The organism is Roseburia amylophila (assembly GCF_025567465.1).
Classification (GTDB): Bacteria; Bacillota; Clostridia; order Lachnospirales; family Lachnospiraceae; genus Roseburia_C; species Roseburia_C amylophila.
Genome location: NZ_JAOQKI010000010.1, coordinates 1 through 105,461, shown reverse-complemented (window position 1 = coordinate 105,461; position 105,461 = coordinate 1). Strand labels below are relative to the sequence as shown.

Annotated in this window: 96 protein-coding genes; 9 read left to right on the top strand and 87 right to left on the bottom strand. The window is 42.4% G+C overall.

Going from position 1 to position 105,461, the window contains the following annotated elements:
- Window positions 1-293: 293 nt before the first annotated feature.
- From lysS to OCV43_RS08390, 10 genes are all read right to left on the bottom strand, one after another.
- A complete protein-coding gene (gene lysS / locus OCV43_RS08435; protein ID WP_262623839.1) occupies window positions 294-2,222 on the bottom strand; it encodes a lysine--tRNA ligase in 1,929 nt (642 codons plus the stop codon).
- A gap of 18 nt (window positions 2,223-2,240) precedes the next feature.
- On the bottom strand, window positions 2,241-2,720 hold the full coding sequence (gene greA / locus OCV43_RS08430; protein WP_022242894.1) for a transcription elongation factor GreA: 480 nt from the start codon (window positions 2,718-2,720) through the stop codon (window positions 2,241-2,243).
- 29 nt (window positions 2,721-2,749) lie between these two features.
- Window positions 2,750-3,379, bottom strand: a complete 630-nt coding sequence (locus OCV43_RS08425) for a hypothetical protein (protein WP_262623838.1) — start codon at window positions 3,377-3,379, stop codon at window positions 2,750-2,752.
- Window positions 3,376-4,350 (bottom strand): tRNA dihydrouridine synthase DusB, encoded by a 975-nt coding sequence (gene dusB / locus OCV43_RS08420; RefSeq protein WP_118088023.1) that lies wholly within the window; start codon window positions 4,348-4,350, stop codon window positions 3,376-3,378. The genes OCV43_RS08425 and dusB overlap by 4 nt, the downstream gene beginning before the upstream one ends.
- Window positions 4,347-5,117, bottom strand: a complete 771-nt coding sequence (locus OCV43_RS08415; protein WP_022242891.1) for a type III pantothenate kinase — start codon at window positions 5,115-5,117, stop codon at window positions 4,347-4,349. Before OCV43_RS08415 ends, dusB begins: the two co-directional genes overlap by 4 nt.
- Window position 5,118: 1 nt before the next feature.
- Window positions 5,119-5,466: a DUF6145 family protein gene (locus OCV43_RS08410; RefSeq protein ID WP_022242890.1), complete on the bottom strand. Its 348-nt coding sequence runs from the start codon at window positions 5,464-5,466 to the stop codon at window positions 5,119-5,121.
- A 93-nt stretch (window positions 5,467-5,559) separates the two neighbouring features.
- A complete protein-coding gene (locus OCV43_RS08405) occupies window positions 5,560-6,537 on the bottom strand; it encodes a biotin--[acetyl-CoA-carboxylase] ligase (protein WP_118088021.1) in 978 nt (325 codons plus the stop codon).
- Window positions 6,538-6,543: 6 nt separating this feature from the next.
- The gene (gene argF, locus OCV43_RS08400) at window positions 6,544-7,533 is read right to left on the bottom strand and encodes an ornithine carbamoyltransferase (RefSeq protein WP_262623837.1); all 990 of its coding nucleotides are present in this window, start codon (window positions 7,531-7,533) and stop codon (window positions 6,544-6,546) included.
- Between the two features lie 100 nt (window positions 7,534-7,633).
- On the bottom strand, window positions 7,634-8,560 hold the full coding sequence (locus OCV43_RS08395; protein WP_022242887.1) for an SPFH domain-containing protein: 927 nt from the start codon (window positions 8,558-8,560) through the stop codon (window positions 7,634-7,636).
- 132 nt (window positions 8,561-8,692) lie between these two features.
- Window positions 8,693-9,874, bottom strand: coding sequence for a cell wall hydrolase (locus tag OCV43_RS08390; RefSeq protein WP_262623836.1), 1,182 nt, complete (start codon window positions 9,872-9,874; stop codon window positions 8,693-8,695).
- A gap of 250 nt (window positions 9,875-10,124) precedes the next feature.
- Between OCV43_RS08390 and OCV43_RS08385 the strand changes: the two genes are divergently transcribed.
- Window positions 10,125-11,909, top strand: a complete 1,785-nt coding sequence (locus OCV43_RS08385) for a methyl-accepting chemotaxis protein (RefSeq protein WP_262623835.1) — start codon at window positions 10,125-10,127, stop codon at window positions 11,907-11,909.
- Window positions 11,910-12,028: 119 nt separating this feature from the next.
- Here OCV43_RS08385 and OCV43_RS08380 read toward each other — a convergent pair whose 3' ends face one another.
- From OCV43_RS08380 to OCV43_RS08370, 3 genes are all read right to left on the bottom strand, one after another.
- The gene (locus tag OCV43_RS08380; RefSeq protein ID WP_227709707.1) at window positions 12,029-13,375 is read right to left on the bottom strand and encodes a glucose-6-phosphate isomerase; all 1,347 of its coding nucleotides are present in this window, start codon (window positions 13,373-13,375) and stop codon (window positions 12,029-12,031) included.
- 93 nt (window positions 13,376-13,468) lie between these two features.
- On the bottom strand, window positions 13,469-13,768 hold the full coding sequence (locus OCV43_RS08375) for a hypothetical protein (RefSeq protein ID WP_022242883.1): 300 nt from the start codon (window positions 13,766-13,768) through the stop codon (window positions 13,469-13,471).
- Window positions 13,769-13,887: 119 nt separating this feature from the next.
- Entirely contained in the window at window positions 13,888-15,291 is a 1,404-nt protein-coding gene (locus OCV43_RS08370; protein ID WP_262623834.1) for a hypothetical protein, read from the bottom strand.
- Between the two features lie 150 nt (window positions 15,292-15,441).
- On the opposite strand from OCV43_RS08370, the gene OCV43_RS08365 reads away from it, so the two are divergent.
- Window positions 15,442-16,524, top strand: a complete 1,083-nt coding sequence (locus OCV43_RS08365) for an undecaprenyldiphospho-muramoylpentapeptide beta-N-acetylglucosaminyltransferase (protein WP_117947307.1) — start codon at window positions 15,442-15,444, stop codon at window positions 16,522-16,524.
- Window positions 16,525-16,594: 70 nt separating this feature from the next.
- On the opposite strand, the gene OCV43_RS08360 is transcribed toward OCV43_RS08365, so the two are convergent.
- From OCV43_RS08360 to OCV43_RS08290, 15 genes are all read right to left on the bottom strand, one after another.
- Window positions 16,595-17,014, bottom strand: a complete 420-nt coding sequence (locus tag OCV43_RS08360) for an HIT family protein (protein ID WP_118639414.1) — start codon at window positions 17,012-17,014, stop codon at window positions 16,595-16,597.
- A 15-nt stretch (window positions 17,015-17,029) separates the two neighbouring features.
- The gene (locus OCV43_RS08355; RefSeq protein ID WP_117698112.1) at window positions 17,030-18,022 is read right to left on the bottom strand and encodes an SCP2 sterol-binding domain-containing protein; all 993 of its coding nucleotides are present in this window, start codon (window positions 18,020-18,022) and stop codon (window positions 17,030-17,032) included.
- 79 nt (window positions 18,023-18,101) lie between these two features.
- Window positions 18,102-19,202, bottom strand: coding sequence for a rhomboid family intramembrane serine protease (locus tag OCV43_RS08350; RefSeq protein WP_262623833.1), 1,101 nt, complete (start codon window positions 19,200-19,202; stop codon window positions 18,102-18,104).
- Window positions 19,203-19,289: 87 nt separating this feature from the next.
- Window positions 19,290-20,522 (bottom strand): FHA domain-containing protein, encoded by a 1,233-nt coding sequence (locus tag OCV43_RS08345; RefSeq protein WP_262623832.1) that lies wholly within the window; start codon window positions 20,520-20,522, stop codon window positions 19,290-19,292.
- A complete protein-coding gene (locus tag OCV43_RS08340; RefSeq protein WP_227700752.1) occupies window positions 20,506-20,646 on the bottom strand; it encodes a hypothetical protein in 141 nt (46 codons plus the stop codon). Before OCV43_RS08340 ends, OCV43_RS08345 begins: the two co-directional genes overlap by 17 nt.
- Before the next feature lie 59 nt (window positions 20,647-20,705).
- On the bottom strand, window positions 20,706-21,122 hold the full coding sequence (locus tag OCV43_RS08335) for a prepilin peptidase (RefSeq protein WP_262623831.1): 417 nt from the start codon (window positions 21,120-21,122) through the stop codon (window positions 20,706-20,708).
- A 93-nt stretch (window positions 21,123-21,215) separates the two neighbouring features.
- Window positions 21,216-21,962, bottom strand: a complete 747-nt coding sequence (locus OCV43_RS08330; protein ID WP_118177339.1) for a TadE family protein — start codon at window positions 21,960-21,962, stop codon at window positions 21,216-21,218.
- A 158-nt stretch (window positions 21,963-22,120) separates the two neighbouring features.
- Window positions 22,121-23,563, bottom strand: a complete 1,443-nt coding sequence (locus tag OCV43_RS08325; protein WP_262623830.1) for a DUF5702 domain-containing protein — start codon at window positions 23,561-23,563, stop codon at window positions 22,121-22,123.
- A 37-nt stretch (window positions 23,564-23,600) separates the two neighbouring features.
- Window positions 23,601-23,825: a Flp1 family type IVb pilin gene (locus OCV43_RS08320; RefSeq protein ID WP_022242873.1), complete on the bottom strand. Its 225-nt coding sequence runs from the start codon at window positions 23,823-23,825 to the stop codon at window positions 23,601-23,603.
- A gap of 96 nt (window positions 23,826-23,921) precedes the next feature.
- Entirely contained in the window at window positions 23,922-25,145 is a 1,224-nt protein-coding gene (locus tag OCV43_RS08315; RefSeq protein ID WP_262623829.1) for a type II secretion system F family protein, read from the bottom strand.
- Complete coding sequence (locus OCV43_RS08310; protein WP_022242871.1) at window positions 25,139-25,654, bottom strand: type II secretion system F family protein; 516 nt, start codon at window positions 25,652-25,654, stop codon at window positions 25,139-25,141. The genes OCV43_RS08315 and OCV43_RS08310 overlap by 7 nt, the downstream gene beginning before the upstream one ends.
- 208 nt (window positions 25,655-25,862) lie before the next feature.
- Window positions 25,863-27,089 carry a CpaF family protein gene (locus OCV43_RS08305; RefSeq protein WP_262623828.1) on the bottom strand — a complete coding sequence of 409 codons (1,227 nt, stop codon included), beginning with the start codon at window positions 27,087-27,089 and terminating at the stop codon, window positions 25,863-25,865.
- Window positions 27,090-27,143: 54 nt separating this feature from the next.
- Entirely contained in the window at window positions 27,144-28,145 is a 1,002-nt protein-coding gene (locus OCV43_RS08300) for a hypothetical protein (protein ID WP_022242869.1), read from the bottom strand.
- On the bottom strand, window positions 28,145-28,690 hold the full coding sequence (locus OCV43_RS08295) for an A24 family peptidase (RefSeq protein WP_262623827.1): 546 nt from the start codon (window positions 28,688-28,690) through the stop codon (window positions 28,145-28,147). Before OCV43_RS08295 ends, OCV43_RS08300 begins: the two co-directional genes overlap by 1 nt.
- A gap of 56 nt (window positions 28,691-28,746) precedes the next feature.
- On the bottom strand, window positions 28,747-29,043 hold the full coding sequence (locus OCV43_RS08290; RefSeq protein WP_227709715.1) for a pro-sigmaK processing inhibitor BofA family protein: 297 nt from the start codon (window positions 29,041-29,043) through the stop codon (window positions 28,747-28,749).
- A 130-nt stretch (window positions 29,044-29,173) separates the two neighbouring features.
- Between OCV43_RS08290 and OCV43_RS08285 the strand changes: the two genes are divergently transcribed.
- Window positions 29,174-29,428, top strand: a complete 255-nt coding sequence (locus OCV43_RS08285; RefSeq protein WP_022242866.1) for a YaaL family protein — start codon at window positions 29,174-29,176, stop codon at window positions 29,426-29,428.
- Here OCV43_RS08285 and OCV43_RS08280 read toward each other — a convergent pair.
- The 14 genes from OCV43_RS08280 to OCV43_RS08215 all read right to left on the bottom strand — a co-directional run bounded on the left by OCV43_RS08280 (window position 29,392) and on the right by OCV43_RS08215 (window position 51,871).
- Window positions 29,392-29,868 carry a flagellar export chaperone FliS gene (locus OCV43_RS08280; RefSeq protein ID WP_227700760.1) on the bottom strand — a complete coding sequence of 159 codons (477 nt, stop codon included), beginning with the start codon at window positions 29,866-29,868 and terminating at the stop codon, window positions 29,392-29,394. The genes OCV43_RS08285 and OCV43_RS08280 overlap by 37 nt on opposite strands.
- 15 nt (window positions 29,869-29,883) lie before the next feature.
- Window positions 29,884-31,272 (bottom strand): flagellin N-terminal helical domain-containing protein, encoded by a 1,389-nt coding sequence (locus tag OCV43_RS08275; RefSeq protein ID WP_117841879.1) that lies wholly within the window; start codon window positions 31,270-31,272, stop codon window positions 29,884-29,886.
- An 81-nt stretch (window positions 31,273-31,353) separates the two neighbouring features.
- The gene (locus OCV43_RS08270) at window positions 31,354-34,455 is read right to left on the bottom strand and encodes a DUF6240 domain-containing protein (RefSeq protein ID WP_262623826.1); all 3,102 of its coding nucleotides are present in this window, start codon (window positions 34,453-34,455) and stop codon (window positions 31,354-31,356) included.
- Window positions 34,456-34,624: 169 nt separating this feature from the next.
- Window positions 34,625-34,882 (bottom strand): hypothetical protein, encoded by a 258-nt coding sequence (locus OCV43_RS08265; protein ID WP_227700762.1) that lies wholly within the window; start codon window positions 34,880-34,882, stop codon window positions 34,625-34,627.
- Between the two features lie 46 nt (window positions 34,883-34,928).
- The gene (locus OCV43_RS08260) at window positions 34,929-35,429 is read right to left on the bottom strand and encodes a PTS sugar transporter subunit IIA (RefSeq protein ID WP_262623825.1); all 501 of its coding nucleotides are present in this window, start codon (window positions 35,427-35,429) and stop codon (window positions 34,929-34,931) included.
- A gap of 88 nt (window positions 35,430-35,517) precedes the next feature.
- Entirely contained in the window at window positions 35,518-36,375 is an 858-nt protein-coding gene (locus OCV43_RS08255) for a MurR/RpiR family transcriptional regulator (protein ID WP_262623824.1), read from the bottom strand.
- Window positions 36,376-36,510: 135 nt separating this feature from the next.
- Window positions 36,511-37,890: a PTS transporter subunit EIIC gene (locus OCV43_RS08250; protein WP_227700765.1), complete on the bottom strand. Its 1,380-nt coding sequence runs from the start codon at window positions 37,888-37,890 to the stop codon at window positions 36,511-36,513.
- 38 nt (window positions 37,891-37,928) lie between these two features.
- Window positions 37,929-39,818 (bottom strand): oxidoreductase, encoded by a 1,890-nt coding sequence (locus OCV43_RS08245; RefSeq protein WP_262623823.1) that lies wholly within the window; start codon window positions 39,816-39,818, stop codon window positions 37,929-37,931.
- Window positions 39,819-40,233: 415 nt separating this feature from the next.
- Window positions 40,234-42,141 (bottom strand): 1,4-alpha-glucan branching protein GlgB, encoded by a 1,908-nt coding sequence (glgB, locus tag OCV43_RS08240; RefSeq protein WP_227709720.1) that lies wholly within the window; start codon window positions 42,139-42,141, stop codon window positions 40,234-40,236.
- 27 nt (window positions 42,142-42,168) lie between these two features.
- Window positions 42,169-44,613, bottom strand: coding sequence for a tetratricopeptide repeat protein (locus OCV43_RS08235; protein WP_022242858.1), 2,445 nt, complete (start codon window positions 44,611-44,613; stop codon window positions 42,169-42,171).
- A gap of 345 nt (window positions 44,614-44,958) precedes the next feature.
- Window positions 44,959-46,293, bottom strand: a complete 1,335-nt coding sequence (locus tag OCV43_RS08230) for an AI-2E family transporter (protein ID WP_262623822.1) — start codon at window positions 46,291-46,293, stop codon at window positions 44,959-44,961.
- A gap of 26 nt (window positions 46,294-46,319) precedes the next feature.
- Window positions 46,320-48,605 carry a hydratase gene (locus OCV43_RS08225; RefSeq protein ID WP_022242856.1) on the bottom strand — a complete coding sequence of 762 codons (2,286 nt, stop codon included), beginning with the start codon at window positions 48,603-48,605 and terminating at the stop codon, window positions 46,320-46,322.
- A gap of 176 nt (window positions 48,606-48,781) precedes the next feature.
- Window positions 48,782-51,166, bottom strand: coding sequence for a sensor histidine kinase (locus OCV43_RS08220; protein WP_262623821.1), 2,385 nt, complete (start codon window positions 51,164-51,166; stop codon window positions 48,782-48,784).
- A gap of 15 nt (window positions 51,167-51,181) precedes the next feature.
- The gene (locus OCV43_RS08215; RefSeq protein ID WP_022242854.1) at window positions 51,182-51,871 is read right to left on the bottom strand and encodes a response regulator transcription factor; all 690 of its coding nucleotides are present in this window, start codon (window positions 51,869-51,871) and stop codon (window positions 51,182-51,184) included.
- 234 nt (window positions 51,872-52,105) lie between these two features.
- Between OCV43_RS08215 and OCV43_RS08210 the strand changes: the two genes are divergently transcribed.
- Complete coding sequence (locus OCV43_RS08210; RefSeq protein WP_022242853.1) at window positions 52,106-52,696, top strand: hypothetical protein; 591 nt, start codon at window positions 52,106-52,108, stop codon at window positions 52,694-52,696.
- 30 nt (window positions 52,697-52,726) lie between these two features.
- On the opposite strand, the gene OCV43_RS08205 is transcribed toward OCV43_RS08210, so the two are convergent.
- The 5 genes from OCV43_RS08205 to OCV43_RS08185 all read right to left on the bottom strand — a co-directional run bounded on the left by OCV43_RS08205 (window position 52,727) and on the right by OCV43_RS08185 (window position 59,758).
- The gene (locus tag OCV43_RS08205) at window positions 52,727-53,458 is read right to left on the bottom strand and encodes a hypothetical protein (protein WP_117698888.1); all 732 of its coding nucleotides are present in this window, start codon (window positions 53,456-53,458) and stop codon (window positions 52,727-52,729) included.
- 21 nt (window positions 53,459-53,479) lie between these two features.
- Entirely contained in the window at window positions 53,480-54,418 is a 939-nt protein-coding gene (purM, locus tag OCV43_RS08200; protein WP_262623820.1) for a phosphoribosylformylglycinamidine cyclo-ligase, read from the bottom strand.
- 61 nt (window positions 54,419-54,479) lie between these two features.
- On the bottom strand, window positions 54,480-56,429 hold the full coding sequence (locus tag OCV43_RS08195; protein WP_331494984.1) for a bifunctional metallophosphatase/5'-nucleotidase: 1,950 nt from the start codon (window positions 56,427-56,429) through the stop codon (window positions 54,480-54,482).
- 539 nt (window positions 56,430-56,968) lie between these two features.
- A complete protein-coding gene (locus OCV43_RS08190; protein ID WP_262623819.1) occupies window positions 56,969-58,078 on the bottom strand; it encodes a DUF362 domain-containing protein in 1,110 nt (369 codons plus the stop codon).
- 267 nt (window positions 58,079-58,345) lie between these two features.
- Window positions 58,346-59,758, bottom strand: a complete 1,413-nt coding sequence (locus OCV43_RS08185; RefSeq protein WP_262623818.1) for an aspartate ammonia-lyase — start codon at window positions 59,756-59,758, stop codon at window positions 58,346-58,348.
- A gap of 526 nt (window positions 59,759-60,284) precedes the next feature.
- Between OCV43_RS08185 and OCV43_RS08180 the strand changes: the two genes are divergently transcribed.
- Complete coding sequence (locus tag OCV43_RS08180; protein ID WP_022242847.1) at window positions 60,285-60,731, top strand: Lrp/AsnC family transcriptional regulator; 447 nt, start codon at window positions 60,285-60,287, stop codon at window positions 60,729-60,731.
- On the opposite strand, the gene OCV43_RS08175 is transcribed toward OCV43_RS08180, so the two are convergent.
- The 15 genes from OCV43_RS08175 to OCV43_RS08105 form a co-directional block, all read right to left on the bottom strand.
- On the bottom strand, window positions 60,694-63,168 hold the full coding sequence (locus OCV43_RS08175; protein ID WP_262623817.1) for a cation-translocating P-type ATPase: 2,475 nt from the start codon (window positions 63,166-63,168) through the stop codon (window positions 60,694-60,696). The two genes, OCV43_RS08180 and OCV43_RS08175, sit on opposite strands and share 38 nt — an antisense overlap.
- A 356-nt stretch (window positions 63,169-63,524) precedes the next feature.
- Window positions 63,525-63,932: an ATP synthase F1 subunit epsilon gene (atpC, locus tag OCV43_RS08170; RefSeq protein ID WP_022242845.1), complete on the bottom strand. Its 408-nt coding sequence runs from the start codon at window positions 63,930-63,932 to the stop codon at window positions 63,525-63,527.
- Between the two features lie 11 nt (window positions 63,933-63,943).
- Window positions 63,944-65,335, bottom strand: a complete 1,392-nt coding sequence (atpD, locus tag OCV43_RS08165; protein WP_022242844.1) for a F0F1 ATP synthase subunit beta — start codon at window positions 65,333-65,335, stop codon at window positions 63,944-63,946.
- Window positions 65,336-65,376: 41 nt separating this feature from the next.
- Entirely contained in the window at window positions 65,377-66,231 is an 855-nt protein-coding gene (gene atpG, locus OCV43_RS08160; RefSeq protein ID WP_227700777.1) for an ATP synthase F1 subunit gamma, read from the bottom strand.
- A gap of 32 nt (window positions 66,232-66,263) precedes the next feature.
- A complete protein-coding gene (gene atpA / locus OCV43_RS08155) occupies window positions 66,264-67,769 on the bottom strand; it encodes a F0F1 ATP synthase subunit alpha (RefSeq protein ID WP_022242842.1) in 1,506 nt (501 codons plus the stop codon).
- Entirely contained in the window at window positions 67,766-68,332 is a 567-nt protein-coding gene (atpH, locus tag OCV43_RS08150; protein WP_022242841.1) for an ATP synthase F1 subunit delta, read from the bottom strand. Before atpH ends, atpA begins: the two co-directional genes overlap by 4 nt.
- On the bottom strand, window positions 68,320-68,835 hold the full coding sequence (gene atpF, locus OCV43_RS08145) for a F0F1 ATP synthase subunit B (protein WP_227710471.1): 516 nt from the start codon (window positions 68,833-68,835) through the stop codon (window positions 68,320-68,322). The genes atpH and atpF overlap by 13 nt, the downstream gene beginning before the upstream one ends.
- Before the next feature lie 48 nt (window positions 68,836-68,883).
- On the bottom strand, window positions 68,884-69,138 hold the full coding sequence (gene atpE, locus OCV43_RS08140) for an ATP synthase F0 subunit C (RefSeq protein WP_007890533.1): 255 nt from the start codon (window positions 69,136-69,138) through the stop codon (window positions 68,884-68,886).
- A 25-nt stretch (window positions 69,139-69,163) separates the two neighbouring features.
- The gene (gene atpB / locus OCV43_RS08135; protein WP_117698891.1) at window positions 69,164-69,850 is read right to left on the bottom strand and encodes a F0F1 ATP synthase subunit A; all 687 of its coding nucleotides are present in this window, start codon (window positions 69,848-69,850) and stop codon (window positions 69,164-69,166) included.
- A 79-nt stretch (window positions 69,851-69,929) separates the two neighbouring features.
- Window positions 69,930-70,337 carry a hypothetical protein gene (locus OCV43_RS08130; RefSeq protein WP_022242838.1) on the bottom strand — a complete coding sequence of 136 codons (408 nt, stop codon included), beginning with the start codon at window positions 70,335-70,337 and terminating at the stop codon, window positions 69,930-69,932.
- Window positions 70,318-70,530, bottom strand: coding sequence for an AtpZ/AtpI family protein (locus OCV43_RS14010; protein WP_262623840.1), 213 nt, complete (start codon window positions 70,528-70,530; stop codon window positions 70,318-70,320). The genes OCV43_RS08130 and OCV43_RS14010 overlap by 20 nt, the downstream gene beginning before the upstream one ends.
- 294 nt (window positions 70,531-70,824) lie before the next feature.
- Window positions 70,825-71,310: a deoxycytidylate deaminase gene (locus OCV43_RS08120; protein ID WP_022242836.1), complete on the bottom strand. Its 486-nt coding sequence runs from the start codon at window positions 71,308-71,310 to the stop codon at window positions 70,825-70,827.
- Between the two features lie 591 nt (window positions 71,311-71,901).
- Window positions 71,902-72,531 (bottom strand): uracil phosphoribosyltransferase, encoded by a 630-nt coding sequence (gene upp / locus OCV43_RS08115; RefSeq protein ID WP_022242835.1) that lies wholly within the window; start codon window positions 72,529-72,531, stop codon window positions 71,902-71,904.
- A 1-nt stretch (window position 72,532) separates the two neighbouring features.
- Complete coding sequence (locus tag OCV43_RS08110) at window positions 72,533-72,991, bottom strand: arsenate reductase/protein-tyrosine-phosphatase family protein (protein ID WP_022242834.1); 459 nt, start codon at window positions 72,989-72,991, stop codon at window positions 72,533-72,535.
- A gap of 11 nt (window positions 72,992-73,002) precedes the next feature.
- On the bottom strand, window positions 73,003-74,052 hold the full coding sequence (locus OCV43_RS08105; protein WP_117841860.1) for an L-threonylcarbamoyladenylate synthase: 1,050 nt from the start codon (window positions 74,050-74,052) through the stop codon (window positions 73,003-73,005).
- A 172-nt stretch (window positions 74,053-74,224) separates the two neighbouring features.
- Between OCV43_RS08105 and OCV43_RS08100 the strand changes: the two genes are divergently transcribed.
- Complete coding sequence (locus OCV43_RS08100) at window positions 74,225-75,265, top strand: aldose epimerase family protein (protein WP_022242832.1); 1,041 nt, start codon at window positions 74,225-74,227, stop codon at window positions 75,263-75,265.
- Between the two features lie 84 nt (window positions 75,266-75,349).
- On the opposite strand, the gene OCV43_RS08095 is transcribed toward OCV43_RS08100, so the two are convergent.
- The 4 genes from OCV43_RS08095 to OCV43_RS08080 all read right to left on the bottom strand — a co-directional run bounded on the left by OCV43_RS08095 (window position 75,350) and on the right by OCV43_RS08080 (window position 80,292).
- Entirely contained in the window at window positions 75,350-76,108 is a 759-nt protein-coding gene (locus tag OCV43_RS08095; RefSeq protein WP_262623816.1) for an N-acetylmuramoyl-L-alanine amidase, read from the bottom strand.
- 151 nt (window positions 76,109-76,259) lie between these two features.
- Window positions 76,260-78,083, bottom strand: coding sequence for a glycosyl hydrolase family 18 protein (locus OCV43_RS08090; protein ID WP_262623815.1), 1,824 nt, complete (start codon window positions 78,081-78,083; stop codon window positions 76,260-76,262).
- A gap of 358 nt (window positions 78,084-78,441) precedes the next feature.
- The gene (locus OCV43_RS08085) at window positions 78,442-79,002 is read right to left on the bottom strand and encodes a hypothetical protein (protein WP_117698869.1); all 561 of its coding nucleotides are present in this window, start codon (window positions 79,000-79,002) and stop codon (window positions 78,442-78,444) included.
- Between the two features lie 6 nt (window positions 79,003-79,008).
- The gene (locus tag OCV43_RS08080; RefSeq protein ID WP_227710476.1) at window positions 79,009-80,292 is read right to left on the bottom strand and encodes a serine/threonine protein kinase; all 1,284 of its coding nucleotides are present in this window, start codon (window positions 80,290-80,292) and stop codon (window positions 79,009-79,011) included.
- A gap of 227 nt (window positions 80,293-80,519) precedes the next feature.
- On the opposite strand from OCV43_RS08080, the gene OCV43_RS08075 reads away from it, so the two are divergent.
- Window positions 80,520-81,302 carry an adaptor protein MecA gene (locus OCV43_RS08075; protein WP_118057758.1) on the top strand — a complete coding sequence of 261 codons (783 nt, stop codon included), beginning with the start codon at window positions 80,520-80,522 and terminating at the stop codon, window positions 81,300-81,302.
- 90 nt (window positions 81,303-81,392) lie between these two features.
- Here OCV43_RS08075 and OCV43_RS08070 read toward each other — a convergent pair whose 3' ends face one another.
- Window positions 81,393-81,602: a DUF1858 domain-containing protein gene (locus OCV43_RS08070; protein WP_022242565.1), complete on the bottom strand. Its 210-nt coding sequence runs from the start codon at window positions 81,600-81,602 to the stop codon at window positions 81,393-81,395.
- 218 nt (window positions 81,603-81,820) lie between these two features.
- On the opposite strand from OCV43_RS08070, the gene OCV43_RS08065 reads away from it, so the two are divergent.
- Entirely contained in the window at window positions 81,821-81,991 is a 171-nt protein-coding gene (locus OCV43_RS08065) for a DUF362 domain-containing protein (RefSeq protein WP_022242564.1), read from the top strand.
- Between the two features lie 108 nt (window positions 81,992-82,099).
- Here OCV43_RS08065 and OCV43_RS08060 read toward each other — a convergent pair whose 3' ends face one another.
- Window positions 82,100-82,681 carry a MerR family transcriptional regulator gene (locus OCV43_RS08060; protein WP_022242563.1) on the bottom strand — a complete coding sequence of 194 codons (582 nt, stop codon included), beginning with the start codon at window positions 82,679-82,681 and terminating at the stop codon, window positions 82,100-82,102.
- Window positions 82,682-82,793: 112 nt separating this feature from the next.
- Entirely contained in the window at window positions 82,794-83,570 is a 777-nt protein-coding gene (locus OCV43_RS08055) for a hypothetical protein (RefSeq protein ID WP_262623814.1), read from the bottom strand.
- 416 nt (window positions 83,571-83,986) lie between these two features.
- Here OCV43_RS08055 and OCV43_RS08050 point away from each other — a divergent pair, with 416 nt between their 5' ends.
- Window positions 83,987-84,352 (top strand): zinc ribbon domain-containing protein, encoded by a 366-nt coding sequence (locus OCV43_RS08050; protein WP_118639457.1) that lies wholly within the window; start codon window positions 83,987-83,989, stop codon window positions 84,350-84,352.
- A 130-nt stretch (window positions 84,353-84,482) separates the two neighbouring features.
- Here OCV43_RS08050 and OCV43_RS08045 read toward each other — a convergent pair whose 3' ends face one another.
- The 18 genes from OCV43_RS08045 to OCV43_RS07960 form a co-directional block, all read right to left on the bottom strand.
- Window positions 84,483-85,475, bottom strand: a complete 993-nt coding sequence (locus OCV43_RS08045; RefSeq protein ID WP_227710481.1) for a Fic family protein — start codon at window positions 85,473-85,475, stop codon at window positions 84,483-84,485.
- Window positions 85,476-85,632: 157 nt separating this feature from the next.
- Complete coding sequence (gene dnaB / locus OCV43_RS08040) at window positions 85,633-86,964, bottom strand: replicative DNA helicase (protein ID WP_262623813.1); 1,332 nt, start codon at window positions 86,962-86,964, stop codon at window positions 85,633-85,635.
- A gap of 16 nt (window positions 86,965-86,980) precedes the next feature.
- A complete protein-coding gene (gene rplI / locus OCV43_RS08035) occupies window positions 86,981-87,427 on the bottom strand; it encodes a 50S ribosomal protein L9 (RefSeq protein ID WP_262623812.1) in 447 nt (148 codons plus the stop codon).
- Window positions 87,424-89,475 (bottom strand): DHH family phosphoesterase, encoded by a 2,052-nt coding sequence (locus OCV43_RS08030; RefSeq protein WP_022242557.1) that lies wholly within the window; start codon window positions 89,473-89,475, stop codon window positions 87,424-87,426. Before OCV43_RS08030 ends, rplI begins: the two co-directional genes overlap by 4 nt.
- Window positions 89,476-89,565: 90 nt before the next feature.
- A complete protein-coding gene (locus OCV43_RS08025) occupies window positions 89,566-90,645 on the bottom strand; it encodes a J domain-containing protein (protein WP_022242556.1) in 1,080 nt (359 codons plus the stop codon).
- A 5-nt stretch (window positions 90,646-90,650) separates the two neighbouring features.
- Complete coding sequence (locus tag OCV43_RS08020; protein WP_262623811.1) at window positions 90,651-92,045, bottom strand: alanine/glycine:cation symporter family protein; 1,395 nt, start codon at window positions 92,043-92,045, stop codon at window positions 90,651-90,653.
- 164 nt (window positions 92,046-92,209) lie between these two features.
- The gene (locus OCV43_RS08015; protein WP_262623810.1) at window positions 92,210-93,043 is read right to left on the bottom strand and encodes a polysaccharide deacetylase family protein; all 834 of its coding nucleotides are present in this window, start codon (window positions 93,041-93,043) and stop codon (window positions 92,210-92,212) included.
- Window positions 93,040-93,681, bottom strand: a complete 642-nt coding sequence (gene pgmB / locus OCV43_RS08010) for a beta-phosphoglucomutase (RefSeq protein ID WP_227710483.1) — start codon at window positions 93,679-93,681, stop codon at window positions 93,040-93,042. The genes OCV43_RS08015 and pgmB overlap by 4 nt, the downstream gene beginning before the upstream one ends.
- A gap of 1 nt (window position 93,682) precedes the next feature.
- A complete protein-coding gene (locus OCV43_RS08005) occupies window positions 93,683-94,504 on the bottom strand; it encodes an alpha/beta hydrolase (protein WP_118639436.1) in 822 nt (273 codons plus the stop codon).
- A gap of 26 nt (window positions 94,505-94,530) precedes the next feature.
- Window positions 94,531-96,840: a glycoside hydrolase family 65 protein gene (locus OCV43_RS08000; protein ID WP_262623809.1), complete on the bottom strand. Its 2,310-nt coding sequence runs from the start codon at window positions 96,838-96,840 to the stop codon at window positions 94,531-94,533.
- Between the two features lie 15 nt (window positions 96,841-96,855).
- Window positions 96,856-97,704, bottom strand: coding sequence for a carbohydrate ABC transporter permease (locus OCV43_RS07995; protein ID WP_022242550.1), 849 nt, complete (start codon window positions 97,702-97,704; stop codon window positions 96,856-96,858).
- Entirely contained in the window at window positions 97,704-97,841 is a 138-nt protein-coding gene (locus OCV43_RS07990) for a hypothetical protein (RefSeq protein WP_262623808.1), read from the bottom strand. Before OCV43_RS07990 ends, OCV43_RS07995 begins: the two co-directional genes overlap by 1 nt.
- A gap of 55 nt (window positions 97,842-97,896) precedes the next feature.
- The gene (locus OCV43_RS07985) at window positions 97,897-98,577 is read right to left on the bottom strand and encodes a carbohydrate ABC transporter permease (protein WP_262623807.1); all 681 of its coding nucleotides are present in this window, start codon (window positions 98,575-98,577) and stop codon (window positions 97,897-97,899) included.
- A 65-nt stretch (window positions 98,578-98,642) separates the two neighbouring features.
- A complete protein-coding gene (locus OCV43_RS07980; protein ID WP_022242548.1) occupies window positions 98,643-99,905 on the bottom strand; it encodes an ABC transporter substrate-binding protein in 1,263 nt (420 codons plus the stop codon).
- 328 nt (window positions 99,906-100,233) lie between these two features.
- A complete protein-coding gene (locus OCV43_RS07975; RefSeq protein WP_022242547.1) occupies window positions 100,234-101,190 on the bottom strand; it encodes a LacI family DNA-binding transcriptional regulator in 957 nt (318 codons plus the stop codon).
- A 214-nt stretch (window positions 101,191-101,404) separates the two neighbouring features.
- On the bottom strand, window positions 101,405-102,700 hold the full coding sequence (locus tag OCV43_RS07970) for an MFS transporter (protein ID WP_227701371.1): 1,296 nt from the start codon (window positions 102,698-102,700) through the stop codon (window positions 101,405-101,407).
- A 10-nt stretch (window positions 102,701-102,710) separates the two neighbouring features.
- Window positions 102,711-103,496 (bottom strand): zinc dependent phospholipase C family protein, encoded by a 786-nt coding sequence (locus tag OCV43_RS07965; RefSeq protein ID WP_262623806.1) that lies wholly within the window; start codon window positions 103,494-103,496, stop codon window positions 102,711-102,713.
- A 416-nt stretch (window positions 103,497-103,912) separates the two neighbouring features.
- On the bottom strand, window positions 103,913-105,187 hold the full coding sequence (locus tag OCV43_RS07960; RefSeq protein WP_262623805.1) for a LuxR C-terminal-related transcriptional regulator: 1,275 nt from the start codon (window positions 105,185-105,187) through the stop codon (window positions 103,913-103,915).
- Window positions 105,188-105,461: the final 274 nt, after the last annotated feature.

Sequence of the window (105,461 nt, the reverse complement as noted above, 5' to 3'; positions counted from 1 at the left end):
TTAAACCGCCTTCAGCCCTTTATTTTCAAGGCTTGAAAGCGGTTTTCATCAACACATTTTGTCCTATAACTCCCGAATCATCAGACGCGCCACTGGCGCCTCTTTGATATGCAACGCAAAAAAGCACCTCTTAGATTAACTCTAAGAAGTGCTCTTACTTCATTGCCAAACCTGTGTCCTTTCACCTGAAATTCGTCATGCTTCATAACGATTCATTATTATCCCAAATTTTGTTGTCAAATTGTTGTCAAATGCGGTCTGACATCATGGTTTTAGACATTTAATATTTAATTTTAGTACAGCTTTGCACCAGCCGGAATGTGGTTATCAACCATCAGAAGATGAAGTTTTTCTTCGCCCTCTTCCTCATGAATTGCACTGAGAAGCATTCCACAAGATTCAATTCCCATCATGGCTCTCGGTGGCAGGTTGGTGATTGCAATTAAGGTCTTTCCAACCAGTTCTTCCGGCTCGTAATAAGCATGAATACCGCTTAAAATCGTACGATCTGTGCCTGTTCCGTCATCCAGAGTGAACTGTAACAGCTTCTTGGATTTCTTAACTGCTTCACATGCTTTTACCTTTACAGCTCTGAAATCAGACTTGCTGAAAGTATCGAAATCAACCATTTCTTCAAATAATGGCTCAACTTTTACTTTGGAAAAATCAATCTTCTCAACTGTTTTTTCAGCCTCTGCCGGAGCTGCTTCGGAAGTCTTGGAAGCTTTCTTGTCAGCGTCCAGTGACTTCATTGTCGGGAACAGCAATACGTCACGGATTGCCGGTGAATCTGTCAACAGCATAACCAGGCGGTCGATTCCATATCCGATTCCACCGGTAGGTGGCATACCGATTTCCAGTGCGTTCAAGAAATCTTCGTCGGTATGGTTTGCTTCCTCATCACCGGCTTCGAATGCGGCATCCTGTGCTGCAAAACGCTCACGCTGGTCAATCGGGTCATTTAACTCGGAATATGCATTACACATTTCCCATGTATTGATAAATAATTCAAAACGTTCTACCTTGGTTGGGTCAGACGGTTTCTTCTTGGTAAGCGGAGAAATTGCTACCGGATGATCCATGATAAAGGTCGGCTGAATCAGTTCTTTCTCACAGAATTCTTCGAAGAAGAGGTTGATGATATCACCCTTGGTATGACGCTCTTCGAATTCAATGTGATGTTCTCTTGCCAGCGCCTTTGCTGCTTCATCATCTGCTACGGTATCAAAATCGATGCCGGCATATTTCTTGATGGCATCATTCATGGTCAGACGCTCAAAAGGCTTTCCAAGGTCGATTTCAATGCCATTGTAAGTAATCTTTGTAGTGCCGCATACTTTTTCTGCAAGATAACGGAACATGCTCTCGGTAAGTTCCATCATGCCTTCATAATCGGTGTATGCCTGGTATAACTCCATCAATGTAAATTCCGGATTATGGCGGGTATCAACACCTTCGTTACGGAATACCCGTCCGATTTCGTAAACACGCTCCAAGCCACCAACAATCAGTCTCTTTAAGTATAACTCAAGAGAAATACGGAGTTTTACATCTTCATTTAATGCATTGTAATGTGTTTCAAACGGTCTTGCGGCTGCTCCACCTGCATTGGAAACCAGCATCGGAGTCTCAACTTCCATGAAGTCACGTCCAGCTAAGAAATTACGGATTTCCTTGATAATCTGGGAACGTTTGATGAAAGTCTGCTTGGATTCCTGATTCATGATAAGGTCTACATAACGCTGACGATATCTGGTATCGGTATCAGTAAGTCCGTGGAACTTCTCCGGTAAAATCTGTAAGCTCTTGGATAATAAAGTTACCTCAGATGCATGGATAGAGATTTCTCCGGTCTTGGTCTTAAATACTTTTCCTTTGATTCCTAAAATATCTCCGATATCATATTTCTTGAAATCTTTATAAGAATCTTCTCCGATTTCGTCTCTTGCGACATATGCCTGGATGCTTCCCTTTAAATCCTGTACATTACAGAAAGAAGCTTTTCCCATCACACGTTTGAACATCATACGACCTGCGATAGATACCTCTTTTCCCTCAAAAGCATCAAAGTCGTCTTTGATATCTGTGCTGTGGTTTGTTACATCATATTTGGTTATCTGGAACGGATCTTTTCCATTTTCCTGAAGTTCTTTTAACTTATCACGGCGCACCTTGATTAACTGGTTAATATCCTGTTCCTGTACGTTCTTCTGTTCCGCCATCTTTGTTCTCCTAATCTATTAGTTTGATCTGTGGATTCCTAATACTTTATATTTTAAGTTACCCATCTGGGTCTCAACTTCTACTACGTCACCAACGCCGGCACCGATTAATGCTTTACCAACCGGAGACTCGTTGGAAATCTTTCCCTTTAAGCTGTTTGCCTCTGTAGAACCAACAATTTTATATTCCAGTTCCTCATCGAATTCCATATCAAGGATTTTTACCTGACATCCGATGTTAATCTTGTCTAAATCAACTTCTTCTTCTACTACGACTTCTGCATTCTTTAAGATTTTCTCAATCTGTTCGATTCTTGCTTCGATATCACGCTGCTCATCTTTTGCTGCATCATACTCAGCGTTCTCAGATAAGTCTCCCTGCTCTCTTGCTTCTTTAATCTTCTGTGCAACTTCTTTTCTTCTGACCACTTTCAGATTCTGTAACTCGTCTTCCAGTTTCTGTAAACCCTGATAGGTCAAAATGTTTTTCTTATCCATGCTTATTAGCCCTTCCTTTTATAGATTTTCTATTCTGCATAAAATTCTCGCTCTAATCGATCTGAAACCGCTTCACAGCCTGTAAAACCGGTTCCCTTAACAATCATAATATTATACCCAATAGGTACTTCAATGTCAAGATTTGCCCGCTGATACCAGTTCCTTTTATAAATGGAAATATAGATACTTTTTTCCGATAGAAATTCTTCCCGGATTCTTCCGTCAGCTTCAAAATCCAGTATCAGTCTGCCCTCTTCCTGGCCGGTTCCCTTTTGCATTGCCTTTTTCTTCTTCTCAAGCACTTCTACAATCAGTCCCATCTCTTCATAAAGATAATCCATTTCCTTCCGGTGACATTCCGGCCGACCGGTGCAAAGCGTATATGCATTAAGTCCCGGATAAAGCTGTTGGAGCATATACTGTTCTTCCTCCTGTCTTAGATATGCGCCATCTTCCGCATCAATGACAAATAGCCGCATGTCCCGGTAGGAAATGCCTTTCTGCTCTAATACTGCTTCGATTATTTTCCGAAAAAATGCATTGCAGGGAAAATAAATTTCTTTTTCAATCAGGTCATCCTGATGGCTATTCCTGTTTTCTGATTGCAGATTGCTTTTATTCCTGCGTAAAAGACTTTTTAATTTTTTCCACCATTTCATGCTTCATTATATGATGCAAAGGTTTCTAATAATTCCTCCAGCTGTTCGTAAGTCTCCACTTCATTGAGCAGGCTTCGAAGCCTGGATGCATGCTTGTAGCCGCCGGTGTACCAGGCTGCGTGCTTACGCATTTCCCGCATTCCGGTAAATTCGCCCTTAAAGGCAATCTGCATCTTTGCATGACGCAGCACCATATCCACCATTTCTTTGGCGGATGGCTTCGGCAGTTCTTCCCCCGTTTCTAAGAAATGGTTAATCTGTGCAAATATCCATGGATTTCCCTGTGCTCCCCTTGCTATCATCAGCCCGTCACAGCCGGTTTCCTGCTGCATCCGATATGCATCCTGCGGTGTAAAAATATCACCGTTTCCGATGACCGGAATCTTTACTGCTTCTTTCACTTTCCGGATAATCTCCCAGTCCGCTTTGCCGGAATAATACTGTTCCCTGGTCCGTCCATGCACCGCAATGGCAGCTGCCCCGGACTCTTCCGCAATATGTGCCATCTCTACTGCATTGACATGGGCTTCATCAAAGCCCTTTCTGATTTTTACCGTCAGAGGCTTCTTTATGGCTTTCGCTGTCTTTTCGATGATTTCACCTGCCAGAATCGGATTTTTCATCAGTGCAGAGCCGTCACCATTATTGACTACCTTTGGCACCGGACATCCCATATTGATGTCAAGAATATCAAACGGTCGATGTTCGATACGCTTTGCCATCTCGCTCATAATTTCCGGGTCGGAGCCAAAAAGCTGCAGGGAAACCGGATGTTCCCGCTCATCAATGGCAAGGAGGCTCTCGGTATTCTTATTATTATAATAAATGCCTTTAGCACTGACCATTTCCATGCAGATAAGTCCTGCTCCCTGCTCTTTGCAAAGTACACGAAATGGCAGGTCTGTTACCCCTGCCATTGGTGCTAATATCAAATTATTATCAAGTGTTACATTTCCTATTGTCAGTTTCATCGTTTCTGTTTTGCGTAAATAAGACGCATTCCTTCTAATGTCAGTGTCGGATTGTAGTACTGAATATATTTTGTCTCATTTGCGATGATTTTACCCAGTCCGCCGGTTGCAACTACTTTTACATCCTTAAGTCCGGATTCTTTTATCATATTTTTTACAATATATTCTGTCTGTCCAATCTGTCCGAATATCAGTCCTGCCTGCATACTGCTGATGGTTTCTCTTGCAAGAATGGTAGACGGTTTCTTAATCTCGATTTCCGGAAGCTTCGCCGCATCTTCCCAGAGTGCCTTTGCAGAAATGCGGATTCCCGGTGAAGTTACTCCTGCGAAGAAATCTCCATTTCCATTGACGAAGTCATAGGTGGTTGCTGTACCATAGTCGATTACGACAACCGGTCCGCCATAAAGCTCATATGCACCTACAGCATCTACGATTCTGTCTGCACCAATCTGTGCCGGATTCTCGGATGTGATACGGATTCCTGTCTTCACGCCCGGCTCCACCACCATTGGCTGAATCCCAAAATATTTAATCATTCCACTGCAGAGGGAGTGCATCACATTTGGTACTACCGATGAAATGATGGCATCCTTGATTTCATTATGGGAAATCTCGTTATGCTCTAATAAATCAATGATTGTAATACCGTATTCATCAGAAGTTCTCTGCATTTTTGTTGTCATACGAAATGTTGTAACTAATTTTTCCTTATCAAACACCCCGATGGTAATGTTGGTATTTCCTACGTCAATTGCCAGTAACATATTAGTCCTCCTTATCCTCTGTGAATTCTTCTCCCAGGAAAAATACACGGTAATACATTTCAAGCGATTCAAAGAGCTCTGTCTTTTCCCGCTGCATCTGTTTGATTTTTAACACACTGCCGATTTCATCATAAAAGAAATCTCCATCCTCACATTCCGTCCGGAAATTAAGATTTCCCTCTTTGTCAAATATAAGCTGCAGTGTTCCTCCGATATCCTCTGTATACAGTACACAAAGAATATTCAAATCCTCTTTGATTCCCTCCGGAAGTCCGTTAAACAACGGATTCAGATAGAATTTCTTGGTATAAGCGCTGGAACCGCATAAAACGATTTCTTCCTGCTCCATATATTCATACTCCTTTTTTTATTTATGCCTTTTTTATATCTGGTAAATGTGGCTTTTCCTGTCTATCCTATAAACATCTATCTCTATGCATATCTATACATATCCATAAATCCCGCGGACAGATACTTCCCCGGAAGACACCAGTTTTCTTGCTTCCCAGGTATCCACGATTAATTCGCCCCGGTCGGTAATGCCCTGTGCCACTCCATCAAATGGCTCTTTCGGGTCTAACACTCTTACCTTCTGCCCTTTATTGGCAAGGCTTGCATCGTATTCCTTCCGCAGATCCCGTAAATCCTGATATGCCATAAACCGGTCATAATAATGCTCGAATTCTTCCCAGACAGCTTCTATTAATGCTGCACGGTTTACCCGTTTTCCACTTTGTAACAGAAGTGAGGTGGCATTCTGCGCAATTTCTTCCGGGAAACTTTCATTATTCACATTGATACCAATGCCTACCACAATATGGTTTACATAATCCATCTGTGCACTCATTTCCGTCAGGATTCCTACTACCTTCTTACCATTGATGACAATATCATTTGGCCACTTTATCTTTGCTTCCATACCGGTGCAGCGGGTAATGCCCTTTGCCACCGCCATAGCTGCCACCAGTGTCAGCATGGATGCATTGGAAGGATTCAGCTCCGGTTTTAAAATCAGTGTCATAAAGATTCCGGTTCCCGGCAGGGAACTCCAGCCTCTTCCACGTCTTCCTTTTCCGGCATCCTGCTGGTCTGCCACCACAAGGGTTCCATGCTCTGCACCCTCTTCTGCAAGACGGCTGGCTCTTACATTAGTAGAATCTGTTTCATCATAATAATAGATTTTTTTCCCAATCCAATCTGTTTTACGGATACTGCTCAATTCATTTTCGCTTAAGATATCCGGTGTGCCTACAATCCGGTAGCCCCGGTTCTGCACCGCTTCAATTTCATAGCCATCCTTTTTCAACTGATTGATTGCCTTCCACACTGCGGTTCTTGATACACCAAAGCGTTCACAAAGCTCCTGTCCGGAAACATAACCTTCCGCTTCCCGCAGTGCTGCAAGTATTTTTGCTTTCATAGGTTCCTATTCTCCTAAAGTTGCAAGCATAACTGCCTTAATCGTATGCATACGATTCTCTGCTTCATCAAATACGATGGATTTCTCACTTTCGAATACTTCATCGGTTACTTCCAGTTCGGAGTATCCGAATTTCTCATAGACATCCTGTCCAATCCTGGTCTTAAGGTCATGGAATGCCGGGAGACAATGCATAAACAATGCCTGCTCTCCTGCATTATCCATCAGCTTCTTATTTACCTGATATGGCATCAGGTCTGTAATACGCTCTTTCCATACCTCTTCCGGCTCACCCATGGATACCCACACATCAGTATAGACAATATCTGCACCCCTGGTTCCTTCCATGGCATCCTCTGTTAAGGTAATGGTTCCGCCTGTGCGGGATGCCACATCTTCACAATATGTAACCAGCTTTGGATCCGGGAAATACTTCTTATTAGTACAAGCCACAAAATGCATTCCCAGTTTTGCACAGGTTACCATCAGGGAATTTCCCATATTATAACGGGCATCTCCCATATATGCCAGCTTTACGCCCTTTAATCTGCCAAGATGCTCGCGGATGGTTAACATATCTGCTAACATCTGGGTCGGATGAAATTCATTGGTCAGTCCGTTCCATACCGGAACGCCTGCATATTTTGCCAGTTCTTCTACGATATCCTGTCCATAGCCACGATATTCGATTCCGTCAAACATACGTCCCAAAACTCTTGCGGTATCCGGAATGCTCTCTTTCTTTCCAATCTGGGAGCCTGACGGGTCAAGGTAAGTTACGTGCATGCCAAGATCATGGGCTGCCACTTCAAATGAGCAGCGGGTTCTGGTACTGGTTTTTTCAAAAATCAGGGCAATGTTTTTGCCAATCAGGCTGTCATGCAGAATACCCTGTTTCTTCTTTGCTTTCAGGTCTACTGCCAGATCTATCATATAGAGGATTTCTTCTGGTTCAAAATCCATCAATTTTAAGAAATTACGTCCTTTTAAATTCATTGCTTTTTCCTCTTTTCTTCTTACTCTTTGATACAAAACGGGCTGTCCTACATAGATGTGGCAGCCCGATTTCATTTTAGGTTTATGGTTTCCTTTTTAATTATTTATCTCCGGCAACCTCTGTAATTGATTTTACCAGTCCTGCAACGCCCTGTATCTCAGATGGAATGATAATCTTTGTTGCCTTTCCGTCCGCAGCCTTTGCAAAAGCTTCCAGGCTCTTAAGCTGTAATACAGCATCGTCCGGTGCTGCTTCTTTCAAGAAACGAAGTCCGTCTGCATTTGCCTGCTGAATCTTTAAGATTGCTTCTGCCTGACCTTCTGCTTCTTTTACGGTTGCTTCCTTCTGTGCCTCTGCACGTAAAATTGCGGCAGTCTTCTCTGCCTCTGCATCTAAGATTGCTGATTCTTTCTTACCTTCTGCTACAAGAATCGTAGATTTCTTCTCACCTTCTGCACGAAGAATTGCTTCACGTCTTTCACGCTCTGCCTTCATCTGTTTCTCCATGGCATCCTGAATTGCCTTTGGTGGGATGATATTCTTTAACTCTACACGGTTTACCTTGATTCCCCATGGGTCTGTTGCCACATCCAGGGAAGCTCTCATCTTGGTATTGATGGTCTCTCTTGAAGTAAGGGTCTCATCTAATTCCAGATCACCGATGATATTACGAAGTGTGGTTGCTGTCAGATTTTCGATTGCCATAATCGGATTTTCAACACCGTAAGCAAATAACTTCGGGTCTGTAATCTGAAAATATACAACGGTGTCAATCTGCATGGTTACATTATCTTTGGTAATTACCGGCTGTGGTGGGAAATCAACCACCTGCTCTTTTAAAAGAACTCTTTTTGCGATACGGTCAATAAACGGTGCTTTAAAATGAAGACCTACGCCCCAGGTTGCAAGATATCCGCCCAGACGCTCTACAACAACTGCATTTGCCTGCGGTACAATCTTGATACAGGATACAATAATTACCAGTACTAGTATTACTAAAATGATAAGTGCTATTAATCCTTCCATTTTTACCCTCCAAAACTTATATTTTGAATAACTATTCACATATTACTATACTTTTTCCAAGATTACAACAGGGTGCCAAAAACTTCTTTTGACACCCTGACTTTATACTCTCTTATATTTTCTTACATTTTCCTAGAAAAATACATGGTTTCCGATGACTACTCCTGCCTGACCGGAACTTGCACGGCGGAAGCTTAATGCCCCACCGGTATTATCTACACCGGATAATGCTTCCTGTGCTGCCTGTAAACAGCTTCCGCTGACACCGCTTGAAATAACAGATGCAACTTTTCCGTTTCCTGCTGGTGTAAACTGACCGCTCTGGTAAATTACATCATAAAGGCTGGATGGATATACACCACTTCTCAGACGGTTCATAACAACTGCTCCGACTGCCAGCTGGCCTTCATAACACTCACTGCCTGCTTCGCACTGGATTAATGCAGCAAGAAGTGTTACTTCATCACAGTTTGCTGCTACAGATGCATTCTGTGTTACCATGGTTGTTGTAGTCTGTGCAGCTTTCTTTGCTGCCTCTTCTGCAGCCTTCTCTTCCAATGCAGCTCTTTCTTCTTCCATGGAAACTGCTGATGCTACATTTAAGGATACGGTTACATAATCTGCAGATACAAATGCAGTGGAATTCTTTAAGCTGACTGCGACCCATCCTTCCGGAGATTCTGTCTGTGTATCAACTACAAGCTTATCTCCTTCTGATGCTGCCTTGATAACAGATGCATCCGGATTTGCTTCACTGCGGACACGAAGACCACCGGTGGTTACAGTTGCTACGGTGTCACATACGGTCTGTGCATAAGCATATGCATCCTGACCTGCCACACAATATTCGCTCTTTACATATCCGTCTACAGAACCGGATGTAATATGATACCAGCCATCTAATGTCTCTACGATATCAGCTGCTGCACCTTTATATAATTTTCCAATTACTTCAGACTCTCCATCTGCGGAGCTTCTTATATATAAGAAATCATCCACATCTGCCATAAGCTTACTATTCCATGCCTGCTGCTCCTCACTGAGCTGAGGCTCCTCTTCCTGTGCTTCTGCAACAACCACTACATCTGCACGTTCAATGGATGCCTGCTCGGTTGCCGCGTCTCCCAATGATGCCAATTCTTCTATAATGCCGGCGGAGCCATCTGCCTGTACATCTGCCACAGCTTTTGTTTCCTGCTGCGGTTCTGGTACATTTTCTACTGATGCTGTCTGCATAACTGCTGTGACTGCGGTTACAACGGTAAGCATCACTGCTATAATTGTGCTCTCAATCACTCTTTTTCTTAAATTCATTTTGACCTCCATAACATATACCCTGTTTTTCTTTTTTAAGGATTATTAACAAGTATATGTCATTTTATTCATTTTTATTACATTTATTACAAATTTGTTACATCATGGATTATAACAAAGTAATTTTTATTTGTCAAGTTTCTGTACTTTTTATCCAATTCATGGTATAATTTCCTAATAATAATTACGCAAAATCACAAGAAAAGATTTCGTCTTTTTTCGTAATGGTTATCAAGGAGGATGTATTTTTATGAAGGAACGTAAGCAAAAAGATTCTGCTTTGAAGCAGAATCCAGTAAAGGCTCCAAAGCCTGCAAAAGCACAGAAAGTGCCTAAGGAAAAGAAGGAGAAAAAGGCCGGACTTCACTCCATGCGCTTTAATGTTGTACAGTTAGTTCTGCTGAGTATTATCATCAGTGTTGCTTCTCTTCTGATTATGATTATACCGGTTGCTGATAATGCAATTTCCACTCTGGCAGAAAGCTATATGCGTGATGTCTGTGATACCTGCGGTTTAAATGTTGATGCTGCCCTGAACCGGAGCGGTAACATTATTTTAAATCAGGCATATCTTGAAACTCTGATCGGTGATGTCCGCATCAATGATCTGGATTCCAGTTACGCCTATGTGGTTGGTTCAGATGGAACCATGATTTATCATCCGGATGAAAGCAAAGTCGGACAACCTGTAGAAAATCCCGCAATTAAACAGGTGGTAGCTGATTTGGAAGCAGGTAAAGAACAGCAGGATGGTATGGCAATCTATGAATTCAGAGGTGCTGAAAAATATGCGGCTTACTATGTTACTTCCAATAAAGCAGCTATTTTGGTCATTACTGCTGACCGTGGAGATATTTTAAGTGCTAAGGATGCAATTTATGCCCGCGCCGGTGGTGCCGCTATTATTATCTTTATTGTACTGGGAATCATTTCTTTCCTTATTGCAAGTAAAATGACCCGTCCGATTGTAGAGATTACCAATGTTATCAAACGTTTCTCTTCCCTGAACTTTGCAGAAAGCCCGACTACTATCCGCATCAGCAAACGTAAGGATGAAACCGGGCAGATGGCAAGAGCTATCGGAGATTTACGTGAAAAGTTAGTTACAATTGTTTCACAGATTAAGTCCCAGAGTGAACTGCTTTACAATGCATCTACTGAACTGGATACCAATGCATCCCACACAACATCAACCGTGGGAAATGTTGAAACCGCAGTAAATGAAATTGCTACCGGAGCTACCAACCAGGCTTCCGAAACCCAGAAAGCTACCGATGATATCGTTAATATGGGTAACATGATTGAACATACCAACAGTCAGGTTGAAAATCTTACAAGCACTGCTAACCTGATGCGTGAATCCAGCGAGGAAGCTGCTGCCACCCTGAAAGAACTGGACAACATCAACCAGCAGGCAATTGCTTCTATTGATGTTATTTATGAACAGACCAATATAACTAATATCTCTGCCCTGAAGATTAAAGAGGCTACAACTTTGATTTCTTCCATCGCAGAAGAAACAAACCTGCTTTCCTTAAATGCTTCTATCGAAGCTGCCCGTGCCGGTGAGGCAGGACGTGGATTTGCCGTTGTTGCATCGCAGATTCAGAAACTGGCTGACCAGTCCAATGAATCTGCAAACCAGATTGACCAGATTATCCATGCTTTGATTGAAGATTCTGAAAAAGCAGTTAAGACCATGGATGAGGTTAAAACTATTATGAACCTGCAGAGCGAAAACGTACATAAGACCGGTCAGGTATTCGAACAGGTTCGTGATGGAATCAGTTCTTCTATCAGTGGCGTAGGCGAGATTGCCACCAGAACAACACAGCTTGATAAAGCCCGTGGAGATGTTGTGGATGTCGTACAGAATCTTACCGCAATTGCCCAGCAGAATGCAGCAAGTACCGAAGAAACTTCCGCTTCCGTTATGGAAGTCAGCAATGTTATGCAGGAAATCATGGAAAATGCAAATCGTCTGAAAGAGATTGCTTCCATCCTGGAAGAAAATATGAATTCATTTACTTTATAATATACAACAGAAAGAACTCCACCCGGCTGGATATTCCAATCGGATGGAGTTCTTTTTTGCTGTAATGCAAGGACTGATTCAAATTTAAATGATTTTATCTTATCCTGCTTCAGCAGTTTTTATAAACGTTTCATTAATGCTTCTCTTGCTTCTTCATAACCTGGTTTTCCAAGTAATGCGAACATGTTCTTCTTGTAGCTTTCTACACCTGGCTGGTTAAATGGATTTACTCCAAGCAGGTATCCGCTAACACCACATGCAAACTCGAAGAAGTAGAATAATTCTCCTAAGTAGAATTCGTTCTGCTCTGGAATCTTTACCATGAAGTTTGGAACCTGACCATCGGTATGTGCAAGAATGGTTCCGTTCATTGCACTCTTATTTACAAAGTCCATATCTTTTCCAGCAAGATAATTTAATCCGTCTAAGTCAACCGGTTCTTCCTGAATTGTAATATTGTGCTTCGGAGTCTCAACGTTCATAACAGTCTCAAACATAATTCTGGAACCATCCTGAATGAACTGTCCCATAGAATGTAAGTCTGTTGTTAAATCTACAGATGCCGGGAAGATACCCTTCTGGTCTTTTCCTTCACTCTCTCCAAATAACTGTTTCCACCATTCAGATACATAATGAAGACTTGGCTCGTAGTTGCAAAGAATTTCTACTGCTTTGCCTTTTCTTAATAAAATGTTACGAACTGCTGCATACTGTAATGCATCGTTCTCTGCGAAATCCTGCTCTAAAGCAAGTTTTCTTCCTTCTGCAGCCCCATCCATTAATTTCTGGATATCTGCACCACTTACTGCGATTGGAAGAAGTCCTACAGCGGTAAGTACAGAGAAACGTCCTCCGACATCATCCGGTACTACAAATGTCTCATATCCTTCTTCATCTGCAAGATGTTTTAATGCTCCCTTTGCTTTATCTGTGGTTGCATAAATTCTCTTTGCAGCTTCTTCTTTACCATATTTCTTCTCTAACTTCTCTTTGAAGATACGGAACGCGATTGCAGGCTCAGTTGTTGTTCCTGATTTAGAAATAATATTTACGGAGAAATCACGGTCTCCTACTACATCAAGCAGTCCCTGTAAGTAGCTTCCGCTGATGCTGTTTCCTGCATAATAAATCTCAGGAGTCTTACGAACATCCTTAGATACATTATTATAGAATCCATGTCTTAAGAATTCGATTGCGGCTCTTGCACCAAGGTAAGAACCACCGATTCCGATTACTACTAACACTTCAGAATCAGACTGAATCTTAGCTGCTGCTTTCTGAATTCTTGTGAACTCTTCCTTATCATAATCTACCGGAAGATCCAGCCAGCCCAAGAAATCATTTCCGGCTCCGTTTTTATCCAATAACTCTTTTTTTGCATTGTCTACAAGTTTGCTCATATAGCCAACTTCTTCTTCACTGATGAAGGAAGCTGCCTTTGAGTAATCAAATGTTACTTTACTCATTTCAAATTCACTCCTTTGTTTTTTCTATACACAATTCCCTAATTATGAATAAAATTTCATTAGAGTTTATTTTATCAAACCTATATGCATTTATCAAGGAAAAATTTCCTTCAAAACAGCATTAAATACCGCTTCTTCCTGCTGTTTTCTCTTCTTTTCAATAGAATCCCGCATCAGTTCTTCCTGTCTCGATACCAATGGCTCTTCTTTTCCACTGTCTTCAGTTAATATGACATTCAGATAATCTTCTACTTTTCCCTGTATCATTTGTAATCTGCGGTCTGTCCGGTTCACTTTAACCAGAACCTGCAGAATTATTATCATTTGTAAGAGCATTCCTGCCAGAATTATGTAATTTGCATATTCATACACCAAATTCATGAAAGCTCCCATTCTTATAACCTCTTTTCCTTTTTCTTTCTATTATAAAAAGGAACATTCCATTTGAAAAGAGGACAACGCCGTGTTTTCGCCGCATCTTTTTCCATTTTTCCCTTTGTTTCTGCAGTCTTCTACAAAAGCTGCTGATATTCTTCCCCATCCAACATATAGCCGGAAAGGCAGCAGCCATATTCTTCATTTACGCTGATAATCCGGTTATAGGACCCAGCCAGCAGAATATCTTTTAGTATCTTCGTATCCATTCGCTCATTGATATTTCCAACCCAATAACGGATACCTTCTCCTTCAAATTTCCACGGAAATTCCGGATTCCATTTTGACACATCTTCATTGCCGGGAATCGATACAATCCGTACCGTCTTTCCATAGCCCCGATAACGTTTTAAAATCTCTTCCATATTTTTGTGCATATCAATATTTCCCAAAAAAAGTACTCCCATTCGAAGGGTTCTGCTCTCCCTGGTAAACTGGTTCCGGAGCATTCCATAATCATTTCGCTGGATACATTTTAACATGCATACCGTTCTGCCGGCATCCAGATACGGAGAACAATGATTTTCTCTGCCAAAAGACTGTTCATACATGGCACCATTGATTTTACTTCCGCTTTCTTTTACCTGACCCGGACCTGCATACATAATAACTGCTGCATATGCTTCCAAACCGTAAGTCTTCTTATATGCCTCTAATAACCGTTGCATTCCCGCCTGATACTGTGTATTTTCCGGATGACGAAGTGCCCTGTCATAGCCTTCTTTCGTATAATATCTTCTGGTAAACTGATATAGTTCCATTACATCCATTCCATATGCAGAAAAATAAAATACCCACTTATTTTCAATGATGCATCCGGCCTTGACCACCGGAATGTATTCCCGTTCCATAATCTTTATCGTTTCTAAATCCTCTGCATCTGCCAGTTCGAAATAATTTCCTTTTCTGGCATTCTGCACTGCGTCCAGGGAACAGGGCGGACAATTTCCATATAATAAATAGACATTTTCCACCCCCATATTCTTTAATGCATGGTAAGGATGCCGGATGAGGCAGGAAAATTCTAATCGTTTTTCCGGTGACATTTCCGGCTCCAATATCCATTGTTCCGGTAATGTCTTCTCTTCCATATCCTGTTCCTCCGATATCCACTGCTCCACCAGCATCCGGTGAATCGGTGCTACATAAGGCATAATCACCGTCTGAATCGTCGTATTTTGCAATAGTGCATACAATATGCCAAGACAGTCCCTCGTATATTCTCCTACTACCACAAGATCTATCGGTGCCCCGGCCAGTCTTCTGATGGTTCTTTTGTCCAAGATACCGATGCCTGTTATATCATTTGTTCTGCTGTTGTCTTTGCTGCTTACACCGCCGTTTATGTTACTGTTCGTAGGATTTCCGGATAAGTATACATAATTCACACTGCAGTCATTCTCCTCATTATAGATACTGCCTGCCTGAATCATTCCATTTTCCACATTTTCAAATAAGTACCGATAATATAATGCTTTCATTTTCACATACCCCCCGCTTTATTTTCTGGTATTTTTACGATTGTATAAGGTTTTAAATAGAGTTGACTTTTTTTACCAAGAGTATAATATATTATTCAGCAAATCATTTTACATTATAAGTAATCTGATATTAAAGAAAGGATTCTTTTCATGAAAAAAATCGTTTTAACAGGCGGTGGTACCGCCGGTCATGTAACTCCAAACATTGCTCTTTTTCCTGCTTTAAAAGAGGCTGGTTATGAAATCTCTTATATCGGTTCCTATGCCGGCATGGAAAAACAGTTAATTGAAGAACAGAACATTCCTTATTATGGAATTTCCTCAGGAAAACTCCGTCGTTATAAGGATCTCCGTAATCTCACAGATCCATTCCGTGTGATCAAAGGCTACGCACAGTCTGTATCTCTTTTAAGAAAAATCAAACCGGACGTTGTCTTTTCGAAAGGTGGATTCGTTTCCGTTCCTGTCGTTCTCGCAGCGAAACGCCTCCGTATTCCTGCTATTATTCATGAATCCGATATGACACCTGGTCTTGCTAATAAAATTGCAATTCCAGCCGCCTGCAAGGTCTGCTGTAATTTCCCGGAAACTGTAGACTATCTTCCAAAGGATAAGGCAGTTCTTACCGGTTCTCCAATCCGCCAGGAACTTTTAAGCGGCGACAAAGAACAGGCTGCCAGACTTTGTGGTTTTACCATGGATAAACCGGTTATCTTAGTAGTCGGTGGAAGCAGCGGTTCCAAATTTATTAATGATGCGGTACGTGGTCTCTTAGATGACCTGCTTGCCAACTATCAGATTATCCATCTCTGTGGGAAAGGAAATATAGATAAATTATATAACAACCGTTCCGGCTATGTCCAGTTTGAATATGCCGGGAAAGAACTTCGGGATATGTTTGCTTTAAGCTCTCTTGTCATTTCCCGTGCCGGTGCAAATGCAATCTGTGAATTGCTTGCTCTTCACAAGCCAAATATTCTGATTCCACTGTCTGCTGCTGCAAGCCGTGGTGACCAGATTTTAAATGCCCGCTCTTTTGAAAAACAAGGGTATAGCTATGTAATTGAAGAAGAGAATCTGACCAAAGAAACCTTAGATGCTGCCATTAAGAAAGTCATGACAGAAAAGGAGACTTATATTTCTAATATGAAGTCCAGCCAGCAGTTAGATTCTATTCATACCATTCTTAAGCTCATTGAAGAAGCCAGTGAGAAAAAGAAGAAGAAAGCATAAGTGCAAAAGGTGTAAAGTCCTGATTCTATATAAGACTTTACACCTTTATTTTTATTTTTATTTTTTCTTTTTATTTTACTTTTATCATATCCAGAATTTCTTTCATTTCATCATCAGAAAGCTCTAATGGAGTATATTTTAAAATATCATCATTCTTGTCTTCCTTGTATCTTGGAATCAGATGCATATGGAAATGAAATACTGTCTGTCCTGCAGTCTCTTCATTGTTCTGAAGTAAATTAAATCCATCACAGTTTAATTTTTCTTTCATATGAACTGCCATTTTCTTAGCAAGCTTCATTGCTTTTGCTGCTACTTCCTCATCCATTTCATAAAGATTTGCAAAGTGGTCTTTGGGAATAATTAAGGAATGTCCCTTTGTTGCAGGATTGGCATCCATAATGACACGGAATGTATCATCCTCATATACGGTATTTGTCGGAATATCGCCTGCTGCCAGTTTACAAAAAATACAATTATCGTCTTTCATGGTTACTCCTTCTTTCTATTCAAAAATGAAAATCTGATCTAAGGTACGCAGTGTCTTAAAGTTTCCTTTTGCAGTCATCTCACCGGTCATAAATGCTCTCTGGAATGTCATTCTGCCAGCTAAAATATTATTCATGACTTCTCCCGTAAGTTTCGCATATACATCTACATTTTCCTGTTGTCCATAATAGCAGTTTAACTCTTCTCCTGCTACTTCGACTACCAATGGTTTCTTTTTCTCTTCAATCATAAAGAGATAGTTCGCCGTGAAATCCCCCTGTGGCACAAAATGGCTTTCTAATTCTGTAATATATTCTGTCTGCGTGTCATTCTGCTGTACACTTAACTTATCCTTAAACATGGACGCTAATTCTTCAATATCTTCTTTCTGTTTCTTTACGTAAGAATCATCTGCCACGTACTGTGATAACTGCTCACTCTCCTGTGGTGTTAAATCCATCTGCTGTGTCCGCAGGATGGTTCTGGTTACCGCCTGATTAGAAGTCGGCAGACTCTTCTGTTTCTGAGAAATTGTACGATAAAGATTTTCTGCTTTTTTCTCAATAATCAGGGAATAGTCATGATTCATTTCAAAACTTACCAGATCATCTACATAGCCACACATTCCACTGCACGGCAGACCTCCTAAAATTTCCCATGCATTGGACAATGTCAGTTCCCCTTCACGTTCTCCATACGTGGTTGACATAACGATTGGCTGCATATAGGTTGTCTTAATCTTTTCCTTGTCTCCGTAAAGCCAGCAGGAATCCAAAAACTGCTGCATATAACCACCGATTCCAAGCCACTCTACTGTCGTTGCCAGAATGATTCCATCTGCATCCTTTAAGGTCTGCGGCAACGTAGAGATGCTATTCTTGTGCTCGTATATATTATATCGTTCCACACTGACACGAAGCTCTTTTAAAACTTCTTCCATTTTCCCGATTACATATAAAGTAGGATCATCCAGAAGTCCTCTACCACCGTAATATATATTTACTTTCATTTCTGCCTCCGTATCTTAAGTTTTTCATCTTACTTCATTCAATCATATATCAACAGTATATAAATTTTCCGGAATAAAATCAATCCTTTCTGCGATATAGAAGCAGTGACAGGAAAAATCCGCTAATCAGTCCGCCTACATGACACCAGTTGTCCACTCCGGTACTGGTAAATCCATAATATAGGCTCAATGCAATCATAATTACAATTCCTCTGATATTCAGTTCTTCTACCCTTCCTCTGTTGGCAATTATTACCCAGAGTAAAGCTCCAAATACACCAAAAATGGCACCTGAGGCACCTGCTGACACCGTCAGGGTTCCTTTGCCCTGTGTTACCAGAAGTGAAAGCAGATTACCGCACAATCCTGCGCCAAAATAAATGATAAGATAGCGCCACTTTCCTATCAGACGTTCCAGTCTGTCTCCAGTCCAGAATAATACAATCATATTATTTGCAAGATGTGCCAGTCCAAAATGTAAAAATATGGCCGTAAACAGTCTCCACCATTCTCCCTGTCCAAATACATCCGGCAGAAATACTGCTCCATGTTGTTCCATAAAAGCTGCAGATTCCGTATCGCCAAGTGCGCTCAATGACAGAAATACTATGATATTTATCAAAACAATGCCGGCGTTACACCAGGACGGATACTGTTTTATCCTCTGCCACAAAGTAAGACCTCGCTTCTCTTCTGTTCTACGGTAATTGTCCATCTGTGCATACCCCTGTGAAGCATAACCTCTTTGCCTCCCACCACCGGATATCTGTTCCTGTAATGTATCTCTTAATCCATAGAAATCTCCCGGCTGGTTTTCAAAAATCATAAGCTGCCCTGTCTGCTCATTAATAAGCCAGACATTCCGACAGCTGCCACCGAGCATACGTGCCTGTCCTATATCATCTGCAACCAGTAACGTTAGTAACTCCACCTGATAGATTGCCATATTCTGTTCACAGCCCGGAATCCTTCCTTCCGGATGAAGAAACAGCTCCTGCAGTTTTTTCTGAATTGCCTGCAATTTTTCTGTTTCCAGTACAAATCCCGGATGCATAAAGATTCCAGCAACCACCTGTGCCCTTCCTTCTGTAAATCTATAGTATACCCCAACCTCTTCCGGCGACACTTTGATAAAGGAATATCCCCGCTCTTTTAAACATGCATCTATTTTCTGAATCAATATAACTTATCCTTCTTCCAGTCTTTTATGAATCTGACAATAACACTTTCAAAAGGCACTGTCAACGAAGGAAATATAACCTTTTTCTTAAAGAAATGTAAACCGCTCACGTCCCAGCTGAATCACATCATTCATGCATAACTGCTCCTTCTCCCGATATGCCAGCATTTTCCCATTGAGCCATGTTCCGTTCATGGAATTTAAATCTTCCACATAATAATCCTCTTTCTCTCTGGTAATGCGGGCATGCATGCGGCTGACTCCCTGTATACATACATTTCCATCTGCCTGCTCACTGCTACCTATGATAAAAGGGAAATACTCCATCCGGATATTCGAAATATCCTCTTTTCCATCATAACGCAGAACTCCTTCCGGAGCCCGCTCCGTTCCAAGATAAACGGTAGGATTTTCCTCCTGCATTTCTTTGTAATCCATAGGTGTACACACGATTGGTTCTTCCTCCTTCTCATGATTTATCTTCCCTGTTAAGAATGCCGGAATCCGGCTGATTGCAGCAATGCATTCCTGCAATTTTTCTTCCATTGCCATATTCCAGCCACGGCTTTGAGTATCCTTCTTATAATATTCATCATCCTTTTCAATTGTATCTATCTCATATTTTTTCCAATACCCCTTCTTTTTCTTTGTAATTGGCTTTTCTTCCACAGCTGCATCTTTCTTTTCCTGCTCCCATGGCATAATGCCCTTCTGCAATGCCTCTACCTTTTTAGACGAAACAGATTTCTGTCGGGCCGGTACATAATCCTCTACATCCTGCTGCCGGTACTGATATAATATCCTTAGGATTTCACCCAAAGAAAATCCTTCTTCTGTTGATTTCTGATATGCCTCATAAGATGCAAGAACCATCTGTTCATCTTCATGATTAATCTTTGCCAGAAGATACTCCATCAGCTTTCGGAATCCTTCTGTAACAGGTTCCTGTCTGCCGGGGCAATAGGTGAAGTAGAACTTCTTGGTTCCATTCTCAAGATAAATACTCTCCGGTTCTAATAGAATCCCCTCTTCCTCCAAAAGATATGGCCGGATTTCCTGACAGATTCCCAGTAAAGTTTCTAACATTTTTGCAAACATATCTATGGCAAAATCACTACTCTCCAAAACATGGTCCAAAGAACGTTTTCCGGTAATTTCATATCGAAACTGTGTCTCCCCTTCTGAAACTACCGGTTCAAACTGCAATAAATTATGAATATGATTCTGCCGACACATATGAATCTGATATCCGGAATACGCGGGATCTGATGTAATAAACATATAACTCTGATTCAGATTTCTCTTATAACATATCTCCAATATAAATTTCCTCCATACATTCTATCTTGTTCTTGCTGCTTTCTTCTGCTGCCAGCTTTACCCTGTCATGCAGTTCGTAACTGACTACAATCAGGGTACAGAATATTGCCAATATCATTGGCACTATAACTGCCGCCTCTATGGTATAAGAAGCCGGCAGATAACATTTCTTTTTCCACTGTCTTATAAAATCAACAGAATGAGATATGCTGCCAGCAGAAACGGAATAAAAGGAATGGTGTCTTTTCGTCTTTTTCTGTGCATGAACAGCAATACCAGTGCATACAGAGAGGACAGGAAAAGTCCCGTCAGAAGCAGACGCATGGTATTGATTCCTCCAATGTAAATTCCCGCTACACAAAGTACCAGTCCATCGCCAATTCCAATAATTCCACCAGACACCAGTGACAGAATAATAACTGCTGCCCCGACGGCAATCCCTCCTAACATGCTGTATAATGACTGGTTTCTCTGCCAGAGATGCAGTAAAATTCCACCAATGCCAAAACACAATACTCTTATGCTTTGTATTTCTTTTTTTCGGATATCTTCGATGGAACATATCCCCAACATTCCAAGTACAGAACATATCGTCACCATCCCCTTATCTCCTTGTTATTCGTTATTTTCTATCTACTACTTACTGCTTATAACCTGCTATCTGCCGTTTCCTTATCTGATACATTTATTCCCTCAGGAAGCTTTTCTCTTTTCACATTTTCCACAGGATGAATGATTTCCCGCTTCTTCCAGCAAAATACGGTATACGGTACGCTTTAACCCACTACAGGAAAGACTATTGTGCACTGCCTCTCCATATTCTGTTACAAATACTGTTTTGGTATCTTTCTTTCCTATGCGGCATTTTTCGCAATCTTTATATTTTGCCCCGGAATCATTCCGTAATCCGGATACCGTCTCTTCCGGCACTGCCAGAATGCTCAAATCCAAATAGGTACAGTCCGAAAACCAGTGATAGGATTTCCCTGTCTCTGTAATATAGACATAAGTTCCATCTTCATTTCCACTGCCTGTATAACCAATCCATTTATGCACTTTTGCCCGCTGATCCATGTCATAAGAAAATAGTCCCAATAACTGCAATGGATTTTCAATCCGATAAGATACACATAAATCAATATCATTTCCCATTAATTCAGAACGCCAAAAAGAGAACCCCTTTTCTTCCCCTTCCACATAAATTACCGGTGCTTTCAGTTCTTCTAATTTTCTTTGAAACAGGATTTTTGCTTCTGCAATTGGCACAACAGATTCCAGCCCGCTTTCATGTGTCATATGTGCATGAATGGCACTTTTTCTGGCGGCATATTGCAAGGCATATTCCACATCCTGCTGTAATTCCAATACCCGGAAAAGAAAGATTACCGATAGTATACAGATTACAAACAGTGGCAATGCGATAGCTGCTTCTATTGTCATAGACGCCGTTGTGGAGGCACATAAAGGTGTCTCTTTTCTGTTTGTAGAATTGCTATACAATAGATTTGTATTATCTGGGTTAGAGAGAGTTTTTTTATATTGATTTTTTATTTGAATTCTGAGAAGAGACACCTTTATGCACCCCCTTTCTTCTTTTGTTAATAAACATAGGAAAATGAATTTTTTTCCTGAAAACGATAATCTCCTTTGAAGCTTTCGCCACTTCCAAACCACCCGAAGAACAATGGTTTTGACAGATAACTGCACTGTATTTCCATACTACCAATCATGCAGTCCATCCGAAAATTCTCCCGGTCCGGCAGCCGCCTGATATTCTGCTCCATCAGATTCATTGCCCGATAGGTAAGTTTCTCCTGTCCGGTAAGATATAATAAAATTCTTAAATAATCCCCATAACTTAAACCACTTTCACTGGTCTTACTTTCCTCTTCTTTTGCAAAGGATTCCGACAATGCTCCAACGTCTAATGTCCACTCGGCATTTCCTTTTAAAAAAGGAACCTCGCCACCCTTTAAAAGCGTTTTTACATCTTTTATGCTTTCTGAAAATGCCCATGCCACAAGAATTCCTTCTTCTACCACCTTGACTACCGCCGGATTAGCTGTCCAGCCCGCAGTTACAAGTGCTATGGTATTCGCCAGTGCCGTTTTCTCGGCATCCCCTTTCAAATAAATATAGTTTGCCACCTCACGAATCGCCAGCATGCGTTCTGCAACGCCAGCAAGGTTTGCCACATCAGAATCTTTCCCTGCAATGAGATATTCCATCTCATATTGCAACACTTCCGACTCACTCTGATTTCGGTAATCACTAAACTGCTTCAATAAATATTCCCGGAAGAAAAGTCCCGTTGTCATATCCTCCTGCTGTACCTGCCCATTTCCTGTAAAACAGGTTCTCTTTGCAATATCATCGGATAAATCAATGGTCTGTGTCGATACCGCTGATACATCTTCTACCACCAGTGACAGGATACTTTTATTCTTAAGTTCTTTTACATAATCCAGTGGATTCTCATTCTTCTGATTTGCGGCATTCCGTTTTGTGTTTCTTTCCAGCCCACTCTGTGTATCGGTCTCCTGAATAGCAGCTTCGAACTTCTTCTCGATGTCTTTATTGTCTTCCGTCAGTTCCTTTGCTTCTGTTGCCTTTTCATATAATTTTTCAATGGCCGCAATTCCCATGGTACGCTTTACATAATCTGCTGCCTGCCTTCGAAATTCAGCTCCCGCATCATCGGTTGCCATCGTATAATTCGTAATATAGCAGTTTTCTAACTGCATCTCATAAAGATTGGTATATGACATTTTTAAGAATCCCGGCTTCGCCCTAAGGTTCTCTTCTCCAAGTTCCTGCAATGACTGTTCCAGACTGCTAAGTTCCGGCTCTCCTTTCCTGCCTGCCTCCAGAAAATAGAGATGATACTGCTCAAGAAGTGCGGTATCATACTCTGCCATTTTGGATTCCAGCAAAAGCTCCGTTTCCATTTTGCTCTGCGCCTCTAATCCATAGAGGCGTGCAGATTCCAGCAGAGTAAATACCAGACTTAAAATCATCGTCAATGCAAGGCTTAAAAACAATGTAATACTCCCTTTTTCCCTTGCTCTTTCCATTTTTCTACAAAGAACCGGTCCGCTGGGTAATTGTCGAAAAAATACTGTTTAAAAGAACCGTCAGTTTTGATTTAAAAATAACAATCAGTCCAATCAGAACCACCAGAATCAGAACCACTTCCACAACACCTACTCCATCTTCCTCTTTTAAAAACCGGGTCAGACTTCCTTTTATTCTTTTTACAACGTTCATTGGATTTGTCCGTTTTACATTTACTACACCTTTCATGTTCTTTCCTCCTTTATTTACCTATTGTTTTAGTTACCTGTTATCTGCTTACAGCCGAAGCCTGCCACCGACAGCTTCTTACAGCTGCCTGGTAACTTATATGTGCATGGTCATACATGCAGGCACAACAAGAATGACCATAATCACCACCATCATCATTAGCATGGGAAACAATAATTTTGTTCCTGCTTCCTCTCCCAGTCGCTGCGCCATAGTCTTTCGCTGGGAAAATGCATCCTCTGATTCTTTTGCAAGAATTCTGCCGATTCCTACCGTTCCCTTCTTGAGATTCTGTGTCAGAATAGATGCAAACCTGCGATAGGATGCCAGCCCGCATCGTTCTCCAAACCGCTCATATGCCAGGCTTTCCCCCATTCCATCCTCTAACTCTCTTCTGGTAAGCAGCATTTCCTCGTAACCGGCACGTTTTGGTAGTCTTTGCTTCTTCCGTTTACTCTCATATGTATCTGTCAGCTTCTTCCACGCCTGACGCAATGACATACCGGCTTCTAATAATAATCCCAATCGACTAACCATTTCCGGATAATCTTTTACCAATTCCTCTTCCCAACGTTTTTTTGCATCCTGCTGTTCCTTTTTCCCACTCCATAGAATCACTACTGCTGCAAATATCCCAAGGAAGAGAAAAATAACCAACGGCTTCTCGGTTTCTTCTTCCCAGCGAAGTGCTACACCATCCATATTCTGTGGCAGCTCCACTTCTTTTTCTTCTGCATTTTGATTATAAAGATATTGTTCTATCTTTTTCCCCAGATTGGTTTCATTCTGGTTTTCTGAAGGATAAAGACAGATGGGAAAGGAATACTCTGCCTGATTTTTTCCATTCGACAAAATTGCGGTAGCATTCACCACCTGCCCCGGCAAAAGATTTTCTTTCTCTATATTTCCCTGTAAATCAATCCAGATATCCGGTTCTAACTTCCATTCCACAGAAATGAGACCATTTTTAACACATTCGCATAAAACCACCTGTCCACTGACATGGTCTGCCTGCTTCCCGTTTCGAAATACTTCTTCTACTTCTTTTTCTGCCTTCGGCAATATCTCTTTCCATTCCGCTGCTGTTAAAGTGCGTTCCTGCAGATTTAATACAATCTGCCCTTTTTCCCCGCTATCTTCTTCTATATAATTTAAGGATTCCTGATAGTCTCCTTCCCCCGGTTCATTTCTTATTAAACGGTTCTCCTTAAAATGAGATTCCTGTTTTTGCATCCACTCCGCTGCAATTCCCAGTAAAACTGCTGCCAGAAGTACCAGAATTGCCAGCTTTTTCTTTTGCTTCTTCATTTGCTTTAACATATACTTTCTCCAATACGTCTTACGATTTTCTCTGACCAAAGATATGCCAGTCCATAGAGAATAAGACACCCTGTCATAATCAGCACCCCCGCCACATTCCCATACAATGCTTCCAAAAAACTTCCCGATGTCACATTGACAAATGCCAGTATAAATAAGGGAATTACATTCATTACCTTCTGTTCCATCTTCCTTGCTGTCAATGCTGTCTCTATGGTTTCCTGCAATTCCATCCGGTCTGCCATCTGCCGAACTGTATTTCCCATAATTGCAGTAAAATCCCCGCCGCTCCGCTTGGCATAAGAAAAAATTCCCGCAAACTGCTCTACATCCTCTATCCGGCTCCGCTCTGCAAAATCCTCTAACAGCTGCTCCAATGGCACATTACAGTCCATCTGGTGTATCATCTGGCGCATTTCCACCGCCATATCACTTTCCATGCCATACTGCTGTATCACATCTTTTTTTGCTTCCCGCCACGCATTTTCAATGGAATAGCCTGCCCGCATTGCTCCTGCTGCCGATAGCAGTGCATCCTTAAACTGAAGCTTTAAATCATTCTGGCGCTGTATCTTAGCAGAATTCCTTTTGTTTCGAAGAAATACTGGACATAAACCAAATCCTGTAAGAATTGCCAGAGTGGACTGATAAAACAGCCAGCCTATCAGAATATCCAGTAGCAGAAATTCTCCAACATATAATAAAAACTGTCTTTTCTTAAAATGATATTGACGATAATCCGGCAGCCTGTAATTTTTCCTGATAGAGAAGTTCTCCTTTCTTCTCCCAGATTCCGCCGATGCTTCCCTGTTCTTTTTTCTCCCGGAACCGGAAGAGCTCGTGTAAACATACCTTGCCATTTTCTACCCCTTTCAATTCCACAACCTGCAGCAATTTTCTGCTGCCATCCCGGATTCTGCCAAGTTGTATGATAATATCAATGGCCGATGCTATCTGACTCTGGATTGCCGCCAGCGGCATATCCATTCCCATCAGCACCATCGTCTCAAGGCGGCTTACCATATCCATTGCCGAATTGGCATGTCCGGTACTCAGGCTGCCGGAGTGTCCGGTATTCATTGCCTGCAGGACATCCAGTGCTTCTGCCCCACGGCATTCCCCGACGATAATCCGGTTTGGCCGCATACGAAGTGCGCTTTTTATCAAATCCCGGATGGTAATCTCCTCTGCCCCCGGAAGCTTGATATCCCGGCTCTCCAGACGCACCAGATTTGGAAGCCCAAGCAACTGCAGCTCCGCTGAGTCCTCAATGGTAACCACACGTTCTTCTTTTGGAATAAATTCCGACAGGGCATTTAGAAATGTTGTTTTACCGCTTCCTGTTCCTCCTGACACAAAAATGTTATAACCGGCACATACCAGATGCTTTAAAAAATCTGCCACTTCCCTTGAAATAGACCCCCATTCTATCAGTGTCTGCATCCGGATCGGCTCTTTTGGAAAACGGCGGATGGACAACGCTGTTCCATCTATGGCAATAGGTTTTAAGACAATATTTACCCGGGAGCCATCCGGCAGTCTGGTATCTACAATAGGATGTAATTCATTTACCATACGGTTACTGCCTCCTGCAATCTGCTGTATGACATCCTGAAGCTTTTCTTCTGATGTAAAGTGTTTCTCCCACTGATAAAGCCTCCCTGCCTTTTCATAAAAGATTCCTTTGGTCCCATTTACCATAATTTCTGTAATGTCAGCATCCTCAATAAGCTCCTGCAAAATATCCAGCCTCCGCAGGGAATGAAAGATTTCCCGAATCAGATTCTGCCGCATGGAAATACTCATAGGCATTCTATGGCTGTCTTCTTCCAAAGTCTTTTGCACCAGTTCTAAGATTTCTTCATCTTCCATGGTTCTTGAAATGTCCATCCGTTCCATTACCTGATGCTTCAAGCGTTCCTTTAAATTCTCCTTTGTCTCCATCTGAATGCCTTTCCCCCATACATCTTCTTATACATTTCCTTATCTACTTCTTTCCTAAGGCATTCCTTTTTCATTGCCTTCTTCTCTTTCTATTTCCTGCGCTATCCACTCTTTGAAATAGCCTGCTGCTGCAACCGGACTGCCGGAATTTTCATATCTTTCACCTGTCTGCAATCGTTCCGGAATCTTTATAATCTGAATCTTTCCTTTTACTTCCTGTGACATAAGCTGTTGCTCTACCGTATCCATTCCATATTCCTGCTTTAAAAATGCATACACCCTGTCACACTCTTCGATAATTCTTCCCGTATCAGCAAGCTCCGGCTGTATCTCTAATATCACATAATCAAAGGACAATTCCTGCCAGATAATTTCTAAAAGTCTGTGATAATCCTGTGCTTTTACTTCACCCAATAAAACTGCCTGTTCTACCGGAACCATAATGCCAAGTTCGCCCACAGTAGTAATTCCGCTCATCACGCTGGCACCCCCATTGGTACTTCCAAGCCGGAGAGATAGCAAAACATCGGATAAATTATGGCTTTCTTCCATTTCCGGCAGCTTCATGCCGCAATATCCTCTGGTATTAATGTATAAAACCTTTCCCTTCTCTGCCAAAACCTGTGCTACAGCCAGTCCTGCCAATAAAGACAGCCCGTCATACCAGGGTGACAGCAGTCCTATGGTACGACCCTTCCTGCTTCCCCGCAGACAGATTTCCGTTGGACGCTCCGCCAGTAATGCATACATTTCCTGCAGGATGACATTGGCAGACTGGTACTTATAAATATGCGGCAATGCTGCCTCTCTTGCTCCCAGCCGTTCTTCTGCCAGACATACCATTTCTTTCTTTAAAGGAAGGGTTTCTGCTTCTTTCAACAGCCCTGAATTAATCAGCCAGATATCTCTTTTTTCTTCATTTAAATCTGCCTCCACACTGTTCCAGTCTGTATATACTTCTGCCTTTGCCACATTTCCTGTCTCCAGAAGATATTCTGCCAGTTTATTTCCATAGGCACTGTCCGCATCGCAGATTGCAATTGATATCTGATTCATTACACCACCCCCAATGTCAGTAAATAGCCGCCCAGTACCGCCGGTGCCAGATGCATGCAGGAATCATCCATACCGGACTGCTCCCGATAAGGCACCCACTGTTTTCTCACCAGACTGCTCTGCATATAATTTCTAAAATACAGTATGCGCTGTAGTAATGTTCCCTGCCTTATCAGCCGGAACAATCCGTATACTGCTGCCAAACATAAGGAAAAAATAATTGTGTGAAGCACAATAGAATAATCTGTCATGCAGGAGAGTGCCATAAAAAGCTTAATGTCTCCAGCTCCCATTGCATGTATCAAGAATAATAAATAGAATAGAATCACGGGAATTAACATCATTACTGTTACCAGTAAGATTCCCTTTTCTCCTTCTCCCCGGATATGTGCTGCATATCCTGTCATCACCCCCATGCCCGTCAGCCAGTTCGGTATTTTTGACTTCCATAAGTCAAAGCAAACTGCCAGTCCAAGCATGATTATCACCAGTATTGTTATAATTCCTTCCCCCCTCGCTGTAATCGAATTATACGATGTACCCATGACCTTGTACATGTCGAATTGGGAAAGTTTTTTCTTTCGTCACATTCCACAAAATATTACATCAGACGATATGCCATAATTCCATAAAGCAGGGTAAATCCTCCTGCTCCCAGCAGTCCCACCGTTGTAAGGCTCCATGGATTCAGTCCCACCATAATATCTATGCCATTCTTCGAAAGCAGCTGGTTGCAAAAGACAATTGCCACCGCTCCTGCTGCCATCCGGACAACAAAATTTAAGACAAGATCTGCCCTTTGTTTTAAAATTCCGATAAACAAAACCAGCAGACAAATGCCTATAATCACCATAATTCCTGTTTCTTTACTCATTACACTGCTTAAAATCCTTTTCAAGTATCCATTTCCTTACCATTAACATATTTTTCTGCAAAAAAAAATATTCCTTTTTTTGTATAGATTGGATTTTTCTGATTATACTTAGTAAAAAGAGGATTTATTTTCCATAAAGAAAGTGGGGATCGTATTGTTTGGAATTGTAAAAAGCACACCTGCGCCGGATGCCGGCTACCGCTTACTTTTAGATGATTTAAACCGGACAAAGAATGACTTGGACTTTGCATATGCGAATTTTCAGAATGTTGTAGAACCGGATCTGATTGATGCCTATATTTATGAAGTAAATGCCATGCAGCTTAAATATAAATTTCTGCTGCGCCGCTTAAAACAAAAAACAGAGGATTCTTATGCGAAGAATCCTCTGGAAGTATCTGACTCCTGAAAATTTTCATTTAATTGTTCTTTTCCATACGTCATACCCGCATATACCTGCTGGGTATTGTGCATTAAGGGTTCTGAGGTATCCTGCTTTGCGACCTCGCAGAAGGCCTGATACAAACCGCTCAGAACTCTTTTTGCATGGGCAATGCCGTCACCGCTCTGCTGATACATACTGCGCATCAGCTCTCTTCTGCAATAGGAATAAAGCGGATAAAGCTGTAGGGAAAGTTCATATTGAAAATTCAATGCCGCCTGAAGTTCTCCAATCACTGCATCAGCTTTCCGGATGGCTTCTTTGTATACATCAAAATCTTTTTCCTTCAGATTTTTTTCTGCTTCATCAAGATAAGAAAAGCAGATATCATATAAGACCACTACCAGTTCACTGCGGTTACTCTGGGTAATCCTTCTGGTAAAGTCCTGCTTCGTTCTACTATCCATGACAGTCTCCTTTGATTACTGAAGTAACTGTAATACCTGCTGTGGAATGTCATTTGCCTGGGACAATACGGAAATTGCTGCCTGGGACAATACGTTCTGCTGTGTATAATTGGTCATTTCCTCTGCCATATCTACATCTGAAATACGGGAAAGTGCAGATGTCATATCCTCGCTGGTCTCATCAAGACTTCCTACAGTAGAATCCAGACGGTTCTCACAGGCTCCGATGGCAGAACGTACGGAAGATACTCTTGCCAGTGCATTATCTAATGCAACGATTGCCCGATCTGCTCCGGTTACAGTTGTTACATCTAAATCATCCAGATATAAGGTCTCGGTATCAATCTCCGGAATATCTACTTTAATGGTCTGGTTTTCATTGGCTCCTACCTGAAGATCCATGGTTCCAATGTCGGTCACTTCTAATTTAGCAGTGCTTCCTGCGGCAAGTCCGCTCTTGGTAAGAAAAGACATTTCAAATCCATCACGGTCTGTAATAGTTACTTTATTGCCATCGACTGCGGCAGTTGCAGTGGTTGAAAATCCGCTTCCTGCGGCATGAATATCTACCTCAGCATTGGTTCCGTAAGATACTGCCGGTGTCATGGAATTAAATCCAAGCTGTGCTGCCAACGCAGCATCGCTGATTGTGATTTCTACTTTGCCTGTCTCGCCATATGCAGTGGATTCAAAGGAAAGCTTACCGCCATCTGCTTTTACGGTAGTCTCGCCTAACTCACCGGCTGTCCTGATTTTCTCAAAGACCTGCTCGTAGGTATCGGTTGCTTCTATTTCTACGGATGAACTGTTAATTTTCATTTTACCGGACGCTCCGATTGTTGCTGTCATATCATTAAATGCAACGGTATCTGCATCCTTCTTTGCAGTCTCAGCTGCCTGATTGATGGTTACGGTATAATCTGCTGCGGTTACATTACTGGATACTGCCATTCTTGTAGCGTTGGTTCCATATACTCTTCGCTGGATGCTGCCATCCAGTAAGGATTTAGTATTGAACTCGGTATCCTTGCTGACACGGTTAATTTCTTTCTTTAATTCTTCTACTTCCTGCTGAATTGCTTTCTTATCATCCGGTGTATTGGAATCACTGGCTGCCTGTACAGAAAGCTCACGCATTCTCTGTATCAGGGAAGTCACTTCATTTAAGGCTCCATCGGTTGTCTGTAATACGGAAATACCATCAGACGCATTCTGGGATGCCTGGTCAAGTCCTTCAATCTGTAAATTTAATTTATTGGAAATTGCCATACCTGCCGGATTATCTTTGGAATGATTAATCTTTAATCCGGAGGACAGACGCTCCATTGCCTCGGTTACTTTATTTTCTGTACGCAATAACTGTTTATTTGTAATTACCGCTGACATGTTATGGTTTACTTTCATTTATCTTAATTCCTTTCTTCCATTCATGCCCGCATCCTTGCGGTCTATCGACGTTCCATGTCTTATGTATTCTATATCGGACTACCTTTCTAAGGACTTAACCGCTTTTAGGAAACTTTCTGCCATTCCATAAAGTGTCTTTGTCTGAATTTCCGTATCTGAAGAATTCTTTTCTTCCGTCTTGTCTGTATTTTCAGAAGAAACTTCTGTGCTGTGATGGATTCCATCCTTCTTTATTTCCCCGGTCATATAGCTGATGCTGACTTCCTGTCCCGGCTCCTGTGCAAAAAGATTTTCCCACTCTTTCGCATGGCTTTCAAATAATGCCGTTGTCTCTTTGGATTCTGCTGCAATATAACCGGAAATCTTTTCCTTGCCGGCACGAAGCTGCGCTGCCACTCTTCCTAACCGGTCTGTCTCAAAAACAACATCCACCAGACCTTTCTTTTCTTCACCACGGACAATCTTAAGTGAAACGTTACAAGTCTCGCCCTGTACCAGCACCGGAACTGCATATTCTTCTTTCTTTGCTGCCGCACTTCCCAATGCAATCTGGGTATGCATCATTTTCAGCTCCTGCAAATCAAGGCTTGTAAGATTATCCTCCGACATCATCATGGTCTTCATGACATTCTCAGCGGTATCTGCCAGCTTCCGCTGAGCCTCTGCCATTTCCTTCGGTGTCTTAACTGCCTCTGCAAAATCAGAAAATATTTTTTCTTTGATATTTTCCAGTTCCTCTGACAGATTTTCGCTCCGGTCTGCCATCTTAAACAGACGGTTAAATACCTGATTCCGGTTATTCATATAATCTGCTGCTGCAAGCACCCGGTTGACGGTTGCCGGCATATCAAGCTGTTCTAACCACTCATAGACTTCCTGTGGTGCCGCTGCTGCCTGGGACAGCTCCTGTACCTGTTCCTTCCGGTAAGCTGCCTCTGTTTCTTCTTTCTGCTCCACTTCTTTCATGGCATCTGCAAGTTCTTCCGGTGTCATGGAAAGCCATTTTTCATCTTCCATAAAAGGTGCAATCTTCTCCGGTACCAGCCCATCTTTCACATCAGAAAGCTTATTCTTCTGGTACGCTCCCTCAATCTGTTCCGTAATGGAAATGCCGGCTCCTTCTTTGGTCTGTACGCCTCCAAAATCATCATCTACCTGATAATCCATAGCACCATGCTTTGCGGAACGAACCTGGGTCAGAAGTCCACGCAATGTAATATCTCCGCCCTGCTGCAGCAAGGCTCCGATTGCTGCGCCGTCTGTCTTTTCTACCTGACGGATCAGCCGGTATACACCGATATAAGCACTTCGTTCTTCTTCGCTGATTTCCTTATTCTGCTCTAATTTATAAAGGTATTTACTGAATTTTTCCTCTTCGGTAATGCCCTGTTCTTCCTGAATCTGCTCAGATACGGTGTTTATCTCTTCAAAGCTCATATCCAGCGGATTCATGCCTTCTTTTATCATGGTACGAACAACTGCCGGTTTTAAATGGTCAAATGCCCGCTGCACTTCTTCATCCGCAGCTTTCATTTCCGCAATATTTTCCGGTGTCAGCTCCATCTGGTTATAAGCTAAGATTCTGACGGCACGCTGATTTCCATAGCTTGTTTCCAGGCCTAAATCCTTTAAAATATCATCCACATTGCGGAATGCCTTGGAAATGGAATCTCCCATGTCCTGACGTGGTGCTGTCATCATGGTCTCATATCGTTCCCCTGCCTTTTCAAAGGTATCCTTTAAGGCAGCTCCGTCTTCATAAAGACTCTGCAATGTTGTTTCATCTACCGGATGGATTCCTAGGGCATATGCCGGCATCGCTTTTAATGCTTCAGATGTGTCCATGACATTCCGGAACAATGCCACATCCGCTTCCTTTGGTGCAATGCCATCCCCGGAAAGGAGTCTGCTGTAATATTCATTTTCCTGTGTTTTCAGTTCTTCCACCAGCTGGGACAATTCCATGGTATCAATGGAAATTCCTTTTTTCAGTAAAGAAAGGTTCGCTTCACTGGTCATTTTCAGTCTGGTTTCCTCTAACTGTCTTCTTGCAGTCAGAAGGTCTAAGCCGCTTTTCGTATAAGCTGTTTTATCCGCTGCCGCTGAAACTTTTGTGTCCTTGTTCTTTATCTCATCCGCAGCTTTTTTCAGATTCTCAATAGTAAGCGGTTCTCCGGAATTTACCACATAGGCAAGTTCCTCATCCGTTACATTGGTAATGACGTCCAATGCATCCTGTGCCTGATCCTTGAAATCATTTCCGGAAAGTACGACATCCTGCGGACGGATTCCATCGGAAATTGCCTCTGCCGATACCACTACAATTTCTTCCTCACCAAGCGGAAGCTGTAACTGCTGCAATGTGGATAACTTCTCTAAATTCTCTGCAGTCAGTGGAATACCATTTTCAATGAGCCATCTGCCATCTGCCATATTCTGCTCATTGACATCCATACCGCTTTCGGATATTACGGCTTCTATCTGTTGCTTTAACGCATCATAATCAAGGTCTGTCATCTGCTGCATTCCGGCATAGGTTGCACTCCCGGAAAATTCTGCTTTATATAAATTTGCAGTGGTAACCGGCAGCTCATTATCCAGCATATATTTCATGCTTCCTTCATCCGGTGTATGAAGTTCTTCCATCATATTGGCAGTCTCTATAATATCTTTTACATTATTCTCAGTCACCGGAATATTGACAGTATTAAGAGCTGACTCAATATGCTTTGCCATTGCAGTACTTCCTGCCATTGCTTCAATCTGGGCATCACTGAGTCCGTCCCCGAAATAGCTGATGTCCTCTCCTGATTTTGCCAGCCGCATCTTCATCTTATCGGTCTCGGTTACTACCGTTGGAATCTCCGTATCCGTCAGGGAAAATCCATCTTCTTCCATTGTCTTTGCGTCTTTTCCCGTAGTATGGTCTGATGCAAAAAGCATCTCATTTTTCATCTGGGTTGCGTCCAGATTAGATGCCTGCTCCCGAATCTCCTCTAAGGCATTTTCCTCTTTTTCCGGCTTGCCATAAGTCGGCTGCTCTAACAGACGGTCTGCCTTTCTGTCTTTTTCTATTCTTACGATGGATGCATCCTTCTTCGCAGCTGCCACATTTTCCTGTCTGGCATTTCCTGTCACTACTACATTGGCATCCATTTTCTGATTCTGTTCTATCCGCATGAAATTCCTCCATTTTCACGGTCTTATCAAATGTCCTGCTATTTTATTATGTCGGCTGATTGAGTGAAAAACTTAAGTAGGCAGCGAAAAACCAGATAGCCATTTTCTTATGAAAGAAAGAACTATCTGGTTTTATACACTTTTGATTTTATTACTATTTTTCTATAAATTACTTTTGATTTACAGCTCTTCCGGCTTTGTCAAATCCGAAAGACTCATCTCCTGAGATGGCTTCTCCGCTCAGTGTAAGCGTTCCGTCATCGGAACTGTATGTTCCAACCTCTATCGTAATGGAATCATCACTGACGCTACTGACCTCGCCATATAAGGTATCGCTTTCCTCTGCCTCCGTAGAAACCTCCGTGTCGGTTGCTGTATTGTTTCCGCATCCGCTTAAAGTTGAAAAACTAAGTACAAGTCCTAACATTATAATATGTGAAGTTTCTATGTTTTTTAATTACAAATTTCCAATCTTAAAATTCTATGATTACAGTCTCGTTCTGTACTGCATCCATTCCGGTATGAATCTTCATATCCGGGTACTCATCTCCGTTGGTAAATACCAGAATGCAGGTTTTCTCATATCCCTGGGCTTTGATTTCTTCCGGGTTAAATTCTAAGAGCTTGTCTCCCGCTTTTACTTTCTGTCCCTGCCTTACAAAGTAGCGGAAGCCATCTCCCTGCATATTTACGGTATCGATTCCTTCATGAATCAGGAGTTCTGCTCCGTTTGATAAGGTTAATCCAACCGCATGTTTCGAATCATCCATTAATAAAGATACTGTTGCGGCACACGGAGCAGTAACGATATTTCCTTCCGGCTCAATTGCCAGTCCATCACCTAACGCCTTTGAGGAAAATACCTCATCCTTTACTTCTTCAATCGGAATTACTTTTCCCGACAGATATGCTTTCAGAACCGGTGTCTGGTTCTCTTCTGCAGAATTTTCTTTATTTTTAAAAATGGAAAACATCTCTATTTCCCGCCTTTCTTTTCTTTTTTCACTTCTATGCTGCCAAGCCTGGTTGGTTTACATAACTATAGACAACATCCTCGTCTTTCTACTGCTCTTTGCTTTCTTTTATGAAATACGCCTTTTCCTTTGTCTCCTTTTCATTGCTTTCATAATCAAGCTGATACAAAAATGAAAACATGCAATCCAATATAAAATGGAATGCGCTATATACCGCAAACGTATCTATTTTCTCTTCATAAGAGCCCTGCTCCTGAATATCCACCAGAATGACTTCCTGACACATTTTCGCCACGGAGCTGTCTGGAGTTGCCGTAATTCCTATGCAGTACCGTTTATTCTTTTTCAAAAGTTTTAAGCTTTCTACCACATCCCGGTTTTCGCCGGACTGGGAAATTGCAAGATTGACGGTGTGCTCCGTTGCCGTCAGTGCATAACCCGGCAGAAAACAGGAACTCATCGTCAAGTTTACTATTTTACCAAAACGCAGCATTTTCTGTTGAAATTCCAGTGCTACTGTGGCAGAGGTTCCGACACTGAAAACATTAATCATATCGGCTCTGCTCATCCGCTGTACAATGCGGTGCAGCTGGTTATAATCAAATCCAGACACTGTTTTTCTTATAGTCTCATTATTTAATTTTGCAAGTTTCCTTACTATCTGTTCAAAAGAGTCATTCCCCGAAAAAGGATAGTTTGCATCTACTACGCCCTGATTTGCAAATACTTCATATTCTGAATAAAACAAAATCTGAAATTTTTTATATCCATCCAGTCCCAGCTTTCTACAAAATCTTGTAATAGTAGACGGCGACGAAAAAGTCGCACGCGCCAAGGACTGAATGGACATATTTTTTACATCAAACCCATTTTTCATCAAATAAGCTGCAATACTTTTTTCAACATCTGTAAAGTCTGCCTGCTTCATCAGTTTTTCTATAATCATAGCACTTCCCTTTCTTCCGGCAGCTTTTGCCAAATAATTTTACATTTATTTTAGCAGAGAATCCACCGTAAAAAAAGGGAAGATATTGTAAATTACCAGAAATATGCTTTGCGGGTTCCCCGCATCAATTATATTCTAGTCATATTCTTTTACTTTACCGCTCTTAAGCAGGAATGCTGTGATTCCGAATCCTAAAACGATAGATACGATAATTCCTACGCAGTACATTGGGAAGTTGACACATCCAAACCATCCACTGAAAGCAAGCAGTCCTGAGAAGGAGAAGTTTGTTGCTGCAACACCGCCGATTCCAAGAACTAATCCTGCTGCTGCACCGGAAACAATCATTGTTCCAAGCAACCATTTGCTTCTTAAAATGATACCGTAAAGTCCAGGCTCTGTAATACCGCAAAGTGCATTGGTAAATGCTGCTGAACCTGCAGTTGTCTTGTCTCCTGCATTTTTTGCAAATACTGCTACTGCAAGGCAGATTCCAAGTGCTGCGTAGTTACCCATTCCACCTGCTGCCAGCGCCGGCTCAAAGCCCTGCTCTGCCATAATTCCAAGAAGAATCGGAGTAACTGCCCAGTGCATACCAAGAAGAATTACCAAGGAGAATAATCCACCAAATACAATGCCTACAAGAATCTTGCTTGCGCTTACTACACCGTATACGGCATTTATTCCGTTTGCAACAAGTCCGCCCAGTGGTCCAAATACAAGAATGCTAAGTGGAACAAATACAATCAAACATAAGAATGGAACAAGGATAAACTGCACTACCTGTGGCAAAATCTTTTTCAGCCATTTTTCAAAATAACTCATGCAGAATACTGCCAGTAAAATCGGGATAAAAGAACCGCTGAAATTATATGCGGTAAAGTTAATTCCCAATAAGGAAGCTTTCTCACCGGTTACCAGAAGGTCTGCTACGCCAGGATACATAATGGATGCACCCAGTGTTACGGCTACATATGGATTACATTTAAAATGCTTTCCTGCTGTAAATGCCAACAGAATCGGGAAGAAATAAATCAGCGAATAAAAAATAGAATAAAAGGTCTGGTAAGTAAGACCTGTGCTGTCTACTACGCCAAGGTTTGCCAGTAATCCAATTAATCCGGATGCGATACCACCGGTTGCCAGAATCGGAATATACGGTGCATATACATCGGACATCATTTTTGTAAATCTGTCTAAAAGTCCGACTTTCTTCTTCCCGTCATCCACAGCTTCTGCTGGATTTTCTGCTTTTAATTTGGATTTCAGTGCCGGAACTTCTGCAAGCTGTGCATAAACATCACCTACATTTGGTCCGATTAATACCTGATAATATCCGGAGCCGATTAAGGTTCCCAGTACACCTTTTACTTTCTTTAAGGAAGCCTGATCAAATTTTGCTCCATCCTTTAATGTAAAACGGAGTCTTGTTGCACAGTGAATACAACTTTCAATATTATCTGTGCCACCCACGCCGGCGATAACCGCCTGAATTAATTCTGAGTAGTCTTTCATTCGTATTACCCCTTTCTTTTGTGTAATTCACATTTTTCTTATATATTTAATCCTGCTACAAACCCTTCAAAATTTGCATTCATAATGTTCGATGGACTGATACAGTCCCCAATTGCTATGGTATCTTTACAGATTCCGTAAAATGCTTCTACAAGCTTTTTCTGTGCCGAAAGTCCGGTAGAAAGAATCAGGTTGTCATAGGAAATACTCTTCTCTTCTCCCTTTTCATCCTTATAAACAACAACATCCTCTTCGATTCTGCTGCAACCGCATTTTAACAGGCTGTGAAGATTCTCATACTGCAAAAACTTCTGACGTAATGCTTCCCGGTATAAAGAGTTGGCATTTGCTGCCAGTGTATCGGTCAGTTCCAGAATGGAAACATTCTTTCCCTGCTCGGCAAGTTCCAATCCTATCTCGCATCCAATACTTCCTCCACCGAGGATTACAATATCCTGTCCCAGCTGTTCCGGATATGCAATTGCTTTTGTTGCAAGCTGTACCTTGGAACCGTCAATTCCCGGAATCGGAAGAATCCTCTCTACGGCACCAAGGGCAACTATCAATGAATCCGGCTGAAGCTCTTTTATGAACTCCGGTGTTGCTTCTGTGTTCAGACGAACCTCTACCTTTCTTTTTGCCATCTGCGTCCGGTAATAATTTAAAAGCCGCTTAACTTCTTCCTTGTGTGCTTCTTTTTCAATGAAGCGAAGCATGCCGCCCAGTTCACTTTCTTTTTCCAGCAATGTCACCTGATGTCCCCGGTCATATGCTGTCATGGCAGCTTTCATGCCTGCCGGACCTCCGCCAACGATTACCACATGCTTTTTCTCTTTTGCTTCCGGCAAATCCAGTCCCGATGGAATAAATTCCTCATTGTGATATCTTGGATTTACCGAGCAGCCTACATTCCAGTGGTCTGTGGAAATGTGATAGCAGTTGGAGCATCTGAGACACGGAACAATGTCTTCCGGATGCCCCTCCAGTGCTTTCTTCGGCCAGTTCGGGTCTGCCAGAAGTGTTCTTCCAAATGCCACCATATCCACGTAGCCCTTTGCAATAATTTCATCTGCCATTTCCGGCGTCATAACGGCGCTGACCACAGAAACCGGAATCTTAAGCTCCTGCTTTGCAATTTTTGCCCATTTGAGATTCGGCATTTCTTCTTCCAGATTGGTTGTGATGCAATGCACATTTGCTTCAAACACTTTATCAATTCCAGATGAAATCTGAACGGTATCCACATACTGCTCTGCCTGCTTCAGGAAGTACATCACATCCTCAAAGCTTATGGAATCTTCAATCCATTCATAGGCACTGACACGCATATCAATCGGATAATCTTTTCCAACTGCTTTCCGGACGGTTTCTAATATCCGAAGTGGAAAACGGCTGCGGTTTTCGATGCTTCCACCGTAGGAATCTGTCCGGTGATTGTAATGTGGGGAAAGGAACTGTGCCGGAAGCCAGCCATGTCCGAAGTGAAGAAAAATGGAATCGAAACCAATTTTTCTTGCACTTGCTGCGGTCTCGGCATACCACTGCAGTGTCTCTTCCATCAACGCTTCATCCATTTCCTTTACTTCCACTCCATCCGGGCGGATAAATCCAGACGGTCCTTTCGCATAATCCACCGTTCTTGCATCCTGTCCGGCATGAAAGATTTCGATAGAAGCTTTCGCTCCGCCTTTGTGAATCTTAAGCACTTTCTTTCTGGTTGCTTCTCTTTCATACTTGGCAAATGGATACGGTTCTTCCGGACTTGCAAAACTGGAACGTCCAGGTTCTACTATTGCATGTCCCGCAATTACAAGTGCTGCACCGCCCAATGCTTTTTCTTCAAAATCATCACCTGTCGGTGTTGCCACAATTCTATTTTTTAATATCATTCCATTAATAGAAATTGGCTGAAATAAATGATTATACACGTTCTTCTCCTTTCTGCTGTATTTTATTTACCTTCATCTTAAGGCACTTAAACCGCAGAAACAAGCCACTGAAAACAACTGGAAAATATTTTTCACAATCTGTATTTTTTCATCATTTATTTATGAAATTTATTATCTTTTTATAATTTTTGGCTTCACTTTTTGCTTTTTTTGTCTATTTTTATCTACAAAATCTGTCACCGGCAGCTTCTTACGAATGCATGGCATGAATAAAGAATGTGCCTCGGCACATTCTCGCGCCTGCGGCGGTCGCTTGCGACTTCTACCTTATACGCCGCAGTGCGCATCCTTGCGGAGCGTTTTTTACTTTACAGGAAAGCAATTTCCTGTAAAGCAAAAAAGCACGTTAACCAATTCGGTTAACGTGCTGCTTTGTCTTGTGATTTTCTGTCCTCTACATTACCCGGAACACTGCGACACCAAACGGCGGCAGTGGATAGGAAATGGAATATTCTCTTCCATCGCATTCCGACTTCACAGCCTTATAGCTTGCCGGTCTGCTCTTATCTGCTTCTGTACCGCCGAAACGGGCTTCGTTGCTGTTTAACAGCAGATGGTAAGTGCCTTTCTTTGGTACACCCACACGGTAATCATCTCTGGCTACCGGTGTCATGTTGCAGACAAAGAGAAGTGAGTTCTTGCCATTCTTGCTCTTGCGGACAAAGCTGTAGATGCTTCGGTCTGCATCATCCGCATTTATCCATTCAAATCCGTTCCAGTCACTGTCCTGCTCATACATTGCCGGATATTTCCGGTAAATGTGAAGCAGTTCACGGAAGTATTCATTTAACTGTCTGTGACGTGGTTCTTCCATAAGATACCAGTCTAACTCACGCTCTTCGCTCCACTCACGAAGCTGTCCGAAATCCTGTCCCATAAAGAGAAGCTTCTTGCCCGGATGTCCCATCATAAAGGAGTATGCGCTCTTTAAATTGCGGAACTTGTCTTCCTCATCACCCGGCATCTTCTCCCACATGGATTTCTTCAGATGCACCACTTCATCATGAGACAGCACCAGAATGTATTTTTCAGAGTTGTTATAACTCATGGCGAAAGTCATCTTGTGATGATTATTTTTGCGGAAATACGGGTCTAAGGACATATAATCCAAGAAATCATGCATCCATCCCATATTCCATTTGTATGTGAAATTCAATCCGCCCTTGTCTGCCGGTCCGGTTACCATCGGCCATGCGGTAGATTCCTCTGCAATCATGACAGTACCGTGATTTCTTCCAGTGATTAAGGTATTGATATGGCGGAAGAATTCGATGGCTTCTAAGTTCTTGTTCTCGCCATATTTATTGGCAATCCACTGTCCTTCCTTCTTGCCATAGTCAAGATATAACATGGATGCCACCGCATCTACACGGAGTCCGTCAATGTGATAATGTTCAATCCACATTAAGGCACTTCCGATTAAGAAGTTCTTTACTTCTGATTTGCCATAATCAAAAATTTTGGTACCCCACTCTGGATGTTCACCCATCCGCGGGTCGGCATATTCATATAACGGGCAGCCATCAAAGTCAGCCAGTCCATGGGCATCCTTCGGGAAATGTGCCGGTACCCAGTCTAAGATAACGCCGATGCCGTGCTTATGCAGGTAGTTTACCAGATAAACAAAATCCTCCGGCGTTCCATACCGTGAAGTCGGTGCATAGTAGCCGGTTACCTGATAACCCCAGGAACCATCGTATGGGTATTCGGAAATTCCCATTAATTCTACATGAGAATATCCCATGCCTTTAACATACTTCGTCAGTGCCGCTGCCATTTCACGATAGGAATAATATCCATCATCCTCTCTTCCCGGATGGCGCATCCAGGAACCCGGATGTACCTCATAAATTGCCATTGGCTCTGCATAAACATCTTCTGTCTGTTTCCGTTTGTCCATCCACTTATCGTCAGTCCATTTGAAATGCTCAATGTCTGCAATACGGGATGCTGTTCCCGGACGTACCTCTGCATAGTTGGCATATGGATCTGCTTTATACAATTTCCGGCCATCTGGTGTGATAATCAGATATTTGTATAAGTCTCCCAGTTCTGCCTTTGGAATAAATGCTTCAAAAATTCCAATTCCCGCCGGTTCTAACCGCCGCATCGGATTTGCTGTTTCATTCCAGTCATTAAAGGTTCCAATGACATAGACTTCTGCAGCATGTGGTGCCCAGACATCGAAAAGAATCCCCTTTTTCTTCCTTATCTCTGCCGGATGAGCTCCCAGTTTCTTGTAAATATCATAGTGTGTTGCCTGGCCAAATAAATACATGTCCAGTTCTGTGAAGTTCCCCATTTATACTACACCTCGTTTCTTTCTTTCCTATTCTTCGAAATCCTTTTCATGGAGAATGACGTAATCATCATCCTTGTATTTCTTTGAAAAAAATACTTTCTTAATGCTGAATTTCTCGGAATTGGCAATTGCTTCGTCCACGATTTCTTTCACCTCGGTCAGCGTGGTCGCTCTGTCTAAGCGTTGAATGTTACTAATTCTGTTGTATAGAGCAAGAACCGCCATCTCATCTATTTCATAGGTCAGTTCGTGGGCATACGATTTTGCAAAGGATACCAGCTCGTCACTGGTAAATATCGGAAGCGTAATCTTCTCGGTAAATCGTCTGGCAAAGGACTCATCTCTTCCCATTGCTTTGGTGATTCCCTCTCTGGTATCTTCTGCGATTACAAGGATTCCGGTGTCATCTGCTTCTAATGCCAGTGATAATTTCACGGCTGTTTCCCGGCTGATTCCTCCGATTTTTTCTATAATAAGACATCCACCGGCAACTTTCTTTAAAAGCTCCGGGATATTTTTCTGATTTAATGAAACGGCATCTATCTTTCCGACACGCTTGCCCGGCTTTCCGATTTCATTCTGGATTGCCTTCACCAGTGCGGTGGCAAGTACCGTCTTACCGCTTCCTCTTGCTCCCTGAATCAGGATGTTGCCACCTTTGATTCCCTTTTCTAAATGTTCAATGGATCCTTCCATTGCCTGACAAATCTGCGGCTCCATTCCGGATACCGGAACAAAATAAGTAAAGATAGCTTTCTGCTCCTTGGAAAGATGGGTAATCGGTTTTCTCTCTCCGATGTTATCCTCATCTGAATCCGGCTCTGCAATCTCCGGAAGTTTCTCCTCCGGCTTTGCATCCTCTGTCTCAGCTTCCGGTTCTAACTGTATCTTCGGTAAGACTTCTTCTGCAGCATCGGATACTTCCTCTGCTTCTGTTGCTGCCACTTCTTCTGCTATATCGTCCGGCAGTGCAATCTCTGGGAGTTCTTCTTCCGGAGAAAGTTCTGTCATTTCTTCTGTGCCAGCCGGCTCTTCTTCATCGGCAGCTGCAATACCTTCTCCTTCCGGAATTTCCATCGCATCTGCTGCACCTGCAGCCGCCTCTCCGTTCTGTCCCGGTACACCGGCAGCTAGGAATTCATCGATTTTCGCATTTGCCTGACTGATGGAATCAATCTGCTGCTGCAAAATATCATTCATATTGGCAACAAGCTGTCCGGCTTCTTCCTCCGGCAGCTTGCCTAAGTATTCTTTTTCTAATAATTCTTTGGAGGTAAGTCCTGCATCCAGCTGCGGAATTACATCTGCAAGACGCTCCATGATATCTCCGGCTTCTGCTAATGCCTTTGCCTTGGCAGATTCTAACTTCTGCTGCTCCGCTTCCTGTAATGCTTTCTCTGCGGCACGCTTGGTCTTCTCCCACTCCTCTAAAATATCCTGTATGCTCATCTGTCCGGTAATCTGTGCTTCTAATGCACTCTTCTCCGGGACTACCATACGCATCTGACCATCATAATCTTCGCCTAACATCTCCTGGAAATTAATTTTCAGGGAGCCGTCGATTTCTTCATCGGTTGGGATATCTGCAAAACGCTCCTTCTGTGCTTCTTCATCCTGCGGAAGCTGCAGATACGGAATCTCTTCTACAATTTTCTTGATGCCCTGCATGGTATCTGCCACTTCTTCCTTCTCTGTGGCATTCATAATCTGCTGCATGCTGCGGGCTAATTCTTCCTGCAGGTTTACCGTATTGAACTTCTCTGCATTGGTGGTTACCGGTTTAATCTGTACCGGCTCCTTGATAATCTCACCGGATTCCAGATAATCCTCCGGCCGCACTTCCACGATTCCGTCCTTACGCTGTTTAAACTGGCGGTACTTGTCCTCCTGTGCCCGGTTTAATGGCTGATAAAGCATCTTTAATTCCAGTGCTTTCTCTACATATGGACCATCACCAAACCAGAGAATCAGTTCATCACAGGCATTGATACATTCTTCGCTGCGTCCTGCCTGATGATATAAATATGCCAATTCAAATGCCCATTTCTCGGTATATTCCTGTTCCTTTAATTCTTCGAGAATCTGAATTAAAACATCCAGTCCTGCACCCTTTGCTTTATTCATCTCATAACGGAGAATATATTTCAAATTATCATGGGGTGCAATCTCTACAAACTCATCATAATATTCCTGTGCTTCATCAAATTCCTTGGTTTTAATGGCAATCTCTGCCAGCTTATAGATAATCATTCGTCCGATCGGAGAACGGTCATATGCCATCAGAAGGATCTCTTTTGCTTCATCATAACGACCAATCTGTGCATAAATATCTCCGGCTTTCATCAGTGCGTTAACATTACGGACCTTTCGCCAGTTGATACTGTCAGCAATTTCAGCAGCTTCTGTATACTGCTTCTTCGCCATCAGATTTTTTATTTCATCTAGTTTTAATTTGTATTCATATTTATCCAAAATATGTCACCTCAATATCTATTTCAAGTAAACTTAAATTCATCTTTTTTCGTCAGGGTATACTGACCCCAATTATTGTTTTAAGTGTACCATAAGGGGTGCCTTCTGTCAAAAATAATCGAACCGGCACGACGGACTTTTTCATGTTAAAAAAAGAATGTGCCTTGGCACATTCTCGCGCCTGCGGCGGTCGCTTGCGACATCTACCTTATACGCCGCAGTGCGCATCCCTGCGGAGCGTTTTTTACTTTACAGGAAAGCAATTTCCTGTAAAGTAAAAAATCCGAAGAATCATAACATTTTATCTGCTATGATTCTCCGGATTATTTATTTCTTTACCAGAATTTACTTTTTCTCTTTTTTCTTTATGGATGGAATATGAAGTTCCTTTTTCTCAGAGGCTTCCTCTACCGGTTCCTCCAAAAGTACGATTTCATTGGTCTTTTCATCGACTTTTTCCAGGCGAATATATTCGTCCGTATCCTCCGGCAGCTTTCGCTTCCGCAGACAGTAATCCACGGTCTTATCGATAATATAATAGATGACTGCGAAGGTCGGAACACCAAGAATCATTCCGCCGATTCCAAAGAGTCCGCCGCCTACCATGATGGCAAATACCACCCAGAAGGAATTCAGTCCGGTGGAATCTCCTAAAATCTTCGGTCCGATAATATTTCCATCTACCTGCTGCAAAATAAATATAAATATCAGGAAATAGATTCCCTTAATCGGATCTGCCAGTGCGATGATAATAACACTCGGTATTGCTCCGATAAAAGGGCCAAAAAACGGAATAATGTTGGTCAATCCCACGAATACGGAAACCAGCAGGGTATATGGCATCTTCATAATCAGAAGACAGATATAACACAATACACCGATAATGGCGGAATCCAATAATTTACCGGAAATAAATCCACCGAATATTTCATTACTCTTCCGGAATGTGTCAATAATTACATTGCCCCGCACCGGTTTGAAAATGGCATATACAATCTTTTTGGACTGACCGATAAATTTCTCCTTCGTCATCAGCACATAAACGGATACGATAAGTCCGATGATTGCATTCATCAGCACCTTAACCATATTGATTACACCACTGGTAATAGATGTAATGTAGGTCTGGATGTTTGGCAGGAAAGACTCCTTTACCCAGTTTTCAAGGTACGTTACCATATCCATCATGTTCGTTTCTAAGGACTGTATGATTTCATTATCTGAATTTGTCAGTCCATTGAACCAGTCAATAAATGAATCCACCTGCTTTGGCAGGAAATTTACCATTCCAGAAATACTACTGATTAACTGCGGAATCATCATGGCAAACAACAGGATTACAATTAATACAAAGACAACTACCGCTCCACCGGTTGCAATACTCCTTGCAATCTTCCTGCACTTCTTCTCTTTCTGCACTCTTGGTTCTAAGAAATGCAGCAAATGCTTTTCAAAGAATTTCATAATTGGATTAATGAGGTATGCAATCACAAGTCCGAAGGTAATCGGCTGTAATACCTTCATTATGGTGTCCCAGCCTTTTGAGACACCATTGTACCGGTATATCATAAAGAAAAACATTGTGCAGCAGCAGAACAGTACAAATACCAGCACTGCAAGGCTGATGTACCAGCGCATCCCATGTTCTGTTTTCCCGCTCTTTTTCTTATCTTCTTCCATTCCGTTCTCCTTCTTTTTCCGGAATTTTATTTCCGGTTATAGTTAATGAGGCATCCTTTACGGATAATCTCTCTCTCCTCGTCAGTAAGGTCACCCAAGGTTAATGAGAACTCGGTTAACTGTCCGTCTTTTACGGCATACGCTTTTACTTCCGGAGCTTTCTCTTCTACTGCTTTGCGGATTTCCGGTACAAAGAGATAGTCTCCGTTGGCAAATGGCAGTTCTCCTTCTTTGATGATAAATGGAAGCATACCCCAGTTAATCAGGTTGGAACGATAACGCTTGGTTGCATATTCGTTGGCAATGTTTGCCCAGCCGCCTAATACTTTCTGGCAGGATGCTGCCTGCTCACGGGCAGAACCGTCGCCTGGTTTTACTGCAAAAATGGTACTTCCGATTCCGGTATTCTCTTCGTTGATATCCGGGAACTGTGTACGGATTGCATCTACAGCTGCCTTTAATTCCGGCAGCACTGCGTATGGCTCTTCGCCTGCTTCTCTTGCCGCTTCTGCCTTCTGTACTTCTTTCGCACGTCCAACGTATGCAGGGTCTTTTCTGGAAAGTGTGAACTCTGCCAGTCCCAGCGGATTAGAACGATAAGAAGATGTCTCTCCGGAAGGAATCAACTCATCGGTTGTAGTTACCGGATCATGAATCTCGGATACTACCTTTAAGATGAGGTTATCGGTTAATGCTACCATCTTCGGCCAGTCTTTAATGTTTGGTCCCATCTGGATTTCTACGGATGGATCTGCTACACCATGGCTGTCAAAGACACGGTTCTCATATATGGTCTTATCAAAGAAATATTTCGGCTTGCTGAAGTTTACATCCACATCAGTTGCTGCGGTTAAATATCCCTTGTTTGCTGCGGTTGCTGCAATAGAACGGGCATCCATCAATGCTACGGATGCAATCTGACCGTTCTGTACCTTGGAGCCTTCACGGTTCGGGAAGTTTCTGGTAGAATGCCGGATGGAGAATGCATTGTTAGCAGGTGTATCTCCTGCTCCGAAACATGGTCCGCAGAATGCAGTCTTAACGATTGCTCCTGTCTCCATTAATTTTGCTACAGCTCCGTTTTTCACCAGTTCCATGTAAATCGGGGTACTTGCCGGATATACGCTTAAGGTAAATTCATCCGGTCCGATGCTGCTTCCCGCTAAGATGTCTGCTGCATCACAGATATTTTCAAATCCACCACCGGCACAGCCTGCGATGATTCCCTGGTCTACATATAGTTTTCCATTGCGGACTTTATCCTTAAGATTTAAGTCTACTGCTCCATTGAAGCTTACCTGTGCTTTCTTCTCGCAGTCATCCAAGATGTCCATAAGGTTTGCATTCAGTTCTTCAATGGTATAGGTATTGCTTGGGTGGAATGGCATTGCAATCATTGGACGAATGGTGCTTAAGTCAATTTCAATCATGCCATCATAGTAAGCAACCTGTCCCGGATTTAATTCTTTGTATTCTTCTACTCTTCCGTGAATATCATAGAATTCTTTCACTTTCTCATCGGTTGCCCAGATAGAGGAAAGACAGGTAGTCTCTGTGGTCATTACATCTACGCCGATACGGTAATCTACGCTTAAGTTTGCAACACCAGGTCCTACGAATTCCATTACTTTATTCTTTACATAGCCATTGGCAAATACTTCACCGATGATTGCCAGTGCGATATCCTGCGGTCCAACGCCTTTTACCGGTTCTCCGGTTAAATATACGGCTACAACGCCCGGCATATTGATATCATAAGTCTGCTCTAAAAGCTGTTTTACAAGCTCCGGTCCACCTTCGCCCATTGCCATGGTTCCCAGTGCTCCGTAACGGGTATGGGAATCAGAACCAAGAATCATTTTTCCGCCGCCTGCAAGCATTTCACGGGCAAACTGGTGAATAACTGCCTGATGAGGTGGTACATAGATTCCGCCGTATTTCTTTGCACAGGTCAGTCCAAACATGTGGTCATCTTCGTTGATGGTTCCACCGACTGCACAAAGGCTGTTATGACAGTTGGTCAGTACATAAGGAATTGGAAACTTTTCCAGTCCGGATGCTCTGGCTGTCTGGATAATTCCAACATATGTAATGTCATGGGAAGTCAGCTTATCAAATTTGATTTTCAGCTTCTCCATGCTGCCAGATGTGTTGTGGTCCTTTAAAATACCGTATGCAATGGTATTTTTTGCTGCTTCTTCTTTGCTTACCGCAGTGCCTGTCATGGATGCAATAGCTGCGGATGCTTCGCTATTGTCTTCTACTACGGTACATCCGTTTACGAGATATGCCCCTGTCTCATGTAACTTCATGAATGTTTCCTCCTGTTTTCTGAACTGATTACTATTTTATACCTCTTCCTATATAGGAAGAAATCGGCGGGGAAAAAGCCACCGCCGATACTCTTTTTCTAATTCGTTATTATAAAGAAACGTCTGTTAAAAATCAACCCTTTTCAAGGATTCCCCATGGTTTGCAAGGTTCCTTATTATGCCAGCGGAAAGGTAATGGTAACAGAGAATAAATCACCGTCCAGAGTTACTTCAAAGGTTCCGCCCATAATCGTGGTAAGATTCTGGGCAATGGAAAGTCCCAGTCCGCTTCCTTCCGTGGTTCTGGATTCATCTCCTCTTGCAAAACGCTCTGTCAGCTCTGCCGCACTTCCATGCAGTGGCTGCTCGGAAATATTTTTAATAGAGAAGATTACCTTCTGCTCCGATGTCTCCATGGTCACATAGACTCTGGTATGTGCCATGGCATATTTTGCCACATTGTTATAAAGGTTTTCTACCACACGCCAGATTCGTCTGCCGTCTGCCATAATGACAACGGATTCCTTCGGCAGCTTTGTAATCGTGGTCAAATCCTTGGCTTCGAATTTCTCATTAAATTCACCTGCAGTCTGGTAAATCAGTTCCACAAAATTAATTCTTGTCATCTGAAGTGTAATATTTCCGGAGCTGATTCGCGATGCCTCTACCAGATCTTCTGTAAGCTGCCTTAACCGCTGGGATTTTTCTTCCAGTACATTCAGATAATTCTGCATCCGCTCACTTTCCGGCTTCTCCATTTTCATAAGGTTTACATAATTCAAAATAGAAGTCAGCGGTGTCTTGATATCATGGGATACATTGGTGATTAAGTCTGCCTTCATACGCTCGTTTTTGGTATTCTCTTCCACCACAAGATGCAGGCTGTCTCCAATGCTGTTTACTGCCTCTGCCAGCTTTCTGCTGTCGCTGTGAAGATGCTCTAACGAAATCTTATAGGATAAATCTCCTTCCGTAATCTGTCTGATTCCCTTCATGATTTCCTGTTTCTGTACTACATCCCGGAGATAGATTACACCGATAACAATAATCTGAAGTGCCAGAAGAATTCCACCTAACAAATGTCTTCTCGTAAAGAACTGATACGCCAAAAACAAAAATAACAACGCATTAAATACAAAGGTAACAATGACACGCACCGATGCTTTCCATGTTCCAAGTACTCGCAAAGTGCTGACATATACCCAGTTGGTAAAGCTGTATTCCCAGAACACGCCGGCTTTCATCCGCCGGATAACACTGGTATAGAAAATCTGGAACACGCCGTCATAGATAAAGGAAATCACGCCTACTACCACAAGCATTCCCGGAATATCCCACTCATAGGATGCCGCAGAAAAACTTAAAACCAATATCAGTACAGAAAATACAATAAATATCAAAAAGAAAAATTCTGTCTTAATATGGTCAATCCAGTTTAAATGAATCTTATCATCCTTATGATTACGTCCTGCTGCAAGAGTCAGATAAACCAGTGTTACAATCCAGCCCAAAAGACTTACCACAATGGTTACAATCGAAATCATGCCCCAGGGATGCAGCGTCATAAATTCCGATTTTGCTTTTGTAAATCCATCTTCATTTGGGAATGTGGTATCTACTGCCACCAGAAAGACTGCATTATTTCCTATGCCGGACATGGTTCCATCAATGTATTTGTAATAATAATCTTCCATTCCCTTTACATTGCTGCGGAATTTCAAATCTTTATCATTACAGTAGAGATAGCTTCCCTTTTCTTTTCCGTAATCCAAAAGGTTATGTGCCTTGTCTCCGAATACATAAGAGGTAATATCTTCTTCCGTATCCTCTAACATATTTGTGTAGATAACCTGCTCATTTTCAATAAAGACATAAGATAAATTCGTCTCAGAATCATCAAATTCATTCAGTGCTTTCCGGTAGGCAGTTTCTTCCTGTCCGATACGATCCAAGGTCTTTGCCAGTGCCTGATACAGCTCCTGTCCTTCCTCTTCCGTAAGCCTGCCCTCCTGTACACCCTGGGCAATGGAAATACCGCTCTGTGGCAGATATTTTTCCTCGATTTTATCGGAATACTGTACATAACCTTCCTTCGACCATGCCACCAGATCACTTAAGGTATAATTTTCAAACTGTGCCTTGTCATTTTCCCCGTCATATTCTTCTGTGTTGGAGATACTGCTGTCATCATACGTCCAGTATGCCGAAGCACCATTCCGCACCAGCGTCATGGTATAGCTTTCTTCTGCGTCGTTACGGATAATGCCGCTTCTTGCGTATTTGATAACATTGACCGGTTTCTCCGAATCGTATTCCCCGTTGGTCTCAAAATTTTTCCGGGTCATTAAGAAATTAGTCAGTTCCGTTACCTTCTGCTCATAGACATAGCTGTAGTAACTGGAATCCACATAGCTCTGATTCGTCAGATTATCCATGTCTATCATGTGCTTTCCGTTTAATGCCGCTACCATAAAGACGGACATCAGCAGCAGGACAGAAAACAATAACTGCAGGAGAATAATGGTATTTTTCCATACATTTCCATAGTGTCTGTTCTTCATATTTGCTTTCCTTCGTTAATTCTTCTCAACTTTATATCCAACGCCCCATACTACTTTTAAGTATCTTGGCTCTTTCGGATTAATTTCAATCTTTTCACGGATATGACGGATATGAACAGCAACGGTGTTATCTGCACCAATTGCATCTTCATTCCAGATATTTTCATAAATTTGTTCAATAGAAAATACTTTACCCTGATTCTTTACCAGAAGCAGAAGAATATTATATTCAATCGGAGTAAGCTTCACTAATTCACCATCTACGGTGACTTCTTTCAAATCATCATTAATCATAAGACCGCCAACCTGATATACAGTCTCATTGCTTTCGCTGACATTGCCAAGCTGGGTATAACGGCGAAGCTGTGATTTTACTCTTGCTACCAGTTCCAGCGGGTTAAAGGGCTTGGTCACATAATCATCAGCACCAATGTTAAGTCCTAAGATTTTATCAGAATCCTCGGATTTTGCTGATAAAATAATAATTGGAATGCTGCTTTCCTCCCGAATCTTTAAAGTTGCCCGAATACCATCCAGTTTCGGCATCATAACATCAATAATCAGAAGATGCACCTCATTTTTCTTAAGCATATCCAGTGCCTGTTCTCCGTCATATGCTTTCAAGACATGATAGCCTTCCTGTTGCAGGTAAATCTCGATTGCTTCTACAATTTCTTTATCATCATCACATACCAGTATATTCATTTCGTCCTCCTGTCCTCATGCTCTATCTTTACTGATTTTTGAATACTTCATACTGCGAACACATAAACTACCTCATAATTATCTATAGCGTATCAGATTTTTCTTAATAGGAAAAGCGTACTTTTCTTAAAAAACCTTTAAAATTGTGTTATACTATATTAAATTCGTATCTTTCATAGCATTTTGTTGTGAAAATATCTGTTTTATGATTGATTATTTTTGAAAGGATTGTTTATGAAGAAGCATTATACCTTTATTCCTTTAAAGGAAAAAGATTTATCCTCCTTCCGGAAAGCATTAATCAGCAGCCTGTGGTTCCGCCCCTGTGCCTGCCTGCTTGCCCTGATTGTCATTGGCATTATCGGTTACCGGAAGCTTGCGGTGCTCACCAGTGAGATGTATTTTCTCATTCTCTATGGAATTGCTGCCGGTTTCATTCTCTACCGCATGATACGAGAACTTGCCAATCTGCATCAGGTCAGCACCCTGCGTAAATCCAGCCTGCTTCCTTTTATTCATACTGCCAAAGAAGACGATACCTTCTATTCGGAGGAATTATCCGGCGGGTTTATTATCCAGACCGAGCCAATTAATCTGGTAGAGTTATCTACCAGCAAAGAAGTACTCGCTGAACTTGCCGCCAACTGCGAAACTCAGAATCCACTCTTTGCTTATCTGGAATCCTGCATCAACAGCGGTGATGAAAAATTAATAAACAAAGGCGTCATCTATATTGAGATTATTAAAAAACAATTGGAAAAAGGAAATGTGGATATTCTTGCCACATATGACAAATTAAAAAATTGCAGGGAGGAACTTCTCTAAAGTCCTTCCTGCAATTTGGTTTACGTAGTTCTATTTCTTTTTGTTATCTTTTTCTTTTGCTTTCCACTTGAAGTACTCTGCATCCAGATCCACCGTAACTTCCGGAATCTCTTTCTTTCCTTCGGCCGCATCTTCCTCCGGTTCTTCATCCTCTAAAGGAATTCCTGCTTTCTTAAAGTATTCCGGATTAATCCGGATTTCCGGCTTGATTGCCTGATATGAGGATTTCTTTTCTTCCCTCGGCTCTTTCTTCTCTTTTTCACGTTCCTTTTCCAGTTCGTGGTTACGTTCTTCGATTAATTTCAGATACTTTTCGGTATCTACCATATCCTGAAGCTGGCTCTTAAGCTCTGACTGGTTCTCCCTGATAACCACCTTCTGGGTCTTCATATCATCCTGGGCTTTCTTCAGAATATCCTGAAGGGCATCTGTTGTATCCTGCATAATATGCTGTACCCGCTGAAGGGCATCATCGGTATACAACACAGCGGCTGCATAGACATCTTCAGCATTCCGGCTTGCTTTAAAAATCATGGCATCGCCTTTTTTGCGTGCCTCCCGTTCTGCCTTGTCCCTGCTCTGCTGTGTCACTTCATATTCATCCATCATCTCGTAAATACAGGCATTCAGATGATTGAGATATTCAAACATTTTCTTCTTCTCAACAATAATCTTCTCACCTGTATTGTCATAAAGTTCACTTCTGGATATTAATACATGTATATCCCGTAATACCCTCTCCAGTTTGTCCTGTGTACTCATGATATTCTCCCTTCACCTTGGCTATATATAGCGTACAATGTCCGAGCCTGTCTCTGCAAGACCTAATTCCACTGGTTCTTCTCCCGCTGCTTCTAACAGTTCTACCACCCGGTCGGTATCTTCTTCTGCCACCAGTATCAGCATTCCGATTCCCATATTAAAAATATTTCTCATCTGCTCTTTGCTGATATTACCATCTTTATGCAGCATATCGTAAAGTGGTGGAATATCTTCTTCCCGCTGCTTTATCACTGCACCGGCAGCATTATGCATCAGAGTATGTACTGCCTTATCAATACCTCCATGAGCCACCTGTACGCAGGATTTAATTTCTATCTCACTCTGAAGCAATGCTTCCATGGCATCCCGGTACATACGGGTCGGTGCCAGAAGCAGATCTCCTAACGTAGAACCTAATGATTCATAATAGATTTCCATAGAAGTCTTCGTCAGATATAATTTTTTCCTGGCTGCCACATAGCCGTTATTATGAAGTCCATTGGATGGAAGTCCAATAATAACATCTCCAGCTTTCACCGGTGCTATTCCTATTTTCTTCTTTTTCTCTACAACTCCGGCAATAAAGCCAACCAGATCATACTGGTCATAGGAGAAAATATCGGAAAGCTCCTTAATTTCACTTCCGGCATAAGTCACATTTCCCTGCCGGCAGCCATTTTCCATACCCTCTTCCATGTCCCGGATATATTCAAACTTGGGACGGGCACAGGAAATATTGTCATAAAAAAGAAGCGGTTTTGCTCCCATGGCATACATATCATTGATACAGACAGCTGCACAATCATAACCTACCGTGTCAAATCTCGACATTTCCGAAGCCAGCAGCAATTTTCCACTTACCGCATTAGTTCTTGATACCAGAAGCGGCTCATCATATTTTAAGAACTCTCCCAAAGGTATTTCATTTGTCAATTCTTTTAAGTCAAACTTATCTCGCACTCTCTAACTACTCCAAACTTTTTTCATCTGTTCTATAGCATACCACACTTCCACTCATGTGTTAACTTTTTTTCAATTTTCTTCTGCAGATGCGGCGTATGACTTTGACAATCAATACGATTATGAAAATCAGAACAAGGAGTACCACAAGAACAACTCCCACAATCATTGCTGCATATTTATTCGGATTTTTCAGTCTTGCGCCAAGGCTCTTATCATCATCTACCACCTTGCGGTCATGAAGTCCGTTATAATATTCCGGCATCTCTGCAATACCATTTTCTCCTTCTTCAAAGGATTCCATATAGCGGGCAATGGATACCCATGCCTTTAATTCCTGGTCACCATCATAAATAATGCAGTCTTCAAAATCTTCTACTTTACTTCCATCTGCATTCTTTGGCACAATGGAAAGCAGTCCATATGACATATCCGTTACTGCACTAAGCATCTGGCCGCTGTAAAGGTCAGCTACGACGCAGTATAATTTGTCATCTTCAATTTCTTCTCTCTTATCATTCTTCGTCAGATATACATCTGTTACCCGGTTTAATATCAGACGGTTCGGATTATAGGTCATATTCAGTCCGGAGCAGTAAAGTCTTGCCGTTGTCATATAATCGGAAATGGAAGCATCAATCTCTGCTACCGTCTTTAATTCTTTTCCGGTCAGGTATACCTTAATCAGCGGGTAACCCGGCACACCATCTGCCCCGATTCCAAGGGAGAAGGAGTTAAAGACATCTGTTACCGTAACATCCCCCGGCACATAGGTATCACGGACAGTTCCGCTTGGAACGACTGCCACATCAATTTCTTCTCCATCATAATCCTTCGTATGGGTTGCCCCGTAAATATAGGCATCCGCCATAATATCTCCCAGATTATGTTCCGTATGCTTCGTATATAAATCATCTACTGATGCAAATTCATAATCATTCTCACACAATACTTCAGAAGCAGTGTATCCAAACTGTTTCAGGTAAGTATCATCAATATTGGCTTCAAAAGCATCTATCTTCTCCTGGGTCGCCTCATCTGCCTCAATATCCGGGCGAATCGGAATCAGGTTATAATCCTCCACCTCCCAGCGTCCTTCGGAATTCTGGGAAAGGTGCATACTTCCTACATTAATGCCATATTCTCCGGCAGATACAATAGCTGTATTTCCTTCGATAATCGGCTCTTCCAATGTGGTATGGGTATGTCCGCTGATGATAACATCCAGCTCCGGCACTGCCTTTGCAAGAAGTTCATCCTCGGATTTCTTCGGGTCTTCACTGGTTCCACTGTGGGAGAGGCAGACAATCATATCCACATCTTCTTTTTCCTTTATGGCTGCCACAGTCTCCTTCACCGCCTCAATTGGATCTTTAAACTCAAGCGCGCAGGTTGGTGCACAGGAAAGGGAATCCTTGCCGAATACTCCAAGCAATGCGATTTTTACACCGCCCTTTTCGATGACTTCATAATCCTTTACACCATAATGATCAAAGGCATCTTTTAAAAGCTGTCTCTCATCATTCATCTCTGACCAGTCAACGTTACAGACCAGCAGGGACGGCACTGTATCGCCGCTGTCTGCCGCTGTATCAAGCATCTGCGCTAAACCTTTGCTTCGATAATCAAATTCATGGTTTCCAAAGGTCGTTGCATCATAGCCAAGATAGCCTAACATCCGAAGCTCAGATGCCTCTTCTTCATAAACTGTCTGGAACAGTGTTCCCATGGAAAAATCTCCACCGTCTACCACCAGCGTATCCGGATTTTCTTCCTTCTTCTCATCAATGACTGTTTTGATTCGTGCAAATCCGCCTGCTTCCACATTTTCTCCATCTACTACCGTACGGAAGCTGTTCAAATGGGAATGGGTATCATGGGTAAATACGATATCCACCGACTTCGGCTTTTCTTCTGCTGCGGATGCTGTTGTTACCTGCAGACTGCATACCCCCATGCATGCTGCCAGTAATAGTGCTTGTAGCTTTGCTCTTATTTTTTGTCCCCTCATATTGTTCTCCTTTTTTTCTATTTTAGATGCGAAAGAAATTTTTAGGGTATTGTAATTTTGTTTTCTGGTTTTATCCATTAGATTTTCTTTTAAGCAGAATACGCCTGCTTCTTTCAGACATTTTTGCTTTCTGCCGTTTTGTCTTTCCGGTTGCTTTGACCGGATACTTCCGACTGTCCGTCTGCTACGGATACCAACATTATGTCTGCAAGGGACTCTAAGAATTTCGATATACAATCTATATTTTGCGGCAACCGGCGCAAATTCACATCCATGTTCAGTTGCGCCTCGCTGGCACGTCCCTGCGCCAGCGTTGCCGGTTGCTGTCGAAATTCTAAGAGTCCCTAACAGACTGCATAAATGGTATCCGTATGCAGACGAACCGCCGGAAGTATACTGTCAAACATTGGAAAGACAGGACGCTATAAGAAAAATAAAAATGTCTGAATTAGAAGCAGCTGTGTTCTGCTTTTGGAAATCGTTGGATAAATCCAGAAAACGAAAACAATACATAAAATCTCTTCCGTATCGAAATTCGTTTAAATACGGACTAACTCGTAGTTCCGGGTTCCAAGTCCGATTTTTTCTGCATGCTCTACACAGGATTCCCAGTTGGTATCCGGATGCACCATATGAAAATGGTCTTTCTCATGAACATGCTGCATCTGTTCTTCCAATACACTGCCGTGTACTACCGGCTGCTTATTGCAGGCATCTGCACATGCCATGTCCAGTGCTACCGGATCGAAGGATGCAAACATTCCTACATCCGGGATAATAGGAATATCATTTTCTGGATGGCAGTCGCAGTTCGGTGACACATCACATACCAGCGAAATATGGAAACACGGGCGGTTCTGGCAGACTGCCTTGGAATACTCTGCAATCCGGTAATTCAAAAGATTGGATGCATTCCAGTTGGTTGGATTGACTGCGTCTTTTGGGCATACGCCGATACATCTGCCACAGCCCACACATTTATTTTCATCAATACCTGCCTTGCCATCTGTGATATGTGGTGCATCATGGGCACAGATTCTTACACAGGCTCCACAGCCTACACACAGGCTCTGGTCTACCGCCGGTTTGCCGGAGCAATGCATTTCCATTTTTCCGGCACGGGAACCACAGCCCATTCCGATATTTTTTAAAGCACCACCAAATCCGGCCCCCTCATGTCCTTTAAAATGTGTCAGGGAAATAAATACATCTGCATCCATCACGGCTCTTCCGATTTTGGCTTCCTTCACATATTCCCCGTCTACCGGAACCAATGCTTCGTCCGTTCCTTTCAGCCCATCTGCGATAATCACATGGCATCCGGTGGAAAATGGTGTAAATCCGTTTTCATATGCTGTATCCATATGATCCAGTGCATTCTTTCTGCTTCCTACATAAAGGGTATTGCAATCCGTAAGAAATGCTTTTCCTCCACATTCTTTTACAAGATCCACCACTACTTTGGCATAATTCGGACGCAGAAATGCAAGATTTCCTAACTCTCCGAAATGAATCTTAATTGCTGCATATTTATCTTCAAAATCAATATTTTTCATTCCAGCTGTAATACAAAGGCGACGCAGCTTCTGCAACAAATTTTCTGAACCGCTGGTTTTAAAACTGGTATAGTATACTTTGGACGCTTCCATATGTTTTTCTCCTACTTGTTTTTACTTATTATTTACACACTTTTTATACTTCATATCATAATATAATCCGCCGCTTTTTTCAATAAAATGCAGACTGTTTTGTATCTTTGTGCGTTCTTAAAATTATTGCAGCACTCATTAAATCTGCATGCAGGCATGAAATTTTTTCTTCTATATTTCACCAGAAAAAAAGCAGCATCCGGTTTCGTAGGATAAAACTTTCGCTTTTCCTCAATCGTGACGCTGCTTCTGTTATTTTTATATTGGCTACATTGCTTTTCTCTGTTCAAAATGTACTTCTGTCATCATTTCCGGATTCAGCACATGCTCTAAATCTGCCTCGCTCATCAATTTCCGTTCCAGAACGATTTCTCTTACACTCTTGTTCTCCCGGAGTGCTGTCTTTGCGATGTCGGCAGATTCCTTATATCCAAGATACGGGCAAAGTGCTGTGGAAATACCAACACTCTTGTCTACCAGACTGCGGCAGTGTGCCTCATTGGCTGTGATTCCATGTATACAATTCTTTGTCAGTGTCTCAACCGCTTCTTTTAAAGTATCGATGGAATCAAAAAGGCTGTAAAATACCACCGGCTCAAAAGCATTCAGTTCCATCTGTCCTGCCTCTGCCGCCATGGTAATTGCTGTGTCATTTCCAATGACATGGAACGCTACCTGGCTTACCACTTCCGGAATAACCGGATTTACTTTGCCCGGCATAATAGAAGAACCATTCTGTCTTGCCGGAAGGTTAATTTCACCAAACCCGGTTCTTGGTCCGGAGGATAACAGTCTTAAATCATTACACATTTTTGAAAGGTCTACGGCGCATGCTTTCAGTGCACCGGATACCATCACGAATCCATCCAGATTCTCTGTAGCATCAAATAAATCCTCTGCCTGTTTCAGCGGATAACCGGTTATCTTTGCCAGTGCCGGCACCACGTTAGATAAATATGCCGGAGAAACATTGATGGCAGTTCCAATTGCGGTTCCCCCCAGATTTACAGTAAACATTTCACATCTTACTTCTTTCAGCCGCTCATAATCACGTTTTACCATGGTTGCATAGGCATGAAAGGTCTGTCCGAGGCGCATCGGCACTGCATCCTGAAGCTGCGTTCTTCCCATTTTTAAGATTCCATCAAATTCTGCTGCTTTAATCCGAAGCTCCCTCTCCAGTCCATCCAGTTCTGCCAGCAACGGTTTTAACAGTTCCAGCACCGTAAGTTTTCCGGCTGTTGGAATCACATCATTGGTGGACTGGGACATATTCACATGGTCATTCGGATGAATCCGGCTATAATCACCTTTTCTTCCTCCCATCCATTCATTGGCACGGTTTGCCAGCACCTCGTTCATGTTCATATTGGCACTGGTTCCGGCGCCACCCTGAATAGCATCTACAATAAATTCATCGGTAAAACATCCACGAATCACTTCATCACAGGCTCTTATAATTGCTTCTGCCTTATCTGCCGGAAGAGCCAGCGCATTCCGATTACTCTGTGCCGCTGCCTTCTTTACTTTTGCAAGGTTGCGGATAAATACAGGATGCAGACTCTGTCCTGTAATCGGAAAATTCTGTTTTGCCCGCAAAGCCTGTACGCCATAATAAGCCTCCTTTGGCACTTCCATTGTTCCAATTAAATCGGATTCCATACGCATTTCTTCTGTCATGATGTTTCCCTCTCTCTTTCTTATTTTTTTAACCCTACTTAGTAACGCAAATAGCGTCAAGACAGTCTTATCCTGTCCTGACGCCATTGTCACAAGGGTTTGTTTTCAATTTTTATTTTTTGTTTTTTGGTTCTGTCAAAGACTAGCACTCTTTGACCAGAAGGTAAATAGTTTTAAGTCAAAACGTGCTTTATATTTGTTTTTAGTGTAGTTTTGATTAATTATTTTAATATTGTTTGTTGTTTTCTTTATTTTCTTAAGTGTCTGTCTTTTCAACAAAATAGAGGTATGATATAATACTTGAAAATAAGCCAACATACTTGTATGTGTAAAATCCAGACAGTGTATACAGCAAAATATTCTCCTGCAGCTGCCTGCCATTTGATATTCACCGGCTACAAAATTTTATATATTACTTTACCTGCTATTTCAGATGCCATTTCATTTGTCATTTTTCAGCATTATATTTGCAGATAAATTCATTTTTTACATCAACTGTATTTTTCAGGAAACGAAAGGAGCCTCTATGGAAAAGGAATTAGACAACATTGACAAAAGCATCATCCGGATCTTACAGGAAAATGCCCGCACTCCGGTCAAGGATATTGCAAAGGAAGTCTTTTTATCTTCCCCGGCGGTTTCTGCCCGGATTGAGCGGTTGGAAAAACGAGGGATTTTAACCGGCTATCATGCCACTGTAAATCCCATGCTCTTTGGCTATCACATTAAGGCTTTCATTAATCTTGAGGTGGAACCGGCACAAAAAAAGGAATTCTACCCTTTCATCGATAGAATTCCCAATGTGATTGAATGTAATTGTGTCACCGGTGATTATGCCATGCTGGTGGAAGTCATGTTTCAGACTACCATCCAGCTTGACCACTTCATCAACGAACTGCAGCATTTCGGGCGAACCAAAACACTAATTGTATTCTCTACTTCTGTGGAGCACCGCGATGTGCCCGTGAACTGATGAATTTTGCAATTCCTTCCACCCCGATTGTCAGGTAACGGAACAGTGACTCTGCAGCAAAAGCAAATACAATCATCAGAAGAATACTAATCTTAGACATCTGGCTCATGGCAAATAACTGGTTTAAGCAGATGCCGCAGAAAAGCAGCCCGGCGATATTAAAAATTAAAATTCCATATTTAAACTTATTCATCGGATGGCTGATTTTAATCAGAATCATAAATCCTACAACACATAAAAGCATGGTGGATGCAGTTGCCACATCGGAGGCAGGTATAGAAAATACTTCTCCGCAGACTACCAGCGAACCAACGATTAATACATCAGTCAGTCCTGCCGGAAATGCTTTTAATAATACTTTCCGTAAAAACCGTCCTTCAATACGGTTGCGGTTTGGCTCCAATGCCAGTAAGAATCCCGGTGCCCCAATGGTAAACATACTGATGAGGGAAATCTGTGCCGGCTCTAACGGATAAGTAATTGTCGATACCACTGCAAAGATTGCCATTAACAGTGAGAATATATTTTTTACCAGAAACAGGCTGGCAGAACGCTGCACATTGTTTACTACCTGCCGTCCTTCTGATACCACATCCGGCATATGGGCAAAATCGGAATCTAAAAGAACTACCTGTGCCGCCTGCGCTGCTGCTTCACTTCCGGACGCCATTGCCACGCTGCAATCCGCATCCTTCATTGCCAGAATATCGTTAACTCCATCGCCAGTCATTGCTACGGTATGTCCCGCATCCTGCAATGCATGTACCAGCTTCTGCTTCTGTTTCGGAGTTACCCGTCCAAATACGGTATAGCGGTCTGCCGCATCATAAATTTTCTCATCGGTATCCAGTGTGCCTGCATCCACATATTTCTCCGCATGCTCGATTCCGGCACATCGTGCCACTTCGGATACGGTCTCCGGGTTATCACCGGAAATTACTTTCACTGCTACACCCTGGGTCTTAAAATAACCAAAGGTCTTCTTCGCATTTTCACGAATTGGATTGGAAAGAATCACATAACCCAGCGGCTCCGGTTTTTCGGTCAGGGTTCCCTTGATATCACTTCCCGGATATTTTGCCAGCAAAAGCACACGATAACCTTTTTTCGTATATTCCCTAATCTCATCTGCAATTTCTTCAAAGGCATTTCCCATGACAAATTCTGGCGCACCCAGAAGATATTTTCCATCCTCAAATACAACGCCACTGTATTTTGTTGCAGAAGTAAACGGCATAACCTCCAGTGCTTTCCGCCGGGCAGCCATAAAGGTCTGTACTTCCGCTGTTTTATCTTTATTGCTGTCGTTATCGGTATCACTATCTCTATCCTTATCTTTGCCCTTCCGCTCCAGATAATCACGAATTGCTTCCATAGTAGCATTATTATCCGGCACTGCTGACGCATAATCCCGAAGCAGAGACTGAAGAAACGTATTTTCCGCATCCTTCGCTGGAACAATTTTTGCCACTTCCATACCGGCTTCCGTTATGGTTCCGGTTTTATCGACACAGAGCACATCAACTCTTGCCAGTGCTTCGATACTCTTCATGTCATGGAGCAGTACATGCCGCTTTGCCAGACGCATGGTTCCAAGTGCCAGGGCAATGGTCGTCAGAAGATATAATCCCTCCGGTATCATTCCGATAATTGCTGCCACCATGGAAACGATGCTCTTCTGGAAAGTCTCTCCATTTACGATATAGCCCTGCCAGAATAAAATGATTCCAATCGGAATAATCACAATACCAATCCATTTTACCAACTGGTTAATAGAGCGAATCATCTCGGACTGTTCTTCATTTCCCATCGCTTTTGCTTCTGCAGTCAGCCTGGAAATATAAGAATGCTTTCCTACCTTCTCCAGTCTCGCATAACATTCTCCGGATACCACAAAGCTTCCGGACATCAGCCTGCTTCCCGGTGTTTTCTCAATTTCATCGGCTTCTCCGGTCAGCAATGATTCATTTACCTGAATCGTACCTTCCAGAACAACGGCGTCTGCACAAATCTGGGTTCCTGCAGTCAATAAAATGACATCATCCTTCACCAGCTGCTCCGATAAAATTTTCTTCTGCTCTCCATCCCGGATAACAATGGCATGGGGTGCATTCAGAAGGCTCATCTTATCTAAGACTTTCTTCGCCCGCAATTCCTGAATAATTCCAATCAGCGTATTTCCGATGATGATTGGCAGGAAAGTCAGGTTCCGGAAAGAACCGACCACACAAAGCAGAATCGTAATGACTAAGAAAATAAAGTTAAAGTATGTAAATACATTGGACTTTACGATTTCCTTTGCACTCTTCTCCGTGCTGATGTCTGTTTTATTTACAAATCCTTCTATAAAGCGTTCTTCTACTTCTTCCTTTGATAATCCCCGCAGGATACGTTTTTCTTCCGGCATTCTGTTTTCACTCATAAACTGTTTCTTCATCCTTTTCATTCTGTATGAAATTCATTATATAGCTTTCCCCTATGGTATGGTATAAATATTTTCTTAAATTATTATAAACTATGTAGAAACCTTTCTTAAAACATATCCCCCTTTTTCACTCTACCGGAAAACAATTTCCTGTAAAAGAAACAAAGAATGTGCCGAGGCACATTCTCGCGCCTGCGGCGGTCGCTTGCGACATCTACCTTATACGCCGCAGTGCGCATCCTCGCGGAGCGTTTTTTACTTTACAGGAAAGTAATTTCCTGTAAAGTAAAAAATACCCCCTCTACCGTTTTCTACGGTAAAGAGGGTACCTTCCTTACATCATTTTTTATCTTTTGTATACACCGTTTTTAATGTTTCACTTCAATTCGCACCAACGCCTTACGCAATGCAAATTCCGCACGGAGCATATCTGTATCTGCAGCCTTAGCTGCAATACGGGCTTCGGCACGCTCTTTTGCTGCCTCGGCACGCTTCTCATCGATTTCATCCGGCCACTCGGCAATCTCTGCCAGCAGTGTTACCTTATCGCCCAAAATCTCTGCAAAGCCTGCATGAACCGCAGCTTCTTTTACATCTTCGCCATTGGTAATGGTCACAACACCGGGAGCAAGCACCGTTGTCAGCGGAATATGGTCCGGATAGACACCGATTTCTCCTTCTGTTGTATTGAATTCTATCATGGTTGCTTCCCCGGTATAAAAAATTCGCTCCGGGGTAATGATTTCTACCTCAAATGCTTTCTTCTCGTCTGCCATGGCTTCACCCCTTACTTCATACGGGCACGTACTTCGTCAATACTTCCGGCATTCAGGAAATAGCTCTCCGGTACATCATCATGCTTTCCTTCTAAGATTTCACGGAAGCCGCGGATGGTCTCGGCTACCGGTACATATTTTCCATCAAGACCGGTAAACTGGGTTGCTACGAAGAATGGCTGTGACAAGAAACGCTGTACTTTTCTTGCACGGCTTACTACCAGCTTGTCCTCTTCTGACAGCTCATCCATACCAAGGATTGCGATAATATCCTGTAATTCTTTATATTTCTGAAGAATCTCCTGTACTCCACGGGCTACTTCAAAATGCTCCTGCCCTACAACACGAGGGTCAAGGATTCTGGATGTAGAACCAAGTGGGTCTACTGCCGGATAAATACCAAGCTCTACGATAGAACGATCCAGTACAGTAGTGGCATCCAGATGGGCAAATGTGGTTGCCGGAGCCGGATCAGTAAGGTCATCCGCCGGTACATAGACTGCCTGAACGGATGTAATGGAACCATTCTTGGTAGAAGTGATACGCTCCTGCAATGCACCCATCTCAGTCTGTAAGGTCGGCTGGTATCCTACTGCGGAAGGCATACGTCCTAACAGTGCGGACACCTCAGAACCTGCCTGTGTGAAACGGAAAATGTTATCAATGAATAACAGTACATCCTTTCCACCTTTATCACGGAAATACTCCGCCATGGTAAGTCCGGTAAGACCTACACGCATACGTGCTCCAGGCGGCTCGTTCATCTGACCGAATACCATGGTGGTCTTATCAATAACTCCGGATTCCTTCATTTCATAATAAAGGTCATTTCCCTCACGGGTACGCTCACCTACACCGGTAAATACGGAATATCCACCATGCTCGGTTGCGATATTATGAATCAGCTCCTGAATCAATACGGTTTTTCCTACTCCTGCACCACCGAAAAGTCCGATTTTTCCACCCTTCTGGTAAGGGCAGAGAAGGTCAACCACCTTGATTCCTGTCTCTAACATTTCTGTAGAAGTTGCCTGTTCATCAAAGCTTGGTGCTTTCCGGTGAATCGGCATATATTCCACATCCTGTGGTGGAGCCTCATTGTCAATTGGTTCGCCTAATACGTTAAACATTCTGCCTAAGGTATGCTCACCTACCGGTACGGAAATCGGTGCACCGGTTGCCTCTGCATCCATGCCACGGATTAATCCGTCGGTTGGTCCCATGGCAATACAACGTACGACATCATCTCCTAAATGCTGCGATACCTCTACTACCAGAACTTCACCATCTTTTCTGGTAATACGGATTGCTTCATTGATTGCCGGAAGCTTTCCTTCGGTAAATTTAATATCCAATACAGCACCTATTATCTGAGTGATTTTTCCAATATTTGTTTCTGCCATCTTTTTCTATCACTCCTTATTCTCTATTCTTATGGATATGATTAAGAAATTGCCGATGCTCCGGCTATAATCTCTGTCAGTTCCTGTGTAATGGAACCCTGACGGGCACGATTATACTTCAGTGACAGGTCACTGATCATATCCTCTGCATTGCTGGTTGCAGAATCCATTGCCTGCATTCTTGCACCATTTTCACTGGCTACTGCTTCTACCAGTGCTCCATAAAGAAGGCTCGTTACATACTTTGGTATGATTAAATTAAGCGCCTCCTCCTGGTTTGGTTCATAATTCATCAGCACATTATCTTCTTCCTGCTTCGGCATATCTTCGATATCCACCGGAAGAAGCTTGATTAATTTCGGCTCATGTACCACCGTATTCTTAAAATGTGTATAAGCAAGGTAAATTTCACCAACTTCACCTTTTTCATAGGCTGCCAGCACTTCCCTTGCCAATGCGGACGCCTCATCATAAGCCGGTGTCTCTATCAGCTCCGGAAGTTCCTTTACAATGGAATATCCCTTATGTTCTAAGGACTCTCTTCCCTTATTACCAACTGCATAAATGGAAAGCCTGTCCTTTGGAAGGTCACTCTCTGTAATCAGCTTTACGACATTCGCATTATAGCCTCCTGCCAGTCCACGGTTCGAGGTAATTACAATCACTGCCTTCTGCCCGGAATCTTTACCGGTAAGGTAAGGATGATTGATGGAACCGCTCTTTGCCAGCATGGAAGTTACGGTCTGATACATATAATTAAAATACGGATTTGCCTGTTCTGCATGTCCCTTCGCTTTCTGCAGTTTTACGGTAGAAACAAGCTTCATGGCCTTTGTAATCTGCTGTGTGCTGGAAATACTGCTTTTGCGCCGCTTTATATCACGCATGGACGCCATAGTCTCTCACCGCCTTTTACCATATTACATGCCTATTTGAAATCTTTCTTACATGCTTCAATTGCTGTAATTAATTTCTGCTCTGTTTCTTCGTCTAACTGTTTTGTTTCACGAATGGATTCGAAAATCTCCGGATACTTGGTATCAATCAGTTCTAACAATGCTTTTTCAAATGCCAGAATCTCATCCACCGGAATATCCAGTAAATATTTCTTGGTTGCAGCATAAATAATTGCTACCTGTTTTTCCACCGGCATCGGCTGATACTGTGGCTGTTTCAACATTTCACGGATTCTTTCGCCCTGTGCTAATTTCTCTTTGGTATCAGCATCCAGCTCAGAACCAAACTGTGCAAATGCTGCCAGCTCACGATACTGTGCCAGCTCTACTCGGATTGGTGCTGCAATCTTCTTGATTGCCTTAATCTGCGCAGCTCCACCAACCCGGGATACGGAAAGTCCTGCATTGATTGCCGGACGGAAACCAGCGTTAAACATATCTGTTTCCAGATAAATCTGACCGTCTGTAATGGAAATTACGTTGGTCGGAATGTATGCGGATACGTCTCCTGCCTGTGTCTCGATAATCGGCAGTGCAGTCAGGGAACCTCCACCCAAAGCATCGGAAAGTCTTGCTGCACGCTCTAATAATCTGGAATGCAGATAGAATACGTCTCCCGGATAAGCCTCACGTCCTGGTGGTCTCTTAAGCAGCAAGGAAAGGGTACGGTATGCAGCAGCATGTTTACTCAAATCGTCATAAACGATTAATACATCCTCTCCGTTCTCCATCCACTCTTCACCAATTGCACATCCTGCATACGGTGCAATATACTGTAATGGTGCCAGCTCACTTGCTGTTGATACAACAACTGTGGTATAGCTTAATGCACCGAATTCTTCTAATGTTTTTACCAGGGATGCTACGGTAGATGCTTTCTGACCGATGGCAACGTAAATACATTTTACGCCCTGTCCCTTCTGGTTAATGATGGTATCAATTGCAATTGCCGTCTTACCGGTCTGCTTATCTCCGATGATAAGCTCACGCTGTCCACGTCCAATCGGCACCATGGAATCGATTGCCTTAATACCGGTCTGTAATGGTGTATCTACGGATTTTCTGGAAATAACACCGGATGCCACACGTTCAATCTGGCGGTATTTCTCCGTCTCAATCGGTCCTTTTCCATCAATCGGCTGACCCAGCGCATTTACTACTCGTCCCAGTAATGCATCTCCGACCGGAACCTCTACTACACGTCCGGTGGTCTTTACGGTATCACCTTCGTTGATGGAACGCTTATCTCCTAACAGAACCGCACCTACATTATCTTCCTCTAAGTTCAGCACCATTCCATATACTTCGCCCGGGAATTCCAAAAGTTCTCCCTGCATTGCATTTTCAAGGCCGTGAATTCGTGCAATTCCATCTGCCACCTGAATGACAGTTCCTACGTCTGCCACTTCCAACTGGGATGCATACCGCTCGATCTGCTCTTTGATAACGGAACTGATTTCTTCTGGTTTCAATTTCATGAAGCGGTTTCACCTACTTTCAACTGTATTTTGGATAATTCACTGGTTAGCTTCTGCAGCCTGGTTTTGATACTGCTGTCCACTACCCTGTCTTTTATGCGGATGACCATGCCTCCAATGAGTGATGCATCCACCTCATAATTCATTTCAATTTCTACATAATGTGTGGTTTCTAATAGTTTCTTTACGATTTCATCTTTCTGCTGCATTGACAGCTCCATCGCAGAAATGACATATGCCGTTCCGATATTTTTATATTCTTTTACGGAATCCACAAAGCATGCAAATACGCTTTCCATATCTTTAAAGTGGTCTTTTTCTATCAGCTGGCACATCAATCCCACGATCTCGTCCGCGGTCTTTCCCTTGAATATGTTTTCAATAATCTGAAGCTTCTCTTCTTTTACAATCTGTGGATGATTCATCAATTTTGCCAGTTCCTCATTCTCATGGAGAATCTCAAGAAGTGCTTTCGCATCTTCTAACCAGGCATCTTCACATCCCTTTTCCACGGCGAGTTCAAACAATGCATCTGCGTATGTTTTGGAAACTAACTTTGCCATGTTGTATCACCCATCTCTTTCAAGGTTTCTTCCACGAGGGCATCCTGTATTGTTGTATCAATGGATGCGGCTACCACTTTGCCTGCCATCATAGATGCAATTTCTATCATTTCCTGTTTCATCTCATCCATCACGCGTTTTTTCTCCAGTTCTGCCTCTTCATTGGCACGCCGGATAATCCGCGCAGCCTCTTCCTTTGCCTCGCCAATGATGCGGTTCTCATTGTGCAGGGCTTTGGTTCTGGCTTCACTTAAGATAACCTCCGCCTCTTTATCGACGTTCTTAAGCTTCTCTTCATACTGCTGTCTTAATTCTGCTGCCTCTGCCTGATCGCTTGCCGCAGATTCCAGTTCCGTCTTTATCTTCTCCTGACGTCCCTTTAACATCTTACGAACCGGCTCGAAAAGGTTATAAGACATTACGGTAAACAATACGAAAACGGATATCGCCATAAGGATGGTATCATGCAATAACTGAAAATCAAGATTAAATAATCTGGTCATTTTCTTCCTGCTGTGCCTCCTTTCTTTTCGTAATCATTCCTTCGCACTTTATACCAGTGGTTTTACGAAAAGCAGAAGCATTGCAATCAACAGACCATAAAGACCGGTAGTCTCTGCTACTGCCTGTCCAAGAAGCATGGTTGACATAATATCTCCTTTTGCTCCCGGGTTACGGCCTACAGCTGCTGCTGCGTGTCCTGCTGCAATACCCTGTCCAATACCAGGTCCGATACCTGCGATAACTGCAAGTCCTGCACCAATTGCTGAGCATGCTAAAATTAAATCCTGTCCTGTAATGTTCATAATTATAAATCCTCCTTATACTGTTCTATTCTGTTTCCATCTGCTGGTTCACATATGTCATAGTCAACATACAGAATACATACGTCTGAATTGCTCCTGAGAACAAATCAAAGTACACATGAAGCGCTGCCGGCCAGACAATTGCAATCTTGGACAACAGTCCATAGACCAATGCCATCATTACGGTTCCTGATAATACGTTTGCAAACAAACGAAGTGACAGGGAAATCGGCACGGCAATCTCGCTGATGATATTGATTGGCAGCCACAGTGGCAGCCATGGTGGTAACGGCGAACACATATCTTCCCAGATTTTCTTTGGTTTCTGGTACTTTATCTGACAGATATGGATAAGCGAAAAGGTGATAAGTCCCAACGCCAGTGTCGTTCCATAATCTGCGGTAGGCGGTCTTAGCCCGAATAATCCAGATATATTACTCATGAGAATAAAGATAAAAATGGTGCTGATGTAATTCACCAGCTTCGGTGCATTTTTCCCCATGACACCGTCAACCACGCCATCTAATTTTTCCACCATAAGTTCTACTACATTCTGAAATCCGCCCGGTACCTCCGTTGCCGCTTTCATCTTATGCTTTACAATAAACGAAAAGGCAATCAGTATCAGCATGATTATCAGAATACATACATGAGAAGTAGTAATCCATACCTCATGTCCGAAAATCTTATAGGAAAACAGTCCATGAATCATAAAATCTATATCCTGGGCACCCGCTGCTAAAATTCCGTTATCCACGCTTTCACCTCCTTATATTATATTTTTCTTCACCCTAAGAAGATTCATCACCTCTCCCTAAAAGTTTTAAAATTACTTTATGTGTAAAGGGTTGAACGTAAGCTCCAACCTTCAATCCCATTACTCCCACAAATGCTACAATCACATTGCCTATTTCAAAGTATGCCGTAGCAAAAAAGACTGCTACAACTACGAGATACCGCAGCACATACTGCAATGCAATCCGTCTTGTCCTTCCGGATTCTGCCATATCCATACTGTCCCGCAGAACCACTGCCATATGGATTGCCATTCCGATTGCGGTTGCTGCTCCAATCAGAAGGCCGTTGGAATATCCCAATTTGTCCTTTACAAACCAGATACCGGTAAATTCCACCACAATTTCGTATATAAGGATTCCCAGAATCAATTCCGGTAATGCATCATTTATCCTTTTTAACATCTGATTTAACCTTTCCCGTGTCTTTTTTCTGCCAAAGCCTCTGTGCCATCCGGTAGCAATTCTGGAATCCCGCTGCCGCCCCAAGGAAAAAAAGCAGAATCACCAGCCACGGATGCCCGTATCTTCGGTAAATAAAAACCCCGAGTCCAACACATAAAAAAATAGGAACTATCATGTTGATACCGAACTGCATGATTAAAATCAAGGAATCATACACTTTATTTCTGTTCTTCATGAATAGCTCCTTCCCTTACATTTTCGTGAAACGCTCTGCAAAACGTGTCAGCACGATGACTCGCTTACGCTCATTATATCATTTTTGAGGAAATTGTCTATAAATATTTTATGAAAAATGTCTATAAATCAGCTTTATGATTTTACAATTTTACATAATTTTAACAAATATTACCAGCGGGTTTTTCCCGCACCTTCGTCATTTGTTCAATTGGTTGTAAACCTCTGCCATTGTTCGTTATTTCTCCAGTCGTTACAGGGTAATATTTATTTCCCGGTTGGTGTGGGTGTACTGATAGTAGCGCACGCCTGCCGCATCTAACATCCGTTTGGAAGCAATAACTGCCGGTGTATTCTGGTACTTGTCACTGTCATATACGATAGTCTTGATTCCAGCCTGAATGATTGCCTTGGCGCACTCATTACAAGGGAACAGGGACACATACATTTTCGCTCCCTCCAATGAACCACCCCGGTAATTTAAGATGGCATTCAGTTCGCTGTGTGTCGTATAAAAGTATTTATTCTCAAGCGGTGCACCTTCTCTTACCCATGGAAATTCATCATCGGAGCAGCCCTTCGGCAGTCCGTTGTATCCCATGGAAAGAATCTTGTTATCCTCACTGACAATGCAGGCTCCCACCTGTGTATTCGGGTCCTTGGAGCGCATTCCGGATAACATTGCCACGCCCATAAAATATTCATCCCAACTAATATAGTCTTCCCGTTTCTGGCTCATTTTATTTCCTCCTTGCTGCGGTTTTTTACATTTTCTTTTATTTCACTTTTCATTATTTCTGCTTCGCATTTTATTATCATTATGCTGCTATTTTTCTGTTGCTATTTTACCATATTTTTTTATGGTTTTATACGGTTTCTGTGAGATTTTCATGGAAATGACACAGTTCTTAAATTCAAAGAAGCGATGGACTCGTTTTTCGATAAGCAGATAAACAGTAAGCTTGTCAGGAAGCCTGATGAGTTTCTTAACGGTGTATTTGGCTCAATAGAATATTTGATTGCCACTTGATGGGCGAAGCCCGCTTCCTTCACTTGGGATACATGATAAAGGCTGTTAGGGGCACTTGGAATTTCGTCTGTTTCTAGGCAACACCGGCACAGGGATGTGCCGGTGAGGTGCAGATGAACATGGATGTGAATTTGCACCGGTTGCCGGAATAGACTGTATCTTTTTCGAAATTCTTAGTGTCCCTTGCAGGCTTTATGCCGTATTCAAAGTGAAGGATGTGGACTGCGCCAGACAGTAATGTAAAAAAGGTTCTCAAGCCTTTCAACTTAAGAACCCTTCACATTTCATATATCTTCGAACTTATTTTGTTCCGAATATTCTGTCTCCTGCATCACCAAGTCCTGGTACGATATAGCAGTGCTCATTCAATTTCTTATCTAATGCTCCGATATAAATGTCTACGTCCGGATGTGCTTCCTGCATTGCCTTTACACCTTCCGGTGCTGCAATGATGCACATAAACCGGATATTCTTTACACCTCTGTCTTTTAACATCTGGATAGCTGCTATAGAAGAACCACCGGTTGCCAGCATCGGGTCTACAACAAATACTTCACGCTCATCGCAATCCTCTGGAAGCTTGCAGTAATATTCTACCGGTTTTAATGTCTGTGGGTCACGGTAAAGTCCGATGTGTCCGACTTTTGCTGCAGGAATCATTGCAAGCATTCCGTCTACCATTCCAAGACCTGCACGCAGGATTGGTACTACTGCCAGTTTCTTTCCTTTTAACTCTTTTACAGTTGTCTTGCAGATTGGAGTCTCAATTTCGATATCGGTAAGTTTCAAATCCCTGGTTGCCTCGTAGCACATTAACATAGCGATTTCGCTGATTAATGTACGGAACTCCTTAGAACCCGTTTCTTTTCTTCTTATCCAGCCGATTTTATGCTGAATCAGTGGATGATCCATTACAAATACTTTTGACATATCATTCTCCTTCGTTTAATAATTTTACTAATTTTTTTATACTCTTATTCATGGTCTCAAAGCAAAGCCCGTATGACTGAAGTGTGCCGCCGTAAGGGTCTAGGATTTCCAGTTCATCCCCTACTAACTCTGTCAGTACCTGGACATTTTCTTCCTTCGCCTCTGGAAACATTTCCAATAATTTCTGTCTCTGCTGTGCTTCCATTGTAAGCACCAATGTATCTTCGCCAAAATCCCCTGCTGTAATCTGGCTTGACATAAAACCTTCCAAGTTAATGCCATTGCTTATCATAACAGCTTCTGCCTTCTGATTCAGTGGTTCCGGGAATAATACCACAAGGCCTCTCACCAACACTTCTACCGGATGATTCAGGGAATATTCCCGAAAAATACCGGCCGCCATGGGTGCCCTGCATGTTCCGCTTTCCGCCACGAATACAATGCGATTGTATGGCTTCATAAAAACCTCCTCTAAACTGTAATCACCTGATGTCCTGCAGCCTTCAGCAGACGATTCATAATTGCCTGCCCAATACGCGGAGTTGCAAAACTCTCAGAGTAAATAATATCTACTTCTTTCTCATCAAAGTCCCGCAACAGTTTATACAAATGCTTTGCAATTGCATCCTCATCACTGCGTGCACCAATACTTACCACTTCGCCTTCCGGATAACGGTCTATCGTTTCGTCTGTTCCGATGATTCCTACCTTCTTCCCCAGTAGAACCGCTTCCTTTGCCAAAGCATTAATCTTTGCTACTACCTTCTCTTCTTCTCCGTCTACCAGAATCAAATCTGCTTTCGGTGCATAATGCTTATATTTCATTCCCGGTGCTTTCGGCTTCTGCAGCGAATCCGAAGCAATAATTCCAGGATCCATTTTCACTTCCCCGATTACCTTTTCTAACATTTTCGGTGTAATATAGCCCGGTCTTAAAATCATTGGTATGTCTTCTGTCAGATCAACAATCGTGGATTCAATTCCAATTCCCACAGGACCCCCATCCAGTATCATCGGAATTCTGCCATCCATATCAAATGCTACATGCTCTGCCAGAGTCGGACTCGGTTTACCGGATGTATTGGCACTCGGTGCTGCAATATATCCACCGCTTCTCCTGATCAGTTCCAGTGCAACCGGGTGATTTGGCATGCGGACTGCCACCGTATCCATCCCCCCTGTAGTTTCATATGGAACCTTATCATTCTTGCGCACAATCATGGTCAGCGGCCCCGGCCAGAATGCATCTGCAAGTTTCTTTGCTTCTTCCGGCATCTCCTGTGCGATTTTCTCCATGTCTGAAAATTCTGCCACATGAACAATCAAAGGATTATCAGATGGTCTTCCCTTTGCCGCATAAATTTTCTTCGATGCCTCTGCACTCAGTGCATCTGCGCCCAGTCCATATACCGTCTCAGTTGGAAATGCCACCAGCCCGCCATCCCGGATAATTGCGGCTGCACGTTCCAGTGCTTCTGTATCCATATTATTCTGATCTATTTTTATCACTTCTGTTTTCATAACGCCTATTATATCACGTTCCCTTTATGTGTTCAAGAACTGGAATTGTTTTCAAAATCCATTTTCGTCGAAAATCGAAATCACCCGAAAACCGCACTTCCTACTTGCTATGTAGACCTAAGTGTGGCATAATCAGTATGTTCACTAGAATATTATGGAAAGGAGTTTCCAGATGAAAATTACAAAAAACGAATTTGGCATGACCAAAGATAATCAGCCGATTTCCCTTTATACTATTGAAAATGCATCCGGCGCTTCCGTTACACTTTCGGATTATGGATGCCGTATTATTAAGATTATGGTTCCGAATAAAGAGGGAAAACTGACCGATGTAATTTTAGGCTTAATGAATGCCGATGAGTATCTTGCTGATGATGCCAGCCTGGGAGCTGTTGTCGGTCGATGCGCCAACCGTATCGCCAAAGGGCACTTTACCTTAAATGATAAAGAATACAATCTTGCCATTAATAATGGGCCAAACCACCTGCATGGTGGTCCTACGGGATTTGCCCAGCGTGTATGGACCGGAAAAGTTACAGACGATAAAGTTACATTTACCCGCATTTCTCCGGATGGGGAAGAAGGATATCCGGGCAATCTTACAGTTTCCGTTACTTATGGATGGTCTGAGGACAATGAATTATCTATTGTTTATGAGGCATCCTGTGATCAGGATACCGTATTCTCTGTAACCAGCCACGGTTACTTCAATCTGAATGGTGAAGGAAACGGTACTGTATTAGATCAGGAATTACGCATTGATGCAGATGCAATTACAGAACTGGATGATACGCAGTGTCCTACCGGCGCATTTCTCTCTGTAGAAGGAAGTCCATTTGATTTCCGTGAGATGAAAAAAATCGGTGACGGCATTCACTGTGACAATGCCCAGTTAAAATTAGGCGGCACTTACGACCACAACTTTGTAATCAATGGCGACGGCTTAAGAGAGGCAGCTGTTTTACAGTCTAAGGAAAGCGGCATTCGATTGACCTGCTTTACCGACCAGCCGGGTGTGCAGCTCTATGTTCCTTGCTATACCCTTCATCAGAAAGGAATTGATGGCAAAGATTATCCGCCATATTCCGCAGTATGTTTAGAGACACAGCATTATCCAAATGCAATTAATATCGAACATTTCCCTTCTGTTGTTTTAAAAGCAGGCGAGAATTTCCGTTCCAAGACACTCTATCATTTTTCTGTGATGGGCTAAACCCGGAAAATATAAGAAAGCAAAAGATTCCAGACCATTATGGCTGGAATCTTTTTTGTAATCTTTCTTTATTTCTGATGCATTTCAATGCTGTTTCGTTTTCTGTTTTTCTGTATCTGCAGTCTCATTACTCAAGCCGGCTTCTTCCGTATCTACTGTTTCATTGCCCAGACAGTCTAGAATTCCATCCGCAATGGCCTCTGCCACTGCCTCCTGATATTCCCCGGTAGATAATTTCGCGGCCTCCTCGGAATTACTTAAGAAGCCGCATTCTACGATTACCGTAGGATATGCCGTTTTTTTCAGGAGATAATAACTCTCATTGGCTTTTGCTTCCCGCTTATTTTCCGTATCCAGATGCGACCGCAGGCTTTCCTGCATAATCCCGGCAATTTTTCTGCCCTCCTCGGACTGTCCAAAATAGAAGCACTGGGCTCCGCTTATGGACTCTTCCGTATAACTGTTCTGATGGACACTTATGGTAAATAACGGCTTCGCCTCATCAATCAGCCGGCAGCGGTTACGCATATCTGCCACCTTTTTGCTGCCGCTCTCCCCTTTATCAAGACTTTCGTCTGTCTCCCGGGTCAGAATCACTGTTATATTTTCTTTTTCCAGACGGGCTTTTACCTTCTTTGCAATGGCAAGGTTAATGTCCTTTTCCAGTTCGCCGTGAATCCCGATTTTGCCCGGGTCATCACCGCCATGGCCTGCGTCCACAACGATACATGGCTTTTCTTCTGCCGCCCGCATGCTGCTTACCAGCACTGCTCCTTCTTTTGATAACAGGCATACTGCCACCAGTAGAAGAACTGCCATATATAATTCCATTCTTTTTTTCAAACCACACTTCCTAATTCTTTTCTTTATAATAAATATGAAAGTGCCGGCTCAATTATCCTGTTTTATCTGTTAATCTACTTTAAACTTCGCAATTTCTTCGGAAATATCCATAACAACTTTTTCATGGGCCTCTCCTTTGCGGTTTTACACTTTAGTTATTTGTATATTTTATAATGGTATCCCAGATGCTGTCTGTCTCAAAGCCAAGCTTCCAGAAAGATATTCCCGCAAGTTTATTTGACTTCATGACTTCTAACTTCTTCTCAAGGGAAGCTGCGTCTTCTATCCAGACTTTATAGGTAACCCCATCATTTACATATTCTGCGTAATTCTGCCCATCTTCTTCCGACCAGGTCGGCGTTGCTCCATTTAATTCCAGACGTTTCTGTACCGTATCCATACCAACAGCTTCGCTGGTCAAATCATATGGTACATAATCCTCTGCTGCTGCAGCTGTTGTATCTTCTTCATCATCTGCCTTTGGTGTCTCTGCCCATATTCTTGTATAGAACGGACATCCCAGAATGATCTGGTCTGCAGGTACTTCCTTTAAGGTATCGGCTACTCCGTTGGTTACAAATCCAATGGATGCAACAGATCCTTCATCTGAACCAGCATAATGCTCATCATATCCCATAATCACTACATAATCAGCAAAATTTGCCTGTTCTTCCCGGTCATAAAATGCGGTATAAGCACTCGGCACATAGTTGTCCACGGATAATACCACGCCGTTGTTTGCACATTTTAAGGAAAGTTCGCGGATAAACTGGATATAGCTGTCTCCCACTGCTTCACTGTTTAAGGATTCAAAATCCAGATTGATTCCATCCAAATCGTACTGGATTGCTGCTGAAATAATCTGATTGACCAGATACTGTCTGGTAGAGGTATGGGTCAGAACAGCAGCTGTGTCCACTTCTTTATTTTCAAGATTGCTTACCAGTCCCCAGACCTCAATATTATTCTGATGGCAGTAGTTTACATAATCCAGCGATGCAAGGTTTGCAATGTTACCGTTATTATCATTTAAGTAGAACCAGGTCGGTGCGATTACATTGATTCCTTTGGTATTCTGCAATACCGTTGCAATGGTGCTGTTGGCATCCTTTGTTGTCACCTGATGCCATGCCATTTCTATGGTAAAGTCCTTGGAAATATGGGTAAATTCCGGCTCTGTAAAATCATTGTTCAAGGTTTCCGTGGTTACTTTTCCTACGAATTTATTCTTAAGGTATCCGATAACACCATCTTCTGTCATGGCTTTTGTCCAGCTGTCACCTGCATCCAAAATTGTCAGGGTCTCACCTTTTTCTAAATCTTTCACGATCGGACTCTTGATACCGCCCTTTAAACGAAGCTGTGTTGCCTTCTTCGCCGGTGCTGTATCCACATCCCCCCACACGGTATTGATTACGGTACGATTCGGGTCTTCATATACTTCGTGGGTAATATTGGTATACTGCTCTACGAAATCAAGTGCAAGATACATGGTATTGCTGTCATTCCGGACAATTGTATAATCTGCACTCTGATTTTCCTTCCCTACCTGATAAGTATTGCTGCCTGCTGCCACGGTAACGAGATTATCCGGCAGTGTATAAAGCAATACATTTTCATTGGCATCCCAGTAAAAACGGTCATTGAAGCGGTCATGTACCGTTTCATAATCCACATATACTTCGCCGTCTATATATTTACCCGGTGTTTCTAACACTTCATGATCCACTACCAGCGAAATATCATCATCCGCCTGTAAATGATAATATTCTGTCATATCCTGATGCTCTTTACTCGGAATATATTTCTGAATAATTTTCGTTCCTACGGCAATCAGCAGCACCAGTAATATCAATACGATTACCACAATAACCGGTGCTAATTTCGTGTTTTTTCTGTTCCGTCTGCGGTTCCGGTTTCTGTTTCTATTTCTATTTCCATTTGTCGGTCTGTTCGTTCGCTGCGTTCTCTCCAAGCCTGCGTCCTCCTGTACTTTACTGTTCTATTTTCTTATGGTTTTCCATTTTTGTTTTCTTTGCCATAAGCATACGTCATTGATGGGAAAATTTCAAGTAAAAACCACCTGGAAACACGCTTTGCGAGTTTTCCGCGTAAAAAGAGGCACAGACTATAATTTTTGTCTGTGCCTCTTACCTTTCTTTTTCTTTACATTGTGCTGCATTCTGCAGCGGTGTGAGTAAGCATTCAGGGTAACCTTCTCACATCAAAAGCATATATTTCTATTTATTCATCTTTTTTGTTTTTGGTTTCTGTTAAATTTACATGCCTGCTTTCTACTTTCCTTTTCCAAAAGGATAAGCGTTCGTGATATGTTAAACTAAAGTTTTTAAAAACAGGCGCTCTGCTTCTTTTAAATGAAGCGGGTCCTCCATAAAAGGAAGGGTATGGATTGGTATGCGGTATTGTTTCTGAAAATCTTTTTTATCTTTTTTCATCCCAAACTGTGCCAGAAACGTCACGTTATCCAAACACTTTTCCTCTTCCCATATGACGGACATAAAATACTCTAATTCCTTTCGTTTCCATGGACTTAAGGAAACCAGAATCAGCTTCCGGTCACAGCGCAAGAATTCCCGACGAATCCTGTAAAACTCACTTCCGCCGTCTATGATGTAATATTCATAGCCCTGTCGGATATATTCCGGCATATTATCACTTCCCGCATTTGCAAAATAGTGTTTTCTGTCCGGCCGCCCCCATTTACCCTGCTGCTGTTTCTGCAGTTCTTCCAATTCGTGATTTCCACTTAATTCCACCAATGCCGTGTGACTTTTCAGGCAGTCCGCACAGTAATGGGTCAGCGCAGTGCACAGATGCGTCACACCCACGCCCTGCTGCACACCAAATATTCCGATACTTTTTCTTTCTTCCATGGTTTGTTATCTTCTCCCTTCTTTCGAAAGCATTTGTGTGAAGAATGCTTCCTTTTCTCTGCCACCATCAAATGGCATTGTGTCCCTCGGATAACAGTACACTTCTCTTCCGATGAAAGCTGCAAATTCTCTCGCCTCCATGGGGCTACTGTGATTACAGATAATTTTAAGATTTGGTACACAACGTAACGTTTGCCAGGCTTTCATGGAAGCCTCCCGCTTCCACAAAGACAGATTCACTACGAGTACTGTAATCTCAGCCTCTTCCATGCAGGCTTCTTCCACTGCAGCTCCATAATCGAAAATGAGTGTGTCTTCCCCGCTGCCAATTGACTCACTTCCCCGGAAATTCCGGCAGATGACGATATCTTCTTCGCACTCTGCCTCACGGCTCCGCCCAATTTGTTCCACCACATTACTTATCTTTTCCCTCTTTTCGGACCGAATTTCCCGATACAGGGCATTTGCGCCCCCCGCATTAAAAAATGAAGTCAGTGCAATGGCTATATGGGTGGTTCCGACTCCGGATTCTGCCCCCACAACAGATATGCTTTTTAAGAGATGCTCTTTCCGATTCCCCTTCTGCTTTAACGCACGGGTCAGTGCCTGTTGTAATTCCCCGGCGCTTTTGTAACGCTTGTTTGGATTTTTTCTTGTGGCTTTTTGTGCGATATGCCGGAATGCCGGGCTGCTTTTGTGGGAATGCTTCTTAATATAAAGTGAAAAAATAGCCCCGATTGCATAAATATCGCTTACTGTATGCAGTTCATATTCCCCGTACTGCTCCGGTGCCGCAAAACCTTTTGTTCCATAGTTCTGATAATTTTTTCCACGACTGGTAATATATGATGCAATTCCAAAATCGATTAATTTTACCTGATTACCACATACTATAATGTGTGACGGTTTTAAATCCTGATGTAATACCGGAAATGGTTTCTGGCTGTGCAGGAATGAAACGATTCCGCAAAGCTGTATGCCAATCTGTATCATATACTCCTGGGAAACTGACGTATTCCAAAGCAACTTCTCTAACGATTCCCCTTCAACATATTCCTCAATGATATAATAAAAGGCTTCATCTTCCTCTATATCATATACAATTGGAATTCCGGGATGTCGTAACTTAGCGAGAATGTTCGCTTCAGAAAGAATTGAAGACGGCATAGAACGTGTCTTTGAAATACACTTTATTGCACGATATGTCTCCAACTTCAGATGTCTGGCAAGATACACCTTTCCTGCTGCGCCGCTTCCTAACTCCGACAACAGCTCGTATCTGTCAAACAAAATTTGTGTTTCTATATGTTCCGCCCCTTCCTTCTTTCAAAGGAACCGGAACGCATCTCTTGGAATAGTTTATAGCACAAAGCAATTATGCTTTGCAATAGAAAATCTGTTTTTTTAGACTTTTTAGAAAACTTTAATATTTTTTACCGGTTTACAAGTATTTTTCATTCCATTATAATATAGGCGTAAACTTCATACAATTTTCTATAGATAAGGAAGTGATTTTTATGAAAATTGAAAAAGTGAATGACAACCAGATTCGCTGCACACTTACCAGAGCAGACTTAGATGACCGCCATCTGAAGCTGAGTGAGTTAGCATATGGCACGGAGAAAGCAAAGTCCCTGTTTCGTGACATGATGCAGCAGGCGAATTATGAATTTGGATTTGAAGCCGAGGATATGCCTCTTATGATAGAAGCCGTTCCCCTGACACAAGATACAGTATTGCTTATTATTACCAAGGTAGAATACCCGGAAGAGTTAGACACCCGGTTTTCCAAATTTTCAGAGCCGGACGAAAATGAATATCCGGATTTTGCAGATGCAAAGAACACTCCTGCAGCCGGAGCCGATGATATTTTAGGCTTCTTCAAACAGCTTCAGGAGAAGCAGAAGAGCGAACTTGCCAAGTCAGTGAAGGCTGCTGCCCCGGCAGAAGCTCCTGTCAAGAAGGCTGCCACTCCTGCTCCGAAGCCTGTCGTAGAACCGGTGGTAGATATTACCCGGCTGTTCGTCTTCGACAGCTTAGAGAAAATCAGCAATCTTGCCCGTATTTTAAATGGCTTTTATAACGACCGGAATTTCCTTTACAAGAATCCGAATAAGAGTGCCTTTTATCTGGTACTGCACAAGGGACACCATTCTCCGGAAGATTTCAATAAGGTCTGCAACATCTTATCGGAATACGCTTCCACTGAGAAATACAGCCGTGCTTCGCAGGCTTACTTCGATGAGCATTTCCTGCCTCTGATTAAAGAGCAGGCACTGCAGGTACTGGCGGAAATTTAAAAAAGATAAAAAGACCAGAACACACGATATCTTCAAGCCTTACGGCATTCGATTATCGGACTGTTCTGGTCTTTTATTTGTCTCTATTTCTTACTTGCCGTCTTTTGCAAGGAAATCATTGATTTCATCAACTAAAGACTGTGGCTCGATTCCATGAACCATTGCTGCCTGTTCAATTGTCTCCATCTGAGAGGATGGGCATCCTAAGCAGTGCATTCCAATATTTAAAAGAATCGGTGCAATGTTCTCGTCAATCTGAAGTAATTCACCAATCATGGTATCTCCGGTTACCTGTGCCATATTCTTTTCCTCCTTCTTGTTGTCAATGGTGTTATTATAATCCCTCCCGATAAAATATGCAATTAGTTTTCCCTTTTGTCCGTAATTATATACACGATTGCTTTTTCTTTAGTACATGAGGAAGAGGTATTGTAAATCATAATTTTTTGTATTAAAATAATTGCAAGCTAGAATTCTAGCCTATACATTGTTTATTATTTTTAAAGGAGGACGATAAAATGGCATATGTAATTTCTGATTCATGTGTAAGCTGCGGTACTTGCGAAGGTGAATGCCCAGTTGGAGCTATCTCTGCAGGAGATGGAAAATACGAAATCGCTGCTGATACTTGCATCGAGTGTGGAACTTGTGCAGGTGCTTGCCCTACAGGAGCTATCAGCCAGGAATAATTTTCGTACTTAATTCAAAAGAAGCTGTTGGTTTCGCCACACAGCTTCTTTTTTTATGCGAGAAACTCGCAAAGCGTGTTTCTCGTAGTTATGCCCTCATTTGTGAGGCTATGCTTCATTTGGTTTCCATTCCTGTTTCTTATGAAACAGCTTCTTCTCTTTCTTTCCCTTTGCCTTCAGGCTCTGACGAATCAGCTCGTCCAGTTTCTTATAGCGTTCTTCCTCCGCCTCATCCTGTTCCCTCATCAGATAATTCATTTCTTTTAATACATAATCCCGCACCAGTTCGCTGACTTCTTTTCCCAGTGCATGATTGTTTTCTGCAATCGCACCTTTTACAATCTGTGCCATCATATGCTGGAACTGCTCCATCCGCCTTGTGTTGTCCTCTACCTCCGTGGAAAGAGTCTGCTTTGCCGGCTCCGATGCTGCTGTTGCCGCTAATAGCTCCGGTGCATCTTCCCTGCCGCCATTATGTATTAAAAGCTTGATTGCCTTTAACTGATAACCCTGCTCTTTCCATTCTTTTATCTTCATGAATTGCTCAATGTTTTCTTTTGTATAATAACGGTGTCCCATTTCGTTGCGGGGTACCGTAAGTTCTAACTCTTCTTCCCAGTATCTAAGTACATGGGATTCTACATTTACAAGTGCTGCAGCATCTGAAATCATATACCGTTGCTTGTCCATAATTGCTCCTCCTTTGCCACTGCTTCTTCCTTAAAATTATAACGCTGCGGCTTTTGTCAGTGCAATTATTTTCCATCGTATTATTCCGACATATTGTGCATTGTTCGCACAATTATTGACATTTCAGGAAGACTCCTGCAACATGTTTTACCACAATCTGGCTGCCCGCTGTCAATGCATTTCCATCTTCATTCGTGGCTCCGGTCAGCTCCAGTGCATATTGCTTTCCACGTATCATCTGCTGGTCTGCACTCACCATGGTCCCATTTTCGATGGCATAAAATTTCTTATTTTTGCCGGATGCCGGATTGATTCCATTGGAACCGACCTCTACCTCTCCTGCAAGGTTCAGTAAAATGTAATCATCTTCCGGCTCTGCTATCGTATCAAAATCCAATGCATTTACCATTTCCAGTACGGCATCCCACGGCATAGCCTGCATGGTATCTGCTGATTCAGACTCTTTGATTTCCTTTACCTCAACGGATTTTTCCATGCCATCCAATGAAATCTGATATTTTTTATCATTTACTTTATCAAAAATAATGAATTCCGACTTTGCAGCATAACGTCCCAGAAGGTTTCCATCTTTCTCCAGATAAAATGCACCTTCCATTACCTGACAATCATCAGAAACCAAATAGCTGTCCTTTAATACTTTATCGCATTCTTTTAAGACTTCACCAATTCCCATTTGATTTAAAGGAATAGAATCTGATAATCCCGTTATATTATCCACAGAACTATCTTCATCTTTACCAGCATTCTCTTCTTTCTCTATTTCTTCTGATTCTTCACCTTGTTCTTGCTGGGATTCTATTATTTGTCCAATCTGTTCCAGAAAAGAATTATTGTCTTCTATTAACCTTAGATTTGTTGTAGAAACCACTATCTTTTCTCCTAAATAGTTTTTTCCACCACAACCAGATAGAATTGAAATTAGAATAAATACTATTAAAATATTATAATTTTTCATGCACTCACCCCTTCTCTATATATAGAAAACTAATCTATATTTTAGATATAATATTTTTTATGTATTTGTCAAGCCCTATGTGGAGATTTTTTAGGTAACTTTTTATTTCTTTCGGTGCAATTATTTTCGGTGTTCTTACCATCCGCTGTCCTGTCTGCCACCGGCAGTTACATTTAAAAGATATTACGCCGGATGATTTTTGTCCATTCTGTGGGGAAAAGCTTCATATTCTGTCTGGTAATGGGATTTTGATAAAGGAAAATGGATTTGCAGGAATCCGGAAAATGCGTTATGGTATACAAAAGATGCTGGAAGGATGGTTTTGCTTTATGTTTTTTATTATGGGAATTTCAAATGGTGAGAAAAAGCTGGCTTTTGACCAGTTAGAAATATGTAATTGCTGCGGAAAATATGGACATCTGGAAGTGTATATGACTTACATGTTCTTTTCTTTCTTTTTTATTCCGCTGTTTAAATGGAACCGCCACTACTATGTGCGCATGAATTGCTGTAATGCCACCACCGAAATCAGTGCCGACTTAGGCAAGGCAATTGCCAGAGGAGAGGTTACGAAGATTCCGCTTGATACCCTGCATTTTGGTAGATATGAAAATCGTATGAAGCATTGCAGTTACTGTGGATTTACGACAGAAGAAGACTTTCAGTATTGTCCGAAATGCGGACGGGAATTGTAGCGGGGAACTGCGGCGTATAAGGTAGATGTCGCAAGCGACCGCCGCAGGCGCGAGAATGTGCTGAAGCACATTCTTTGATCCAAATACCTGACAATTATAAGAAACTTGCTTTGCTTGTTTTCTCATATTATCAGCTTTTCACATATCTTTGATTTCTGCTGTTCGGTTTATCCGGTATCGTCATCTGAATCAAATTCATTTTAAGTGATGGATGAAGATAATTTCTTCGGAATCCCTCTTTCGAACTTAATCCAAGTTTTTCCATCAACGCTTTGCTTGTATAAGGAACATCATATTCCATAGCTTCAAGCAATTTTTGTACTGCTTCCGGAAGATATTCATTTTTCTCACTAATTTGAACAGAAATATCATCCAGAATTTTATCAATTTGAGCCAGCATAAATTCAATAAAAATTGTAGACTCTCCCGCAACGTGGCACCGGGAAATGGCATCGTAATATTCATCCTGAAACTTCTCAATCTGGCTTTCAATCGGAATATATTCAAACACCGGTTTCCAGTCAGAGAGAATAGCCGTGTGCCACAGTCTTGCCATTCTGCCATTGCCATCCGAAAAAGGGTGGATAAATACAAATTCATAATGAAATACACTACTTAAAATCAGTGGATGTACATTATCCTTCGCTTCTTTCATCCAGGTAAATAACTCATCCATAAGCTGTGGTACAAGTTGTGCCGGTGGAGCCATGAAAATACATTGATTTCCATTAAAGACACCTTCTTCACCGGAACGAAATTCACCGGATTCCTCCACAAGATACTTTGTCATAATTCCATGAAATTGTTTTAACTGTCGAATGTTATAAGGATTAATTTCTGAAAGACGCTCATAAGCAGCATAGGCATTCTTTACTTCCTGAATTTCTCTTTGTTCACCAAATACAGTCTTACCGTTAATTACATCCCGAACCTGTCCAAACGTCAATGAATTGGCTTCAATTTTCAAAGAGGAATGTATCGATTTTATTCTGTTATTCTTTCTCAGGTGCGGTTTTGCTTCAAGATTACTGATTGCTGTTATACGTCCTATCTTTTCGGAAATAGATGCTACATGAGATAATATTTTATTTGTTATAGTAAAAGGCGGTTTATATTTCCCCATACGATACCTCCATTAACTTACATATTATCTTGCGTATTTTCTTCCTCTATTATACGATTTTTACAAAAATATTCAACTTATTTCATCGAAAATTTTCCTTCTACCCATATATATAAAAACCCCGGATGTTGCTTTTTCAGGCAATACCCGGGAATGTTTATTTCTCCATATTGGCAAATCTCGTGTACTGAGGCAGCCATACCAGGTTGACGGTTCCGATAGGACCGTTTCTTTGCTTGGCTACGATGATTTCGGAGATTCCTTTCATTTCACTGTCTTTGTTGTAATAATCATCACGGTAAATGAACATTACAACGTCGGCATCCTGCTCGATAGCTCCGGACTCTCGAAGGTCGGATAACATTGGTCGATGGTCAGGACGCTGTTCTACGGCTCGGCTCAACTGGGACAGTGCCACTACCGGCACATTCAGCTCACGGGCCAGCGCTTTTAAGGAACGGGAAATATCTGAAATTTCCTGCTGACGGGATTCGGAATGTCTGCCGGAGCCGGACATCAACTGTAAGTAGTCGATGATGATTAATTTCAAATCGTACTCTAATTTATATTTGCGGCATTTACTTCTAAGCTCGGATATGGAAATACCCGGCGTATCATCAATGATTAATTTGGAACGGCCTACGTTGCCTGCTCCTTCAATCAGCATTTCCCAGTCTGCATCTGTCAAATTACCGGAACGCAGCTTCTGGGCATCAACTCTTGATTCCAGAGAAAACATACGGTTTACCAACTGTTCCTTACTCATTTCCAGAGAGAATATTGCTGTTGTCTGCTGGGAATGAATGGCTACATACTGTGCGATATTTAATACAAACGCCGTTTTACCCATGGAAGGACGGGCTGCAATCAGAATCAGATCGGAAGGCTGCAGACCTGCCATCTGATAATCCAGATCCACGAAGCCAGTAGCAATTCCGGTTACGGAGCCTTTTTGCTTGGATGCTTTTTCAATCTTATCCAGTGCATTGATTACGACCTGCTTAATCGGGACATAATCTCCGCCGCCACGATTCTGCACCAGATTAAAAATACTCTTCTCGGTATCTGCCAGAATGTCTTCAACACTTTCTTTTCCAAGATAACATTCATCTTCAATGGACTGGGTGGTCTTAATGAGCTTACGCAGAACTGCCTTCTCTTTGACGATATTGGCATAATATTTTACATTGGCGGATGTCGGTACGGATGTTACTAAGTCTCTTACAAATTCCAGGCTGCTGATTTCCGCCGGCACATCCTTTTCTTTTAACTTATTCTGCAATGTAATCAGGTCAACCGGTTCTCCTGCATTAAACAAATCCAGCATGGATTCAAACAGAATTCCATACTGCTTGTGATAGAAATCCTCTTCGATGAGAATCTCTCCGGCTGTCATAATTGCTTCTTTATCCATAATCATGGAACCGATAACTGACTGCTCGGCTTCCAGACTGTTTGGCATAATCCGCTTTACCAGTGCCTCTTCCATGGAGGTTCCTCCTAATCTACTCTTCCGTTACTTTTACACGTAATGTTGCAGTTACCTTTGGATGAACCTTAACCGGCACTTCATATACACCAAATGATCTGATGGCTTCTTTTAACTGCATTTTCTTCTTGTCTAACTCAAGACCCAGCTGATCATGTGTTGCCTGGGAAATCTCTTTGGTGGATACAGAACCAAAGGTTCTTCCGCCTTCTCCGGCTTTCATTTTCACTTCTACGGTCTTATCCTTTATCTCATCTGCCAGCTTTAATGCTGCCTGATAATTCTCTTCTGCAACCTTATCTGCATGTTTGTTCTGCAGCTTTAAGTCATTTAAGGTCTTGCTGTTTGCCTCAACTCCCAATTTCTTCGGAATTAACTGATTTCTTGCGTATGCATCGCTTACATTTACTACCTCACCTTTTTTTCCAAGGGATTTTACATCTGCTAATAAAATTACTTTCATTCTTCTATATCTCCTTCCTCAAGCATTTCGTCGATGGTGTCTTCTATGATGCGTTGTGCCTGGGACACGGTACAGTCACGAAGCTGGCAGCCTGCCATATTCAGATGTCCGCCGCCCCCAAGACGTTCCATGATTTTCTGCACATTGATTTCATCGATGGAACGGGAACTTACATATATTTTGCCCTGATATTCGGTTAATACAAAGGACGCTTTGATTCCGACAATATTTAACAGCTCATCTGCCGCCTGGGCTCCTACGATGGTAGGGCTTTCAATCTTATCTGCCGGACAGATGGAAATGGCAAATGCACCGCGGTATACTTCCGCATGGCGGACCACTTCTGCTCTGGCTTTGTAAGCATCCATATCATTTCGAAGCATTTTTCTTACACGGGTTACTTCCGCTCCGCAGCGTTTCAGATAAGCAGCTGCTTCAAAGGTACGGACACCGGTCTTGGTCATAAAGTTGCTGGTATCGATTAAGATTCCAGCATAAATACAGTCCGCTTCGTGGGGTGCCAGCTTGATATTTTCTGTAAAATACTGCAGCACCTCTGCTACCATTTCACAGGTAGAAGATGCATACGGCTCAATATAGGAAAGTACCGGATTGGAAATGACCTCACTGCTCTGGCGGTGATGGTCAAATACTACGATACTGTCGGTCCGCTTCAAAAGACCCGGACACTCCGTATGGCTCGGACGGTTTACATCCACCACCATAACCAGTGTGTTATAATCCGTCAGCTCCAGCGCACGTTCACTGGAAACAAACATATCCGGCGGATAACCCTTCTCTGTGGTAAAACCTTCCTTCAATGGACGAAGGGATGAAGTTACCTGGTCTAAAACAATCTGCGCTTTCTTTCCTAATACTCTTGCGGCGCAGTAGATTCCGATTGCCGCACCAAAAGCGTCTGTATCGGAAATAGAATGTCCCATAATCATAACATGCTCACGGCTCTCGATAATCTCCCGCAGTGCATGGGCTTTGACTCTTGCTTTTACACGGGTGTTCTTCTCTACCTGCTTGCTGTTACCGCCATAGTAGACAACATTTTCACCCTCTTTGACTACCACCTGGTCGCCGCCCCGACCCAGTGCCAGGTCGATTGCCATACGGGAATATTCATAATTCTGATTATAAGTATCACCGCCGACACCGATTCCGATACTTAAAGTCACCGCCATTTCATTTCCGACTTTGACAGTCTTAACATCTTCAATCAGGCTGAACCGGTCGCTCTGCAGCTCCGCAAGATATTTATGCTGGAATACCACAAAGTATTTATCCTTCTCAATCTTACGCACCAGCGCATCCATTTTCGTAAAATACTGGTTTACCTTCCGGTCAATCAATGCCACTAAAAGAGAACGTTTTACGTCTTCAATACTGTCTAACGCCTCGTCATAGTTGTCTATGTATACAAGACCTGCCACCAGCTTCTGTTCTTCATTTTCACGAATGTAATTATAAAGCTCTGTCTCATCAAAAAGGTACAGCGCTGTCAGATACTGTTCATCCTCTTCAATAGATACAATGCTGCTGTTTTCCGCCATTTCCTCAAAATAAATCTTGCTCATTTCAATACGGAAATTATGCTCCTGCCAGACCATATTTACATCTTCCACGAACTGCTCCTGCTGAATCAGCTCTCTGGTAATGCCCGGGAAAATGCTGGTGATGGATTTATGGAAATTTTTGGTCTTTCCTGTAATCTCCGTAAATTTCTCATTGACCCAGAGAACCTTTCCGTTATAGTCCAAAAGTGCATACGGTATTTCGAATTCATTGAGCAGCTTCTTCTGCACCGTTCCGTACTGAGTGGCAAAATTAATCAGCTCATTCACCAGCACCGGTTTATTAACATTATAAGATATCACCACAACAATGAGATAAATCCCAAGGAAAATGGATACCAGTAACGCTGCCCCTTCATTTACAAAATACATCGGCACGTTCATGCATGCCAGCAAAATAGTAAGCATCAGCGGCCAGTACATATAATTTTTCAGATGACCCTTCAGCTTGATTTTTTTCTTCATAAATTTCTCCTATATAAATGCGGATATTTTTACACAATTGTTACGACCACATACATATACAGAGTGTATTATAGCATTGTTTTATCTGTTTTACAATTCGCTTCCGGCATGAATCTTCTTTTCGTAGGATAAAAGCAGGTTTTCTATCTGTAATCCGATGCTTTCTGGAAAAGTTCCGGCATATTTCCGGGGCACTTTTATCCAGAAATCCAGGTTCTTATAACGCTTTCTTCCCCGCATATTTGCCCGATCCTGCTTTGCTGCCACCTGAATCTTAACCATTGCCCGCTTCTGTTCTAAGAGCGGCACCAGAATATAATAAAGCCGGTCATCCTTCAGGGAAAGGTAGCCTGCCGCCTCCCCGGACTGCTTCTTTAGAAACAGCCGGTGCTGTTTCAGTGCCGCCGGGAAAAGTGGTGTGCCTGCCCGCATATCATGGACCGTATCCATAAGCTCAAGCATTGCCGCAAAGTAAAATATTTCAGCTTCCGGCTGTCCGGCAGTCTCCGCTTTTCTATTTTGCTCTGCATCTTTCTCTTGCCCTGCATTTTCCTCCTGCTCTGTATTATTCTTCCGCTTCGTTTCTGAAAAATGCCCTAAAATTTCCGGTGCGTCAATGAACTGTTGTGCCAAGAGATAGGTAAGTTCCGCCTGTACCTTTAGCCGCTCCTCTTCTCTCACACTTTTTTCCAATTTCGCTTCTATCTCCTGCAGCAGCCGGTTGCTGCAGGCAAAAATACTCTTTAAGAAAAGAGGGAAATCCTCTTCGATAGTCCAAAGATATTTTCCCTCTGTTATCACAAATTCTCCTATGACTGCTCCGTCCGCATCTTCGACATATTGATAAATATTTCGTATACAGTATGCATGAGGATTTTCCGGTGCATTCCAGTTCTTTTTCTGTCTGTGCTGTCTCTTTGCTTCCCATTCTGCTTTTGATGTGGTGCTTTCCTTGGTCCTTCTGATAAAGGAATCTTTCGCTCCTTTGCCTTTTACCAGAATTCCATATGCCTCATTAATCTCTCTGGCGGAATAGGGATAATTTTCTTTTTCTTCTGACCGGCTGTCGGGATGCAGCTTATGCATCAACTGGCGGTAACGGCTTTTTATTTCCGCCCGGTCGGCATCCTCTGTTAGTCCCAGCACCCGGTACGCCTGCGTTCTTGTCATAATTTTTATGCATCCTCTTTGCCTGCAAAATAATCTTTTACCATCTTCACTACAACGCCGGATAATAAGAATACGGCAATGAGGTTCGGGATTACCATCAGTCCGTTAAAGGTCTCTGCGATGCTCCACATCAGTTCCAGATTCATGGTTGCGCCTACGATGGCAACCAGTGAGTAAACCAGCATAAATGGCTTATTTGCTTTGCTTCCAAAGAGGAATTCGATACAGCGGGTTCCATATAAGCCCCAGCCGATAATGGTAGAAAATGCAAAACAGCACATGGCAACTGCCGTAAATATAGACACCCAGCCGCCATAAACGGAAGTAAATCCGCTGATGGTAAGCTCTGCTCCTGCTGCTGCGCCATAACCCACCGGAACGCCACTGCAAAGGATAACCAGTGCGGTCAGGGTACAGATTACGATAGTATCTACAAATACTTCAAAGATTCCAAAGAAGCCCTGCTTTACCGGTTTTCTGGTATCGGCACAGGCATGGGCAATGGAGCCGGTACCAAGTCCTGCTTCATTGGAAAAGATTCCTCTGGAAACACCTTTTTTCATGCTCATGAAAAAGCTTCCTACTGCACCGCCGGTTACTGCTGCCGGGTCAAATGCGCCTCTTATAATAGCAGAAAATACTGCCGGAACTGCGCCTACATGCACTACAATTACGCCCAGTGCCAGTAAAATATACATGATTGCCATAAACGGAACCAGCTTCTCTGTAACCTGCCCGATTCGTTTGATTCCACCCAGCAGAATCAATGCAATCAGTCCTGCCAGTACGATCCCGATAATCAGATTTAAGGTTGCTGCTCCGTCTTCAGAAATCAGGTTGTAATTATATAATGCTGAATCAATGGCTGTGGTAATGGTATTGACCTGTGTGGCATTACCGGTTCCAAATACCGTCAGCACACCAAAGGCTGAGAAAAGGTACGCCAGCCAGTGCCAGTGTTTCTTTAATCCGTTTTTGATGTAATACATCGGGCCGCCAACGTAATCGCCATCTTTATTTCTTTCCCGGAAATGCACCGCAAGGGTTACTTCCGAGAATTTGGTACACATTCCAAGCAATGCGGAAATCCACATCCAGAATATGGCTCCCGGTCCACCGATTGCTATGGCTCCCGCTACTCCGGCTACATTTCCGGTTCCTACAGTTGCCGCCAGTGCTGTGCAGACTGCCTGAAATGGAGTCAGTGCTCCGTCTGATGCTTCTCTTTTCTTGAGCATACGCCCTAATGTAATTTTCATCGCATATGGAAATTTACGAATCTGTAAGAAGTTGGTGCGGATGCTTAAGTATAGTCCGACACCGATAATGCAGATCATGGCTGGAACGCCCCAGATGAAATTATTCACTGCACTGTTGATGGATTCAATCATTGCTAACATTGTGTGTTCCCCTTTTATCTTATTTTCCGGTGGGGTGAAAGGGTGAGATAAAATTATTCGAAGCCGGAGTTGTGAAAAGAAAACCTATTTTTTCATAACCCCGGCTTCGAATGCCTTTCCTCTAACCCTTCACTCCCACCTGTAAAGTCAGTGTAATGCAAGAATTATAGCACTATTTTTCTCAATTTACCATGACTTTCAGGGGAATGAATTCGTTGTAGTTCACCCGGATGCAGAAGAATGTTTTCTCCGTTACGGATAAGATAAATGTCCTGCCCGCTTCCGTTGAAAAGCAGCTTCTCATCTACGCTGGTGTGAACCTGTTTTACTGCCATGAGGTAATGACAGACTTCTGCATTGGTAGCATACCAGATGTCCTCTCTGCCGCCAATCATTTTGCAGAATTCTTCGATGACATACCAGTTGTTATCCCGGTCGAATTCATAGCTGTGTCCCCAGACATAGAATAAATACTGGAACTGCGGCAGGTCAAAGGATAAGAATTCTTTTGCATGGTACATAAGCCGGTTGTTATGGTGGCACGTTGGATTCCATTCATAGAAGTCCTGCGGGTGTGTATACAATCCTGTGTCGGTTGCTATTCTGGCATAATGAATCCCAAGGGATGGCAATAACGTCTTTATCTCCGGGCTGTAGGAGCCATTGGGATAAGCATGGCCGCAGACAATTTCTCCGGTCAGTTCTTCCAATGCCTGCCTGTCCTCTAAGATTTCTTTTACCACATCCGTCATGGGACAGCGGGCAAGGGTCAGATGTTTAACCCCATGGGTTGCAATTTCATGACCTTTATAAAGAGCGGGAATTTTCTCTTTTCCAATACGCCTTTCTTCTGTCATGCAGCCGGAATTCAAGTTGAAGGTTCCCCGAATTCCATAGCGGTTCAATATTTCCAGTAAATGCACATCTGACCATAAGCCATCATCATAGCTTATGGTCAGTGCCTTATTCCGGAAGCCCGGATATGTATAGTAAATCACAGTGCAATGTCCTTTAAATCAGCAAAAGTTGTAATCGGATAATCTGTTTTCTCACAGAAAGCGGCATCCCCGATTCCGGCAGCCTTCATTCCACCGCGCTTTGCTGCTTCAATTCCGGCAACTGCATCCTCTACCACCAGACAATCCTCCGGTGCAAGAGCAATGTATTCTGCCGCTTTTAAAAATACTTCAGGATCTGGCTTTGATTTTGTAATATTTGTTCCATCGGAAACTGCATCAAATACATCATCAAGCCCCACCCGTTTTAAGATAAATTTTGTATTTTTGCTGGAAGAGCCAATGGCAATTTTAATGCCTGCTGCCTTTAACGCCGCTAAGGTTTCACGGACTTCGACGGTTACATCATCCGGTGTCATGCTCTTTAATTCTTCTTTATAGTAATTATTTTTTTCTTCTGCCAGTGCTTCCTTTTCTTTCTGGGAAAGTGCCGGTCCATGGTAGTTTCTTAAAATAATTTCAAGGCTTTCCATTCTGCTTACACCCCGCAGCAGATTGTTAATCTCTTCATTAAAGAGAATGCCGCATTCATCAGCTATTTTCTTCCATGCACGATAATGGAGCTTATCGGTATGAACCAGTACTCCATCCAGGTCAAATAAAATTCCTTTAAATTTCATCTTATCCCTCCAAATCTGCCACCCATTTTCCAGCTAATGTTATCCAGTCCTGACAACGTTTCTGAATACCGAATCCTGTCTCCGTAATCTGCGTTTCTTCATTGGCAAGCGAAAGTCCATGCAGTCCTTCCGGGAAAATGTGAGCTTCCACGGAAACCTGATTCTTTACCAGTGCTTCCGTAAACATCAGTGTATTCTGGATTGGCACCGACTGGTCCGTTAAGGTATGCCAGATAAACACCGGCGGCACCTGCTTTCCTACCTGATGCTCCAGACTTAAAAGCTCTTCTAATTCTTTGCTCTTTTTCGTTCCCATCAGGTTTTCAATGCTGCCGTGATGTGCATATGTTCCAGATGTAATTACCGGATAAGAAAGCAGTAATCCATTTGGTCGCATCTGCTCTGCGGTAAGTCCTGTTTCTTTTGCAAGCCAGTCCTTATCCCAGAAGACCCCAAGACTTGCTGCCAGATGACCGCCGGCGGAAAATCCGGATACGATAATTTTATCCGGCTTAATGCCATATTCTTTTGCATGCTCTCTTAAATATGCCACACTCCATGCCAGTTCGCAGAGGGACTGGGGAAATTCTGCAGGAGCTACGCTGTAGCGCAGGACGCAGGCATGAAATCCTCTGGCAATATACTGTACTGCAACCGCTTCTGCCTCCCGGTCGGAGGTAAATTCATAGCCTCCGCCCGGACAGATAAGTACCAGCGGGCGGGTGCGGTTACTGTCGATTTCTTCAAAATTATCTAATATATAAGTATACAATCTTGCATCCGTTGCCTTCGGCGTCTGAACCGGAATAATATTGTATTTCATAGCTTCACCTTCTTTTTATTTTTCTCTTAATTTTCCTGATATGGTACTTCCACTTTCTGATTAGCTGCTTCTAACACATACTCTTTTCCATATAATTCCACGGTAATGGCTGTGCCTTCTAACTGTTCAATACTGCAGGTCTCTTTATTTACGCTGACCTCTAAGAGGCTTCCGTGATAACGGATACGGAAATGATAACCCTGCCAGTTTTCCGGCAAAGCCGGTGCTAAGAAAAGCTTGTCCTCTTCTGCCTGCACTCTGGCAAATCCATTGACAATTGCCATATAGCTTCCACCCATATTTGCTGCATGTATTCCATCCTTGCTGTTCTTGTGGGTATTCAAAAGGTCCATCTTGGCAGAGTCGCCAAAGTAATAGTATGCCTTATCCTTTAAGCCCAGTCGGGATGCCATGATACTGAATACACAGGTGGAAAGGGATGAATCATGGGTTGTAATTTTCTCATAATAGCGGAAAGAGTTCTCTTCTGTTTCTTTGTCCTGATAATCCGGAAAAAGATAATGTGCTAACACTGTATCTGCCTGTTTACATACCTGATAACGGTATAAATGTAACGGATGATAATGCAGTAACAGAGGGAATTCTTCCTGTGGTGTGTGCTCTAAATCCCAGATTGGTTTCTGCAAGAAGGAGTCATCCTGCGGATTGATGCCAAGGGTTTCATCATATGGAAGATACATCTTTTCTTCCGCTTCCTTCATTGCCTGAATTTCTTCCTCTGTCAGGTCATTTTCTTTTACAAACTGCTGGTAAGCATCCTTTTCCTCTGCCAGGCGTTGGATAAATTTCAGACACCACTGCATGCTGTATTTTGCACTGGCATTGGTATAGTAATTGTTATTTACAATGCAGGTATACTCATCCGGTCCGGTCACACAGTTAATGACAAAACGGTCTTTATAATAATTTCCCACATCCAGCCACAGACGGTTGGTCTCTAAGAGAATCTTTAAACCCATTTCCTTGATAAATTCCCAGTCTCCGCTGGTTTTGTAATAGAGAATTACGGCATATGCAATATCTCCATCGATATGATACTGTGCCGTTCCGGATGGATAATAGCCGGAGCATTCTCTTCCGGTAATGGTACGCCACGGATACAGCGCACCCTTTTTATGTCCTAACAGAGCCGCATTTTCTTTGGCTTTTCCTAATGTCTTATAGCGGTATTCCAAGAGCTTTCTTGCGATTGCCGGATTGGTCATGGCAAAATACGGTACCATAAACATTTCCGTATCCCAGAAATAATGTCCTTCATAGCCTTCACCACTTAAGCCTTTCGCTGCAATGCTGGAATATCCGTCGTAACCGGCTGACTGCAGAAGCTGATACATATTAAAACAGAGAGATTCATTTAAATCTCTGTCTCCCACGATTTCCATGGAAGAGTTGTTCCAGAACTCTTTTAAATATTCCTGCTGTTTTTTATAATAAGAAGCAATTCCCTGCTCCACTACTTTGGAAAGCTTCTCGTCTGCGACATTTCTGCAATCCTCTTCCCGGATAGAATCTGTAAAAATGCTGTATTTTATGATTCTTACTTCATCTCCCGGCCGTATATCAAAGCGGTAGCTTACGTCCATTGCATGTGCGGTCTCATCATAGGTTACTACTTCTGATGGCTGGCGCTTCTGGTTAACAGTGACTATGTTTGCCACTGCACTTGCCACCTTAAGATGGCTCTCTACGGTAGAACTTACGAGGCATGCACCGGATTCACATATGTGAACATCTTCTTTTTTCAAATGATTGTGGCTTTCCCCTGCCAGTCTTGGGTCCTTTGGATTAAAATAATTTCTGACCAGTCCTAAATGTCTGGAATGTATTTCTACTGTTCCGGAAAAATCAATGGACTGGAAGCAGTAATCAATGGTAAAAAGGGAACGTTCTTCAAAGGAAGCCATTCTTGTAATATTAAAATGAAGCTGCTTTCCTTCCTTGTTGCTCCAGTCTACTTCACGTCTGGTAATTCCTTTTTCCATATCCAGCGTTCTTACATAACGGCAGTCTGCATCATCCGCCATGGAAAATTTCTGCCCGTCAAAGGACACCTCTATGGTCTGGGTATCTGCCACATTTAACATACTCTCTTTGTCTTCCACGAGATTACAAAGTTTTTCTGCCTGCTTCATAGGTGCAATATCATAAAAGCCGTTAATATACATTCCCCGCATGGTGTCGAAATCTGCCGGAACGCCTTCTTCCAGGGTGCCGCGTACTCCGATATAGCCATTGGCATTATGAAAAATGGTTTCCTGCAGCTGCAGGTTCTTCTCATTTAATCCAATTCCTGTTACCTGATAAATTTTACTCATATACGCTCCCTCTCTTTAACCCTTTACTGCACCGGCTGCTACACCTTTGATAATATGTTTCTGGCAAAGCAGATAGAAAATGATAACCGGAATAATGGTAAATGTCAGTGCCGCCATTGCCATATTCCACTCGATGGTATACTGTCCAAAGAACAGTGACATTGCCAGCGGAATGGTCTTATTTTTGATACTGGTCAGTGTCAGTGATGGTAATAAGTAGTCGTTCCAGATCCAGATAACATCCAGAATAATTACAGTTACGGTAATGGATTTTAAAATTGGGAATACAATTCTCCAGAATAGCTGCCAGGTATTACATCCATCAATAATTGCGGCTTCCTCTAAGGATACCGGAACGGAGGATTTGATAAATCCATGGAATAAGAACACACCCATGCCGGCGCCAAAGCCTACATACATAAAGATTAATCCACCTAAGGAATCTTTAAACGGAATACCGAAGAATTTCCCAAACTGATTCATTTCCTGCATCAATGGCATCATAATGGTCTGGAACGGAATCAGCATGGTAAGAATCAGAAGTCCGTATAAGAATTTACTTAATTTATTATTAGAGCGGACAAACATCCACGCTGTCATAGCACTCAGTAATACGATAATTCCTACTGCAATTACTGTTACGATGATGGAATTCTTAAATGCCATTAAAAAATCCATTTTCTTTAAAGCGCCCTGGAAATATTCCAGTGTAAAATGTTTTGGAAAGGCGAAGATATTTTCATATAATTCTGCACGGCTCTTGAAAGCATTTACGATTACCATATATACCGGAACCAACCATACGCAGCACAACAATATTACCAGAATATTTACGATTATTTTTCCAACTGGTTTTCTCTTCATTATGCTGACACCTCCTTATCGCCAGTAATCTTAACCTGAATTAATGTAATCAATGCAATGATGACAAAGAATACGATTGCTTTTGCCTGTCCATATCCGAAATGGCTCTTGGTAAAGATTTCATTAAAAATATTCATGGACACCATTTCTGTTGAGTTGTTTGGTCCACCGCCTGTCAGTGAAACGTTTACATCATAAATCTTGAAACAGTTGGATAATGTTAAGAACAGACATATTGATTGTAATGGATGACATAATCAGCGGAAGCTTAATGTTGATTAAAGTTCTCCAGAAGCCTGCCCCGTCAACCTCTGCAGCTTCGATTACATCATCGGAAATTGCTTCTAATCCTGCGATATATACAATCATCATATATCCTGCCATCTGCCATGTAGATACTACAATCATGGCACAGAAAGCCATTTTCTTATTTACAAGCCAGTTAAAAAATATGTTTGTTAATCCGGTCATATCTCCGATTGTACTCATTGCGTCTCCAAGAACGTACTGCCAGATATAACCTAAAATCAATCCACCAATCAGGTATGGTAAGAATAACATGGTTCTTGCCACATTACGCACCTTAAGTTTGGTTGTTACCAATACTGCAAATGCCAGTGCCAGTACATTGACAATTACTACGGTAATTAATGTAAATAATGTTGTTCTTACTAATGATGTCAGAAATTGTTTATCCGAAAAAATCTTTGCATAGTTGGACAATCCTACAAATACCTTTTCACTTTTTGCCAGTCCATCCCAGGATACAAGGGAATAACCCATTCCCGTGAAAAACGGAATGATTACTATAATGCAAAACATAATCATCAATGGAGCGGTAAATAATGCATACCAGCCTTTTTTTATCTTCATCTTTATCCCTCATTCCTTTTCTAAAGTGAACAGGTGCTGCCAAAGGCAACACCTGCAATTAATGTTTACTCATTTGCTGCTGTTACGAATGAATCATTTAATGCTCTTAAGAATTCATCGGTTGTCATATCCGAGGAGAAGTATTCCTCTGCGTTCTGTACCAGGTAAGTTGTGATGATACCTGCAGGCCACTCCTCATTGAATGTCCAAGGAATGATGTTGCCTTCTGCGATTGCATCAGATACTGCCTGTGATAATGGGTCTAAGTTATCAGCTTCCATACCGTCTACTACCGGAATGAATCCAAATTTGTTGGTAAGGTAATCAGCTCCTGTTTCACTTGTATATAACCAGTTTAAGAAATCTTTTGCTAACTGTTTGTCACTGTCACTTGCGTCTGTATTTACACACCATACAGATGGAACACCGACTGCGATGGATTTGTTGCCTGCGATTGGTAATGGAGCAATTCCCATATCAAAGTCTACATCATAGGATGAAAACAGGGAGTAGCACCAGTTACCCTGATGAATCATTTCTGTTTTACCGGTTGCAAAGTCACCACAGTTGTCATCATAAGATACTTCCAGTGGATTCTTCTGGTTCTCTTTGATTGCTTCGAAAATCTGTCCAAGTTCCTGGAACTCTTTTACGTCAGCGATGTTTACCTTTCCATCGTATACATCCTGACAGAACTGTGCTGGATCATCCTGTAATGCGAATGGAGTATTTAAAATCTGTCCGATTAAGAAGTACGCTTCCTGTGAAAGTCCAAGTCCTGTCTCCCCATCGGCTGTTGCATCTTTGATAGTCTGAACCAATGCATCGGTTGTATTAATCTGGTCTTCACTGATTAAGTTTTTGTTATAAACCAGTCCGAAGCCTTCTGCTGTCATCGGAACACCGACTGTCTTATCATCGCTCTTTGCAATAAGGTCATCATTAATCTTGTCTAAGAAACTCAAATCACTTAAATCCTCTAAGTAAGCGGACATCTCCGCAATCTCTGTGCTGGAAGAAAGTGAAAATACGGTAGGACCGGATTCACTTGACATATAAGTCTTTAAGTTCTGGTAATAATCATCTCCGGAAATCTGCCAGACTTCTACTTCTACACCGGTCTCTTTTTCATAGTCTTTAGCAAGTTCTTTCAGCTGATCATAAATCTCTGTTTTCTGCTGGAAGATGGTAATCTTTCCTTTACTCTCTCCGCTTGCGCCCTCTGTATTGGAAGCATCAGATCCTCCCTTAGAACCGCATCCTCCTAATACCATGGAAGCACCTAAAACTGTTGCCAATACTAATGATACGATTTTTCTCTTCTTCATTTTGCACCCTCCTTGTGTTGCTTTGTTTTTGATAACTATACTTTACATAAATTTTACTAATTCGTCAATCCTCTTCGTTATCTTTCTACCTTTTTCACTGTTTTTACATGGTTTTATTGTGCAAAACAACCGTTTCAAGACTTATTTTTAGTAAATTTAGTAAATATTTACCTTTTCTTTAGTAAAACAAGTAATATTATTATAGTAAATTTTCGCTACTCTCACAAACTACACGAAACACGCTTTGCGAATTTCTCGCTACTCGCGAAAAAAAGAAGAACCCTCTGTACCAGAAGATTCTTCCATGTCCTATTTTTTATCTTATTTTCTATCGTGTGGTCTTTCTCCAGTGAACCTTTGCGGCAATCTTAAAGGTGTCAAAGCTGCAGCTTCCCGCAATATTCTGAAGCAGAAACTGGGCCGCCAGATAGCCTCTCTCATAATCCGGGATATCTACCGTGGTAAGTCCCATCAGTTCTGACATCTCGGTTCCATCGAATCCGGTTACTGCTATATCATCCGGAATCTTAAGGCCTTCCTGCCGCAGTGCCTTCATTGCTCCAATTGCCATATTGTCGTTCGCACAGACTAACACTTCCGGAATATTATCTGATAAAAGCATCAGTCTTGCTGACTGATAACCGCTCTTTTCATAATAATCTCCCAAGAAATAATTTTCCCGGCTGAATGTAATTCCATTTTTCTGCAATACATCTTTTAATGCCCGGTAACGTTCCTGGTTATCCAGCGTATCTATTCCTGCAATATATCCAAAGCGGCGATAGCCTTTATCCACCAGCCCCTGCACCAGCTCTGCCATTGGCGCATAGTTATTGACTACCACACTCTTGATATTCGGCACATCCATAATCCGGTCCAGTGCCACAATGGGATAACCTTCATTTGCCTTCTGGATTAAAGTGGAATTCTTACATTTCATATCCAGCATGATGGTTCCGCAAGTCAATGCCGGGTCCATAAATTTTTCACAGGATTTATTGGTACATATCATTAAATCATATCCTCTGGAATACACATAATCGCTGATTCCATGAATGATTTTCAGATAAAAGTTACGCTCATAATCACTGAAATTAAAAAGAATGGTATTGGTATCTTCTGCCGGCTTCTTATTTTTCCCCTTGTTAATATCATAGCCATTTTCCTTGCAAATCTCTAAGATCCGCTGTCTTGTCTCTTTTCCCACATTATTCCGGTGATTCAGTACATTGGATACGGTTGCCGGTGATACATTCGCCAGCTTTGCAATTTCTTTTACTGTCATACGCTTCCTCACTTTATTTTCTGCTCCCAAAGTAAATAATTACCTTTGTTTAACACCTCTTCAGTAAACGTATCACAGATTTTATATAAATTCAACTGAATGTTAGTTTTTCCTTCTATTGAAGTAACAATTCCAATGCTTTGCTATAAAAAGACCGGGGGTCGCCGGATGGGGATACGAACGCCTCCACCTGTCTTCCATTACCAACATTTCTTTATAGATTCTGCGTCTGCAATTTCTGCTGTGCCGGATTTACCGACTGTGTCTGTGCTCCCTTCTGTGCCTGCCGCCCCTGCAAGCAAAAGGTCACAAAGCCCAGTACAAACAACGCTGCTATCATAACCACGCCTGCTTTGGAGGTGTGAAACAGCTGGGTGGAAATTCCCATCAGCATTGTGCCAAGGAAGGAAGCTCCTTTTCCAAAGATGTCAAACACGCCGAAGTATTCGCTTGCTTTTTCTTTTGGAATAATCTTCGCATAATAAGACCGGGAGAGTGCCTGGATGGCACCCTGGAAGACACCGACGCAGGTCGCTAAGAACCAGAATTTCCATGCGGTATCAAGCTGCAGTGCAAACAGTGCGATGAGAAAATACGCTCCGATGCAGACTAAAATCAATTTCTCAGATTCAAATCTGCGGGCAAGCTTTCCAAAAAGAATGGAGCAAGGGAATGCTACCACCTGTGTTAAAAGCAGTGCCAAGAGCATGCTGCTGTCACCGATTCCCACATCTTTGCCATATGCGGTGGACATTTCGATAATGGTATACACACCGTCTATGTAGAAAAAGAACGAGATGAGGAACAGGAGAACCTTCTTATTAGCTTTTAACTCGGAAAAAATATTTCCCAGACGGACAACAGTTTCTTTTACGGACACTTTTGTCTCTGCATAATAATTCTGTTTATAATTTAACAACAACGGAATGGTCACTGCCACCCACCAGATGGCGGTAATGCCAAATGCCAGCATCATTGCCATGGCAGCAGAAATTCCGATTCTGTCTGACATCAGCACCAGAATCAGGCTTCCTACAAACGGAATACAGCTTCCGATATAGCCCCAGGCATATCCATGGGAAGAAACTTCATCCATCCGCTCGTCTGTGGTCACATCTACCAGCATGGAATCATAGAAAATCAGGCTGCCGGAAAATCCCACTTTTGCAATGACAAATACCACCAGAAATGCCAGCCAGGTTTTCGGAATTCCCATGGCTGCACAGGCGATTACGCCAATCATCATAAATGCGGTAAACAGCGGCTTTTTAAAGCCTTTATTATCCGCTGCCGCTCCACAGACTGGTCCCAACAGTGCCACCAGAATCGTGGAAATTGAAATGGCATAGCTTAAATATGCTGTTGAATTTGCGGCGGAAATACCACTTGCGGTTGCCATATTTTTAAAATAAATCGGAATAATGGTGGACACCAGCATGACAAATGCTGAATTTCCTACATCATAAAGTACCCATTGTTTTTCTAATTTTGTCATCTTTTCTTTTCCCATTTTCCTACTCCTATTCCACTCCAAAGGTATGCTGATATTCGCTGTCCGCCGCGCCGTTTTCCCGGTATTCACAGATGAGTCGCACCGCCAGTGAAATGGCATCATGATATAACTGGCTCAGCCGGATATTACTATCTGCACATTTCGGGTTCGGCTTGTAATTGACGATTAGTCCATGCATTTCCTTATAGTTTCCGGTCATTGCCAGCAATGCATAAATGAACCCGCGTTTTAGGTGCCCCGGTGCAACCAGAAGATTGTTATAATGCTTCATGCTCTTGAGTGCCTGCTGCACTTCCTCTGCTGTAACCTCTGGGAAAAATTCCGCAATTGTTCCCGCACTGGTCATATCTGTTGGGATATGGCCTGCAAGCCTGTGGGTAAGCGGATTGTGTCCCCGCTTTGCTAAAAGCATCCGGTCAAATTCCACCTCGATTTCTGCATGGGTTACACCGATTTCCTTTATCTTCTTTTCAATATATGGATGACAGCTATGGTCCAGTGCAAAATGGCAGATAAATCCATAGAGATATGCAAATCCACCTCTTCCTTCCGGCAGCTCCCTTGCCCGCATCCAGGCTTTTTTAAAAAATTCATCTGCCGGTCTGCCATGCATTCCATAACCTATCCGGTTGATGGCATTTGACTTTAAAGGCTTATAATAAAAGAGAATATCCGGTCCGTGTAATCCAGTCATATAGAGCGGGCTATATGCTTTTATCTCCTCCTGTATTTCCTGTGGTAACCGTCTATATACCGCTTTTCCAAAACAATAATGTGCATAAGTTGATGGCACTGTACTTCCTCCCTGCTATGTATGCAGTATTTTTCTGCTTTCTTCTGTTTTTCAGCATAGTATGTGTGAAAAAAGCTTTCTATCATATTTTGGAGTAACTTCTGTAAAAAAAATGTAAATTTATGGGATATAAAACTTGCGCAAATAAGAATTGAAATGTTTCTTTGAAATGAAGCCGCCTGCAGAATCTGGCAGTGGCAGTTAAGATGTCTGGCAGCCTGCAAAACCTGCATAACAAACTGCGAAAAAAAGAATGTGCCTTGGCACATTCCCGCGCCTGCGGCGGTCGCTTGCGACATCTACCTTATACGCCGCAGTGCGCATCCTCGCTTCCCGTTTTTTACTTTACAGGAAATTGCTTTCCTGTAAAGTAAAAACGGGAAGCCCGCTAAGCGTACTTCCCTCAATATGACTATTTATCTCAACGAGACCAGGCGGTTCTCTTTTGCTACCCGTACTGTCTGTCTTCTCGTCCTGACCCGGAGCTTCGCAAATATATTTTTTCCGTGAAACTTTACGGTATTGATGCTGATTCCCATGAAATCTGCAATTTCCTGATTAGAACGCTCATCTGCTATCAGCCGGTCAAATCGTCTTTCTTTTACAATCGGAAGCAGCTCATCTATAAGCTGAAATGCTTCCTCTTTCCGGTCACTTAAGAAATAGCTGACTGCACATAAAAGATTCATTTCACATAAATCCATGACGCGGTCACCCTTTCGCAGCGGCTCCCTCAAATACTCTGCCAGCGAAAGCATTGCCAGATATTTTTCTTCCAGAATATATGCCCGCATCTTTATCATATATTTATAGGTATCCAGCATGTTCAGTTCTCCAAATTCGCTGGGTGCCTCATTTTCCATCCATTCCGTTACTGTATCCACATCACCATCATACAACAGTCCCCAGGCTTTCATTGCTCCGAAATTCTCTAAGAGCCATCTGCTCTGTTCCTTATGAAGTCTCTGATATATCTCTTCCAGAATCGGATATACCACCGCTATCTGTCCGGTTGCTATCATAATCCGCATCTGAAGGCTCAAAGCAATAAACAGAACAGCAATTTCGCCTTCTTTTTCTATAAATGGAATAATTCCAACTAATGTAGTAATTGCTTCAAAACATTCATCTCTCTGATAGCATACTTCTGCATAAGTTATTTCTGCAATTCCAAGGGAACTGTCTCCATAGAAGCTTTTTACCCAGCCCTTTAGCTGCTCCTTCCGGTCATGTACATAATTTCCATACATGGTCATATCCCGGAATCCGTTTATCATGGTAATTCTGCCTGCTGCCAGAGGAAGATTCGGCAAAATGCCATAATTATTATATATTTCAGCCAGCTTAAGCAATGCAGCTCTTGCCCTCTCCCGGTCAGTTCCCGGAATAATTACATCAAGATGCAGCTTCATCAGACGTTCATCCCCTACATATGAAGCATATTTCTCCGCCTTTTCCAGATTCCCGTAAATAGCCTGAATAACAGCTTCTGCTGCTGCAAGTGTTGGTGTTTTCCTGATTTCCTCTTTTGAAAAAACTTCGAGATATTTTCTACAATGCTTAAATCCATTCAGACAGCACGGACAGGCAAAAATCCTGCTCATCTTATCCCGAAGAGTTTCATAATCTCTCTTTTCTACCAGTTCATCCAGTTCTTCTTCTCTGAAAAATTCATTATCCCGGTTTTTCATGCATTCCCCTCCGACACAATTCGACACTTTTTATCTGTTTTTATAATAATTACGAATAACCTGCCTGTAAACTACCCGAAAGTGTAGGTTTTTCATTTACCCGGGAATTTTTTAAAACAGGGAATTTAAAACACTTGACCTGAAGATAAGTTCAAGTGCAAGAATTGCACTGCACAGTAAAAGGGGCTGTAAAATAAGTCCCTAATTAAGAAACGCCAACTCCGGCAAATGTCGGTTTTGGCGTTTCTTTGTATGAATTTTTCTATTTTTGATC

Excerpts from the sequence above, each read along its gene's own strand:
- lysS (WP_262623839.1), bottom strand. The coding sequence starts at position 2,222 with ATGGCGGAACAGAAGAACGTACAGGAACAGGATATTAACCAGTTAATC.
- greA (WP_022242894.1), bottom strand. The coding sequence starts at position 2,720 with ATGGATAAGAAAAACATTTTGACCTATCAGGGTTTACAGAAACTGGAA.
- OCV43_RS08425 (WP_262623838.1), bottom strand. The coding sequence starts at position 3,379 with ATGAAATGGTGGAAAAAATTAAAAAGTCTTTTACGCAGGAATAAAAGC.
- dusB (WP_118088023.1), bottom strand. The coding sequence starts at position 4,350 with ATGAAACTGACAATAGGAAATGTAACACTTGATAATAATTTGATATTA.
- OCV43_RS08415 (WP_022242891.1), bottom strand. The coding sequence starts at position 5,117 with ATGTTACTGGCAATTGACGTAGGAAATACCAACATTACCATCGGGGTG.
- OCV43_RS08410 (WP_022242890.1), bottom strand. The coding sequence starts at position 5,466 with ATGGAGCAGGAAGAAATCGTTTTATGCGGTTCCAGCGCTTATACCAAG.
- OCV43_RS08405 (WP_118088021.1), bottom strand. The coding sequence starts at position 6,537 with ATGAAAGCAAAAATACTTGCAGCACTGCGGGAAGCGGAAGGTTATGTT.
- argF (WP_262623837.1), bottom strand. The coding sequence starts at position 7,533 with ATGAATTTAAAAGGACGTAATTTCTTAAAATTGATGGATTTTGAACCA.
- OCV43_RS08395 (WP_022242887.1), bottom strand. The coding sequence starts at position 8,560 with ATGGAAGGATTAATAGCACTTATCATTTTAGTAATACTAGTACTGGTA.
- OCV43_RS08390 (WP_262623836.1), bottom strand. The coding sequence starts at position 9,874 with ATGAATTTAAGAAAAAGAGTGATTGAGAGCACAATTATAGCAGTGATG.
- OCV43_RS08385 (WP_262623835.1), top strand. The coding sequence starts at position 10,125 with ATGAAGGAACGTAAGCAAAAAGATTCTGCTTTGAAGCAGAATCCAGTA.
- OCV43_RS08380 (WP_227709707.1), bottom strand. The coding sequence starts at position 13,375 with ATGAGTAAAGTAACATTTGATTACTCAAAGGCAGCTTCCTTCATCAGT.
- OCV43_RS08375 (WP_022242883.1), bottom strand. The coding sequence starts at position 13,768 with ATGGGAGCTTTCATGAATTTGGTGTATGAATATGCAAATTACATAATT.
- OCV43_RS08370 (WP_262623834.1), bottom strand. The coding sequence starts at position 15,291 with ATGAAAGCATTATATTATCGGTACTTATTTGAAAATGTGGAAAATGGA.
- OCV43_RS08365 (WP_117947307.1), top strand. The coding sequence starts at position 15,442 with ATGAAAAAAATCGTTTTAACAGGCGGTGGTACCGCCGGTCATGTAACT.
- OCV43_RS08360 (WP_118639414.1), bottom strand. The coding sequence starts at position 17,014 with ATGAAAGACGATAATTGTATTTTTTGTAAACTGGCAGCAGGCGATATT.
- OCV43_RS08355 (WP_117698112.1), bottom strand. The coding sequence starts at position 18,022 with ATGAAAGTAAATATATATTACGGTGGTAGAGGACTTCTGGATGATCCT.
- OCV43_RS08335 (WP_262623831.1), bottom strand. The coding sequence starts at position 21,122 with ATGGTGACGATATGTTCTGTACTTGGAATGTTGGGGATATGTTCCATC.
- OCV43_RS08330 (WP_118177339.1), bottom strand. The coding sequence starts at position 21,962 with ATGACAATAGAAGCAGCTATCGCATTGCCACTGTTTGTAATCTGTATA.
- OCV43_RS08320 (WP_022242873.1), bottom strand. The coding sequence starts at position 23,825 with ATGAAAGGTGTAGTAAATGTAAAACGGACAAATCCAATGAACGTTGTA.
- OCV43_RS08315 (WP_262623829.1), bottom strand. The coding sequence starts at position 25,145 with ATGTTAAAGCAAATGAAGAAGCAAAAGAAAAAGCTGGCAATTCTGGTA.
- OCV43_RS08310 (WP_022242871.1), bottom strand. The coding sequence starts at position 25,654 with ATGCGGGCAGGCTATTCCATTGAAAATGCGTGGCGGGAAGCAAAAAAA.
- OCV43_RS08305 (WP_262623828.1), bottom strand. The coding sequence starts at position 27,089 with ATGGAGACAAAGGAGAATTTAAAGGAACGCTTGAAGCATCAGGTAATG.
- OCV43_RS08300 (WP_022242869.1), bottom strand. The coding sequence starts at position 28,145 with ATGAATCAGATATCAATTGCAATCTGCGATGCGGACAGTGCCTATGGA.
- OCV43_RS08295 (WP_262623827.1), bottom strand. The coding sequence starts at position 28,690 with ATGGGTACATCGTATAATTCGATTACAGCGAGGGGGGAAGGAATTATA.
- OCV43_RS08280 (WP_227700760.1), bottom strand. The coding sequence starts at position 29,868 with ATGGATAGTAGAACGAAGCAGGACTTTACCAGAAGGATTACCCAGAGT.
- OCV43_RS08275 (WP_117841879.1), bottom strand. The coding sequence starts at position 31,272 with ATGAAAGTAAACCATAACATGTCAGCGGTAATTACAAATAAACAGTTA.
- OCV43_RS08270 (WP_262623826.1), bottom strand. The coding sequence starts at position 34,455 with ATGCGGATAGAACAGAATCAGAAAATGGATGCCAATGTAGTAGTGACA.
- OCV43_RS08265 (WP_227700762.1), bottom strand. The coding sequence starts at position 34,882 with ATGTTAGGACTTGTACTTAGTTTTTCAACTTTAAGCGGATGCGGAAAC.
- OCV43_RS08260 (WP_262623825.1), bottom strand. The coding sequence starts at position 35,429 with ATGTTTTCCATTTTTAAAAATAAAGAAAATTCTGCAGAAGAGAACCAG.
- OCV43_RS08255 (WP_262623824.1), bottom strand. The coding sequence starts at position 36,375 with ATGATTATAGAAAAACTGATGAAGCAGGCAGACTTTACAGATGTTGAA.
- OCV43_RS08250 (WP_227700765.1), bottom strand. The coding sequence starts at position 37,890 with ATGAAAGACTACTCAGAATTAATTCAGGCGGTTATCGCCGGCGTGGGT.
- glgB (WP_227709720.1), bottom strand. The coding sequence starts at position 42,141 with ATGGGGAACTTCACAGAACTGGACATGTATTTATTTGGCCAGGCAACA.
- OCV43_RS08230 (WP_262623822.1), bottom strand. The coding sequence starts at position 46,293 with ATGGAAGAAGATAAGAAAAAGAGCGGGAAAACAGAACATGGGATGCGC.
- OCV43_RS08225 (WP_022242856.1), bottom strand. The coding sequence starts at position 48,605 with ATGAAGTTACATGAGACAGGGGCATATCTCGTAAACGGATGTACCGTA.
- OCV43_RS08220 (WP_262623821.1), bottom strand. The coding sequence starts at position 51,166 with ATGAAGAACAGACACTATGGAAATGTATGGAAAAATACCATTATTCTC.
- OCV43_RS08215 (WP_022242854.1), bottom strand. The coding sequence starts at position 51,871 with ATGAATATACTGGTATGTGATGATGATAAAGAAATTGTAGAAGCAATC.
- OCV43_RS08210 (WP_022242853.1), top strand. The coding sequence starts at position 52,106 with ATGAAGAAGCATTATACCTTTATTCCTTTAAAGGAAAAAGATTTATCC.
- OCV43_RS08205 (WP_117698888.1), bottom strand. The coding sequence starts at position 53,458 with ATGAGTACACAGGACAAACTGGAGAGGGTATTACGGGATATACATGTA.
- OCV43_RS08195 (WP_331494984.1), bottom strand. The coding sequence starts at position 56,429 with ATGAGGGGACAAAAAATAAGAGCAAAGCTACAAGCACTATTACTGGCA.
- OCV43_RS08190 (WP_262623819.1), bottom strand. The coding sequence starts at position 58,078 with ATGGAAGCGTCCAAAGTATACTATACCAGTTTTAAAACCAGCGGTTCA.
- OCV43_RS08185 (WP_262623818.1), bottom strand. The coding sequence starts at position 59,758 with ATGACAGAAGAAATGCGTATGGAATCCGATTTAATTGGAACAATGGAA.
- OCV43_RS08180 (WP_022242847.1), top strand. The coding sequence starts at position 60,285 with ATGGAAAAGGAATTAGACAACATTGACAAAAGCATCATCCGGATCTTA.
- OCV43_RS08175 (WP_262623817.1), bottom strand. The coding sequence starts at position 63,168 with ATGAAGAAACAGTTTATGAGTGAAAACAGAATGCCGGAAGAAAAACGT.
- atpC (WP_022242845.1), bottom strand. The coding sequence starts at position 63,932 with ATGGCAGACGAGAAGAAAGCATTTGAGGTAGAAATCATTACCCCGGAG.
- atpD (WP_022242844.1), bottom strand. The coding sequence starts at position 65,335 with ATGGCAGAAACAAATATTGGAAAAATCACTCAGATAATAGGTGCTGTA.
- atpG (WP_227700777.1), bottom strand. The coding sequence starts at position 66,231 with ATGGCGTCCATGCGTGATATAAAGCGGCGCAAAAGCAGTATTTCCAGC.
- atpA (WP_022242842.1), bottom strand. The coding sequence starts at position 67,769 with ATGAAATTGAAACCAGAAGAAATCAGTTCCGTTATCAAAGAGCAGATC.
- atpH (WP_022242841.1), bottom strand. The coding sequence starts at position 68,332 with ATGGCAAAGTTAGTTTCCAAAACATACGCAGATGCATTGTTTGAACTC.
- atpF (WP_227710471.1), bottom strand. The coding sequence starts at position 68,835 with ATGACCAGATTATTTAATCTTGATTTTCAGTTATTGCATGATACCATC.
- atpE (WP_007890533.1), bottom strand. The coding sequence starts at position 69,138 with ATGAACATTACAGGACAGGATTTAATTTTAGCATGCTCAGCAATTGGT.
- atpB (WP_117698891.1), bottom strand. The coding sequence starts at position 69,850 with ATGATTCATGGACTGTTTTCCTATAAGATTTTCGGACATGAGGTATGG.
- OCV43_RS08130 (WP_022242838.1), bottom strand. The coding sequence starts at position 70,337 with ATGTTAAAAAGGATAAATGATGCATTACCGGAATTGATTCTGGGAATC.
- OCV43_RS14010 (WP_262623840.1), bottom strand. The coding sequence starts at position 70,530 with ATGCAGTTCGGTATCAACATGATAGTTCCTATTTTTTTATGTGTTGGA.
- OCV43_RS08120 (WP_022242836.1), bottom strand. The coding sequence starts at position 71,310 with ATGAGCCAGAAACGGGAAGACTATATTAGTTGGGATGAATATTTTATG.
- upp (WP_022242835.1), bottom strand. The coding sequence starts at position 72,531 with ATGTCAAAAGTATTTGTAATGGATCATCCACTGATTCAGCATAAAATC.
- OCV43_RS08110 (WP_022242834.1), bottom strand. The coding sequence starts at position 72,991 with ATGAAGCCATACAATCGCATTGTATTCGTGGCGGAAAGCGGAACATGC.
- OCV43_RS08105 (WP_117841860.1), bottom strand. The coding sequence starts at position 74,052 with ATGAAAACAGAAGTGATAAAAATAGATCAGAATAATATGGATACAGAA.
- OCV43_RS08100 (WP_022242832.1), top strand. The coding sequence starts at position 74,225 with ATGAAAATTACAAAAAACGAATTTGGCATGACCAAAGATAATCAGCCG.
- OCV43_RS08085 (WP_117698869.1), bottom strand. The coding sequence starts at position 79,002 with ATGGAAGAAAGAAAAAGTATCGGAATATTTGGTGTGCAGCAGGGCGTG.
- OCV43_RS08075 (WP_118057758.1), top strand. The coding sequence starts at position 80,520 with ATGAAAATTGAAAAAGTGAATGACAACCAGATTCGCTGCACACTTACC.
- OCV43_RS08070 (WP_022242565.1), bottom strand. The coding sequence starts at position 81,602 with ATGGCACAGGTAACCGGAGATACCATGATTGGTGAATTACTTCAGATT.
- OCV43_RS08065 (WP_022242564.1), top strand. The coding sequence starts at position 81,821 with ATGGCATATGTAATTTCTGATTCATGTGTAAGCTGCGGTACTTGCGAA.
- OCV43_RS08060 (WP_022242563.1), bottom strand. The coding sequence starts at position 82,681 with ATGGACAAGCAACGGTATATGATTTCAGATGCTGCAGCACTTGTAAAT.
- OCV43_RS08050 (WP_118639457.1), top strand. The coding sequence starts at position 83,987 with ATGTTTTTTATTATGGGAATTTCAAATGGTGAGAAAAAGCTGGCTTTT.
- OCV43_RS08045 (WP_227710481.1), bottom strand. The coding sequence starts at position 85,475 with ATGGGGAAATATAAACCGCCTTTTACTATAACAAATAAAATATTATCT.
- dnaB (WP_262623813.1), bottom strand. The coding sequence starts at position 86,964 with ATGGAAGAGGCACTGGTAAAGCGGATTATGCCAAACAGTCTGGAAGCC.
- rplI (WP_262623812.1), bottom strand. The coding sequence starts at position 87,427 with ATGAAAGTAATTTTATTAGCAGATGTAAAATCCCTTGGAAAAAAAGGT.
- OCV43_RS08030 (WP_022242557.1), bottom strand. The coding sequence starts at position 89,475 with ATGAAGAAAAAAATCAAGCTGAAGGGTCATCTGAAAAATTATATGTAC.
- OCV43_RS08025 (WP_022242556.1), bottom strand. The coding sequence starts at position 90,645 with ATGACAAGAACGCAGGCGTACCGGGTGCTGGGACTAACAGAGGATGCC.
- OCV43_RS08020 (WP_262623811.1), bottom strand. The coding sequence starts at position 92,045 with ATGTTAGCAATGATTGAATCCATCAACAGTGCAGTGAATAATTTCATC.
- pgmB (WP_227710483.1), bottom strand. The coding sequence starts at position 93,681 with ATGAAATTTAAAGGAATTTTATTTGACCTGGATGGAGTACTGGTTCAT.
- OCV43_RS08005 (WP_118639436.1), bottom strand. The coding sequence starts at position 94,504 with ATGAAATACAATATTATTCCGGTTCAGACGCCGAAGGCAACGGATGCA.
- OCV43_RS08000 (WP_262623809.1), bottom strand. The coding sequence starts at position 96,840 with ATGAGTAAAATTTATCAGGTAACAGGAATTGGATTAAATGAGAAGAAC.
- OCV43_RS07995 (WP_022242550.1), bottom strand. The coding sequence starts at position 97,704 with ATGAAGAGAAAACCAGTTGGAAAAATAATCGTAAATATTCTGGTAATA.
- OCV43_RS07990 (WP_262623808.1), bottom strand. The coding sequence starts at position 97,841 with ATGAATATTTTTAATGAAATCTTTACCAAGAGCCATTTCGGATATGGA.
- OCV43_RS07985 (WP_262623807.1), bottom strand. The coding sequence starts at position 98,577 with ATGAAGATAAAAAAAGGCTGGTATGCATTATTTACCGCTCCATTGATG.
- OCV43_RS07980 (WP_022242548.1), bottom strand. The coding sequence starts at position 99,905 with ATGAAGAAGAGAAAAATCGTATCATTAGTATTGGCAACAGTTTTAGGT.
- OCV43_RS07975 (WP_022242547.1), bottom strand. The coding sequence starts at position 101,190 with ATGACAGTAAAAGAAATTGCAAAGCTGGCGAATGTATCACCGGCAACC.
- OCV43_RS07970 (WP_227701371.1), bottom strand. The coding sequence starts at position 102,700 with ATGGGAAAAGAAAAGATGACAAAATTAGAAAAACAATGGGTACTTTAT.
- OCV43_RS07960 (WP_262623805.1), bottom strand. The coding sequence starts at position 105,187 with ATGAAAAACCGGGATAATGAATTTTTCAGAGAAGAAGAACTGGATGAA.